Source organism: Priestia sp. RMT2NF4 (assembly GCF_047872835.1).
Classification (GTDB): domain Bacteria; phylum Bacillota; class Bacilli; order Bacillales; family Bacillaceae_H; genus Priestia; species Priestia zanthoxyli.
This window is the reverse complement of record NZ_JBLQZO010000005.1, coordinates 230,687-344,554: the sequence shown is the minus strand read 5'-3', so window position 1 is coordinate 344,554 and position 113,868 is coordinate 230,687. Positions and strand designations below refer to the sequence as shown.

The window sequence follows — 113,868 nt, the reverse complement described above, 5'->3', positions numbered from 1 at the left end:
AGTTTGTTGCTTTCCCGTACGTATATCCAACCAACGCAGATTGTAAAACGTCTTTATAACAAGAAAACAGTTCAATTTTCTCAAGCTGCTTGTCAGGCTCATTTGATTTCTTTTTGTAGCTTTCAAACTCATACATAGCAAGCTGTTGAGCTTCTCCTAGTAAAGCTGCAGTTTCTTGCTCTGACCACTCTCCTGTATCAAATGTAGGAAGGACGACCGATGCGTTTGAAATTTTTGCTTCTTTTAACTTTTTAAATAAAAGGCCAAAGCTTTCTTTGAGCCCATTTTTAGTTAACGCTTGCTTTCGTCCGAGCCCTACAAAATAAAGACGTTTTGCTCCTAATTTTCCTAGTGTATGAATCGTTGATATACGCTTTTCCTGTACGCGAATATCTCCTTCCTTAATCAAATGAATGAGCTGTCCACCTAAAGCATCATCAATTTCTTTTAGAAAGCCTTCAAACTGTTGGTTTTGATTAAATAACCCGATTACGAGCGCTTCTGTTTGATGATCAACACCATATGTTTCTACGTGCGAAAACATAAAATTCCTCCCTTTTACGTATAGATATTTTATTTTTATTTATCATCTGCTTTGTTTAATCTATTCAGCAAGTGGAATATATATCATATTCACCACTGTTTTCATCTATATACATATGATAGCAGAAATACAATTTTTAATCACAGTTCAAAAATCTTAGTTTCACACATATACTTTCATCTACCACTGTTTTCATCATACGGATTTATCTTTTTAGACATTTTAAGTTGAGGGAGGACATCTCAATGGAGTTATTCTCAAATTTTCCACTTTGGAGTTCATTAATCGCTATTTTCTTTGCTCAATTTATTAAGATTCCCCTTTCTTTTGTAGCTACTAAAAAAATAGACGGCAGCTTATTTTTTAGTACGGGGGGCATGCCAAGCTCTCACTCCGCAGCCGTAACTTCCTTAGCAACTGCCATTGGGCTAGCAGAAGGTCTTAAATCCCCTATTTTTGCTCTATCCGCTATTTTTGCCATCATTGTCATGTTTGATGCTAAAGGAGTAAGAAGACACGCAGGAGAGCAAGCAACAGTTTTAAATCGTTTGGTTGAAGACTTTCAGCGCGCAGTAAAAGAGGCAAAGCTGTGGACGACCAATGAAGAGGACGAAAAACAAGTGAAGCTAAAAGAACTGCTTGGGCATAAGCCTATTGAAGTTTTCTTTGGAGCCTTAACAGGAATAGCAGTTGCTTTTGTAACGTATTATGTATGGCCATAAAACATAAGAAAACACATGAAGAATGCTTCATGTGTTTCTCGTTTATTTCACCTGCTGACGAAAAACTTGCATCGATTTCTTTTCATTCAGCATTGTTAACTCTTCTTCAGTTAAACGGCCGTCTCCTGATTTGACTACATAGACGTTTAATTCTTTCTTACCCCATATGTTATACACATCAGAAACAGTTTCAAAGTATAAATCAAGATGATTGCCTTTAATAGCCCCACCTTTATCTGCTACCACTCCGTACCCATAGCCCGGAATGAACAAGATCGTGCCGATTGGAAATATGGTTAAATCAGCAGCGATGGTTGAATACAAGTCACGTTTTACTTTAACGCCCGAATATGTAATACCATACCCTGGATGATTGGGATTTTTCCCAGTTGATTCGTAACCAGCTGTGTAACCCGTAGCCAATACATTCTTAGTTGGATAACGCGACCAATCAAATGCTTCTTCAATTGTCAGACGCTCTCTGTCATTGCTAGCTGCTTCAGCTCTTAGTGGTTTTAGAAATGATGGTAAGAGCCTTTCATTCATTAGAGGATGCCCTGTACTGTTTATAAAAGGCATATATTTGATGACCGTGTTTATTGGGACGCCAGTAATTGCTTCATATGTTGTAAACAGCGCTCCGACCAGTAGTAGGCACATAATGAATCGCTTTGCTATTTTTCCAATCATTGTGATTTCCACAACTCCTCTCACGAATCTATTTGTTTCCAACATAAAAACAAATTATTCGTTCGCGAGAAGAATTTACATTCAAAACATTTGGTACCCTCTTGTTCGTAAAGATTTAATGGTAATACCTGAAGCTAGTGCACCTATAAAACCAGCCATTAAAATCGCAATGTCAGCTGTGGCTAAAGATAGCACTTTTGTACCTAGCTGCTGAAAGGAGTGAGCGGGATGCTGAATGTAATCAACCGCTCTTACATCATCAATAATAAGAATAAAAATTACGGGATAAATAATGGCCATAATCCAAGACATGCGAAGCAGCATATTCAACAAGAAACCGATTCCAAAAAACAACACAAAAAACAACAAGATGGAGATAATTAGGACAGGCACACTCATTTCCATTGCTTTTCGCCTCCGTTACTCTTTATACTTTCAGTTTACTTAAGAGTAATCAAGGCGTCAATCACAGAAAAGTAAGTTAATACCAAAAAAAGCAAAAGGTTTGAAGACCTTTTGCTTTTTGTTTTAAAAGAAATTAAATTTTCCCTTTTTCAATACAAGACCTGCTCCGCCTTGAAGGAAAAGCGAGCGATTATCAACAACTTTTTTCATAAAAGATGCGCTTGAACCAAATAGTTTTCGACCGTATACAACGCCAATTGCGTCATCATGCCCTAACGAACATACCGTTCCTTTAATATCTGGTTTGAACTCGCTTAATTCTTTTTGCCCTTTCATCAAACGGCTAATATTTTCAGCGCAGGTACCGCCTTGTTGCATAGCGATTTGAGCTGTTGGCGGATAAGGACGTTCTGTTTCTGGGTTAATCATTAGTGAACAATCTCCAATAACAAACACATCTTCATACCCTGGTGCCAGCAAGCTATTGCTTACTTTTACACGTCCGCGCATGTTCTCAAATCCAGCTTTTTCAATTAAATGACTGCCTCGAACACCTGCAGCCCATACAACTGTTGCTGATTTGATTTCTTCCACTTGGTCATCTTTTGATACAATAATTCCTTCTTCTGTACACTCTTTAATCGCTGTTCCGATCTTGAACTCGATTCCTTTTCGTTCTAGCTGTGTTACCGCATATTCTACAAGTTCCGGATCAAAACCTGGCAAGGCCGTAGGCGCTGCTTCTACACAAATAACGCGTACTTTTTCACGCGGGATATCAAACTCTTTGCAAAGCTGAGGGACTCGATTTGCTAATTCTCCCACAAATTCAATGCCGGTAAAGCCAGCACCTCCGACAATGATTGTCAGAAGTTCGTCTCTTTTTTCCACTTCATTGTTGTACGTCGCAAACACATAATCAATATGCTCACGAATTTGACGTGCTGCATTAATGCTCGTAATGGTAAATGCATGTTCTTTTAAACCTTTAATTCCGAAAGTTTCTGCTTCATACCCTAAAGCAACAACTAAATAATCGTACGTTAGCTCACTGTTTTCAAGAAGAACACGCTTTTCATCTAACTTAATATCTACGACCGTGTCTTTAATAAATGTAACCTTATTCGTGTTAATTAAATTTTTAACAGGAACACGAGAGCGATCTTGATGAATTGTACCTGCCGATACTTCATGAAGCCATGTCGTTTCGTAATGGTAATCGTTTTTATTTACCAAAACAATTTCCGCATCACTAGCACCCAGTTTCTTTTGTAAATTAACAATTGTCATAATGCCGCCATACCCGGCACCCAAAATGACGATTTTAGGCTTTTTCATAGGAATGTCATCCACCTTTTTTAGTTATAGTCACAAGTATGTCTTACAAATATAATGATAAGAGCAATTTTATTTGGTTTGCTTTTTTATGTTAGTTTGAGCAAGAACGATCATCGCTATCCATTTATTATTCATATACGAAAAGTAATGTGAATCACTTCACGTTCTTTTTTAAAAAAATACATTTTTTCTTTTTCAAAAAAATGTAAGCATAAGTCCTAGCTTGATTTACACAAACATCTTATGCTTTTTTCATCGGTTTTTCAACCCTTCACTTTGTATTTACAAGCTTTTAAATTTTCAATTACTTTCCTGTATACCCAGTTTTATATTTGACCAAAACGTGTGGTTATGTTAATGATTGCAAATACTGATCTTTAAGTTGAGAAAGTTTCTCAAACATTCCAGCGTGTTTTAATGATATTTTATAATTTACTATGCTATCATAAAGTAGAATATGCATTGGCACAGAACAATCTAGAGGTGATTATAAATGAAAGAAGATAAACAAGTATACGATATTACCATCATCGGAGGCGGCCCTACAGGCTTATTTACAGCATTTTATGGCGGTATGCGTCAGGCGAGCGTAAAAATTATTGAAAGCTTACCACAGCTCGGTGGACAGCTTTCTGCTTTATATCCTGAAAAATATATTTATGACGTAGCTGGGTTTCCAAAAGTACGTGCTCAAGAATTAGTCAATAACCTAAAAGAGCAAATGGATCAATTTAAACCTGCAGTTGCACTAGAGCAAGCAGTAGAAAAGGTAGAAAAACAAGCGGACGGTGTATTCCGATTAACTACTAATTCTGAAGTCCACTATTCAAAAACAATTATTATTACGGCTGGAAACGGTGCATTTAAGCCCCGTAAAATTGAGCTAGAAAACGCAGAACAGTTCGAGCAAACGAACCTTCATTATTTTGTGGATGATATGAATAAATTCAAAGGCCGCAAAGTATTAGTATGCGGGGGTGGGGATTCTGCTGTAGACTGGTCTCTTATGTTAGAGCCGATCGCAGAAAAAGTAACGTTAACGCATCGTCGAGACAAGTTCCGCGCTCATGAACATAGCGTAGAAAACTTGCATAATTCATCAGTTGATATTAAAACACCATATGTACCGGTTGAATTTATTGGAGATGACCGTATTACACAAGTTGTGTTAGAAAATACAAAAGGTGAAGAAAAGACAGTAGTAGACGTAGATGATGTTATTGTAAACTTTGGATTTGTTTCTTCTCTAGGTCCAATTAAAGAATGGGACTTAGATTTAGAGAAAAATGCAATTGTTGTTAATTCAAAGCAAGAAACAAATATTCCTGGCATCTATGCAGCAGGTGATGTCTGCACATATGATGGAAAAGTAAAACTCATCGTGGCAGGATTTGGCGAAGGTCCGACTGCCGTTAATAACGCTAAAGCATACATTGACCCAAAGGCTCGCTTACAGCCTATGCACAGTACGTCAATGTTCTCATAAAAAAAGCAGGCTCTCGCCTGCTTTTTTTCATTGCTGGATTGGTGTAACCATTCGATGAATGATTTCACTCATCATTTCTGCATCACTGCTTATTAAACAGATTTCATAAAAGGAATGGTTTCCTTCTTGACTAGTTACGCTCATTCTGTAGGCCTTCAAGCCTTCGAGCTTGCTTAAATATTTTACTACCTCTGATTGACCGACAATACGTTCAATCAGCAGAATATGCTCTCCTTCCACTGCTCCATAGCTTTCGGCCAGAGATGCATTAGCATTTTCATAATAGCGAATGTAAGGTTCAGAATGGTTAAGAGGCGCAGAGGACGAGTTTTGATGACAGACTTCACCTGAGGAAAAAGGCAAATGTTGAACAAATAAATGCGATTCACTGAAGTGAATACTTTTTGCATCCTTAGACTCCATTTTCCTATTTTCAAGTTTTAACCAGTTTATAAACCCCTTCCATAGAATAGGCAGGGTATTTTTTTTACGAAAACTTCCATAACCTCCTACTTGTTCCGCGTCGTAACGAGTCGCATCTATCAAATCCGTTCATCTCCTCTTTTTTATTGAGTATAAAAAAGACTGATTATTCGGTCAATAAGTTTGGTAGATGATGTAACATACAAAAATTTCTCACTAAAAAAGCTTTCTTCACCAGATGAGGTGAAGAAAGCTTTTTTATAAAAATATACTTAGCACTCTTCAGGAGCACCTGCGTTGCTTGCTGTACGGAAAGAAGAGCCGCAGCCGCATGCTGCAATGGCGTTCGGGTTATCAATTGTAAACCCTCCGCCTAGCATAGATTGCTTGTAATCAATTTTTACATCTTTTAAAATTGGAGCACTTTCGCTATCTACAAGAATCTTAATGCCATGTTGTTCAAACAGCGTATCGTTTTCATTTACTTCGTGTGCAAAACCCATGCCGTAAGAAAGACCTGAGCAGCCTCCTCCATTTACAGTAACACGTAAATAAGCATTTTCTTCTTCATGTTCTTTCATCATATCTTTTATTTGAAAGCTTGCAGCTTCTGTAATTGTTAGGATATCTTGACTCATTTTTAAACAGACCTCCTTTTTTGTTTAGTATACGACGAAATGTCTGTGACGACAAATCGTCTGCTTCTTCATTTTTAATAATAATACGTGCCGTCGCAAATCACATTGGCTGGACCTGTCATTAACACATTGCCTTTATTTTGCCAAACAATCGTTAAATCTCCTCCAGCGAGGTGTACAACAGTAGGCACATCTTTTTTCGTCTTCTCATTTAACACAGAAGAAACAACGGCAGCGCATGCTCCTGTCCCGCATGCTTGAGTGATACCCGAACCTCTTTCCCATACGCGAAAGTTCAGCTCTCTTTCGTTCACTACCTCGACAAATTCAACGTTCACTCCTTCTGGAAAACGCGCATCTTTTTCAACTACCGGACCTAGTGTAGTAAGAGGCGCTTGTTCAATATCATTTACATAAAAGACGACGTGAGGATTTCCCATTGATACAGCCGTCCCTTTTAACCGTTCTTTTCCAAATTCCATCTCTTCATCAACAACTTGGTATTGGCTTGCTCCCGTCATTGGAATTTGTTCTCTAGCTAAAATAGGCTCTCCCATATCAATTGTTACTTCTGGAACTTCATTTCCCTGCGGATGCACCGTTGCTTCTACAACTCCAGAAAGCGTTTCGATAAAAAATCTTTCGCCTGTTACTAAATTATGTTCGTATGCATATTTAGCTACACATCTTAAACCGTTTCCGCAGTTTTTTGCTTCCGAGCCGTCATTATTAAATACGCGCATTTTCACATCTGCGCGTTCAGATGGACAAATAAGAATCATTCCATCCGATCCGATTCCCGTATAAACATTTGAGACTTTTACAGCAAGCGGTGCTAACTCTTGCTCTTCTATATGTTCTTCAAACATATTTACGTAGATATAGTTGTTGCCAAGTGCATGCATTTTTGTAAACTGAAATTTTTTCATATTATCACCCATTATTTTTTTATGTAGCTCTAGTATAAAGTGATTCTCTTTTGTACACAATAATATCATCCCCCGTTTTTTTAGCTCCTTAATCATAAAGATTAAGGGGTTTTTTATTTTGTCCTCCTTTAGAGTATTAAAAAACAAAAGAAGCTTTATGATTACAAAGAGGATGGTTAAAGCGCATATATTTGCGCAAAAACGCATAAAAAAGCACGGCAAGACTAGCCGTGCTTACATCATCTATTCTATTAGCCTCATGTCCCTCTCCTGCTAAAAAGAGATACGACAGCGGGGGTAGTTTAAAACATTGGGTTTTCTTCTAAATGAATGTAGATATTATCTACTAACTGTTCAGGTGTTTCCGCCGTAACAATCTCTCCATTTACCAAGGCAAATAAAGATTGTGAACATTTCCCGCAATAACCTAAACATCCGTATTCAATAATATCTAGATTTGGATCTTTTTCAAGCTTTTCTAAAGCTGCTTGAGAACCGCTGGCTAAATTGCTAACGCAAAATTCAATAATTGGCTGTATCACGTTTTTTCACCTCTCTACTATTAGTTTATCCTATCTCCTTTCATTTTCAACGTCAACTTTAGAAATTCACGTTCATTTCGCGCGCGCTTTTTAGCTTTATAGACTTTTTTCAAAAACGCATAAATAAGCTTTATTACGTGGATAGCTTGAAATTATGTTGAAACATATTGTGGTTTTTTATTAATTTAGTTATACTTTTATGTATAGAAAACCAAACGAGGTTATATTAAATTATTATTTAAGTAAAATATGTTATCTTATATAGCCTTTCATATCTTTTTGGCAACCATCCTTATTAACGGTAATTTGCACCCTCCTATTCTTAAAAGCAAGAATAATAGAGAGAAAACAAAAATGCATGAAGCTAAAGGGGAAATTCACATGAAGAACCTTGTCATACTGGGCGGCGGATACGGTGGTATGCGCATTTTGCAGCGCCTTTTTCCGAATCAATTGCCTAACGATGTAGAAGTAACGCTTATTGACAAAGCACCTTATCACTCACTAAAAACTGAATTCTATGCACTTGCAGCTGGAACAATCTCTGATCAACATGTCCGTGTTGCTTTTCCTGAACACCCTCGCTTAAAAATCCGCTACGGCTGTGTAAAACGAATAGACCTGAAAGAGAAATGCGTCTATGTGGATGATCAAATGATCGCTTACGATGACCTGATTGTAGGACTCGGATGCGAAGATAAATATCATGGAGTTCCCGGAGCTCTTGAGCATACATACAGCATTCAATCCATTGATGCTTCACGAGCAACTTATCAGACATTAAACAACTTACCGGCCCACGCTACTGTTTCAATTGTCGGAGCTGGATTAAGCGGAGTAGAACTGGCAAGTGAGCTAAGAGAAAGCCGCCCGGATTTAAAAATCATCTTATTTGACCGCGGTAAATTAATTTTATCTGCTTTCCCAGAACGTTTAAGCAATTACGTTCAAACTTGGTTTACTTCAAACGGTGTCGAAATTGTAAATAGTGCTAATATTACAAAAGTAGAACCGAACATTCTTTATAATCATGATGAGCCCGTTCAAAGCGATGCAATCGTGTGGACAGCAGGCATTCAGCCAAATAAAGTGGTACGCGATTTAGACGTGGAAAAAGATCCTCAAGGACGCGTCGTATTGACAAAATACCATAACTTGCCTGACGATGAAAATGTCTACATTTTGGGTGACTGTGCAAGCCTACCGCACGCCCCAAGTGCTCAGCTTGCAGAAGGTCAGGCTGAACAAATTGTGCAAGTGCTTCTTCACCGTTGGAAAGGAGAAGCGCTTCCTGATGAATTGCCAACTATTAAATTAAAAGGCATACTTGGTTCATTAGGCAAAAAGCATGGGTTTGGCTTAGTTGCCGAACGTCCGATTACAGGACGCGTAGCTCGATTATTGAAATCAGGTATTCTTTGGATGTATAAACACCACAGTGGATAAAACAAAAGCCGTTAGATGACTGACAATCTAACGGCTTTTTTCGTTATGATGCGCGGAAACCATACTTCTCCATTTCCTCAAATACGCGCTTTAATTTCGGATTGCCTTCCCCAACAATCTCTCCATTAATGACCACTACAGGATAGAATAAATCTTCTTCAATCACACGCTTGGCAAAAGCTGCTTTTTCCGGATCCGTATGCGGCTCGTTTATATCTACATACGTGATAGCAAACGGTTGGTTCGGATATTTACGAGAAATAGCTGCCTCTAGCCAATCATAGGTGTCTTTTGAAGACGGCAGGTTAACACAGCTTGCACAAACAATTTCAGCTCCATAAATACACACTTCTACCTCAGTTGACTGCATAGCACATCCCCCTTGAATCTTTACATATAAACTGTACGATTATTCACACTTTTACTTCATTATGAATACTATTTTACACAAAACTGATTCATTGCACATCTTTTTCTTTTAAGGTAACATTACGATGTATACTCCAATAGATTTTTCATGAAAGACCGTTTATAATAAGAGTAGAAGAAAGGAGTCGATAGTTATGTCAGAAATGCACGAGCAAGTTCAAGAAGTATTAGAAAAACTTCGTCCGTTTTTACTTCGCGACGGTGGAGACTGTGAGCTAGTAGACGTAGAGGATGGTATTGTAAAATTACGTCTTTTAGGCGCTTGCGGAAGCTGCCCAAGTTCAACAATTACGCTAAAAGCTGGTATCGAACGTGCCCTTTTAGAAGAAGTACCTGGTGTAGTTGAAGTAGAACAAGTATTCTAATCTCTTTGATTTTATTATAAAAGCAACCTCCCATTTTATTGGGGCTTGCAAATGAAAAATCCTCATTCAAATGAATGAGGATTTTTTTATTAGCTCGTTGTGACTTCAGCTTCTACAAATACACCTTTGCGGTCAATTTGTAAAACATCTATTTCACAGTTCGGCAGTAAAGCATACATATGTTCAGCAATCGCTTTTCCTTTTCCTTTTGGTGCTAAACATAATACACTCGGACCGGCTCCGCTTAGTGACACACCGTATGCGCCGAGAGCTTTTGCTTCTTTTCGCACAAGAGAAAGTTCTGGCACGAGTCTCATGCGATATGGTTCGTGATATAAATCTTTCTCCATAAATTCGCCTACCAGAGGCAAATCTTTATTTAACAAGGCTGCTACTAGCATATTGCCTATTGCTCCAGCTTCTACTGCATGGCGATAATTAATATCGGAAGGCAGCACATCACGGGCATCCGTTGTTTTTAATTCATATTCTGGAATAGCCATCACAATATCGACATCAAATTCAGGTATTTGAGCAATATATGTTTCCTTTTCATGATGGTAACCAACAACGATGCCGCCGTAAATAGACGGGCTGACGTTATCGGGATGTCCTTCCATTAAGCTGCTGATGCGAAGCTTTTCTCTTTTTGATAAACGCAAGTCACACAGTACATTGGCCAGCTCGATTCCAGCTACGATAGCCGATGCACTGCTTCCAAGTCCCCTTGCTAATGGAATGTTGCTCCAAACATTGACCTTCGCACTTGGAAGATCAATGTTAAATTGACGAGCCACGTCTTGTGCCACTTCATACATTAAGTTATCTGTACCTGTAGGAATACTTTGCACTTCTTTCGTTTCAGGGATAAAAACCCATTCGTCATGACGCTCTACTGTTAATCTTAAGTAGCGGGATAAAGCCACTCCAATGGAATCAAATCCTGGCCCTAAATTAGCAGAGCTAGCTGGGACCGTAATGACAAAACGCTCATTTTCTAGCATGAAGCAACGACACCTTGGATATACTCAAATACCTTTTCTTCATCATTTGGTAAAACCACTGGCTTTACGTTATGAGCATCGATTGCTACATTTGGATCTTTTAATCCATTACCTGTTAGTACAGCTACAACCGTTGAACCTTTTGCAATTTTACCAGAAGCTACATCTTTAAACACACCAGCAATTGAAGCGCAAGAACCTGGCTCTGCAAATACGCCTTCTTTGCGTGCAATTGTACGATATGCTTCTAAGATTTGTTCATCTGTCACTTCATCAATTTTTCCGTTTGATTCTTTTGCTGCGTTTACAGCATAATCCCAGCTTGCTGGATTTCCGATTCGAATAGCCGTTGCAATTGTTTCTGGATTTTCGATAACTTGATTACGCACGATCGCCGCTGCACCCTCTGCTTCAAAACCATGCATGTGAGGAAGAGACGTTTGGTGACGCTCACTGTATTCTTTGAATCCTTTCCAGTAAGCTGTAATATTCCCTGCATTCCCCACTGGGATAGCTAAAACGTCCGGCGCTTTTCCAAGCTGTTCACAAATCTCGAAAGAAGCTGTTTTTTGCCCTTCAATACGGTATGGGTTCACAGAGTTTACAAGTGCAACCGGTGATGTTTCACTTAGCTTACGAACCATAGAAAGCGCTTGGTCAAAGTTTCCTTCAATTGCTACAATTTCTGCACCATACATAACAGCTTGAGCTAATTTCCCCATCGCAATTTTCCCATTTGGAATAACAACGATACAGCGCATGCCAGCGCGTGATGCATAAGCTGCGGCAGCTGCGGATGTGTTACCTGTAGATGCACAAATAACCGTATTGCTTCCTTCTTCTTTTGCTTTTGCTACAGCCATTACCATTCCGCGGTCTTTAAATGACCCCGTTGGATTTAACCCTTCTACTTTCACATGTAAATCAATGCCTAGCTCTTTTGATAAATGAGCAAGATGAATTAAAGGCGTATTTCCTTCATGTAGCGTAAGCATAGGTGTTTTCTCTGTTACAGGTAAAAATTCTTTATATTCAGCTAATAGACCTTTCCACATCATACTGTGCCAACTCCCTCTACGCGGTAACTGCTTTTTACATTTTCTACAATTGGTAAATCCCGAAGCTGCTGAAGGATTTCCTCATAATCTTTTTGAGACGTTTTGTGTGTAACAACAACAATCTCAGCTAATTCGCTTCCTTTCACAGGAAGTTGGATAATTTTTTCGAAGCTCACGCCACGCTCTGAAAACAGTGTTGTTAATTTTGCAAATGCGCCAACTTGATCTTTAACGTGAATACGTAAGAAATGTTTTGAAAACATTTCATCTTCTGCTTTTAACTGTTTTGGATACTGAGGTGTTACCGCACTTTTACCATTTACACCTAAACGCATGTTTTTCATAACGCCTACTAAATCGGATACGACAGCAGTGGCAGTTGGCAGGCTTCCTGCCCCCGGTCCATAAAACATCGTCTCTCCGACAGCTTCTCCGTATACATACACAGCATTGTACTCATCGCTTACTGAAGCAAGAGGATGTGTATCAGCTAAAAGAGTTGGCTGAACACTCACTTCTACATTGTCACCGTCACGATGTGCATATCCAATCAGTTTCATCGTATAACCTAGTTGTTTACTATATTGCAAGTCTTCTTCCGTTACTTCTGTAATACCTTGAACACGAACATCGTCCAAATCAATTTTCATTGAAAACCCTAGTGTAGCCAAGATTGCCATTTTACGAGCAGCATCTAAACCACCTACGTCAGAAGTTGGATCCGCTTCAGCATATCCTAAATCCTGCGCTTCTTTTAACACTTCATCATAGGCGCTTCCTTCTTTTGTCATTTTCGTTAAAATGAAGTTTGTTGTTCCATTGACAATTCCCATCATCTTCGTAATACGATCAGATGCTAATCCATCTGCTAATCCGCGAAGGATTGGAATACCGCCAGCTACACTTGCTTCATAAAATAAATCACAATTATTTTCAGAAGCTACTGTTAACAATTCTGAGCCGTAAACCGCCATTAAATCTTTGTTTGCCGTTACCACATGCTTTTTATTACGAAGGGCTGTTAAGATATAGTCTCTTGTTTCTTCAACGCCACCCATTACTTCAATGACAACGTCAATCTCCGCGTTATGTAAAACGTCTTCAACATTCGTTGTTAATTTATCTTCACTGATCTCCACGTCACGTTTCTTATCAATATCTTTAACTACTACTTTTTTAACTTCTACAGGACATCCGACTTGATGACTTAATTTATCCTGATGATTTTCAATAATTTTGACTACTCCGCTTCCTACCGTTCCTAACCCTAATAATCCTACTGAAATACTTTTTGTCATATTCCTCACCTCTGTGTTCTTTCTACGTATACATTTGTTCTCTTATAGAGGACATTATAGACCTTATTTTTCTTTTTTACAAGGTTTACTGGCCATCTTTTCTCGTAAACTTGTTAAAAAAATTGGTATATAAAGATAAATGTAAATTTTTAAAATATTTCATTTTATTATCATAACATGGCTACCACTGTTTTTTAATAAAAAAAAGACAATTTCACTGAAATGAAATTGCCTTTTTCCATTATGATTTTTTCGCAAACGCTTCTTTATTTACAATTGTAATAGGAGACTCGTTTGTGAGCACTGCTTTAATGTTTTTTACGCATAAAGAAATCATTTCCGTGCGCGTTTCGATACTCGCACTGCCGATGTGAGGAAGCGCTACAACATTAGGCAATTGAAGAAGAGGGTGAGAAGCAGAAATAGGCTCTTGATCGAATACATCCAAGCCAGCTCCGGCAATTTCACCTGATTGAATTGCATGTAACAGTGCTTGCTCATCAACCACTGCTCCTCTTGAAGCATTAATAAAAATCGCTGTTGTTTTCATCTGTTTAAATGCTTCAGCATTAAATAAATGTTTGGTTTCGTCCGTTAACGGTGTCAAACAAACAATAAAATCAGATCGCTCAAGCAGCTCATTTAACTCACAGTAAACTGCATCGAGCTTTTGTTCTGCTTGGAGGTTGCGGCTCCGATTGTGATACAAGATTTCCATATCAAAACCTGTAGCACGTTTCGCAAGCGTCTCTCCAATTTTCCCCATTCCAACAATACCTAATGTTTTATGATGAACATCTCTACCCGCTAACAAAAATGGGCTCCAGCTTTTCCACTGATTTTCTTTCACGTATTCAGCAGCTTCTACTAAACGTCTAGCTACACTCATTAACAAACCAAACGTTAAATCCGCTGTTGTATCAGATAAAACATCGGGTGTATTAGAAACGATAACTCCGCGTTCAGTTGCCGCTTCTATGTCAATATTATCGAATCCGACCGCTAAGTTAGCTACAAGCTTTAAATGAGGAGCTTGCGTAAGCAATTCACTGTCAATACGGTCTGAAAGCATTGTTAATAGAGCATGTGCGTGCTTAGCTTTTTCACAAAGCAGCTCATGAGGAACTGCCTCATCTTCTTTATCCCACATTTCCACATTCGCTACTGCCTTTAAAGGTTCAATTAATTCATTCGGTATTTTTCTCGTAATAAATACAAACGGCTTGTCCATATGTACGCCACCTCTTTATCCTTTTTAAACTGCATGCACAAAAACAAAATAGAAAAACGGGTTTGGATTATCCAACACCTATTTTTCTATTTTATCATATTCTATAGTAATCGCTTTTTAATGAATCCATGTTAATTCAGGAATGTGATAACGAGACGTTGAAATGCCTACCGACTGGTAAAAGCGCTTCAGAAAAGCTTCGTAGTGAGAAGAATGAGCTAATACTCCTTCAAGCTTCTCATAATACTTTTGTTTTTCCCGCTCATCTTGTACACTGTAGTATCCTTCAATGACCTCAAAATAATGAACGGGAAAAAGAAGTCTAGCATATAACAGTCTCCATGAAAAAGAAGAAAGTGGATTTACCTTTTCGTATTCACTTAAAAACTGATGCATGTGCCTTTCATCGACAGCGTATGTTAATAAATATTGTTCCCTTATATATTCAGCTATATCTCTGCTAGGGTGATCGAAAACCCAGTCTGCCGGGAGCTTGTAAACGTGGTCTTCCCCCCATGTTTTTTGGCCGAACCGATGATGACAAATCGTCGCAGCGTCAACTGACCGGGGCAAATCGTCAATTTCCGTGTCTACTAGGTATTGAATAGCATTTTCCGTTAATCCTAGGTAATAAGGAAAAGTTTCTAAAAAACGTTTTTCCATCTCTTGATTAGGTAAAGCACGTAATCTTCCATACCAAAATTGCTCCATCTGGTCGAGACGCTTCTCCCACATGGACTTCCATTGCCCTAGCCGGTTTGCTTTTTCCACTTCATAAGGAAACAGCCTCCCTTTTTGATGAAAAACAGCTAGCTCGTGCCCAGGTGAAAAATTGGGGTTTTTCTCTTCCGCAAGACATCGGCAAATGATAAATTTTTCAGTTTCAGTTTCTGTAATCATTTCTCCATTTAAATTAGGCATAAATGTTGCCACATGGCGATCACCTTGGCCCATCAGAAATTGACTCATTTGATATAGTTCATTTAACTCGTCTTGTTCCATTTGCTTTACATTAATGATTGTATATAAAATATCTCGATACTGAAAACCTTCAAATTTACCAACGGGCATAAATTCATTTGGACGTAATCCGTAATGCTCATAAATGGTTTGTATCATTTTAATCCCTCTCTTCATTCATTCAAGAAATTATATGATGGAAAACAACATTACTTGTCATAATATTTACGGAGGAATGAATAGATTAGAAATACACCATTTATAGTTATTTACTCCGGGTTAGTAGTATGAAACAACTTTAGACTTAAAAATATATAGAAAACAGGTGATGATACTTGGAGAAAAAACATACACAAAGTGAATTAGAAAAAAAAGCAAGAGAATGGTTAATAGAACGCGGCGTGGCTCTTACAGACATTGCTGAACTGGTCTATTACTTGCAAAAAAAGTATCACCCAAACTTAACAATCGAAGACTGTTTATATAACGTTGAGCGCGTCATCTCTAAACGAGAAGTTCAAAATGCTATTTTAACGGGTATTCAACTAGATGTCCTCACAGAAAAAAAAGTGATTGAGCCGCCTCTGTTGGATATTCTTGAGAAAGATGAAGGTTTATACGGTATCGACGAAATTTTAGCATTATCGATTGTAAATGTGTACGGATCAATCGGCTTTACCAATTACGGGTATATTGATAAACAAAAGCCGGGTATTTTAGAAAGATTAAACGATAAATCTACTGGAGAGTGCCACACTTTCTTAGATGATTTAGTAGGCGCAATTGCTGCCGCTGCTTCTAGCCGGTTAGCGCATCGGGCTGCCAGTCAAGAATAGGTTTTAAAAACAAAAAAAGCTGTCAATTGACAGCTTTTTAAATTCGCTCCATCCACTCTTTTAGTGAATCTACCGTGTAAGTTGGCTTTTTCTCATACCCTTCTAGTAACTCTCTTGTTGTTACCCCTGTATGGACTAATAATGTATCTAAGCCTGCATTCATCCCTGCTAAAATATCTGTATCATAGTAATCACCAATCATGATTGTTTCTTCTTTTGGCGTACCGATGACTTCAAGGGCTTGCTCCATAATAATACTTTCTGGTTTACCAATAAATACTGGATTTGTTTGAGTAGAAACCGTAATAACGGACGTGATAGATCCATTACCAGGCAGTAAGCCTCTTTCAGTAGGAATCGCAATATCTCCGTTCGTCGAAACAAAAAAGGCGCCGTTTCGAACGTTTAAACATGCTTTTGCTAATTTTTCATATGTAATTTCCTGATCCAAACCAACAACTACGAAATCCGTATCTTCCTCTTCAATGGTAAATCCTTTTTCAAGCAACGCATGTCGGATTCCTTCTCCACCAATTACATAAGCTGAAGCGTTTGCTTTGCGTTCATGCAAATAATTAGCTGTTGCCTGGCTCGTTGTAAAAACTTGCTCTTCTGTTGCAGGAATGCCAAATGCCTCTAGCTTTTCAGCTACTTTATCGGGCGTTTTTGTTGAGTTGTTTGTTACAAATAAATAAGGAATTCCTTTTTCCTTTAATTTAATAACAAAATCACGCGCCTCGGCAATTAGCTCTGTTCCTTTGTACATGGTTCCATCTAAATCAATCAAATATCCTTTATATTCCTTCATGTTGTGTGATCTCCTTTCAAGTCTCATACTTGAAATCATAGCTTATTTTTTATACAACTACAAATTGCTTGCCTTTAGTTACGAAAAGCAGACACAGGTCCTAACTCTGTCTCTAGATATGTCCTTACGCGCTCTGAAAATGCTGCCAGTACGTCTTTATGCTGCATCACTTTTTGATAAATATCCTGATGATTAACATCCACATATTCTTGAACAAGGCTTTTACGCAATTGAACAATCTCTTTTAATGGTGTTTCTTCCTCTTTTTTAACCACTTTCTCATCAACTAAAATGTCAATGATATCATCGTAACTGCCTGGGTCTCTCATAATAAAACCATCAATCATTGCATTTCCTACATCTAAAACGTTTTCAATTAAAAGATGTACAATTCTCTCTAATGCCTTTTTCTCTATTTCTGTGTTCCAGCTCGAATGCTCCGCAAACAAACGAACGTGTTCATCAAAAAAAACAAGCGTGGCTTCTATTTTTTCACGATCTACAAAGTACATATTATTTCCTCCCTAGTTGTCAGCTCTGTATAAATCTTCTTTCATAAACAAACGGGGTTCCTGTTCTATTTTATCATGACCCATTATCCATTTGATAAATTCATTTTTGTTTTTGACCTTATTTGATATGATACAAATACAACCTATGAAAGGAGTATACCTATGAGCGAACGCTTTTATCTATATGACGATGTCGTCTCTACAAAGACCCGGTTTGTCAGCTTTATGGGCGAAAATCAACGATTTGATTTAGCTATTATCCAAACCGACCGTTATTATGGCAAACAAGTTGTTCTTGATATTCAAGGAGGACGCTTTGCCATTATTGGACAAGATGACCTTGAAGAACCCCACTATCTTGAAGAAGTATTTAAACTAAACAGCGAAGATGGTCAGGAACTTCGCGAATTTTTATATGAAATCATCTAAAAAAAAAGGCAGCGTGAAGGACAATTAGTGTCTTCGGCTTGCCTTTTTTTACTTATGGACTTTTTTTAAGACAAAATACGCACAGCCAAAATTACAATATTCATGTAAATAATCTTGAAGCGTACTAATCTTCGTATCATACGTTGCCTTCTGGTTACGATCATCAAAAAAGCCTCGCAGTCGAAGCTGATTGTATCCCCAATCTCCCACAATATAGTCATAGCGGCTCAGCACGTCGATAAAGCGACCTCTAAACGCCTCTTCATTAAATGCCTCGCGCTCATCTTTTAATACTTCATAACAAATATTATTGATACAGACCATTGCTCACACCTCTTCTCTTAAAATTTACCATACCATAATTATGATGATGAAACCATCAATTAACATGAAATTTTTCACGTATAAGCAGCACTCTAATCCTGTAGGAGTTTTATCGGTATACCTACTGATCTTTTATGCTCCACATTAAGGTTCGCCGGTTTACCTGGCGTACGATATTTAACTACAGGAGGTGGAAATGGTGAAGAAATCTATTCTTGGAATCGCTTTAATAACAAGTATTTTAACCATTGGCTGTCAAAATAAAAACACAGCTGAAAATGAAAATTTATCACCAAACAACCCAGATGCCATTAATGTAAACGAGCCTAATCATTATTATAATCCAAATAATAATAGCGGCACAAATTATGGATATGTCCGATACACTAAAAACACAAATGAACAAAGTTCCAATATGAACCAAGTAGGAACATTTAACCGAGAGGAAGCAGCCGACAATATTAGTAAACTGAGCACCGCTATCCCAAATATTAAACAAGCCGCTACGCTAGTAACGGATAAAGATGTGCTTGTTGCTTATAAAACAGATGCTAAAAACAGGAATAACGCAGCCGATCAGGTAAAACGTACAGCTATGTCTGTAGTCCCTCGTTATTATCATGTATACGTCTCAGATAATCCGAAACAGATGGACCAAATCGAAAATATCAGTGAAATGAATACACAAACAAATGATGCTAGAAAACGAATCGATGCTGTTATTCAACAAATGCTAAAATCTCCCCAAGGGCGTAAAATGAACGGCGGAGAAGATGCAAATGGAAGAGAGAAAAACGAATTGAATGAACCGATGACTGACAAAGATATGGTGGAATAAACAACACAGATAAATTTTACGTTAACCGTAACAAAAAAAACGAACCACTAATCAAACAATTTGATTAATGGTTCGTTTTTTACTTCGGCTAAACTACTTTCGTCCCAGCCTCTTTTTACCTTATTTGCTTTCTTGTGCTTTATTTTTGGCAGCAGCGTTAACTTGCTCATCTGCATGGTAAGAAGAACGTACAAGAGGACCTGCTTCGACATGGCTGAATCCTTTTGATAATGCAATTTCTTTTAGCTCTTCAAACTCATTTGGATGGTAATATTTCTGAACTTTTATGTGCTTTTTAGTTGGCTGTAGATATTGGCCTAGCGTCATAATATCTACATTGTTCGCACGCAAATCATCCATCGTTTCAATAATTTCTTCTTTTGTTTCTCCTAGACCAAGCATGATACTTGATTTTGTAGGGATATCCGGCTGCATTTCTTTTGCACGGCGAAGGAACTCAAGAGAACGCTCATATTTAGCACGAGCACGAACACGAGGCGTAAGGCTGCGTACTGTTTCAATATTATGGTTTAAAATATCAGGACGTGCGTCCATTACAATACGTAAGTTCTCTTCCACACCGCCCATATCAGAAGGCAATACTTCAATTGTTGTGAATGGATTTTTACGACGAATCGCACGAATTGTTTCAGCTAATACGCTTGCTCCTCCGTCTTTTAAATCATCGCGAGCTACTACTGTGATAACCGCATGTTTTAAGTTCATTAGCTGAACAGAATCTGCTACGCGTTCTGGCTCTTCTAAATCTAATTCTGTTGGTAAACCTGTCTTAACCGCGCAAAAACGACAGGCACGTGTACATACTTCTCCTAAAATCATAAAAGTTGCCGTACGACGAACAGCCCAACACTCATGAATATTCGGACATCTTGCTTCTTCACAAACTGTATGAAGGTTTTTCTCACGCATCATTTTCTTTAAGCCTGTGTAATTTTCGTTTGTGTTTAGCTTAATCTTCAGCCACTCGGGTTTGCGGACATGCTCTTCTTTTGTTGCCATATTATCAACTCCACCAATCTAGAAAATGTCTATAACCTATATGCTTAATTTTAACTACATATTAAAAACATAACTATATGTCACTTTATCATAAAAAAGTGAGATTCGACAAGTTGTCTGCTCTTTATTTTCCTCAGTTTTCTTCTATTTTCCATCCAAATGTGTGCGTTTTCATCCTCCGTATAATTTCCATTTATCTTCTGAATAAAATTCTTTTAAAAAGTTTTGAAGTGATTTCCATTAATTAATATTTATGAAATCTTTTTTCTCGCTGCAAACTAGTGTTACACACTATTTTTAGAAAGGGGGAAACACGATGCGCAAAACGATTATCTTACTTTTTATGTTCATGTCTATATTCACAGGATGGCACCACGTAACAGCTGAATCTTCAGCAGATCAAGAAAAAATGCTTATTCAAAAGAGATTAGAGCTGTATAACCAAATGGAAGCCGCTACTACAATTCCTTGGTATTACTTTGCTGGGATTGACCAGTATGAACGAAATATTCGACGCTCTCATAAAGATATTCCAAGAGAAAAAGGTGCGATCGCCATTTATTATCCTCCAGAAAAATGGTCAGGTTCTTTAAATCCAAATTTGGAAGATACAAACCCACTTACTATTTCTCTTCTCGGGGGAATGGGTAAAGATGGGAACGGAGACAAAAAAGCAGACCAATTTAATGATGAAGATATGCTTTTTACCATGGCAGATTATATTCGGACGTTCGGGGTGTCCGAAGACTATATTAAAATTGCGCTTTGGAACTATTATCACCGGGCTAAAGCGGTTGATATTATTTTAGGGAATGCTAAAATTTTTCGCCATTACGGTCGCATTGATTTAAAAGGTTCTTCATTTCCTGTCCCTCTCCGTGCGAACTACAGTTATCGCAGTACATGGGGAGATGCGCGCGGCTGGGGTGGAAAACGAATCCATGAAGGAACAGACATTTTTGCAGATTATGGAGTTCCAGTAAAATCCCCTTGCTATGGCATTATTGAGCTTAAAGGATGGAATAAATATGGAGGCTGGCGAATCGGTATTCGTGACCTTCATAATAACTATCACTATTTAGCTCATTTAAGCGGATTTGCAAAAAATTTAAAAGTAGGACAAATTGTAGAACCAGGAACACTTATTGGCGGAGTAGGAAGTTCAGGTTATGGACCTCCTGGAACTTCTGGGAAATTCCCTCCTCACTTGCATTACGGAATGTATAAAGATAACGGCAAAAATGAGTGGTCGTTTGACCCATATCCTCAGTTAAGAACGTGGGAAAGAAATGATCGTTTAGAACTAAAGAAAAAATAAAAAAACAGGAAGCTAATGCTTCCTGTTTTTTTATCCTGATGGTTTACTTTCTTTTGCTTTTTTCACAGCATGAGCAATACTCGCGGCCAAGCCGCCCCATATGATGACCATCCCTACAACCATCATTGTAATTGAACTTCCATCCATTATTTAGAAACCCCCTTCTCTTTAACTGACAAACGAGTCGCCCCATCTTTCCATCGTGCAAAAGAAAAAGCAATTCCTAAAATAACAGCCAGAGCTGCCACGCCCCAACCAAAAGGACCTACAAAAGTCGTTGCATACTGCTCGTAATTTTCCGAAATATTTTTTCGGAAGTTATCAAACATCATATACCCAAGTACAAGCGGTGTAACTACTCCTAAACATATCTTCCACCATGAACCGATTCGAATATCAGAAACTTCGTTTGCATGCTGCTGAAGGCTGCTCAGCTTTTTAAATACCCAAGCAACTAATACAACTTCTACTAAGCCTGCTAAAGCAACTCCGAAGTTATTAATGAAATAATCGACCACATCTAAGAAATAAAGTCCGCCCTGTGTTGCAAATAATAGGGAGCAAATTGAAGCGATTCCTCCGCCTATTAATACGGATTTTGTACGTGAGATAGTAAATTTATCTTGAATGCCTGCTACAAAGGTTTCAATAATTGAAATAAGCGACGTTAACCCTGCTAATGTTAAGGAAGCAAAGAATAACATGCCAAACAGCTGTTTAAAGGCTGGAAATTCATTAATAATTTGCGGGAAAACAACAAAGGCTAGTCCTACGCCTCCCTGAACCACCTTATCGATTGGGATACCTTGCTGAGTAGCCATAAAACCAAGTGCGCTAAACACACCGATTCCTGCTAGTAATTCAAAAGCGGAATTACCGAATCCAGTAATAAACGCATTATTAGTTAAATCAGATTTTTTTGGAAGGTAACTGGAATAAGTGATCATAATAGCAAAACCAACAGATAAACTAAAGAAAATTTGACCATATGCTGCAATCCAAACCTTTCCATCTCCAATTGCGCTCCAGTTTGGTTTAAAAAAAGCGTGCAGACCTTCCATCGCTCCGTCCAATGTTACTGCTCGAATGACAATGATTAAAAATAGAACAATTAGTGTTGGTAAAAAGATTTTATTTGCCGCTTCAATTCCTTTTTTGATTCCTTTTAATAACACACCTAACGTCACAATCCATACAAGTACAAGCGGAATTAAAACATGTAATACGATGCTTCCTGTTTGTCCTGGTGCTTCGGCTAACTTTAAGTAATCTCCATATAAAAACGCTTCCGTATCCTTTCCCCAGCTTAACTTAAATGAAAAGATAAAATACGACATCGCCCATGCGATAATAACGGAATAGTAAACTGAAATAAAAAAGGAAATAGCTACTTGCCACCAGCCTAGCCACTCAGCCTTTGGACTTAGTCTCGCTAATGATAAAGGAGAAGAACCTTTATATTTATGACCTATAGCAAACTCCATGATTAAAATAGGAATCCCTGCTGTCAACAAAGCAAATAAATAGGGAAGAAAAAATGCTCCTCCTCCGTTTTCATATGCAGTAGCTGGAAACCTCCATATATTCCCTAGTCCAATTGCTGAACCTGCTGCTGCTAAAATAAACCCTGCTCTTGATCCCCACTGCGGCCTATTTTCCACCGTAATTCCCCCTCTTGTTCTCTCCCTACTCTCTTTTTATCGCAGATCAACGAGAATTTTTATAATTTTTAGATTATTCTTTCTATAACTTCCTATCTCAAATTATAGAAGGGAGAAGATAGTATGTCAAAATATTTTTTATAGAAAATTCAGACAAATTAACCAATGAATAAAAGCAGGTATGAAAGTCTTTTTGAACTTCCGCACCTGCTTTTTCAATAATACTTTATCACGTTAATATAATATTGTTAATTTTTCTTCGGAAGTTCAATCGCCGGAGAAGAAGAGTTTCCACCGTTAAAATAGTCAGGAACATTTCCAGGAATAACGGTGCCTCCGACTGGGATTGTAGCCGTAACGGTTGTTTTTTTAGTTGCAAATGGGATAATGATTTGCATGTTTACTTTCACTTTGATAGATACTTCAAGAAACGCATTATTTATTCCATACTCCTCGATTTTTCGCACTACGTCTGTTTGAACGTCACCAATAGCATGAAATTTAACCGGAATCAGCGGACCCAGATTTCCAAGCAGCGCATTATTAGTCGCTTGCCCAAGCGGAACTTGGTAGACAATTCCTTGATTCCGCAACTTTTCATTTTTTTCAATACGAATATCTGTTGGAAGTTCAAGTGCATCTAAATTCCCTTTCTCTGCTTCTTTTAAGTTAGCCTGGACAAATGACGTAGTTTGAGCTCTAACTCGGTTCACAAGCGCTGTGTCAATTTTGGCTACTTGACCGTTAGGTGTAGATTCCACTTTAATGACATCTACGTCGAGCTGATCGAGTACCTGTTTATTCACCGCTTTATTAATAACTAAAGTTGCAATCTCTTTTGTTTGTGCTTCAGCATATTTCATCAACGTTGGTTCAATCCCTCTATTAATTAGCCATAATCCTACCCCTGTGGAAAGCATAAAAAAAAGAAAGGTGAGCAACAGAACGTAACGAAAAGGAAGCGGGCCTTTTCTTGTTAATTTCCGACGAAGTTTAACCAAAAAAAATCCCTCCTTACAAGCTATATGTATGCATGTATAAGGAGGTTCACGCTTCTTTTAAAAAGTTTTATCTTAAATTCTCGACTATATTAAAGCATTTTCAATAAAGCATCTTTGCCAATTGTGCCTTTAAAAATCCCTCTTTTTTCAGCTTCAAGCGTTACAGATTCAAGCGGCGCTTCAAGAAGCTGCTCAATTGTACGTACACCTACAGCTCTTCCAGCTATTATTTGACGATCAGCTAATTTATCATTTAATAGACCTACATCTAGTGCTCCGCACATAATGTAGCCTTTATCTGATGAAATGGTTAACAAAGTTGTTTTTGGCAGCAATACGGTAACTGCATTAAACGTATGACCTTCAATTACGATAGGCGCTAAGGTAATCATAGTAGCTCACTCCTTTCTTAATCAATTTATGATTTTGAAAGAAAAAAGTGAGGTTTTACATATACTTTTCTACCTATTTAACGTTTAGAGTAATCCTTATACATTTTATAGACCTCGGTGCTAAAATTCGTTAAAAAAATCTAGTTGCTTAGGAGCTAAATTCTCATATTCAATATTTAATAAGCTCATGAGCTGTTTGGCATTATGTACAGCATCTCCGCCGGAGTTATTATTAAATAACAAGTAAATGTCCTTCGTTTGTTTTTGCAGCTTTTCAAGACGTTCTTTCCACTCTAGGAGCTCTTTTTCATTGTAACGATACAAGAACCTTACCGCTCGCCAATTGCCTTCTGCGGGCTTATTCCAACCGTGTACGTTTCGTCCATGAAAACGTATAAGTGTTTTCTGTTTATCTGTAGCATGAATCACAATGGGAATAGATCCTTCTCCTGCCTGCGGTTCATCACAAATACCATGAATCCACTTCTCTTGTTCCATAAACGTTAACGTTTTATCATAGAAAAACGGTTTAAACCAAGATTGATTTCGAAACTCCAGCGCTACTGGCAAATCTCCAAACTTCTCACGGCTATACCTCAAATAGGCTACGTTTTCTTTTGTACAGTCAAACCAAGGCGGCATTTGAAATAAAATCATACCAAGCTTATTTGAACTTACGTACGGCTTCACTGATTCTAAAAATGCATGAAACATTTCTTCTTTGCTATCAAACGGATTTCCTTCTCTCATATGCCCCGTCATGCCTTGATAGGCTTTTACCACAAAACGAAAAGATTCCGGCGTATCATTCACCCACTTTTCTACATTTGACTTAGGTTGAATGGCGTAAAAAGATGAATCGACTTCAACAATTGGAAAATGGCCTGCGTATACGGCAAGCTTGTCTCTTGATGAAACACCCGCTTCATATAATGAATCATGATCTCCCCAGCCTGTAACTCCAATATAAATCATGCCATTCCTCCTCTATTTTCTTAGATTGCTTTTCTTTATTTTAATACAAACGATACAAAAAAACTCGTTTGCTTAAACAGCAAACGAGTTTTTATCTATTATTAACCGATTGAACCTTCCATTTCAAATTTGATTAGACGGTTCATCTCTACTGCATATTCCATTGGAAGCTCTTTTGTAAATGGTTCAATAAAGCCCATTACAATCATTTCTGTCGCTTCTTCTTCAGAAATACCGCGGCTCATTAGATAGAATAATTGTTCTTCAGATACTTTTGATACTTTCGCTTCGTGTTCAAGTGAGATGTTGTCATTTAAAATCTCATTGTACGGAATTGTATCAGAAGTTGATTGGTTATCCATAATTAGCGTATCACACTCAATGTTCGCACGTGCACCTTCTGCTTTACGGCCGAAGTGTACGATACCGCGGTATGTTACTTTACCGCCTTGTTTTGAAATTGATTTTGATACGATCGTTGAAGATGTGTTTGGTGCTAAGTGAATCATTTTTGCACCAGCATCTTGGTGCTGTCCTTTACCAGCAAGGGCAATAGATAATGTCATACCGCGTGCGCCTTCGCCTTTTAAGATAACAGCTGGATATTTCATTGTTAACTTAGAACCGATGTTTCCATCAATCCATTCCATTGTTGCGTTTGCTTCACAAACTGCACGTTTTGTTACAAGGTTGTATACGTTGTTCGCCCAGTTTTGAATTGTTGTATAGCGGCAATACGCGTCTTTTTTGATGATGATTTCTACAACGGCACTGTGAAGAGAGTTTGTTGTATAAACAGGTGCTGTACAGCCCTCTACATAGTGGACGTGTGAGCCTTCATCAGCAATAATTAACGTACGCTCAAACTGTCCCATATTTTCAGAGTTAATACGGAAATAAGCTTGTAATGGTGTATCTACTTTTACGCCTTTTGGTACGTAAATGAATGATCCACCAGACCAAACCGCTGAGTTAAGAGCAGAGAATTTGTTATCCGTTGGCGGGATAACTTTTCCAAAATGCTCGCGGAAAATATCTTCGTTTTCTTTTAGCGCCGTATCTGTATCTTTAAATACGATACCTTGCGCTTCAAGATCTTCTTTCATATTGTGATAAACAACTTCAGATTCGTACTGAGCTGATACACCCGCAAGATATTTTTGCTCTGCTTCAGGAATACCAAGTTTATCAAACGTTTGTTTAATTTCTTCAGGAACTTCATCCCAAGAGCGTTCAGACTTCTCAGATGGTTTTACGTAGTACGTAATTTCATCAAAGTCTAAGCTTGCCATGTCTCCGCCCCACTGTGGCATTGGCATGTTGTAGAAGTGCTCTAGAGATTTCAAACGGAAGTCAAGCATCCATTGTGGTTCCTCTTTCATACGAGAAATTTCTTCTACGATTTCTTTTGTTAAACCGCGTTTAGAGCGGAAAATTGATACGTCTTTATCGGAAAATCCATATTTATAATCGCCGATTTCTGGCATTTTTTTAGCCATCTTTTATTACCCCCTACTTGATAGGATTGGGAATGAATGAAGGTCTTATTTTTGTTCGTTAAGACCTTTTTCCATCGCTTTCCACGCTAGTGTTGCACATTTAATACGCGCAGGAAATTTTGCTACACCTTGAAGTGCTTCAATATCTCCTAAATCTATACTATCATCATACTCTTTACCTTGCATCATGTCAGAGAAGATATGGGCCATTTTAAACGCTTTGTCTACTTCTTGACCTTTAATTGCTTGTGTCATCATTGAAGCTGATGACATTGAAATTGAACATCCTTCACCTTCGAACTTTGCATCCACCACTTTGCCGTCCTCTACTTTTAAAGAAAGTTCAATGCGGTCTCCGCACGTCGGGTTATTCATATGAATGTTCACAGTATCTTCATTCAATGTTCCACGATTACGCGGGTTTTTATAATGGTCCATAATTACTTGACGATAGAGAGTATCTAAATTATTAAAAGCCATTTGTAAAATACTCCTTCGTTTTTATTAATGATGACACCAATTTATCTACTTCTTCTTCCGTGTTATACAGATAGAAGCTTGCACGTGCAGTAGACGATACGTTTAAATATTTCATCAGCGGCTGCGCACAGTGATGACCTGCACGAATCGCAATTCCATCAGCGTCTACTACTGTTGCAACGTCGTGCGGATGCACATCTTCAATATTAAACGTCACAACACCCGCTCGCTCTTTCGGTCCGTAAATCGTAATTCCATCTACTTGCGATAAGCGATCCAGTGCATATTGCGCTAGCTTGTGCTCATGTGCTTGAATGTTATCTAAACCAACTTCTTCTAAGAAATCAATCGCTGCACCTAAACCAATTGCACCTGCAATGATTGGCGTACCTCCTTCAAATTTCCAAGGAAGCTCTTTCCACGTTGATTCGTATAAGTTTACGAAGTCAATCATTTCGCCGCCAAACTCGATTGGTTCCATTTTTTCAAGAAGCTCTTTCTTTCCATAAAGAGCGCCGATTCCAGTCGGTCCGCCCATTTTATGTCCAGAGAAAGCAAAGAAATCACAGTCTAAATCTTGTACATCCACCTTCATGTGAGGCGTACTTTGCGCACCATCCACAACCATTACTGCACCGTTAGCGTGTGCAATTTCTGCAATTTCTTTTACTGGGTTAATTGTACCCAATACGTTAGATACTTGCATAATCGATACAATTTTTGTGTTAGATGTAATCGTGCTTTTCACCTCTTCTAGTGAAAGTGCATGATCTTCTGTTAATGAAATATATTTTAACGTTGCACCTGTTTCCTTGGCAACTTGCTGCCAAGGAATGATGTTACTGTGATGTTCCATATAAGTAATCACAATTTCATCACCAGGTTTAAGATTCGCACGGCCATAGCTTGCAGCTACTGTATTAAGAGCTGTCGTTGTACCGCGCGTAAAGATAATCTCTTCCGTTGATTTTGCATTAATAAACTTACGAACCTTTTCACGAGCGCCTTCGTATCCGTCTGTTGCTCTTGTACCAAGCGTGTGAACACCTCGGTGTACGTTTGAGTTATATTCTTTGTAATACTTCTCAATTGCTTCAATTACAGCAAGCGGCTTTTGTGAAGTTGCTGCACTGTCTAAATAAACGAGTGGGCTGCCATTTACCTCTTGGTCTAAAATAGGAAATTGTTTACGAATATCAGAGATATTCATTATCGAACTTTCCTTTCAATTAAATCCGTTAATTGTTTTTTAACCGTTTCGATTGGCAACTCGTTTACCACTGGTGCTAAGAACCCGTGAATAACTAGACGTTCTGCTTCTGTTTGCGGAATACCACGGCTCATTAAGTAGTAAAGCTGAATTGGATCTACGCGTCCAACAGATGCAGCGTGTCCTGCTGTTACATCATCTTCATCAATTAGAAGAATTGGGTTTGCGTCTCCACGTGCTTTTTCACTTAACATTAACACACGGGATTCTTGCTCAGCGTTTGATTTAGATGCACCGTGTTCAATTTTACCGATACCGTTAAAGATTGAAGACGCGCTTTCTTTCATAACGCCGTGTTTTAAAATGTAGCCTTCAGAATGTTTTCCGAAGTGTACGATACTTGTTGTTAAGTTTTGAGACTGCTCTCCACGTCCAACTGTTACCGTTTTTGTATCTCCATATGAACCGTCGCCCATTAGATACGTTGTATTTTCTGAAACTGTATTTCCTTCACTCATTAAGCCTAAAGCCCACTCAATGCGACCATCTTTGCCCGCTACGCCGCGGCGGTTCACATAAGTAGTTGTACCTTTAGCTAAGTAGTCAACAGCTCCAAACGTTACTTTTGCATTGCTGTTAGCGAATACTTCCGTCACGATATTGACAACACCGTGTGACTCTTCAGCAGTAGCAATGTAGTTTTCTACATATGTTACTGAGCTGTTGTCTTCAGCTACAACAATAACATGGTTGAATAAAGCTGCTTCTTCATCTTCACGGACAAATACAGCTTGAAGAGGCTCTTGTACTTCTACATTTTTAGGAACGTATACAAATACCCCCCCGTTTAATAACGCTGCGTTTAATGCAGTTAAACGGTGCTCATCTACTTTAACTCCGTCTTTCATGAAGTACTTCTCAACAAGGTCGCTATGCTCTTTAGCAGCTGTTTGGATATCTGTGAAGATAACGCCTTGAGATTTTAGCTCTTCTGTTAACGTTGAGTATGCAGCTGTTTGGTCACGCTGAACATATAGATTCTTAACCGCTTCTGTATCAATCAGTGCTTTAACCACTTCTGGAAGCTCGTCTACAGATGAGATTGTGCTTCCCTGTGAAGTGTGCTTGTCAAAAGCAGTAAAGTTCCATTTCGAAATGTTTGTTTTATCTGGCTTTGGAAGTGCAAGATCTTCTGCTTTCGCAAGAGCTTGTAAGCGAAGATCTAGCAGCCAACTTGGTTCATTAGCTTCTTTTGAAAAGCTGCTGATGTACTCTTGATCAAATGGTAATTTCGTATCAATAGTCATAGAGATCCTCCTAACTCTTAAGCTTCTTGCTCTACAGTTTCGTCTTCAATACCTAATTCTTGTTTGATCCAGTCATAACCTTCTGCTTCTAGACGCTGCGCTAATTCTGGTCCGCCTGATTTTACAACACGACCTTGCATCATAACGTGAACTTTATCTGGTGTAATGTAGTTTAATAAACGTTGGTAGTGAGTGATCATTAAGCAACCAAACTCGCTGCCGCGCAGTTCATTAATACCTTTTGATACAACTTTTAACGCATCGATATCTAAACCAGAGTCGATTTCATCTAAAATTGCAATTCCTGGTTGAAGCATCATTAATTGAAGAATTTCGTTACGCTTCTTCTCACCGCCAGAGAAACCTTCGTTTAGGTAACGCTGAGCCATGTCTTGATCCATTTCTAAGAAATCCATGTTTTTGTCTAATTGACGGATGAATTTCATTAGTGAAATTTCTTCGCCTTCTTCACGACGAGCATTAATTGCTGAACGTAGGAAGTCTGCGTTTGTTACCCCGCTGATTTCACTTGGATATTGCATCGCTAGGAATAGACCTGCACGAGCGCGCTCATCTACTTCCATCTCAAGTACATCTTCGCCGTCTAGCGTGATGCTTCCTTGTGTAACCTCGTATTTAGGATGTCCCATGATTGCTGAAGATAATGTTGATTTACCAGTACCGTTTGGTCCCATGATTGCATGGATTTCGCCGCCCTTAACTTCTAAATTAACACCTTTTAAAATTTCTTTACCTTCAATTGCAACATGAAGATCTTTAATTGTTAAAGTTGACCCTGCCATATTAAAACCTCCAGTTATAGACGTATATAGTAAAAAACGATATACCTATATCTTTTTAATTATTCTCATTTTATTCTCATTACAATCTTATAACAAATGAAAACTTATAGCAACCTTTTGACCCAAAAGGTTTTAAACCATTATGTACGTTTTTTAAGACTAAATCCACTCATAAAAAAGTTGCCTTAAAAGACTCGATAGAGCCTTCTAAGACAAGCTTTTTACCCGCTTTATTTACTTAGTGCGTGTGGCTAGTCAGTTCTGAAACACACTCTTGGACAAGCGTAACGGACTGACTCATCGCTGCGCCTCCGCCAAATGCCGCTGATACTCCGCATGCTTCTAAAATTTCTTGCTCAGTTGCACCTTGATCAATGCAGCCTTTTGTATGATAAATCATACAGTACTCGTCTTGAGCTACTACGCTGATTCCTAGCGCGATTAACTGCTTTTCTTTTTTAGAAAGAGAACCTTCTCCAAAACATGCTTCAGTAAACGCATTAAACGTTTTTGTTACTTCCGGCAATTTTTCGCTAAATTTCCCAACACCCATTTTATAATCATGAAGTGCTTGCTCAGTTGAATGACGTGCTTCTTGCTGCATAACGTCAGCTCCCATCATCAGTAAAGTTTTCACGGTTAGTATGCGTGAGAAAAATAAGAGTTATTCGTTTTGATGCATACAAAAAAGCACTTGCCCAGAGTGGGCAAGCGCTTTTCTTCTATTATTTATTTACCGGCAATACTCCGCCTTTGTATTTTTCTTTAATGTAGTCTTGAATTTCTTTAGAGTGAAGAACTTTTACTAAAGCTTTCACTGTATCTTTATTTTCGTCACCTTTGTGAACCGTAATGATGTTTGCATATGGGTTGTTTTCTTTGCTTTCCACTGCGATTGGATCTTTTACTGGATCTAAACCAGCATCGATAGCATAGTTAGCATTGATAACAACAGCGTCACCTTCATTGTTTTTGTACATTTGAGGTAACAATCCGCCTTCAACATCGGCTTTAAATTTTAAATTCTTAGGGTTTTCTACAATATCTTTAATTTGTGCGTCTGTTTTCTTTACGCCTGGTTTTAATTTGATCACGCCAGCTTTTTCAAAAATCGATAAAATACGTCCTTGCTCTGCTACTGCATCACGCATAATAACTGTGCCGTTTTTCGGAAGATCTTTTAAGCTTTTGTATTTTTTAGAGTAGATACCAATTGGTTCAATGTGAATGGCACCGGCACTTACGAAATCATACCCTTTTTCACCTTTATGATCTTTTAGCACTGAATTCATATAAGGAACGTGCTGGAAGTAGTTTGCATCAATTTCATTGTTTGCAAGAGCTGTGTTCGGTAAGATGTAATCTTGGAATTTTTTAATCTCTAAATCAATTCCTTGTTTTTCCAAAATAGGTTTTGCTTGTTCTAAAATTTCAGCATGAGGCGTATTAGATGCACCCACGACAATTTTCTTTTCATCTTTTGATCCATTGTTAGATCCACACGCCGCTAATCCTACTACTAGCGCAGATGTTAATGCTAAAGCTGAAAGCCATTTTTTCATAATAAATAATCCTCCCTTTATCTTTTATCAATTTTTGCAGTAATCGCATCTCCAATAAGTTGGATAATAAATACAATAATCAAAATTAAGATCGTAGCGGCTAGCGTTACGTCATTATGACTGCGCTGGAATCCTTCTAAATATGCAAGGTTTCCAAGACCTCCAGCTCCAATCACACCCGCCATTGCCGTATAGCCGACTAACGCAATGGTTGTTACTGTCAAACCGGAAATCAAAGCTGGCAGCGATTCAGGTAACAGCACTTTAAAGATAATAGTGCTTGTTGTGGCTCCCATTGATTTAGCAGCTTCAATAACACCTTTATCAATTTCACGCAGACCAATTTCTACAAGACGCGCATAAAATGGTGCTGCTCCAACAATTAAAGCCGGTAACGCTGCATTAGCGCCTAAAATACTTCCTACCAATGCTTTGGTAAATGGAATCAGTAAAACAATTAAAATAATGAATGGAATGGAACGAAAGATATTTACAACCGCCGACACAATGGCATATAAAGGTTTGTTTTGCCAAAGCTGTCCTTTGGACGTTAAAAATAAAAGCAAGCCCAATAAAATACCTAGAACAAATGTGGCTACAACTGAAATAGCCGTCATATATAGTGTTTCATTTGTCGCTTGAATAAAATCATCTAAAATAACGTTTGGAAATAGTTTCTCAAGCATTTGTCATTACCTCCACTTCTACCTGCTGCTCATGAATGTATGCAATGACTTTTTCAACTTCTGTTAATTCTCCGTCTAAATGAACGAACAACGTCCCGTATGAACCTGTTTGTGTATGAGAAATCTTTCCTTGCAAAATATTAATCGTTACATCAAACTGTTTTAAAATCGTTGTAATGAGCGGTTGCTCTGCTTTTCCGCCAACAAACGTCAGCTGAATAATTTGCCCGCTTGGATACAGCTCTTTTACTTGTTCAATCGTTTCAAACGTTTCCTCTGGTTCAGAAATCTGTTGAACGAATCGTTTTGTAATCGGCTGCTTAGGTTTTCTGAATACTTCTAGCACTTGTCCTTCTTCTACTACTGCCCCATTTTCCATAACGGCTACTCGATGACAAATTTTACGAATGACGTGCATTTCATGAGTAATCAATACAATGGTTAACCCTAGCTTCTCATTAATATCTACTAACAGATCTAAAATAGAATCTGTCGTTTGAGGATCAAGCGCTGATGTTGCTTCATCACAAAGCAATACTTTTGGATTGTTCGCTAGCGCTCGAGCAATCCCAACACGCTGCTTTTGTCCGCCGCTAAGCTGTGATGGATAAGCATCTTCACGCCCTTCAAGCCCGACTAGCTTAATAAGTTCGTCTACTCGTTTCATTCTTTTTTCTTTTGAAATCCCTGCTATTTCTAACGGAAAGGCAATATTTTCTCGTACCGTACGCGACCACAAGATATTAAAGTGCTGAAATACCATACTAATTTCTTGTCTAGCTTTTCTGAGTTTTCCGCCTTTAATTTTTCCAATATCATTACCTGCTACTTCGACCGTTCCTGTCGTTGGTGTTTCTAATCCGTTTAGCAAGCGAATCAAAGAACTTTTCCCCGCTCCGCTATAACCAATAATTCCGTAAATTTCACCTTGGTTAACGGTTAGATTCACATTATCAACAGCTGTTACTTGACCGCTTTTGGCCTGATAAATTTTTGTAACGTCTGTTAATGTAATCATATTTCTTCACCTTCTTTAATAAAAACTTAATTATGTTAGGTTGCCCTATAGGATGAAAAAGCCGTAAAACAATTTTCCCCATTAAAAAAGCCTCTCTGCGCATGACAGAAAGGCTCGATATTTAATCCTTTCTCTCATCTTTCAAAGCGCATAGCTTTGCAGGAATTGGCACCATTTCAGTTAGTCTGACGGTTGCCGGGTTTCACAGGGCTCAGTCCCTCCACCTCTCTTGATAAGAGTTCGCAACAATTATTTTGTTTTTGGGAAATATTCATTCATTTATGAACATTCATGAGTGTGATTTTAGCATGTGTCAGATAGGCTGTCAACAGATTTTGTTCTTGGGATAATATCCCAAGATTTCAACAGCCCCAACGGTTCGCTCTCTTTCCACTTCTTCATTTTAAACAAACGTTTGATTATCGAAGCTCCTCGAGTACGTGCTCGATGGAATGAAACGCGTAGAGTTTTTTTACCATTTCACCATTTTCCACTTCAATCAAACAAGGTACGCTTTCAATAGAAAATAATTCTGCTTTTGAAGGCATATAATTTAAATTGCTCATTCCGATGGTTACATCCGGCAGCATCGCTTCTGCCACGGTTAACATTTTTTTTGCCAGCTGACATGTCCCGCAAAAAGGCGTATGGAAAAAGATAAAGGCTCTTTCTCCTTCTTTTAACTGATCATCCAGCTGTTTTTCGCTCCATTCTTGCATGTTGCTCATTCCTTTTATGTTAAAAATTCTGCATTAACATCGATATTGGCACTCAGCAATACTGTTGCTATGTGATGTCTAGGGGCGGCAGCAACTTCTCGGTACATTTTATCAATATATAGATGCTCTGCTTCCGGAAGCTCTCGTTTAAATTGTTTTCTCAGCTTATTCCCTGAATCATCAGAGTCAACGAGTATGTATACCTCTTTGTTAAACGTACAGTCAATAATTTCATCCAGCTTTGATAAACTAATCGTACCGTTTGTACAAATAATTTCAATTGGTTCTCGAATGATATCTTGAATACGCTTTTTATCTGACTTTCCTTCGACAATAATTACTTTTTCAATTTCAATTAGCCCCATTTTCATCACCCATAATCGTCAGTTGTATAGTAACATCATTTCTTTATGCTATACAATATTCGTTAATGTATCACAGTTCACCTGTTTTTTAAAAGAAATTTGCAAGAAAGAACTCTTTTAAAAGGCAGTTTAGGCCATATTATCTCTATAAAACAAGAAAAACAGCGGCAGTTGCCACTGTTTAGCACCATCCTGCTTCTTCATCGCAGTCTGTATATTTTTGCGTTTCACCTTGTTTTTGTACGTCCGCGTATTGATAGAACTTATTATTTTCTTGCGAATATCCTTCTTCAAAGCGGTATTCATTGCCGCTTGTTCCGTAGCTAACTTCACCAATTGGCTGCTTATCAACGTATAATTTCATACCGCCGTCATGAAATTTAGCTGTAACGCGATCTGTAACGTCCATTTTTTGTTTTTCAAACATAAAAAGACACTCCTTTAGCTTGTTTACTAATAGAGTGTCCAGTCAAAAACTTTTCATAAAGACAATTTATGGAGGAATATTATCCTTCGTTTGTCATTTCTTCGTATTGCTCTGCTGTCATCAGCTTGTCTACTTGAGAAGCATCAGATGGTTTGATTGTAATCATCCATGCTTCTTCGTATGGAGATTCATTAACAAGTTCAGGACTATCGCCTAAGTTGTCGTTTACTGCTACAACTTCACCGCTAATTGGTGCGTAAAGCTCAGAAACTGTTTTTACTGATTCAACGCTACCAAACGGCTCGTCAGCTTCTACTGTTGCTCCTACTTCTGGCAGTTCAACGAATACGATGTCTCCAAGCTCAGCTTGAGCGAAATGTGTAATACCTACGCGGACAACGTCTCCTTCTGTTTTTACCCATTCATGCTCTTCAGAATAACGCAAATCTTTTGGTGTACTCATCTTAATCCCTCCAAAATATGTATCGTAATTTGTTTATATAAAAAGCGCCTTCAACGTGGAGAACACTTTCTACAACCTAAAATAACTTCCTATTAACAGTGTAACGTAAAAGGTAAAAATTTTCTATTTGAAAACTTACTTCCACACGTCCTCAAACTGCTCTTCTTTGAAACCAAGCGTTACTTTTTGTCCATCTGTTAGCAGCGGACGCTTAATTAACATGCCATCTGACGCAAGAATAGACAGAAGTTCGTCTTCACTCGCACTGCTTACTTTATCTTTAAGACCTAACTCGCGATATTTTTTACCGCTTGTATTAAAGAATTTTTTTAATTCTAGGCCGCTGTTCTGATAGTAAGCTTGCAGCTGCTCTTTTGTTGGCGGATTTTCTACAATATGAATTTCTTCATATGCTACTCCGTTATCATCGAGCCACTTCTTTGCTTTTCGGCACGTACCGCACTTTGGATATGAATAAAAAAATAATGACATTTCGTCAACCACCCTTTATTTTAAGCTTTTTTCGTATTTTAACACATCCTTTATCATTTACCTAGATAGAGGCTTCTTAAACAAAAAGGAGCTCGCAAAACGAGCTCCTTTTTCCTTAAACTGTGAACTTCTCTACTTCTAGAAGCGTTTTTGCAACCTCGCGCTTTACGCTAATTACATTGATTGGTGTATAGCGAGTTAATTTGCGAAGAGACGAAAGCATGACTCTAAGCGTATCACCTTGTTCAACGCCAATTAACGTTTCTTTTGCATCTGCTTCGATTCGATTAAATGCTTCTTGGCAGAATACTTGCGTGTATTTTAATTTTAAGCTGTTTTGATCTACTCCTGTTTTGGAAATGGCTTTTTCAGTACGTAAAACAGTAGATTCCATTGCATATACGTTACTAATCATATCAGAAATATTAACGAGAATTTCTTGTTCTTTTTCTAATTCTTTGCCATACTTTTGTGCAGCTAATCCCAAAAGCAAGAGCGCAATTTTCTTCCCGTTTTGCACAAGCATTTTTTCTTGATCTAACGGCTCATTTCCTACTTCCTGCGGCATAAGCATCATCAATTCTTCTTGAAGCGTTTGTGCTTTTTGAAGCAGTGGAAGCTCTCCTTTTAACGCTTTGCGTAAATATGTGCCTGGTACTAAAAGACGGTTAATCTCATTTGTTCCCTCAAAAATACGATTAATGCGAGAATCGCGATACAGACGCTCAATTTCATACTCGCTCATAAAACCGTAGCCTCCATGAAGCTGCACGCCTTCATCTACAATGTAGTCAAGAGCTTCCGTGGCAAACACTTTATTTAATGAACATTCGATAGCATATTCAGCAATAGAAGCAGCAATTTGTTTTCCGTCTTTTTGCTGTTCTTCTGAAAGCTGGCCCATATGGTCTTCAAAAAGTCCTACCGTACGATATACGGAGCTTTCAGTTGCATACAATTTAGAAGCCATTGTGGCTAACTTTTCTTGTGTTAATGAGAATTTAGCAATTGGCGTTTTAAACTGCTGACGCTGGTTAACGTATTGAGACGTAATTTCTAACGCACGTTTCCCTGCTCCAACTGCTCCAACTCCAAGCTTATAGCGCCCAATATTTAAAATGTTAAAGGCAATCACATGGCCTTTTCCAATTTCACCTAGCACGTTTTCTTTTGGAACAAGCGCATCTTCAAGAATCAACGTTCTGGTTGATGAGCTTTTGATTCCCATTTTCTTCTCTTCCGGGCCAACCGAAACGCCTGGAAATTCGCGCTCAACGATAAAAGCAGAAAATTTATCGCCGTCAATTTTTGCGTACACCACGAATACATCAGCAAATCCAGCATTCGTAATCCACTGCTTTTCTCCATTTAACACATAGTGTGTACCTTCTGCGTTAAGGCGAGCTGTTGTTCGAGCACCGAGAGCATCCGAACCAGAACCCGGTTCAGTCAGCGCATAAGCCGCTATTTTTTCCCCTACCGCTAAAGCAGGTAAATATGCTTGTTTTTGCTCTTCTGTTCCAAATAAGACGATTGGCAATGACCCAATTCCTACATGAGCACCATGAGTGATGGAAAATCCGCCTGCTCGAGACATTTTTTCAGCAATTAAAGCCGAGGTAATCTTATCTAAACCAAGCCCACCGTATTCTTCCGGTACATCTGCACCAAGCAAGCCTAATTCACCAGCTTGTTTTAATAGCTTTACAGAACGGTCAAATTCATGCTTTTCTAAATATTCCACTTGCGGAAGGACTTCGTTTTCTACAAATTCATCTGTCGTCTTGGCAATCATCTTTTGTTCAGATGTATAATCCTCCGGCGTGTAGACGCGGCTTGCATCGCCTTCTTCAATTAAAAAACTTCCACCTTTAATCATTTGTTTTGTTTTATTTGACATGTTCATATCCCCCTTTGAAATGATTATGCTAACAATTCAAATACACCAGCAGCTCCCATTCCTCCACCAATACACATGGTGACAATTCCAAACTGCTCATTTCGACGCTGCATTTCGTGCATTAAGCTAAGAGTCAGCTTAGCTCCAGTACAGCCTAATGGATGACCTAAGGCAATAGCGCCTCCGTTTACATTTACTTTATCTTCATTAATATTTAATTCACGAATAACGCCAAGTGCTTGAGAAGCAAATGCTTCATTTAATTCAAACAATCCGATATCAGAAAGCTCCAGCCCTGCTAGTTTAAGAGCTTTAGGGATGGCAGCTACCGGGCCAATCCCCATTACTTCAGGCGGAACTCCTCCAACTGCAAATGAGCGAAACTTAAGCAAAGGCTTTAAGCCTTCTGCTTCAGCTTGTTCTTTATCCATTAGAAAAACGGATGCAGCTCCGTCACTTGTCTGCGAAGAGTTTCCAGCTGTGACGGATCCTTTAATCGAAAAGGCTGGACGAAGTTTCCCTAATACGTCCGCAGTTGTGCCAGGACGAACTCCTTCATCTTGAGAGAACATCAGCTTTTGTTCACGTAGCTTATTGTTTTCATCGATTTTCCGAAGCGTCACTTCCACGGGAACAATTTCGTCGTTAAACTTCCCTTCTTGAAGTGCTTTTGCTGCTTTTTGATGGCTGCGTACGGCAAATGCATCCTGGTCTTCACGTGAAATGCCGTATTTCATCGCCACTTGTTCTGCTGTATGTCCCATGCCCATATAATACTCCGGCGCATTTTCAACCAGCTGAACATTCGGACGCGCTACGTTTCCAAACATCGGAACAAAACTCATTGATTCTGCTCCTCCAGCTAACACTGCTTTGGCTTGCCCTAGCATAATTCGTTCTGCACCGTAGGCAATACTTTGCAAACCTGATGAACAATAACGATTAATCGTTATTGCTGGCACCGTATAAGGCAAACCTGCAAGAGCGCCAATATTTCGAGCCATATTCAAACCTTGTTCTGCCTCAGGCATCGCACAACCAATAATTAAATCATCAATCGGTCCTTCGTATCCGCCTGCTCGGCGAAGAGTTTCTTTAACCGCAATAGCTCCCAAATCATCAGGTCTAACACTTGCCAATGAACCTTTTTTTGCTTTTCCGACCGGTGTCCTAGCACCTGCTACAATAACTGCTTCTCTCATTTTTTCTCCCCCTTAATTGCGCAGTGGCTTTCCTTTAACTAACATGTGCTGCATACGTTCTTGAGACTTCGCTTCTCCAACAAGGCTTAAAAATGCTTCTCTCTCTAAATCAAGCAAATACTCTTCATCCACTTTGGAACCAAACGCTACGCGTCCTCCAGCTAATACAAATGCTAACTTACTAGCAATTTTGTAATCATGTTCTGATATATATCCTGAATATTTCATGGATTGAGCTCCTAGCAGCAACGTTGCATATCCTGTTTCTCCAACGACAGGAACTTTAGTTTTTACAGGCGGTTTATAGCCCGTGTCGTGTAAAGCAAGGACTGAGTTCTTTGCATCATTCAGCAAGTGATCTCCGTTTACACTGATAGCATCATGGCGGTTTAAAAAGTTTAGCTGCCTAGCTTCTGCAGCAGAAGTAGATACTTTTGCAGTAGCAATTGTTTCAAATGTTTTATTGGCAATTTGCTGAAGATCGAGCGTTACACCGTTCGGTAAACCATTTAGCTGTTTGATATAAAGCTCCTTGTTACCTCCTCCGCCAGGAATTAACCCGACTCCTACTTCTACAAGGCCCATGTAAGTTTCAGCAGAAGCTTGGATTTTAGCTGACGGTAAGCAAATTTCTGCTCCGCCTCCAAGAGTCATCGCAAATGGAGCTGCAACAACCGGCTTTTCGTTATATTTCACCTTCATCATTGCCTGTTGAAATTGTTTAATGACAAGCTCAACTTCAAAATAATTGTCATCTTGTGCTTCCATCAAAATCATAGCTAAGTTAGCGCCAACGCAGAAATTTTTTCCTTGGTTTCCTATGACCAGCCCCTTATAATTCTTGTTCACTTCTTCAAGAGACTGATTCAATAAGCTGATAATATCTAGCCCAATCGCATTGTTAGGAGAAGTAAACTGCAGGCATGCCACATCATCTCCTAAATCAATTAAGCTCGCTCCGCTGTTTTCTAAAATGACATTATTTTGAGAGCGTAAAGATGACAGGTGGATCACCTTTTTATTTTCTTTTACTGCTTTATACTCATCCTCTTCGTAGTAAAGCGTTTGACCTTCCATTTCTTTATAAAAGCTTGTAAATCCATTTTCCTGCATTTGTTTTACCCACTGCGGGATGGCTAAGCCAGACTGCTCCATCTTCTCAATTGATTTTTCTAAACCAATTGCATCCCACGTCTCAAAAGGACCCATTTTCCAGCCAAATCCCCACTTCATAGCTTGATCAATGGCGACGATATCGTCGGCGATTTCATTTTTCAACTGTGCTGCATACACAAGAACGGGGCTGATAATGTTCCAAAGAAGCTGTCCAGCACGATCATCAGAATATATAAGCGCTTTCATTTTGTTTTGCAGCCCTTTTGCCTGCTTACTTAATTCGGTAGAAGCTGTTTTTAACTTCTTTCTTTCGACGTATTGAAGTGTATTAGGATCAAGTTCTAAAATTTCCTTGCCTTTCTTTAAAAAGAAGCCTTGCCCCGACTTGCTTCCCAGCCAGCCATTTCCCTGCATTTGTTTCATAAATAAAGGCACGTCGAATACCTCTTTTTCTTTGCCTTCCACTTTGTCAAACACATTGTTGGCCACATGAATAAATGTGTCTAGTCCCACTACGTCTAACGTTCGAAACGTTGCGCTTTTTGGTCTTCCAATTAAGGGACCCGTCACAGAGTCAACTTCTCCCACGCTGTAATTACCTTTTAACATTTCTTGAACGGTCACAAGTAAACCGTACGTACCGATACGGTTGGCGATAAAGTTAGGCGTATCTTTTGCAATAACTACTCCTTTACCCAATACATCTTCACCAAACGTTTTCATATATTCAACAATTTCTGATTTTGTGTCATGAGTTGGAATAATTTCTAATAACTTTAAATAACGAGGTGGATTAAAAAAGTGCGTTCCTAAGAAATGCGCTTTAAAATCTTCTGAGCGTCCTTTAGCCATTTCGTGGATCGATATTCCTGAAGTATTTGAACTTACAATACTTCCTTTTTTTCGTACGCCGTCAATTTTTTCAAACAACTGCTGTTTAATATCAAGGCGTTCCACTACTACTTCAATGATCCAATCGCAGTCGCTTAACTGCTGTAAATGATCTTCAAGGTTTCCCGGCGTAATTAACGATAGTGACGACTTCGACGTTAAAGGTGCCGGTTTTTGCTTAGTTAATTTAGCTAAAGCAGTTGTGCTCAACCGATTTCTGACTTGCCTATCTTCAAGCGTTAGCTGTTTTTTTTCCTCGTCTGGTGTTAATGAAGCTGGAACCACATCTAGCAAAAGCGTTGGAATTCCTACATTCGCTAAATGAGCTGCAATTCCAGAGCCCATAACTCCTGAACCTAAAACGGCGGCTTTTTTTATGTTCATAATTATCCCCACATCCCCTTTGATATATTGAATGAATGGTCATTCATTTTATGTGTAAAAAAAGAGAGTCACTGTTAATCTCTGTTTTTACTATAAAGCATTTTTTAAATTTTCGCAATATATTCACAATATTATCTCTAACTATTTTTAATGTGTTTGGTTATCTTAATACACAGGAGGTGATTTTGTGAGTAAATTAAAGAAAGATCCATCTTCAGCAGGCGTAAGCGCAGCAAGCGTTAAAGGAAATGCTGGACCGGTTAATGAACCGCACGGACGCGGCAAAAAGACATCTCAAAACCAGCAGTACACAAAGCATAATACACAAGGACATTAACCTCAAAATCGAACATGAGTAATCGAATCATGTTCGATTTTTGACTATTTCTTATTCTGTCATCACGACCATTTCATGGTTATTTTTTTACGATTCCTTTTAAGACAAATGCGACATTTGCAGGTCTTTCTGCAAGGCGCCTCATAAAGTACCCATACCAGTCCGTTCCATAAGGAACGTACACTCTCATTTGATATTGTTCTGCTACGAGCTGAACCTGCCTTTCTGGTCGAATACCGTATAGCATCTGGAATTCAAACTGATTCATTGAAATTCCATGCTTTTTAACAAACTCTTTTGTATACTGAATGATTCGTTCATCATGAGTAGCAACTGCTGTGTAGTGACCGTTTAATAAATGAAGTCCAATTATGTTTTTGAAGTTTTCGTCTACGTCTTCTTTATCAGGAAAAGCCACGTCTGCCGCTTCTTTGTACGCTCCTTTTACTAACCTTAATTTAGGAGCATAAGCATCTAATTCGCGAACGTCACTTTCTGTTCGATATAAGTATGCCTGAAGTACCGTCCCTACGTGGTCATACTCACTTTTTAATTGTTTAAACAGCTTAATCGTCTTGCTGCATCGCTTATAATCTTCCATATCAATCGTCACGAACACACTATATTTTTCCGCTTCATTTAGAATATGACGCATATGCTGAAGCGCCAGATCTTCAGAAATATCAAGTCCCATAGACGTTAATTTCAAAGAAATTTCTGAATCTAACCTTTCTTTGTGTATAAGATGGATGGCCTTTATGCATTGAGCCACAGCATTATTGACTTCAGCTTCACTTTCCACAAACTCTCCGAGATAATCAATCGTTACTTTTAATCCCTGTTCATTTAGCTTTTTTATCACACTAACAGCTTCATCGATGGTTTCCCCTGCAACAAACCTTGCTGCCCCAAAACGTAAACCATAGCGCTTAGCCAGCTTTGTTAACTTTTTGCTTTTTGATAACAATAAAAAAAAGTTTCTTATCGTTTGTTCCAAAGCAACCCCCCGCCTTCACTTGTCATACACCTCACAAATTTTATCTAATTATCATTAATTTTACCATTTTATCAACCAGATAGATAGGCACCCTTCATTAACATATGCACACTAGATCAAAAAGCTACCTGGAGCTTTTTTGATAAAAAAACATTCATCAGCTTCGTGATGAATGTTTTTATTCTGGTTTTCGCTGTGACGCTCGATGCGCTTCATTCAGCTCTTTTATTTCCTTCACAATTTCAATCATTTCCGCTTTTGCGTCTGGATATAATTGATTCCAATGCTTTGTTAAAGGCGGCATAGATTTTGAGATATGGTTGTAAAGTGCCCACATTTTCACTTTTTCCTGCAGCTGTTCATCACTTTCTCCAACCATTAGTTCCGTATACTTTTCAATCAAACCGTCGAATTGCTCTTGAAAGGTTTTACTCATGCGCAGTCACTCCTTTCTTTGGTTTACAAATAACCGGACACGTTCGACAATAAGTCTCTTTGGCTCCTGTTTGGTAGGACAAACAGCACGTTTTTCGTACTCTTATCTCCTGCTTTTGTTTCTCTATATATTGAGGAGGTGAACTGTACCGAGCAAGCGGATTGTTATGATATGAACCAAAGTGACGTCCCTCAGCTTCTTCTAACACGTATCGTAAATTCTTTTGCACTTTCACATTGTCTATTTCTTCGTTTGCTAAAAGCAAATCATAAAGCCAGTGAATATAAACAGCTACGTTTTCCCACAGCGTCAGCTTTGAGATTTTTGTCACTTTACGCAGTACTGACCACATCGGCTCAATTTGATGAGCAAACAATTCATCAAGAAGTTCATCAAGAAGAATTTCGCGATTATCCTCTGTTACTTCTGTCGTCTCAATTTCTGAGATAAACACTTTTGGAAGCCACATCGTTTCAACTTGTTCGGTATGCAAAGATACATTTTTAGTCGATACATTTATCTTTTTTTGAAACACAATAAATGAATACAAAGCCGCAACCACAACAAAACTATACCGCTTTGCTAACATTGAAGCAGCTGCTCTCAAACTAGCGGCCTCCATCGTCTCTTGAATCCATAATAGCTGCACCTTCACCTTACTTTCATCCATGCAGCTGGCAGGAGAAAACCTGTACAGCGAGTTATCTTTAAACGTACAGCGGAATTTTTCTGCTAACTCGCTTTGCTCATTCCTACTGAGCATGCTGCGTTTCAACTCGCAGCTTATTCACAATACATCGTCCGCGCCCATGAGGAATACAAAGAGGCGTTCCAAATAACGGATCAACCGTCACTTCACAGTTCATATTAAAGACTCGCTGTACTAAATCGCAGTTAATGACTTCTTCTGGTCTTCCCTGTGCATAGATTTTTTTGTCTTGAAGCGCCACAATATGATGAGCATAGCGGCAAGCTAAGTTTAAATCATGCAGCACCATTACGATGGTACGATTTTCTTTTTCATTCAGTTCAAACAACAAGTCCAAGATCTCAATTTGATGCGTCATATCTAAATATGTTGTCGGTTCATCAAGTAAAATAATATCTGTATCTTGCGCTAGTGTCATGGCAATCCATGCGCGCTGACGCTGTCCCCCAGAAAGCGAATCAACTTGACGATCTGCCAAGTCTGCTAAGCCTGTTGCTTCCAGTGCATTTTGCACTTTTTCTTCATCCTCTTGAGACCACTGGCGGAACCAATTTTGATACGGATAGCGCCCTTGTTTAACAAGCTGCAGCACAGTCAGACCTTCAGGTGCAACAGGACCTTGAGGAAGGATTGCTAGCTGCTTTGCAATTTCCTTGGTAGGAAGAGAAGAAATTTTAGAACCTTCTAGTAAAATAGAGCCTGCATGTGGCTTCAATAACCTTGCCAGTGAACGCAGCAGCGTAGATTTTCCGCATCCATTACTGCCGATAAAAACCGTAATCTCACCCTTTGGGATGGTAACGTCAAGCTCATCTATAATCATCGCTTCTCCATATGATAATGTTAGCGACTTTGTTTCTAACGAATGCATGCGAATCGCTCCTTCTACAAAGAATGCTATACGTTTCTTTGTTTGTATAGTAAATAAATGAAGTATGGTGCGCCAATTGCAGCTGTAAATACACCTGCTGGCACTTCGATTGGCAAGAAGAATGTTCGGCCAATTAAATCTGCTGCTGTGATTAAAATCGCTCCGATTAGTGCCGATAGCGGTATTAAAGCGCCGAATGACGAACCTACAAGCTTTCGGGCAATATGTGGAGCAAGTAACCCTACAAAGCTAATTCCACCGGCAAATGCAACGGCGCTCCCGGTTAAAGCTGTGCTCATCAGCAATAGTGCCAATCGATTTTTTTGAACGCGACTTCCAACGTTAGTCGCAATTTCTTCACCTAATTCTTGAACATTTAAATTTCGAATCATTAAAATCGTAATTATAACCAGCCCTGCAGTAACTGGAACTAGTACGGAAACACTGGCCCAATTTGAACCATACACCGTTCCGGTAATCCAAATATTTGCCTGGCTAGCGCGGTAGATAGGACCCATAATCATAAACAGCGTGGTCATAGCTTTCGTTAACGCTGTTAATCCAATTCCTATTAATACTAGTGTAATAGGAGAGACACCATTTTTCCAGGCAAACACATAAAGTAAAAGCGCCACTGCCACGGCACCTAAAAATGCGCTAACAGGCATCCAATTAATACTTACGGTTAACGAGTTGCTTTTATCACTAAATAGTGTCAAAAATAACACTACACCAACTGACGCTCCTCCTGTTAATCCAATTAAGTCTGGTGAAGCAAGCGGATTTCTCACAAGCCCCTGCAAGATAGCGCCCGCAATAGCTAGACAAATACCAGCACAAATGGCAACAATAATACGCGGCAGTCTAAAAGATGTAACAACTAATCGTTCAAACTCCAACCCATGACCCGCTAAAATTTTAATTACACGAAATGGATTAATAAATAAGTCACCCGTACCTGCACTTAACAAAAAGAGTGCAACAAGGACAGCTGAAAATCCGGTAATGATTAGAGCAGCTTTTATATTAACTAAAAATGAAATTCTCTTTAAGCGAAGAGATAAGTATGTTTTCATGACGTCTTCGCCCCTTTCCTTGCCATATAGATAAAGAAAGGTGTACCAATAACAGCAGTCATGACTCCAACAGGGATTTCTTGAGGCATAATGACGTACCTTGCGCCAACATCAGCTAATAAAATTAAAATCCCGCCGACAACCGCACTATAAGGAAATACCCAGCGATAATCTTGTCCTACGATTGCTCTTACAACGTGAGGAACAATGATTCCTACAAAGCTAATGGGACCGGCTACTGCAACGGCTCCCCCCGCTAAAATCGCAATAATGATGCCGCTTATAATTTTGACAAGAGCTGTTCTTTGACCTAATCCTTTGGCTACGTCTTCACCAATCGTTAAAATATTAATTTTTGAAGCGATAAAAAAAGTAACAATAATTGCTGGCACTACATAAGGCAGTATGCCATACAACATTTCAACCTTGCGTCCTTGCACAGACCCTGCCAGCCAAAAGAGGACTTGATCAAGCGAAGATTCATCCACAGCTAACAGTCCTTGTGTTAAAGAAGAGAAAAAGGCTGCAATAGCCGCTCCTGCGAGCGTCAGTTTGATAGGCGTTAGCCCTTCTTTTCCAATGGACCCAAGAAAATAGACAACCACTACGGTTAGTGCCGCTCCTACAAATGCAATCCATGTAAAAGCTTGAAGTGAATTGACCGAAAAAATCATCACTGCAACAACAATAAAAAAGCTGGCCCCAGCGTTCACACCGATAATATCCGGTGAAGCAAGTGGGTTTTTCGTTAACGCCTGCATCATTGCTCCTGCAATTCCTAGACAAATACCTACCACAGCACCGATTATAGCGCGCGGCAATCGAATATTTTGAATAACTATGTGCTCATTCGAACCGTTAAACGCTTGAAAAGCTTCAAATGCTGTTTTGATACTTGTATCTGTGTATCCGAGTACGATACTTAATCCAATACAGATTAAAAGCAGCATGATTCCAATGATGAGCCCCATTACTTTCATTTGAACACTGCGTAGCATCATTTTCATTGCTCTCCTCTAAGATGATTCCTATATATATCTAACCTTTAGTTTAGGAAACATTGAAAAAAGTGTCAATGATTTTGAGAATCATTTTCAATTTTTAATTGACACCGCTTAAAAGTTAGAATATTATCTTAATTGTTAATGAAAATCATTATCACTTACGAGGGGGAAAAGATGTGAATACATATTCTAAAGGCAAGTTGTCATATTTGTTGTCCATTCTTACCATTATGACACTGCTTGTGCTGGCAGCCTGCGGTAATTCAAACGGCGCTGACAGCGATAAAAAAGAAAAAACTGAGGGTTCTGGCGAAACTTACACAGTAAAACACGCAATGGATAAAACCGATATTAAAGGAACGCCTAAACGAGTGGTTGTTTTAACAAACGAAGGTACTGAAGCTCTTCTTGCAATGGGTGTAAAGCCTGTGGGCGCTGTTCAATCATGGTTAGGAAATCCGTGGTATGACCATATTAAAGGTCAGATGAAAGGCGTTAAAAGTGTGGGTACAGAAAGCGAGCCAAGCTTAGAAGAAATCGCTGCTTTAAAGCCTGACTTGATTATCGGAAATAAAATGCGACAAGAAAAAGTATACGATCAGCTTAGTCAAATTGCTCCGACTGTATTCTCTGAGGAGCTGCGCGGAGATTGGAAATCAAACTTTAAGCTATATGCAAAAGCTGTAAACAAAGAAGAAAAAGGTAAAGAAGTATTAGCTGACTATGACAATCGCGTAGCAGATTTAAAGAAACGCCTTGGAGATCAGTTAAAACAAAAAATCTCAGTTGTACGCTTTACAGCTGGAGACGTTCGTATCTATCATAAAGATTCATTCTCAGGTGTTATTTTAGATCAGCTTGGATTTGCTCGCCCTGAGTCTCAAGACAAGGATGATTTTGCTGAAATGAATGCAACAAAAGAACGCATTCCGGCAATGGACGGCGATCAGCTATTTTACTTCTCTTATGAAACGGGAGACGGTGAAGCAACAAAGCTTGAAAAAGAATGGATAAACGATCCTCTCTTTAAAAAGCTAAAAGTGGCTCAAGAAAATCATGTTCATAAAGTAGATGATGCTACTTGGAATACAGCAGGCGGTGTGTTAGCAGCTAATATCGTCCTTGATGATATTGAAAAAATCTTCTTAGATCAAAAACAATAATAATATGAAAGAAAGAGCTTCGACGAATCGAAGCTCTTTCTTTCATGTATAATGTATTTCCTTTCATCGCACACTAACCGTGGTCTCACTTTATTAAATAGGAGTGGTGAAAATGAATTCAAAAAAACAGCCTAAAAAGCAGCCAGATACAAATGAAATGGCTGACCGCCAGTTCGAAACAGAAGATTATAACCGACAAGATGCACTCTCACAAGGTCTAGCAGAAACACATGAGCAAGTAAGCGACGCCTATCAAGAAGGATCATTTGAAGATACAGATCGTTAATAAAAAAGAGCTGACTCTAAGTCAGCTCTTTTTTATTTTGAATGCTGCCATGCCGTTTTAGGCAATGACATGGACATCCACTGCTGGCGCTTTGATTTATCAATCGTCACTTTCTTTGCTTTAATTCCTTGTTGAATCAGCTGTTTCATTAGTTTATCAATTGACTTCATCGCTATTCACCTCAAAAGCGGAAATTTGTCTTGCTTCTACTCTTTTACTTTTTTGCGCTTAAACTTCATAAAAAACTCATAGACAATTGGAACGATAATGAGCGTAAGCAGCGTAGAACTTGTTAGTCCTCCAATCACGGTAACCCCTAGCCCTTTTGAAATAAGGCCTCCACCTTCAAATCCAAAAGCTAATGGAAGCAGTGCACCAATCGTTGCAATAGCTGTCATTAAGATCGGGCGAAGACGTGTCATTCCAGCTTCTAGTAAAGCTTCACGCGTTGAAAGACCCTCTTGCTCTTTATGAATCACGCGGTCAATCAGAACAATCGCATTGGTTACCACAATTCCAATCAACATAAGAGCTCCAATCATCGAAGAAATACTAATCGTTTCCCCAGAGATTAAAAGTGCCACTAGCGCACCAATGAGTGTAAATGGAAGTGAGAATAAGATAGCAAATGGCGCTAAACCTCCACCAAATGTCAGTACAAGTACGAAGTACACGATACCAATGGCTGCGAGCATGGCAATTCCTAATTGACTAAATGAGTCATTAATTTGCTCTGATGCTCCGCCAAAGTTAATGTCCATATCACTTGGCAGATCAATTTTCTTCACTTCTTTTTGGACGTTAGAAGAAACGCCGCCTACATCGTCACTCTTAATATCGGCACTTACCTCTGCATAAATTTTATTATCACGGCGCGTTACCGTATTCGACGTTTTACCTTTTTTAATATCGACAACTTCATTTAATGTAACTTCCTGTCCAGTTTGAGAGGTCACTTTTGTGCTTGAAAGTTCGGCAAAAGTAGAGAAATCCTCTTTTTCTTTTGGAAGGTATACGTTAATTTCGCTTCCGTCTTTTTGGATAGTTGTTAATACTTCACGCTGTCCAAGGTTGGAAATTTGCATTCCGATTTGACTAGCAGACAAGCCGAGTTCAGCGGCTTTCTTTTGGTTCGGTACTAGCGTATATTCATCAAACGTATCTGAAAGCGTAGAATCGACATTTTTCAGTTCTTTATGCTTTTCTAAAACGCGCTGAACTTTGTCAGCATAAGGTTTGATTTCGTCTAAGCTATCTCCGTAAATAAGAACGTTTAATGAATTATTGCTGCCGCTAGACGCCGTATTCATGGAGCCCCATTCACCTTGATTCGCTTGTTTATTCAGAGCTTTTAATACTTTATCCTGCTCTTTATCAAAGTTTTGTGTATCCTCGTCATATTGCACAAATGTTAAAACGTTATTTTTGCTTCCCGGATTAAAAGAGTTACCTTCACCGAACGAATACTGAACCGTTTTGACACCATCTCGCTTCATCAAGTACGCTTCTGCGCGATTCGCTGCTTTTTCCACGTCGCTTTGAGACTGTCCGGCTTTCGGTGTATACGTAAGCGTCAGCGTTTTTTCTTGATCGGATGATAGAAAGCTAACCCCAATAGAAGGAACTAAAAATAAACTTCCTACTAACAGTAGTACGGCTAACCCAAAGGAAATAAGCTTATGGTTTAGCGTCCAGTTCAAAATTCGCTTATATCCGTGCGCTAGTTTGCTTGGCTTTTCTTCTTTGACTTTTACATTTGTTTTAAATAACGAATGAGCAAGCATTGGCACGAGTGTTACCGCTACTAGCAGTGATGCTAACAGTGCAAAAACAACCGTTAACGCAAACGGTAAGAATAGCTCTCCTACCGGTCCTTCTACGAGACCTAACGGTAAGAATACGGCCACGGTTACGACTGTAGAAGAAAAAATCGGAACAAACATTTCTTTCGTCGCCGCGACAATTAAATCTTTTCCTGTAAGCTTTTCTTCCTGATAAGCCATGCGGCGGTAAATATTTTCAATAACGACAATGGAATCATCTACAACCCTTCCGATGGCTACAGTCATCGCTCCAAGCGTCATAATATTTAAAGAGATATCCATTGATTTGAGCGCCAAAATGGCGATTAATAGCGAAAGCGGAATTGAAATAACGGCAATAATCGTTGAACGAATATCACGTAAAAATAAAAGAATAATAATAACCGCAAAGACCGCACCGATAATAGCTTTATTTAGCATCGTATGAACAGAATCTTCAATCGGTTTACCTTGATCAAAAATATTGTCAACGTGAAGGTCTTTATTTTTCTTTTCTAGGCTATTCATTTTTTCTTTAATATCATTTACAACATTTACTGTGTTCGCATCCTTCGCTTTGACAACTTGTACAGCAATTGAAGGTTTTCCGTTCGTGCGAGAAATGGATTCTGCTTTCCCCGTCACTTTAACATCCGCAATTTCTTTTAATTTCACAGTTGGAATCGAAGCTGCGGACGGCGCCTGCTGCACGGCTCCTTGTGTTTGCTGCTGGCTCATTCCTTGTTGCTGACCTTGAGCAGCTCCTTGACTAGGCACAGCTGGAATCTCTAAGTTTTCCAAATCTTTTTCTGTTGTCATCTTTCCGTCTACCACAACAGATTTTTGAGATCCATCCATCGTATACGTACCAGCCGGCACTTTTGCATCGGATGCTTGGATCAGCTTTTTCACCGTATCTTCATCGAGTCCCAGCTGCTTGAGCTTGTCTTGTTTGAATACAAGTTCTGCTTCTTCAACTTGTTCTCCTGACACGCTGACCGAAGAAATGCCTTGCACTTTTTCAACTTGTGGAACAACGGTATTTTTTACATACTTCGTTAAGTCTTCTAATGATTTTTTATCATCTGAAACACTTAATGAAATAATCGGAAAATCACTGATGCTTTGTCTTGAAACATTTGGTTCCTCTACATCATCTGGCAGATCCACGTTTGAAAGAGCTCGTCTGACTTCGTCTTCTGCCTTCTCCATATTTTTACTAAAGCCATATTCAACTTGAATGGTAGCCATATTTTCATAAGAAGACGAGCTAACTGTGTCAACGCCGCTCAGTCCCTGAAGCTTTTGTTCAATTGGCTTACTCACCTTGTCTGCCACTTGTTCCGGAGTGGCGCCCGGATAAGTTGCACTGACTGTTACAACAGGCGTTGATATATCAGGAATAGTCTCTAGCTTCATATTAAATCCTGAATACAGCCCTGCAATAATGACAAAGAGTGTTAACAGCCATACTGCAAATTTATTTTTCAATGAAAATTTAATAAACTTCCCCAATGCATATCCTCCTTCAAATATATGTATACTAATAAAATTGACTGATTGGTCACAACAACTTAAAATATAAATGACTAACTGGTCAGTGTCAACCCTAAGCAGTCTCTCTCCTAATATGTTCATAATAAAGACATATTTACGATAAATCTTTTTTAGAGGAACTGACTCCCGTTCTTAACTTTGATATATACCTTTATCTTTTTTAGTGTATGATACTATTAACTAACGAAATGAATGGTCAAATTGTTCAATAAAGGAGGTAGAATACTTGAAAGAAAAAGAAAAAAGAATAATTGAAGCTTCGATTAAGCTTTTTGCAAAAAAAGGATTTAATGCTACCTCTGTGCAAGAAATTGTAGATGAATGCAACATTTCAAAAGGTGCATTTTACCTGCACTTCAAATCTAAGGATGCACTTTTATTATCAATTCTAAACTTTTACTATGAAAAGCTCTTTAGCTCTGTTTATGCTCTCGACGAGGAAGTAAACGATGCCCGCAGCCGCTATATGAATCAGCTCATCTATTTCTATGAATTTATTACAGAGCACAGAGATTTTATTATCATGCAAATTCGTGAAAAATCGATTCCATTTAACAAAGAAGTGGAGACCTTTGTTCATAAAATGCAGCGAGAAACGTTTTACTTTCATCGCAAAAGCCTCGTTAGCGTATACGGAGAAGACGTAACTCCTTATATCTCCGATTTAACGAAAATGATTGAAGGTATTCATCATTCCTTTTTAGAAATTATTATCTTCAATCAATACGAGCTTACCTTTAAAGAAGTCGCGCAGTACATAATGGAACGAGTTGATGTATTAGTAGAAGATTTATTAGCTAGAAAACCTCGTCCCCTTATTCCCGCTTCTTTTGGTGAAGATATATACGGAAAGGAACGAACGACTTTTCTAAGTAAAAATGAGCAGGTAAAACAAGCTCTTGAGGAAATTAAACATCTGCTAGACACCAGCGATCATATTTCTGATGAACACGCAGACAGCTTTCACATTTTACAAACGGAGCTAAAAAAAGATAAGCCTACCGCTGCTATTGTAAAAGGCATGGTTGGAAATTTAACGGAACTTAAACCGTTGGAAGAACCGCTTAATCTTTTAACAGCTTTACTCCAACAAAAATAACAGAAGGCTTCAAGCCTTCTGTTATTTTTCTGCTTTTGAACTAGATACTCCCCCAGATAACACGAACTTCATTGCTTCTTCCGGCTTAATATCTAACCATTCAATTTCTTCTTTTGGAATCAAAAAAGTAAAACCGGCTACTTGAAAAGTTTGTGGAACATAGACAGCGACATGGTCTTTTAACGAGTGAATAACCTCTTCTACTTCTTCAGAGGTCACAAACCCTATGACTTTCATTGACGTGCCGGGCATTGGCACTAAAGCTACTTTTGAAAAAGACTTTTTCTCTCCAAGAAAAGATTGAAATGTATCTTTAATGACACTATATAGCGTTTTAACAAGCGGTATTTTTTCTAACAATCGATCAATTAAGTTAATAATTTTCCCAGCGAAAAAACGGGTAGATAACCACCCTAAGAACGTAATTAAGACAAGCGTTGCTAAGATTCCAATACCAGGTATATAATCCTGCTTCATATAGGGCTTCAATACGTTCCCTAAAATGCTGTCTAAAAAATTAAATACTCTTACCAAAATATAAATAACAAGGATAATAGGGACAATCGTTAAGAGTCCATTAATAAAACTTTTTATGATTGCTTTCATGCAAACACCTCATTTTTCCTGACATACTGCTGTTCATTATACAATGGATTTGTTTTGCTGCGTCTCTTTATTTCTATTCACATACGTATAAACTAGCGACGTTTTATCAAAATAATAGATGGGTACATGAACATACATACTTATATATTTATTTTTTCGGAGGGATACAATTGGGACGTTTAGAATCAAAAATTGCTGTTATTACAGGGTCAAGCTCTGGTATAGGAAAAGCAACTGCTGAGCGCTTTGCGAAAGAAGGAGCGGTTGTTATTTGTGCCGATATTAATTTGGACGGGGTAAAAAAAGTAGCAAAAGAAATTAAAGACGCTGGCGGTGAAGCATACGCCTACTATATCGATGTAGCTGAAGAAGAAAAAGTAAAAGAGTTCACAGCGGAAATTGAAAAGAAATTTGGAAAAGTGGATATTCTTTTTAATAATGCGGGGACAGACACAGAAGGCGGCAAGCTTCACGAATACCCTGTAGAACTTTGGGATCGCTTAATGTCGGTAGATTTACGTGGAACATTTCTTGTAAGCAAATACGTTATTCCGCTTATGTTAGAAAATGGCGGGTCGATTATTAATAATTCATCCGTATCCGGACTGGCAGCAGACTTAGACCGTTCTGGCTATAACGCGGCGAAAGGTGCTATTACCAACTTAACAAGAACCATGGCAATTGACTACGCTCGTGAAGGTATTCGCGTTAACTCAATTGCTCCTGGAACAATTGAAACGCCTCTTCTTGATGATTTATCAGGCGCTGAAGAAGGAAAAAAATTCAGAAAAGCATATGAATGGGTCGATCCCATGGGCCGTTTAGGCAAACCAGAAGAAGTAGCCGGTGCCGTATTATTTTTAGCATCCGATGACAGCTCATATGTAACGGGTGACTGCATTACGGTAGATGGCGGTCATATGGCGTATACATGGCCTGGAAAAATGCTTTACGATAAAATGTGAGAATACAATTAGCTCTATACCTTAAGGTATAGAGCTTTTCCGTTTGCATTTTTTCTTTAAAATAGACGTGACATTATGTCAAGACAGGTGTAAACTTAAAGCAAAATTCTTTGCTTCTAGGAGGAAGACATGAAAACAAAACAATTATCAGAACGTCAGCTTCTTGGCATCGCAGGGCTAGGATGGCTCTTCGATGCAATGGATGTTGGCATTTTGTCTTTTATCATTGCAGCTCTTCACGCTGAATGGGGACTTTCCCCTACTGAAATGAGTTGGATAGGCAGCGTTAACTCGATCGGGATGGCCGTTGGAGCTCTCGTGTTCGGGCTGCTGGCTGATCGAATTGGGCGAAAAACCGTTTTTATTGTGACTCTTGTTCTTTTTTCAGTGGCAAGCGGACTTTCGGCTCTTACTACTACCCTTGCTGCTTTTTTAGTATTTCGATTTTTAATTGGAATGGGTTTAGGAGGAGAGCTGCCTGTTGCTTCTACCCTTGTGTCTGAGACCGTGGCGCCGGAAAAACGCGGTAAAGTGGTCGTCTTGTTAGAAAGTTTTTGGGCGTTCGGCTGGCTACTGGCAGCGCTTATTTCTTACTTTGTAATCCCAGCTTACGGGTGGCAACTAGCTCTTATCCTAACGGCTATACCAGCATTTTATGCCATTTATTTGCGCATCAAACTGCCAGATTCTCCTCAATTTTTAGAGGCGACAAAGGAAAAGAAACCGTCTATTGCGGACAATGTAAGAAGCGTGTGGTCTAAGCCTTATCGTCAATCTACCGTTATGCTGTGGGTTCTGTGGTTTTGCGTTGTATTTTCATATTACGGCATGTTTTTATGGCTACCTAGCGTCATGGTCATTAAAGGATTTAGCTTAATCAAAAGCTTTGAATATGTATTGATTATGACATTAGCTCAACTGCCTGGCTATTATACGGCTGCTTGGTTTATTGAACGCATGGGCCGAAAATTCGTATTGGTCACATATCTGTTAGGTACGGCTGCCAGCGCATATATCTTCGGAAATGCAGAGTCACTTTGGCTGCTGCTAACAGCAGGTATGCTGTTGTCTTTCTTCAACTTAGGCGCTTGGGGAGCTTTATACGCGTATACACCTGAGCAATATCCGACATCTATTCGAGGCACAGGGGCTGGAATGGCAGCTTCTTTTGGACGAATTGGAGGAATTTTAGGACCGCTGTTAGTTGGGTATATGTCAACCCAAGGTGCGTCTTTAACGATTACGTTCTCCATCTTTTGTGCAGCTATTTTAATCGGTGTTGGTTCGGTTGTTTTTCTAGGAAAAGAAACCAAACAAAAGCAGCTCGCATAAAAAAAAGACGCTCTTTTAGAGCGTCTTTTTTTTGCTTATTATTTATTTTCTACTAGCTCTTTTTCGCCTGTCTCTACTTCCACGTCACGCTGAGCGAATACTTTCTTGGCTACGCTTAAAGCATTTAACACGCGAGGGAAACCCGTATATGGAATTAATTGAATGATGCTCTCCACAATTTCATTCGGCTCTAGTCCAGCTGTTAAACCTGTGTTTAAATGCAGCTCAAGCTGAGGCTCTGTACCCTGAGTAACCAATGACGAAATGGTTACTAATGCTCGCTGCTTATTCGTTAAACCTGGTCGTGAATAAATGTCTCCATAGGCAAATTCAATAATATATTTCCCAACGTCAGGAGCTAGGTCTTTTAAGTCTTCCGTAATTTTTAAATGAGTCGAAATATCATCGTTACTCGTTAACGTATATTCCATTAATTTATCTAAACCTTTTTGATAACTATTTTGTGCCATGTAAAATCAGCCTCCGTATTTTTTACTGACACCGCGCGGAATCAATGTTTGTTTTCGTGTATGTTTTCTACACTATCTACTTTAGCGCACATTCTTTCTTTCGTAAAATACATATATTCAATACAACATATGCATTTTATCTATATAAAACAGAATGCTGTTCATTCATATAGTGGAGGAATTGTTTAGAGGCATATGAAATATATTTATCTTTTTTTAAAATCAATCCTAAATCCCATGAAATTGAAGGATTAGTAATAGGAACTGCTTTTACAACAGCAGAATCCACTTTTGCTGCAATGGATTGTGGAAAGATAGATACACCTAAGTTTTCCGCGATCATTTCACCGATAAAATCCCATTGAGAGCTCTCGTAAGCTACATTAGGTTCAAATCCTGCTTGTTGACACGCCTGAATAAGCCGGTCGTGAAGCGTAAAATCTTCATTAAACAAAATAAATTTCTCTTGGGCTAGTTCATTAATTTCCACATGAGTTTTAGAGGCTAAAGGGTGAGAGTGGTGAACATATAAAAGCATTTTTTCTGAGATAAAAGGATTAATGTCAAAAAGATGTTCATTTACTGGAAGCACCGCTACACCTAGGTCTAACTCTCCTTTTTCTACTGCTTTTTGAACACGATTGGCTCCGTATTCAATAAGTTTAATTGTGATATCTGGATAGAGCTGCTGAAACCCTTTAATAATCTTTGGAAAGAACAGCACTCCAATCAATGGAGGAATTCCAATTTTAATCATTCCTTTTTTCAGATTCATCACATCATATAAATAAGTCGATAGCTCATCAATGGATGCCATAACTTTTTGTCCTTGCGCATACACAACTTCCCCGGCATCCGTTAAATCAATCTGTCTTGCGGACCGATCAATTAATTCTACTTCCAATTCTTCTTCTAAGTTTTTCACCATTTTGCTCAAGGTCGGCTGTGAAATATGAAGACTTTGAGATGCTTTAGTAAAGCTCCTTAATTTAGCGACTTCTAAAAAATAATTAAGCTGACGAATATCCATCTCTGCTCCTCCTATAGATAAAGCGAATATATTTTATCTTATTTATTCATTTTACCTATTATTTTTTAAGATATACAGATAAAAAATATAAAGAAAAGATGGACACATAATAAATCAATTTACTCTAAATAAGGACAAATGGGATAAAGGCGCTAGTATGGACCGCTTGTGACACGGCTGTTGATTTCCGTGCAAGGCTTCGCTTTCCGCGGGCGGGCGCTGAGCCTCCTCGTCACTTGCGCTCCTGCGGGGTCTCACCTGTTCCGCTTTTCCCGCAGGAGTCTTCGCCTTGCCCTCCAATCAACACCTAAAAGCTACTACATGCACGAAACCTACGCTTACCATAACATCAAAAAATCCGAACGATTTATCGTTCGGATATACCTTCACCTAAAATACTTTTGTCCTGTCCTTTTTTACTACGGTTATTTAAAATATTTTGGCTGCTTGTGCTGCTTGTTCTAAGCCACTTTCAATAATTTCTTGAGCACGATCCGGAAACTGATTATGTCCTTCAATAATAACAGAGTTCACATCCGTAACTCCAAAAAATTGAAGTACGCTGCTGACATATTTAACGGCCATTTCGACCTCAGCTGATGGACCTTCTGAATATACTCCGCCTCGCGCGTTTAATAACATCACTTTTTTATCGCCCAGTAATCCCACAGGACCTTCTGGCGTATACTTAAACGTTTTGCCTGCTTGATTTAAATAATCAAAGTACGTATGAAGCACGGCCGGCACAGTAAAATTCCAAAGAGGAAAGGCAATGACAATTTTATCAGCTTTCACAAATTGTTCTAGGTAACGATTAGCAATTTCTGCTGCTTTGTTTTCCGCTGCCGTCACTTCTAGCCCTCTTGCTAATTTAAACTGACCGTTTATCATGTCAGCACCTAAATAAGGAAGTTCTTCTTTGAACAAATTCAGCTCCATTATTTCTTCACCTTGGTGCGATTGTTGATAGCTTTCTAAAAACGCATCATATAATTTTACGCTGACCGCTTCACTTGCCGATCTGTCATTTGCTTTTATAAAAAGAGTATAACTCATACTAAAACCTCCACTGATTGTTGATACTCTTATTTTATTCGCTTTGTCCTTGCGTTTCGCACGACTTTATAATGAAATACTTTCATACTTTAGTCTGAAAAATCCTATATAAGAATTTATTAAAGAGCCAAAAATCACATTGACAACGATAATCATTATCATTAAAATTAGAGAGAAATTATTATTTATCATTTAACGTAAGGGGAGCTTTTTATGTGGTCAAGTTTGGCTTTGTCGCTTCGTGAAGGTTTAGAAGCATCACTTATCATTGGAATTATTTTAGCTCATGTTACAAAAATCGGCCGAAAAGACTTAAAATATTCTGTCTTTATTGGCGCTGCTGCTGGCCTTATTTTCAGCTTAGTATTTGGCTTTATTGGTTTTAATGAGGCGAAAGAGTTAGAAGAAGAGTCAGAAGAAATTTTTGAAGGAGTCATGATGCTTTTAGCTGCTGGCCTTATTGCTTATTTTATTCTGTGGTTGCACCGAAGCAAAGAAGTGACATCTTCAGTTACATCAAAAATTTCCAAAAGCTCTTCCAAGTGGGGATTAATCGTTTTAGCCTTTTTATCTGTCTTTCGTGAAGGAACAGAACTAATCATTTTTAATCTGACACAAGTGAATCAACACGCCTCTTCTATTGTATCCGGCAGTATAAGTGGCATTTTGCTGGCCGTCGTTATTACATACATTTTGTTCAAAACAGCTATTAAGCTGAACCTTTGGATTATTTTTAAAGCGCTTGGTATTTTCCTTATTTTTATTGGGGGAGAGTTATGCGGTGAAGGTTTGGTTAAGCTATTTGAAGCTGGTGGAGAACCCCTTGAGATAATTGGATTTAGTGTATTTACAGTTGCATCACTGTATCTATTCTTCCAAACGGAGTTAAAAAAATTAAGAGTAAGAAAACAAAAATCAGCATCATAATCATAAAAAAGCCCCCTAATGGCGGCTTTTTTAGTTTATAGATGAAACGGGAAGATGAATCACAACTTCCGTTCCTTGTTCTTCTTCACTTTTAATAAAAATCTCGCCTTTATGCTGACGGACAATAGTTTGTGCAATCGATAGTCCAAGCCCCGTTCCTCCCGTAGCTCTGCTTCTAGCTTTATCCACTCGGTAGAAACGTTCAAAAATATGTGCAAGATCTTCTTTTGGAATACCAATTCCATAGTCTTTCACTTTGATAATGACATCTTCCTGCTTTTTTTCCACGGTCACTTCAATTTTATTCGTACTGTATTTAATTGCATTATCAAGCAAAATAATCAGCACTTGCTTCATTTTCAGTTCATCCACTTGAATCATAATGGGCGTTTGATCATAATGAAGAACTAATTCTCTTTTGTATACCTGCTGCAGCTGCTTAACGATTTGTTCAAAAATAAGAACAAGATCTGTTTGCTTCATATCAAGCGTTTGTTCTTTTTCCACACTTGCCAGATCAAGCAGCGTTTCAATCATTTTTTGCATTTTGGTTGCTTCCGCATAGATGGTGTCGATCGCATCCAGCGTAATTTCTTCATTTTTAATCCCTCTTCTTCTTAATAAATTAGAATAACTGCGAATAACGGTTAGAGGGGTTTTTAATTCGTGAGAAGCATCAGAAACAAACTGATTTTGCTTTTCAATATTTTCTCGCAAGCGGTCAATCATATGATTAAACGTAACGGTCATACCCTGCAGTTCATCTCTCGTCTCCGTTTGAATGAGAACTTTTTTAGGAACACCGCTCTCTTCAATCTCTTTCATCGTTGTGACCATATTTTTAATAGGATGCATAATGACGCGTGATAACCATCTTCCTCCTAAAAGCGACAGTAAAATGGACACAAGCGAACAAAAAATCAAAATTGATAGCAAAATATCTTTGCGGGTTTCAAAACCAGTCAGGAGCTCACCAATCTCAAGCGTTTCAACGACTTGATTATTGACTTTGACAGGCATGCGAATAACCAATACTTGTTTTTCTCTAATTTTACGAAGCTTCACCTTTTTTTTCTTTGAAAATTCGGGCTTAATTTTCACCAGATGAGGATCATTTGATACTTGATTAATGACCGTAGAATTTTCTGAGACTGTTCGGATAAATGAATGGTTGGTCAAATAAAATTTTAGTAACTCTGGCGAAAGCTCCACGGAATGATCTTGCTGACCTTTTTGAATAATCTCGCGTGCTTTTTCGAATAAAATGTCCTGTTCCATATTCACCGTAGATTTAGTGAAGGAGAAAAAAACAACGATGTTCATGATTAATAAAATAACCACTAGCCATGCTGTTGTCAGCAAATTAATCTTCGTCGTGATCTTCATGTTTCTCCTCTTTCATCATATATCCTACGCCCCGCACCGTATGAATGAGAGAAGTAGAAAAACCTTCATCTACTTTTTTTCTTAAGTGGCGAATATACACATCAATTACGTTTGTTTCTCCTTCATATTCATAGCCCCAAACGTTTGTGAGAATCCCTTCTCTCGTGACAATTTTATTTTTATTCGTAAGCAAATACACGACTAAATCATACTCTTTCGGTGTCAACGTAATGGATTCATTGTTTCTTAGGACTTCCCTTGTTTCAAGATTAATGGTCAAATCACTGATCGTTAAGAGCTCTGCTTCAGCTTCTTTCGTTCCTGATGCTTCTACGAGCGAACGATAGCGAATACAAGAGCGAACTCGTGCTAACAGCTCTTCAATTTCAAACGGTTTTGTAACATAATCATTAGCCCCTTGGTCTAACCCCATTACCTTATCTAACGTCGTATTTCGGGCAGTTAATAAAATAACTGGCGTAAACACTTCCGCTTTCCGAAGTCTTCTTAACACCTCAATACCGCTCAGACTTGGAAGCATCACGTCGAGCAAAATGAGGTCATATTGAGCGGATATTGCCGTCTCTAAACCCGCTTTCCCGTCGTACTCAACATCTACTTCATAATCTTCAAATTCCAATTCAATCTTTAGCACTTTCGCAATTTGCGCTTCATCTTCCACAATTAAAATTTTCTCTTTCATATTATGCACCTCTCACCACATGTCTTAAGTGAAAGAATAGCTTCTTTAGATAAAAAAACAACACCTTTTTCAAAAGATGTTTGTTTTTTTATCTAAACCCTACTTTTTCAACATACTTGTTCTTTAGCTTATCCTTATTGTTTGTAAACATGAATGTTTTACGCATGAAGACCAATCGTTTGCTTTTCACCTAGAATCCAATTGACTACTGCTAAAAGTTCTTCAGGCGTTTGTGCTTCAATTTCTTTATGGTAAGCAGCAATCGCGTTATACAATGTGCTCATTTTATCAGCATCCTGCAGCACTGTCTGCAGCTGACTTTCTAACGATTGATCCGCCTTTAGTTCTTGAACTAAGTTTCGCTCTGTTAAATAGCGTAAATTCACCTCTTCTTGACCCGGTAAAGCAGAATGAACAAAAATCGGTAAATTTTTGCGAAGAGCTTCACTGACCGTGATACCACCTGGTTTTGTTACAATAGCATCCACTCGCTCATACAGTTCATTCATTTCTGTGCGTGATGAAATGTACGGAATTGGTGTAACGTGTTGTAGTTCCCACCCTTTGATTTCTTCATATAACTTTTGATTTTTGCCGCATAAGACAAAGTAATGAAAATGGCGCGCGTCTTTTAAATCATTGTAAAAATCCATAATATTGCCTAGACCGCTGCTGCCTCCGGCAATTAAAATATTTCGGTTACCATGATGCTTAACAGTTCTTGTTTTTGTTATTTCTTCATGTACCGGTATCCCTGTGACCATCATATTTTGAAGTGGAATTTCACTTTGAGCACGAAGCCCTCTTTTTACTTCTTCACTAGGAAGAAAGTGAAAGTCAATCTCTTCTTTTCCCCATAAATTATTAATAAAGAAATCCGTGTAGACATTTATAATAGGAACATTGCACTTGCCTTTTGCTTTTAATTGGCTGAGCAAATAAGAAGGAAATCCATGTGTGCATATAATTAAATCCGGATTTTCTTCTTTAACTAAGTGCTCCATTTTTTTTGCAAATACGTGATGATACCATTTGAATGAATGAACAGGCGGTTCATAAAAGAGATGTTTGTATGCCATATTGTATGTTTCTGGAGCATAACGAATCCATTTCAAATATGTGCCTGTAACCACTTTTTCTAATAGTTCGTTTGTATAACTTAATAAATCTATTTTTTTATAACAAATATTTGTTGTTCTTCTTTCCAATATATCCATTAACGCCTCTGCCACTTGATGATGGCCAGAAGGCATTTTTAGAAGAGGTAAAAATAAAACCTTTTTCAACTGTTTCATCTCCTATTCTAAAAGCAGTTTCTTCCTCTCCTTTTTATATCATTAAATGCCCTTGAATTTCGGATTTTAATTGATTTTTAATGTGAAATTCATCGTTTTTTTAGAGTGTCAATCTAAACTAAGAGTGAAAAGTACTGCATAAGGAGAAAACAAATGAACCTCAATTACGAAGTATTTCAATGGATTAACTCGTTTGCTGGTAAATCCAGCGCAATGGATTCTGTCATGGTTATCATTACGAATAGCGTTCCTTATTTTATAATGGCTTGTTTGCTTTTGCTTTGGTTTAGCGGAAAAACAGAAAGAACAATTTATCACCGTTATACGGCTTTATACATGTTGTTTACAATTGTCCTTTCTCTTTGTATCAATGAAGTCATTCACCTGGTGTATTACCACCCGCGTCCGTTTGTGACTCATCATGTTCATAAGCTGATTCCGCACCCGGCTAATTCATCTTTTGTCAGTGATCATTCGATTTTAGTCTTTTCTGCTGCTTGGATCATGTGGTTACGAAAAAACAAATGGAGAAGCGTCATTTTTATATGGGCTGCCATCTCGGGCCTTTCACGCATTTACGTAGGTGTCCACTATCCAGCAGATGTACTTGGAGGCATGGTAATTGCGGGAGCTATCAGCTGCTTTGTTATCTATCTTTCAGATAAAACAGCTCCTCTTATCCAGCGATTATTCTGGATTCACGATGTGATTATCAAGCGTATTCCGTTTCTGTCTCCTTACACGCATGAACAAATTAGTAAAAAAAATCATTCAGCTTAAAGACGCTAAGACAAAAATAGTATAGTTGAAGTGAAAAACGAACCACTAATCAAACCGTTTGATCAGTGGTTCGTTTTTTTTGGTTACAATGAACGTAGATTTTATCTGTTTCGTTCCTTCTGGCAGTTGATTGGAGGACAAAGCGAAGTCTTGCACGAAAATCAACTACCGTGTCACAAGCGGTCCATACGAGCTCATTTATCCGATTTGTTCGTCTTTAGATTGCATTGATTTCGTTATATCTCAATCTCTTTTTATTATTTATAAAAAAAGATTGTTCACTTTCTTGACTTTCACTTTTATTTATTTTATATTAGTTGATGTATCAAACATTGATGTATCAAATATTAATCCATCAATAAATATCATAGAAAAAAGGGAGCGACTTTCTTGTCACATTCATGTTCTGAAAAAGCAAATGTTCTGTATGCTCTGCAAGAAGTTAATAAACAAATTAATCAAAAGTTTGAGCATTGTACCGGTGTTAGCCAATCACGTCTTGATATTTTACATCAGCTTTATGAAACAGGTGAAATGAGTCAAAAGGCGCTTCAACAGCAAGTAAACATTGATAATGCTGCAATTACAAGGCATTTAAAGCAGCTAGAAGAAAGAGATGTTGTATCACGCCGTAAAAATCCTGATGACAACCGCGTAACATTTGTAAAGCTTACGAAAAGCGGACATGAAAAAATCGGTGCATTTCGAAACGAAAAAGCTCGCTTTATTGATGAAGCATTTAAAGATTTCAGCGAAGAAGAACAGCTGCTGCTTTCCAAGATGCTTGAGCGTTTAAAAGTAAACATTTCGGCCATTGAACGGTCATAACATTTTTAACATAAAGGAGAGTTCATCATGACACAAACAAAAACACTAAACAATGATTTCCAAGATATTATTACAGGGCGCAGATCTATTCGTTATTACGATCCATCTGTCAAAATCAGCCGTGAAGAAATGAAAGAAATTTTAACAGAAGCGACGCTAGCTCCATCTTCTGTTAATGCACAGCCTTGGCGCTTTCTAGTAATTGATAGCCCTGAAGGAAAAGCAACACTAGCTCCGCTTGCTAAATTTAATCAATCACAAGTAGAAACATCGGCAGCTGTTATTGCGATATTCGGCGATTTAAAAAGCGAAGAAAATTTAGATGAAATTTACGATAAAGCTGTTGAACTAGGCTATATGCCACAAGAAATTAGAGATATGCAAATTCCAAAAATCAAAGCGCACTACGCAGCTGCTTCTGAAGAATTAAATAAAGAAACGGTATTAATTGACGGCGGTTTAGTATCTATGCAGTTAATGCTTGCTGCACGTGCTCACGGTTATGATACGAATGCTATTGGCGGTTATGAAAAAGATCAAATTGCCGAAGCATTCGGTTTAGACAAAGAACGCTATGCACCGGTTATGTTACTTTCAATCGGCAAAGCAGCAAATAGCGGTTACCCTTCTGTACGTTTACCAATTGAAAAAGTAGCTCAATTTAGATAATAAAAAAGGTGCTGTGTATTCAGCACCTTTTTTTATCCTCCACTAACGGGTGGAATAAATGCAACGGTATCTCCCGTTCCAATGATTTCTTCATCTGTTACAAACTCTTCGTTGACTGCCGTCATCGTTTGATTCAGAGAGGACAGCTTATATGTTTTTTGTACATATTCCTTTAATTCCTTCACTGTTATATCTTGCTTATCAACTGTTACTTGTTCCACTCCAGCCTCTTCACGTATAGCAGCGAAAAATAAGACGTTAATCATTTTTACATCTCCTTCAATGGCTTTCCTTCAGGATATTCTTTTGTTTCTAACTGATCGCCAATCCATTTTGTTCCATCTTCCCAAAATTCCTTTTTCCAAATTGGCACAATTTGCTTAATACGTTCAATAGCATACTCATTTGCTTCATAAGCTGTTTTGCGATGCGGAGAAGAAACCGCAATAACTACTGCGACTTCTGTTATATCAAGCTTTCCGATTCGATGAGTAATAGCTGTCAAAGCATCCGGCCACTTTTCCTGAATTTCGTCACCAATTTGGCTGAGCATTTTCACTGCCATTGGCACATAGGCTTGATATTCAAGAGAGAGCGTCTTTTTGCCTTTTGTAAATTCTCTTACCGTTCCAATAAATGTCGTAATAGCTCCCGCGTCTCTTCTAGAAACTTTTTTAATTATTTCATCTACCGCAATTGGCTGATTTACTACTTCAAATAAGTGCTGGTTCATCTTCTTTCCCCCACTTCTTTCAATAAAAAATTAAGATAAAGCTCGTCTTCTTGTAAGTGAAACATTGGATATGCTCGCTGCACTTCGTTTTTAAGCGGAATGTGACTAATCACGCATATGATATTGGTTAGAGAGGAAAGCAGAACAAGATCTTCTTCACTTCGAATCAAGACTGCTTTTGGATAGGATTCTTTTTTATATCCTTCAACAAAAATGACATCTGGCGAGAAAAATTGATAAAAATCAATCAGCTTTTTTAGGCTCCAGTCTTTACTGTTTGCCGTAAGCTGAAGGATCCCACCTCCTTCTACACCTGCCACATCGGCACCTGCTTGCTGGTGGCGATGACTGTCTTTTAGCTCACTGCTGCTATCTGGAGGTCCGCCGTGTCCATGGTGCTTAATAGAACCTACATGTAGATCGAATTGTTTCGCTTTTTTAATTAGCTTTTCCACTAAAGTCGTTTTTCCGCTGTTTTGAAATCCAACTACTTGTAAAACGGTGCAACTTGCTACCAAGGCCATTCACTTCCCTGCACGTCATCTAGCAATAAGACGTCAACCAGCATTCCTTCTTTGTACCCTCTCGTCCCTCCGGGAAATATAATTAACGTATCCGCATGAGCTAAAGAAGAAACAGCACTAGATTTTGTAAAGCTTAATGGAGAAGCAATCAGCTGTCCTTCCCTGTATGAAAGCCTGCCAGATACAAATCGCATAAAAGGATTTGGCTTTAAGAAGTCTTTTCCTAACAAAGCTTTTTCTTTCCGGAGGTGAGGGGTTCTTTTCCCCGCATATGTACTGATGACCGGACGAGCTAGCAGTTCAAAACCAACGTAGCAGGCCGTAGGGTTTCCCGATAGACCAAATAAAAGCTTGTCTTCCATACGTGCAACTGTTGTGACACTGCCTGGTCTCATCGCTATTTTATTAAAAAGAACTTCGGCCTGTAATTGCTTATACACCTCTGGTAGATAATCATAATCTCCTACTGAAACGCCCCCCGTTGTAATCAGCATGTCCACTTCTGATAGCGCAGATTTTACCGCGCTGTAGCACTGACTTAAATCATCGGGCATAATACCAAAATAGTTTACTTCTCCTCCAGCTTTTTCAATTTGGGCACGAAGCATATGAGCATTGCTATTACGAATTTTCCCTCGCTGAACAGGATCACGTACTTCCACTAGTTCACTTCCCGTTGCAAGTAATCCAACTACAGGTTTTTTGAAGACAGCTACGTTACTATAACCAAATGTGGCTAGAAGAGCAGCTACTCCCGGAGTGATATACGTTCCTTTTGAAACTAACATAGTGCCTTTTTTTGTTTCTTCTCCTTGAAACGAAATGTTATCTCCGCTGTTAAACGACCGCTTGATTTGAACGACGGGCTGGTTGTCTTTTGTATATTCTTTTGTTACTTCAAGCATTGCCACCGCATCGCAGCCTTTTGGAATAGGAGCTCCTGTCATAATACGCACAGCCTGCATCGCGTTGACTGTATGTTCAAAAACAGAACCCGCTCCTATCTCTCCTCGAACATCCAGTTCTACTGGATGAAGTGATGATGCTTTTTTCGTATCTTGTGACCGAATAGCAAAACCATCATATGGAGAACGATTAAAAGCAGGAACATCATGATCTGCCATTAAATCTTCTGCTAAAAATCTGCCGTGAGCTTCTTCAAGCGCAATGATTTCTTGCTTTCCGCTTTTGACATACTGCATCACTCGCCCAACGCATTCTCCGACAGGGATAGGAGTTCGCTTTTCTCTCATTTTTTCACTCCTTTACTCATCCTAATAAACGATAATATAAACTTCTCGCAAATTGAATATCATTCGTTCCATGAATAAATACACGGCCATCTTGAAAAATAACAAAGCGCTGCTCTGGAAGCTGACATGACAGAAGATATGGGTTGCGGTCTACTTTCCCTTGGTTTTTTAAACGCTTTTCCAATTCATCAAAGTTGTGTAAATGCTGCTGCGAGGGTCTGATCTGAACCGTCTCTCTGCCGCAAAGAACTTCTGTTTTAAGCTGATTTTCATACGCTAAGTACGGATATGTGCGTGCCGATCCGCAAGAAGAACATTCATAACTTTTCATTTTACCCGTCTTAAATTCAGCGTGCTGATTATTCCAGACGTCAAAAGTTAGAAATGTGTGTCGCAAAGCTTCAACGTCTCCCACTAAAATTTTTAATGCTTCGGTTATTTGATAGGCTGCCACAATTTGAACGGCTGGACTGATAATTCCTGCTGTCTCACACGTCACTCCTCCCACAGGCACTTTTTTCAATATGCAGTGCAGACAAGGGGTTACGTTTGGGATAACGGTATAAGTGGTGCCATAACTCCCTACACATGAGCCGTAGATCCAAGGAACTTCATACTTATGTGACAAATCATTTAAAATAAAGCGAATGTCGAAATTGTCTGTCGCATCGATAATCAAATCAGCTGTTTGGACGATACTTTCTAAATTAGCAGGCTGAGCATCCATCACCAGCGCTTCGATTTTCACTTCTGTGTTTATTTGACGCAAACGATTTTTGGCTGCTACAGCTTTAGGCAGTTTGTTTTGCGCATCTTGTTCTGTATAAAGCTGCTGACGCTGCAGATTACTCCATTCTACATAATCACGATCTACAAGAGTCAATTTTCCAATTCCAGCACGCACGAGAGCTTCTGCACTAGCGCTGCCTAGAGCCCCTGCGCCTACAACTAAAACATGCTTACTTCTAATTTGCTGCTGCCCTTTGTTTCCAATGGGCTGGAAAAGCTGCTGACGTGAATAACGTTCTGTCACTCTTTTCTCTCCCTTTCTCGTTCAATCTATGACTTCACTATCTATTCCTTCGTCAAAGATATTTCTTTAAAAACATGCTATTATACACATAAAGCTAAGCTGCTTTACGGACGCTTATGTGCATAAATATACAAATATATTTTGATGGAGGTATTTAATAAATGTCCATTGCCGGCATTGTATTAGCAGGAGGAAAATCTTCTCGCTACGGTCAACCAAAAATGTTTGAAACCTATAACAAGAAATCATTTTACGAATATAGTATAGATGCATTAAAAGAAAATCACGTCACACCTATACTTGTGTCTACCAACCAAGATTTACTTCCTTATTTTCAAAGAAAAGATGTTTCATTTGCAGTTGAAAAATGCCCGTATCAAGGACCTTTGTATGCAATTCATCATGCTTTAACTGCAATTGATTGCCGTGCTGAATGGTTCTTTATTCTTTCGTGTGACATTCCTTTTGTTAATGCTGAGTTTGTTCATAATATGATTACCCTAACTCAGGCGAACTCAGCTGATATTGTTCTTCCTGTTCAGCCAAATCACATGCACCCGCTTCTAGCCCTCTATCACCGTAGAACGCTTCCTCTTATTGACCAACTCGTTACACAAGGTGAAAGAAGGCTTACAGGATTGTTGAATCAGGCAAACGTCCTTCGCGTGCCTTTTTCAGCAGAAGATCCTACTTTTATAAATGTGAATCATCGCAGTGATTGGCATTTATAAGGCTTTTTTTGAATTATCCACCAATATGAGACATTTCCACTTTCTCAGCGCCTTGGACCTGTCTTCCGTTAGCCCGCTCATCTGAGTAACGATCTTTCCGATGATTCCAGATATCAGAAATGGTGTCACAAACAGTATGATCAGATGCTTGTGATCGTATCAGTTTCCGGAGGTCGTACCCTTTTGACGCAAACAAGCAGGTATAGAGCTTTCCTTCAGCCGATACTCTTGCGCGTGAACAAGTCGAACAGAATGAATCTGTCACGGATGAAATGATACCAATTTCCTCTTCTGTCCCAACATACCGATACCTGGTAGCTACTTCTCCCGTGTAATGAGGCGGAATTTCTTCAAGAGGCATTTCTTGTCCAACTATATCAAGAATTTGTTTCTTTGTTATAACCTCATCCATTTTCCATCCGTTTGAATTTCCAACATCCATGTATTCAATAAAGCGCAGCGTATGTTTTTTGCCTTTAAAATATTGGGCCATCGGAAGGATATCCTGCTCGTTCTTGCCTTTTTGGACAACCATGTTTATTTTGACTGAAATCCCCGCAAGAGCTGCTGCCTCTATTCCTTCTAACACTCGTTTGACGCTTCCTCGATTTCCGTTCAGCTCTTGAAATCTCACTTCATCAAGCGAGTCTAAGCTGACGGTTACTCTTGATAATCCCGCTTTTGATAAGGCTTCTGCATGCTTCTTTAACAGTGAGCCGTTTGTTGTTATGGCAATATCATCTATACCCTCAATTTGCTTCAGACGATTGATTAGATCTGGCAAGCCTTTTCTTAGCAGTGGCTCTCCTCCCGTTATACGCACTTTTTTTACTCCTAGCGATGCGAATAATCTCGTGAGTCTCTCTAATTCATCAAACGAAAGAATATTTTCGGCAGGTAAAAATGGATAGTCTGCCCCAAAAATTTCTTCAGGCATACAATATCGACAGCGAAAGTTACAGCGATCTGTTACGGACAAACGCAAGTCTCGTAAAGGGCGCTTTAACGTATCAACTATAGTGTATGACATCTGCCTCATCTCTCCTCTCTAGCTGTCAGCTTCTCCACAGCAGATTAACTTTCTCTTAAAATCCTTTCCGGGCATGTATAAATATTCAACGAATCACTTCGGATAAACCCTACCGTTGTAATTCTCAATTCTTCTGCTAGATTTAAAGCAAGTTCAGTCGGAGCGGATTTTGAAAGAACCACTTCACACCCGATCTTCGCTACTTTCAACAAAATTTCTGAAGAAATACGGCCGCTGAAAACGACTACTTTATCCCTAATTGAAATATGGTGTTTTAAGCAATACCCATATAGTTTATCTAGAGCATTATGCCTGCCAATGTCCATTCTGCTAAGCATGAAACCATTTTTATCACAAATGGCAGCGTTATGAACGCCACCCGTTTCTTGAAACGTAGCAGCAGATTGCTGCAGCTTATTCATGAGTTGAAAACAATCCTTAATTGAAAGTTCTACCGATATATCATTCATTTTTTTAGCAGTCAGCGCATCATTTATAAAGACAAACCCTTGTCTGCTCGCCCCGCAGCAAGACGTGATATATCGTTTATTTTGAAGGTTTTGAAAATACGGGTTTAATTTATCTATTGTAACATGAACATACCCTTCTTTTTCTTGAACCCATATGTTTTTAATGTCTTTGTATTCTCGAATAACCCCTTCAGATGCTAAATAGCCAATTACCATATCTTCAATGTATTGAGGGCTACATACCATCGTGACAAACTCTTCTTCATTAATTTTCACAGTCACAGGAAACTCCGTTACAATTTTATCTTCCACGCTTTCCATTTCACCATTTTTAAATCTAAGAACTGTACGCTTCTTAACGGTCGAATTCATGTGATGTCTCCTTTTTTAAATAATGTTTTTATCAAAAACAAATACGGAAACCGCTATATTTTCTTTTATTTTCATATCTGAAAATAAATTAACCAGCTTTGCTCCTACCAATTCTTCTAGCCCTTCCGGCGGATTCGATGCATATACATCTTGAATCATTTTTGTTCGAGCTAAATGAACCATGTCACACCCTTCAGAAGTGCTTGCAATAAATGTTTCTGTCGGAGTTAAATTTCCATACAGTGTTGAGACAGCCATATTTTCAACAAAAACCGTATGTATTCTTTCCGGTCCTTTTCCAAATAAATCTTTTCGAAGCTTCCGAATAATATCATTAAATTCATGAATTGTTTTTGACATAATCAACGCTCTCCCACCGATTAAAATTAAATTGTGCATTTTATTCCTACAGTTTTTTTATCATAAATCAACACTTCAAAAAATAAAAGCCTAAAATCTTTGCAGCAAAACTTTTGAAGAGAGTTGGGTATTTAAAAAAGTTGTGCATTTAAAAACGTAGCGATATAATTATAAATAACCGAGATGGAATAATAATAATAATGAATTGTTATTACTCTATCACTTTTTCTTAACGATATAAATGGGCCGGATTGGCATATTAGTAAGACCTGCTAGTAAACTATTCCACCATGATTGCACTTCCCTTATTTAATTAGGCATGTGTATTCATGGTGGTTTTTTGTTTTATATAAAGGAGGAAAACAAATGAGTCGTGAAATCATCACTGTTCATATAAATGGCAACGAATACAAGGCAGCTTCAGGTTCTACCATACTCGAAATTATTAACCAGCAAAACATCGAGCATCCTCAGATTTGTTATGTGCCTGAAGTAGACCCTATTCAAACTTGTGACACATGTATTGTTGAAATGAATGGCGAGTTAGTTCGTTCTTGTTCTACAAAAGCTGAAAACGGCATGAAGATTGAATTACAATCAGCACCCGCAAAAGCGGCACAGACGGAAGCAATGGATCGCTTATTAGAAAATCATTTGCTATACTGCACCGTTTGCGATAATAACAACGGAAACTGTAAATTACATAATACAGCCGAAATGATGGAGATTGAACATCAAAAATACCCCTATACGCCAAAGGCCTCAGAGGATGAAGTCGATATGTCTCATCCATTTTACCGTTATGACCCTAATCAATGCATTGCTTGTGGACAATGTGTAGAGGTTTGTCAAAATCTTCAAGTTAATGAAACGCTCTCTATCGACTGGGAAGCGAAACGTCCCCGCGTTCTCTGGGATGATGGTGTAGCAATCAATGAATCTTCTTGTGTGAGCTGCGGTCAATGTGTAACAGTATGCCCTTGTAATGCCTTAATGGAAAAATCTATGCTCGGAGAAGCTGGATTCATGACCGGACTTCCAAAAAGCGTTTTGAATCCAATGATTGATTTAGTTAAAGAAGTGGAACCAGGGTACAGCGGAATTTTTGCTGTTTCAGAGGTGGAAGCAGCTATGCGTGAAACTCGGACGAAAAAAACAAAAACCGTCTGTACATTTTGCGGAGTTGGATGTTCATTTGAAGTGTGGACAAAAGGCCGCGAAATCCTTAAAGTTCAACCTAGCTCAGATGCTCCCGCAAACGCTATTTCAACCTGTGTGAAAGGAAAATTCGGCTGGGATTTTGTAAACTCTGAAAAACGTATTACTAAGCCTTTAATCCGAAAAAATGGCGCATTTGTAGAGTCGTCATGGGAAGAAGCGCTCGATTTAGTAGCAAGCAGGTTAAACTCCATCAATCAGCAGTACGGACATGGATCCGTTGGTTTTATCTCTTCTTCTAAGATTACAAACGAAGAAAACTATGTTATTCAAAAGCTGGCTCGCCAAATGTTTGAAACAAATGACGTAGACAACTGTTCTCGCTACTGTCAGTCTCCTGCAACCGATGGATTATTTCGAACAGTCGGAATGGGAGGCGATGCCGGCACGATAAAAGACATTGCAAAAGCTGGACTGGTTATCATCGTTGGAGCTAACCCTGCCGAAGGTCACCCTGTATTAGCAACTCGTATCAAACGCGCGCATAAGCTTCATGACCAAAAACTAATCGTCGCAGATTTGCGCAAAAACGAAATGGCTGAACGCTCTGACATTTTTATCAGTCCAAAACAAGGTACGGACCAAGTATGGCTAATGGCTGTAACAAAATACATGATTGATCAAGGATGGCACAACGAAAAATTTATCCAAGAAAACGTCAACTATTTTGAAGACTTTAACTCTTCACTTGAAAAGTACACGCTTGAATATGCTGAACAAATTACGGGTATTTCAGCAGCAACACTCATTCAAATAGCTGAAATGATTCGAGACGCCGATGGAACCTGTGTGCTGTGGGGTATGGGCGTGACGCAAAATACAGGAGGCTCTGATACATCAGCGGCTATCTCAAACCTGTTGCTTGCTACTGGAAACTATCGACGCCCTGGTGCAGGCGCTTATCCACTCCGAGGCCACAATAACGTGCAAGGCGCATGCGATATGGGAACTCTTCCCGCTTGGCTTCCAGGTTATCAGCACGTCACGGACTCAGTCGCTCGAGAAAAATTTGAAAAAGCATACGGCGTGAAAATTAAAGACAAGCCGGGTCTTGATAATATCCAAATGCTTCATTCAATTGATGAAGGAAAAATGAAAGCTATGTACCTTGTAGGAGAAGATATGGCTCTTGTCGATTCGAACGCTAATCACGTACACGAAATATTATCAAATCTAGATTTTTTTGTTGTCCAAGACATTTTCCTTTCAAGAACGGCTCAATATGCTGATGTTGTACTCCCTGCTGTTCCTTCTCTTGAAAAAGACGGAACGTTTACTAATACGGAGCGACGCGTACAAAGATTGTATCAAGCATTGCCAACGCTTGGTGATTCGAAGCCGGATTGGTGGATTGTTCAAGAGATTGCAAACCGCTTAGGTGCAAATTGGACGTATACACACCCTGGTGACATCTTTTCAGAAATGGCTAGTCTATCACCTCTGTTCAGCCAAGCCAGCTACGAAAACCTTGAAGGCTGGGATAGCTTCTTATGGGGGAGCTTAGAGGGAAAAAGCACGCCTTTACTTTACGTCGATGGGTTTAATTTCCCAGATAAAAAAGCGCGCTTTGCTTTATCAGATTGGGTTCTTCCTGCTGAATTTCCAGAGGAATATGATTTGCACATTAATAACGGACGAATGTTAGAACATTTTCATGAAGGGAATATGACCAATAAATCGAGCGGTATTCAATCAAAGGTACCGGAAGTATTTGTAGAAATTTCACCTCAGCTTGCCAAGGAGCGTGAAATTGAAGACGGTTCGCTTGTCAGATTAATCTCACCGTTTGGAGCAGTAAAAGTACAGGCATTAATTACAGAGCGAGTAAAAGCAAATGAGCTGTATCTTCCGATGCACTCCGTTCATAAAGATTCGGCTATTAACTTCTTGACGGGACCTGCAGTCGACCAACGAACAAATACGCCGGCTTACAAACAAACAAAAGTACGGATGGAAGTATTAAGCAAAGGTGGAAAAACGCCTTTACCGTCTACAAATCCGCGTAACAAAAAACGTCATCCTCAAAATGGGGTCGAGGTTCAGCGTAAATGGAATCGTCCTGGCTACGTCCATTTAACAAGTAAATAGGAGGAGAAAAGATGGCACAACCTATTACAGAAATTAAAAAGCCTCTTCTAAGCGAGGAAGAAAAAAAACAGCAAAAATTAGAAGACTTGACTTCTCTGCTGGCAGATAATGAAGAAGCGCTGAATCGTATTCTCGGTATTGTCGGAGAACTTAACGACATGGGTGTTCTTGAAGCTGCTGATTCAATGATTCAAGCAAAAGAAAAAATCTCAAAAATTGCGCTTCATCAAATTTCTAGAGAACCCGTAACCAATTTAATTAATACCCTTATGGGTGCAAGCAGCGGTTTGATGAAGGCAGACCCAGAGGTAACTGCTAAACTTGTTAACAGTGCAACAGCTGGTATGAACGAAGCAAATGAATATGTAAAAACAGGAAAAAAAGTAAGTGCGTTAGCTCTTATAAAAGCGCTAAATGATCCAGATGTTAATCGTGCAATTGGATTTGGACTTCACTTTTTAAAAGGAATGGGCAAAGCGTTGGAAGAGTAAATAAGGCAGCGACTTGAAAGTTTTTCCCTTTCAAGTCGCTGTTTTCTTTTTAGGAAGTCCTTTTCTAAGTGAACGTGATATAGTTATACTAAATTGCTCTACTAAAACTAATTGAGGTGACACGATGCAACAATACTTTAAACCCTTATTCGCACTATTATTTTTAATTATGTTTACTGCTGCTTGTTCGAACGGAACAAATACGAGTCAATCAGCGGCTCAGCACCAAAACGTCAGCTTAACGATATCCGCTGCAGCCAGCTTAAAAGATGCGCTTACCGATATTCAAAAGCAATATGAAACAAAGCATCCGAATGTCGACTTAAAATTTAATTTTGGGGCTTCAGGCTCGCTGCAACAGCAAATCGAAAACGGCGCACCGGCTAATTTGTTTTTTTCAGCAGCGGAAGATAAGTTTGATGCACTGGTAAAGTCAGGAGTTATTTCTAAAGAAAATGGAACTGACTTGGTTGGCAACGATCTTGTGCTTATCGTCCCAAAGAATAATTCGGCTGCCATCAAAAATTTTGAAGATCTATCAAAGCCTGCTGTTCAAAAAATTTCACTTGGCATACCGGAATCCGTTCCTGCCGGACAGTATGCAAAAGAGACTTTTGAACACATGAATCTGTGGACAAACATTGAGCCTAAAACCGTCTATGCAAAAGACGTACGTCAGGTGCTTTCCTATGTGGAGACAGGAAACGTTGAAGCTGGAGTTGTTTATAAAACCGATGCGTTGATTTCAAAAAAAGTGAAGATTGTCGCCACTGCAGATCATAGCACTCACAAACCAATTGTATATCCTGTAGGCGTTATTAAGGATTCGAAACATCCACAAGAAGCAAAGGATTTTTATCAATTTTTACAAAGTAAGACGGCTCTTAACACGTTTAAAAAATACGGTTTCACTGCGAATTGAGATTGCTATGATTCAAGAGTTTTTATCTCCTCTTCAGCTATCGCTTAAAATTGCATTAGTAGCGGGATTTGTCGTGATTATTCTAGGCACTGTTATAGGAAAACTGTTATCAAGGAAACACTTTAAGGGAAAAGTGATGGTTGAAACGGTGTTGATGCTACCATTGGTCCTGCCTCCGTCCGTTGTTGGATTTTTATTGATTGTCATATTCGGAAAACACAGCCTACTCGGCCGAGCAATTGAATGGGTCTTTCAACAACCCGTTATTTTCACGTGGTGGGCAGCTGTTATTGCATCCGTTGTCGTTGCGTTTCCCCTTATGTATCAATCTGCCAAAACGGGCTTCCAAGGCGTTGATCATGAAATTGAAGACGCAGCTCGAGTAGATGGTGCAAGCGAATGGAAAGTCTTTTTCTTTATTTCCATTCCTTTAGCTTCTAAAGCTATCGTAACAGGAGGTGTGTTAAGTCTGGCAAGAGCACTCGGAGAATTTGGAGCCACTTTGATGTTTGCTGGCAATATTCCAGGTGAAACTCAAACTGTTCCTACCGCTATCTACGTCGCGATTGACTCTGGAAACATGAATCTCGCTTGGCTATGGGTTATCTCGATCGTCTTTCTTTCCTTTCTTATGCTGCTTTTTGTTCAGCTTAAACAAAAGTAAAAGGATGCCTCTTACACAAAGAGGCATCCTTTTATTTTTGTACCGCTTTTTCAATTTTACATACATCATAAATTAAAAAGGAGCTAATCAAATGTAGATCATACATTTGATTAGCTCCTGTTATAAGTAAGGTAAGCCACCAAAAATATGTATTTGGTGGAGACGGTGGGAGTCGAACCCACGTCCAGAAATATCGCCACTTAAGCGTCTACGAGTGTAGTTGGCATATTGATCATTCGCGAGCTGTTCTGCCTACCAACAGGCGTCCCAGTCGCTAGTCTGATTATTCTCTTCCTTCGTCCTCAGACGGCGAACTCCGGCGTAGCCCACTTAAAGTGAGTCCCTTACCCTACCACATGGGCGATGGAGGGAGGAACCGCTAAGCTACTATTATGCAGCTAAAGCGAAGTTATTGTTAGATTTGCCAGTTATTATTGGCGTTGATGTTTTAACGAGGCCATCTCCTCGACTCGCAACCTAAGCTCGAACTATCCCTGTCGAATCCGTAACGTCCCCATATAAAAGGGAGTCGGAATGTGTAAGAAAAATTCTTACATCAGATAGCGACTTCAGTGTGCAAAATGAAATCTAACTGATAACAATATTTATTATATCACAAAATGAGCATTTTGCAATTGTAAGATTTTGTAATTTTACATCTTTTGACTATCACGAAATGCTCGTTCGATATCACGCTTGGCTTCTTTACGCTTTAAGTCTTCACGCTTATCATATTTCTTTTTACCCTTACCAAGCCCTAGTAAAACCTTTGCGTATCCATTTTTCAAATACACTTTTAACGGAACTAGTGAATAACCTGTTTCTTTTGAATAGCCAATTAGCTTGCTGATTTCGCGTTTATGCAGCAATAGCTTTCGTGTACGAAGTGGCTCATGATTGTATCGATTTCCTTGTTCGTAAGGACTAACGTGCATATTGTGTAAAAATACTTCTCCGTTTTGCACACGAGCAAAAGAGTCCTTTAAATTCACACGACCATTACGAATTGATTTAATTTCCGTTCCTTGTAGAACAATACCCGTCTCATATGTTTCTTCAATAAAAAAGTCGTGGCGGGCTTTTTTGTTTTGTGCAATTAATTTCCCTTCACCTTTTGGCATAAAACGTTCCTTCCCTTCAGCCGTACTTACGTATATGTATGATATTATGTATCATTTTACTGTATGGAAATCTAAACAACAACTAAAACGTTTAATAGAGCTGTTTTGAAGCAGAAGGTCTATCCTTCTGCTTCACTGCTGTCGATTATTTGCGCTTTTTCTTTTTGCGCTTAACGTTTGGAGCGCCTTCGAAGAATCTTTTTTTCTTTTTCTTCTTTGGTTTTTGAGTAGACCACTCTTCATTTTTGCTTCGGCTGCCCTCTCGACCTTTTCCTTTATCATCTTTGCGTGACTTTTGTTTTGCCTTAATCACTTTAGGACGATCTTTAGATAAGCGTTTGCGGCCTTCTTTCATTCCCACAATAACAAAGTCCACTGAACGCTCGTCTTTATTCACATCGGCAACTTTCACTTCAATTTCGTCTCCAATTCGGAAGACGTTGCCCGTTCTTTCTCCAATCATCGCATAATGACGTTCGTCGTAACGATAATAGTCATCCGTTAAGTCACTAACATGAACTAACCCTTCAATCGTATTTTCCAGCTCCACGAACATCCCAAAGTTTGTAACAGAGCTAATAATACCATTGAATACTTCCCCAATTTTATCAGCCATAAACTCAGCTTTTTTCATATCGTCCGTTTCTCGCTCAGCGTCAACTGAACGACGTTCCATATTAGAAGAATGCTCAGCAACATCAGGCAGAAGCTCGCGCCATTTTTCTTGCGTTTGCTGATCTGTTTTTCCTTCAATTAAATACGTACGAATGAGACGATGAACGATTAAATCCGGATAACGACGGATTGGAGACGTAAAATGCGTATAGAATTCAGCTGATAAACCAAAGTGGCCTAAACTTTCTGCTTCATATTTCGCTTGTTTCATCGAACGAAGCATAACAGTTGAAATAACCATCTCTTCAGGCGTACCCTTTACTTCTTCTAAAATATCTTGCAGCGCACGCGGATGAATATCGTTGCCTGTCCCTTTCACTGTATAACCAAAGTTTGTAATAAACTCTAAGAAACGAGTAAGCTTCTCTGCATCTGGATCTTCATGAATACGATAAATAAACGGTACGTTCATCCAGTGAAAATGTTCTGCTACTGTTTCATTCGCCGCCAGCATAAATTCTTCGATTAGCTTTTCAGCAACTGAACGTTCACGCAAAATAACATCGTGAGGATGTCCATCATCATCTACCAATACTTTTGCTTCTTTGAAATCAAAATCAATGGCACCGCGATCCATTCTCTTTTTACGAAGAATAGCTGCCAGCTTTTCCATACGCTCAAACATCGGAACGATTGGCTCGTAGCGTTCTAACACTTCTTCATCTTTATCCACTAAGATTTTGTTCACATCTGAATACGTCATTCGTTCTGTCGTTTTGATGACACTTTCAAAAATCTCATGTTTTACTACTTCACCTTGTGGATTAATTTCCATCTCACAAGAAAGTGTAAAACGGTTAACTTTTGGATTTAATGAGCAGATTCCGTTAGATAAACGGTGAGGAATCATCGGAATAACTCGGTCTACTAAATAGACGCTTGTTCCGCGCTCTGCTGCTTCTACATCAATCGGAGAACCTTCTTTAACGTAGTGACTTACATCTGCAATATGAACACCTAATTTGTAGTTTCCGTTTTCAAGCTCTGTAACCGTTACAGCGTCATCCAAATCTTTTGCATCTGCTCCGTCAATGGTTACAATAACTTGATCCCGAAGATCGCGACGGTTACCGATATCTTTTTCATCAATCGTCTCAGGTGTATCAATTGCTTGCGTTAAAGCGTCAGCAGGAAATTCTTGAGGAAGACCGTGCTTATGGATGACAGAAATGATATCGATCCCCGGATCGTTTTTATGTCCAAGAATTTGAACAACTTTTCCTTCTGCATTCATGCGGCCTTCCGGATAGGTTGTGAGCTCTACTACTACTTTATGGCCTTCAACTGCACCGTTTCTTGCTGCTTTGGGAATAAAGATATCACCTGCAATTTTTTTGTCATCCGCAATCACAAAGCCGAAATTCTTGCTTTGCGTATACGTACCTACAATTTGCTGGGTACCTCGTTCTAAGATTTTTACAATGGTTCCTTCACGACGAGCACCTGATGATTCTGATAACACTCTTGCAAGCACAATATCTCCGTGCATAGCATTGTTTGTTTCAGTAGGGGGAATAAATACATCACCCGCATCTTTTTCTTCAGGAACTACGAACGCAAACCCTTTTGCATGTCCGCTTACTTTCCCTTTGACAAAATTCATTTGTTCCGGCAGCCCGTAGCGGTCATTTCTTGCTCGGATAATTAAACCCTTCTCTTCCATAATAACAAGTGCCTTAACAAACTCTTTGAATGACTCTGCATCCTCCGTATTAAATTCTTTTGCAAGCTCTTGGACAGTCAAAGGTTTGTAATTATCCCTTTTCATAAAATCCAATATTTCATTCATATAGGGCTGATTTTCTTCTTTCACATCATGTCCCTCCTTTTTCCTTATTCGTATTATCTCTATTACCAATCAAGTGATTCCAAAAATGCATATACATCCTCGTGAAGCTGATCTCGCTCTTTATCAAAGGTAATGGTATGACCAGATTCTTCGTACCACTTTATATCTTTTGTAGGAGACTCGACGCTATTATAAATAATATTGGCGCTGTCTGTATTAATCATATGATCATGACGACCTTGTACAACAAATGTCGGTGCATAAATCATATCAACTGAATTTCGCACTTCAGCGATTAATTCCTGTAAAGACTTTAACGTGTTCATTGGTGTTTGTTTGAACTCTTCCATTTCTTGTTCAATCTGTTCAGACGATTTACCTTCACGCTTTTTATATTCGCGTGCATACGCTAAAACACCTTCATACATGACTTCTTCACTCTTTATATACATAGGCGCGCACATAGGCACAATACCCTTTATAGGTACAGTGTAACCTAATTTCAGTGAAAATACGCCACCTAGTGAAAGACCTACAGCGGCAATACTTTCATGGCCTTTACTTTTTAAAAACTCATAGCCTTCCATGACATCTTTCCACCAATCTTTTGGACCAGTATGAACAAGCTCTTCAGGCGCTACACCGTGTCCTTTATAGTGAGGTGCGTGGCATGTGTATCCTTTTTTCTCTAAAAAACGACCTAACATACGAACATCAGCAGAATTTCCGGTAAAACCGTGAAGTAATAAAACAGCCTTTTCGCCGCCTTCAAATGTAAATGGCTTTGGTTGTGCAATTTTCATATATCATTTAACTCCTTTTAGTTATAATATCTGCAGTCATAATAGAAAAAAACATGTATTTATGTGACGGTCATCACATAACAAGAGATGTGTCCGTCAACTTTTACGCTTTTATACTATATTTAGTACTTTTTTCTAAAGCTATATTATATCATTACTTAAAAATGAAATTAAAGTATTCAACACGCCCATTAAAAAAGCCACCTAATACATAAGTTGGTATACACCAAGTACGTATGCATTAGGTGGCAGTCTATCCAGTAACATATTAAAGTTTGAAATAAGATACAGCAAGTGTTAACGCAAAGAATAAGATAGATAACACTACTGTCAAACGGTGTAAAACTAAGTCAATTCCACGTGCTTTTTGTTTTCCAAATAACGTTTCAGCTCCACCGGAAATAGCTCCAGATAATCCAGTAGTTTTGCTTGATTGTAAAACGACCACAACAATCAATGCAATTGAAACAATCACTAGCAAAGTAATCAGCAATGTATGCACTAAGACACACCTCCTACACCAAGTAATAGTCAATCAGCGGGGTTTCTTCATCCCTTCTGATTGGCATTACCGGGGATAAAGTACGCGCACTACGCTAAGGTTAATTTATCATAAAAAACCCTCTCATACAAGTAATGACAGCGAAATACACCGGATTTTAACATAAAAAAACGGATGACAATCGTCATCCGTTTTTTATGATTTCAACTTATTTTTTTAAGTTGTAGAAAGATTTAGCGCCATCGTATACAGCTAGAACACCTAGCTCGTCTTCGATGCGTAGTAATTGGTTGTATTTCGCAATACGGTCTGTACGGCTCATAGAACCAGTTTTGATTTGACCAGCATTTGTTGCAACAGCGATATCAGCGATTGTTGCATCTTCAGTTTCACCAGAACGGTGAGAAACTACTGCTGTGTAACCAGCACGTTTAGCCATTTCAATAGCTTCGAACGTTTCAGTTAATGTACCAATTTGGTTAACTTTGATAAGGATAGAGTTACCTACGCCTTGTTCGATACCTTGAGAAAGTTTTTTCGTGTTTGTTACGAATAAATCGTCACCAACAAGCTGTACTTTGCCGCCAATGCGCTCAGTTAATAGCTTGTGACCATCCCAGTCATTTTCGTCTAAACCGTCTTCGATTGAAACGATTGGGAATTCGTTAACTAACTGCTCGTAGAAATCTACCATTTCAGCAGAAGTTACGCCTGTACGACCTTCGCCTGCTAAGTCATATTTACCAGTTTCTTTGTTGAAGAATTCAGAAGAAGCAACGTCCATACCTAATTGGATGTCTTGACCAGCTTTGTAGCCAGCTTTTTCGATTGCTTCAACAATTACTTCTAATGCTTCACGGTTAGAACCAAGGTTTGGAGCGAATCCACCTTCGTCACCTACAGCTGTGTTTAAGCCTTTTGCAGATAAAACAGATTTTAACGCGTGGAATACTTCAGCACCCATACGGATTGCTTCTTTGAATGTAGGAGCTCCTACAGGTAAAATCATGAACTCTTGGAAGTCAACGTTGTTATCAGCATGAGAACCACCGTTGATGATGTTCATCATTGGAGTTGGTAATTGCTTCGCGTTGAATCCACCAAGGTAACGATATAATGGAAGACCTACGAAATCAGCTGCTGCGTGAGCTACTGCCATAGATACACCAAGGATAGCGTTAGCACCTAATTTACCTTTGTTTTCCGTACCATCTAGCTCAATCATAAGGCGGTCGATACCGATTTGATCAGTTGCGTCCATACCTACTAATTCAGGAGCGATAATTTCGTTTACGTTTTCTACTGCTTTTAATACACCTTTACCTAGGTAGCGAGATTTGTCACCATCGCGTAATTCTACTGCTTCGTGTTCACCAGTAGAAGCACCACTTGGTACGATTGCGCGTCCGAAAGCGCCTGATTCAGTATATACTTCTACTTCAACTGTTGGGTTACCGCGAGAATCTAATACTTCGCGTGCATAAATGTCAAGAATTGTTGGCATTTTAAAACTCTCCTTTATAATTAATTATTTAATTAATGTTTTACCTGTCATTTCTTTTGGCTGTGCTACATCTAGAAGAGTAAGCATTGTAGGAGCTAGATCCCCTAGAATACCGTCTTCACGAAGCTCTAAGCCTTGTTTTGTTACAATTACCGGAACAGGATTCGTTGTATGAGCCGTCATTGGATTACCTTCAAGTGTAATCACTTCATCAGCATTACCATGGTCTGCTGTGATAATTGCTGTACCGCCTTTAGCTAAAATTGCATCTACAATTTTGCCTAAGCACTCATCTACTGTTTCAATCGCTTTTACCGTTGGTTCTAACATACCTGAATGACCTACCATATCAGGGTTTGCAAAGTTTAATAAAATAGCGTCCTGCTTGTCGCCCTCGATTTCTGCAAGCAACGCGTCCGTCACTTCATAAGCACTCATCTCAGGTTTCAAGTCATATGTTGCTACTTTTGGTGAATCGATTAAGATACGTGTTTCACCAGGAAACTCTGCTTCACGTCCACCGCTCATAAAGAACGTTACGTGAGGATATTTTTCCGTTTCAGCAATACGAAGCTGCTTTAAGTTATTTTGAGATAATACTTCACCAAGCGTATTATCTAAGTTAATTGGCTTAAAGGCTACATATCCGTCAACTGTTTCGCTGAAGTGAGTTAGACATACAAAATGTAAGTTTTTCGGATGTTTCTCACCGCGATCAAATGAGCGGAAATCTTCGTTTGCGAACGTATTTGAAATTTGAATTGCGCGATCGGGACGGAAGTTGTAGAAAATGACTGCATCTTCGTCTTGAATTGTCGCAACTGGCGATCCGTCTTCCTTTGTAATAACAGAAGGTAAAACGAATTCGTCATAGATTCCATTTTCATATGAATCTTTTACGCACTCTTCAGCGCTTGTATATGATGGACCTTCACCGTACACCATTGCGCGGTATGATTTCTCTACGCGCTCCCAGCGTTTGTCGCGGTCCATTGAGTAGTAACGTCCTGAAAGTGTTGCAATTTCACCAACGCCGTACTCTTCAATTTTTTCATTAAGTTCTTTTAAATACGTTTCAGCAGATTGAGGTGCTACGTCACGACCATCTAAGAAGCCATGAATGTAGACTTTTTCTAAGCCTTCACTCTTAGCTAGACGCAATAATGCATAAAGATGTTCGATATGACTGTGTACACCGCCATCAGATAAAAGTCCGAAAAGATGAAGGTTTGTACCCTTTTCTTTTGCGTGCTTTACAGCTGCTACAAGCGTTTCGTTTTGTTCAAACTCGCCTTCACGAATTGCTACGTTTACACGAGTTAAGCTTTGGTACACAATTCGGCCTGCACCGATGTTTAAGTGACCTACTTCAGAGTTACCCATTTGGCCTTCCGGTAAGCCTACAGCTTCTCCAGACGCCTGAAGTGTAGCATGAGGATACTCGTTCCAGAAACGGTCGAAGTTTGGTTTTTTTGCATGTGTTACCGCATTACCTTTATCTTCATCGCGTAATGCAAAACCATCTAAGATGATTAATGCTACTGGCTTTTTACTCATTACTTACCAGCCTCCAAAAGCTGTAAGAAAGAATCTGCTTCTAAGCTTGCTCCACCTACTAAAGCTCCGTCAATGTCTGATTGAGACATATATTCTTTAATATTAGCAGGTTTTACGCTACCGCCGTATTGAATACGTACAGCATCTGCAACATCTTGAGAGAATTGTTCTGCAACAACGCTACGGATGTATGCACAAACTTCGTTTGCACCTTCAGCAGTTGAAGATTTACCTGTACCGATTGCCCAGATTGGCTCATATGCGATAACCGTTTGTTTTACTTGCTCATCAGTTAGACCAGCTAATGCTTTTTGTACTTGATTAGCTACAACTGTTTTTGTTTGGTCTTGTTCATACTCTTCGTTTGTTTCACCGCAGCAAACGATTGGTGTTAAACCGTGTTTGAATGCAGCAATTGTTTTTTGGTTTACTGTTTCGTCCGTTTCAGCAAACATTTCACGACGTTCAGAGTGTCCTAAAATTACGTAGTTCACACCTAGGTCTGCTAATGCAACAGGGCTCACTTCTCCAGTGAACGCACCGTTTTCTTCGAAGTGCATGTTTTGTGCACCAATTTTTAAGTCTGTGCCTTTAGTCGCTTCTACTAAACGATCTAAAAATAGTGCAGGTGCACATACTACTGAATCTACGCTTTCAGGAGATGGTACTGCTCCTTTTACTTCTTCAACAAAGCTAGTTGCTTCAGAAAGTACTTTGTTCATTTTCCAGTTTCCTGCAATAATTGGTTTACGCATGTGTAACACCGTCCTTTGTTTATTGTGGGTTTTCACTTCACGCGTTAGATGTCCAAGAGGGTGCTGTTAAAAGTGATTCGGTCCCTTTTATCTCTTGGTCATCCTTCTTCGCTGCTTGATAATTATTTATATTATCAGTCGTCAGGTCGGTCCTCCGTCTTACTGAAACATAAACTTACTTATCGTTTAGTGCAACTACGCCTGGAAGTTCTTTACCTTCCATAAACTCTAGTGACGCACCGCCACCTGTAGAAATATGGCTCATTTTATCAGCTAGGTTGAATTTTTCAACAGCTGCTGCAGAGTCTCCTCCGCCGATTACTGAATATGTGTCAGTTGCTTCTGCTAAAGCTTCAGCTACTGCTTTTGTTCCATTAGCAAATGCGTCTAATTCAAATACACCCATTGGTCCATTCCAAATAACTAACTTAGAGTTTTTGATTACGTCAGCATAGATTTCACGCGTTTTCGGTCCTGCGTCTAAGCCTTCCCAATCGCTTGGAATGTTTTCAATTGATACAACTTGAATATTAGCATCATTTGAGAAGTCATCTGCTACTACCACGTCCACTGGCATGTAGAAGTTTACTCCGTTTTTCTTAGCTTTTTCCATGAAAGATTTTGCAAGTTCAATCTTGTCTTCTTCAAGAAGTGATTTACCTACTTCATGGCCTAGTGCCTTAATAAATGTGTAAGAAAGTCCTCCACCGATGATTAAGTTATCTACTTTATCAAGTAAGTGGTCAATTACACCGATTTTGTCTTTAACTTTTGCTCCACCAACGATTGCAGTAAATGGACGTTCTGGGTTCGATAATGCTTTTGAAAGCACATCAAGCTCTTTTTCCATTAAGAAACCTGCTACTGCTGGAATGTGTTGAGCAATTCCTTCTGTTGAAGCATGCGCACGGTGAGCTGCACCGAATGCATCGTTTACGTATACATCTGCTAATTCAGCAAACGCTTTTGCTAATTCAGGATCGTTTTTCTCTTCGCCTGGGTAAAAACGTACGTTTTCAAGTACTAAAACATCGCCTTCGCTCATGCCGTCGATTGTTTTCTTTACTTCTTCACCAAAAGCTTCGTCAGCTTTTGCAACGTCTTTACCAAGAAGAGCTTGTAAACGTTCTGCAACAGCATTTAGACGTAATTCTTCAACAACTTCGCCTTTTGGACGTCCAAGATGGCTAGCTAAAATTACTTTTGCACCTTGTTCTACTAAATATTGAATAGTAGGAACAGCTGCACGAATACGAGTTTCGTCTGTTACTTTTCCGTCTTTCATTGGTACGTTAAAGTCTACGCGACAAAATACTCGCTTTCCTTTTACATCGATGTCTTTCAACGTTTTTTTGTTCATCGTTAAAAGGCCTCCTTAAGTATTTATGGTACTAAGCAAGTAGGCTTCTATGTAATCATCAATCCACAAACCAACGTACATTTCATTTTATATATTGGCGCCTTTCTATATAAAGTGAAACTCGAGTTAGCTGTTTATGACGCTTTTTCATGTAGAAGCCAATACATAAATCAAGGAAGAGGGGGTATGCCCCTCTCTTCCTTAGCAAGTCTTATTATAGTCGTTCTATTTTCAGATATCCAATAAAAAAGGAAAGTCTAGTCGATTTCTGTCTTATTGAATCAAATAGAAGCGAATTTTAAGTTATTCTTATAGTCCTTTAGCAGCGATGTATTGAGCAAGGTCTACTACACGGTTAGAATATCCGCTCTCGTTATCGTACCAAGAGATAACTTTAACCATGTTACCTTCCATTACCATTGTAGATAATGCATCGATTGTAGAAGAGTTGATGTTACCATTGTAGTCACCAGATACTAGTGGCTCTTCGCTGTAACCAAGGATGCCTTTAAGATCACCTTCAGCAGCTTCTTTAAGAGCGTTGTTTACATCTTCAACAGTTACTTCTTTATCAAGTTCAGCAACTAAGTCTACTAAAGAAACGTTTGGAGTTGGAACACGCATAGCTCCACCGTTTAATTTACCTTTTAATTCAGGTAATACTAGAGATACAGCTTTAGCAGCACCAGTTGAAGTTGGGATGATGTTTTCAGCAGCTGCACGAGCACGACGGTAATCTTTGTGTGGTAAGTCTAAGATTTGTTGGTCGTTTGTGTAAGAGTGAACTGTTGTCATCATTCCGCGTTTAAGACCGAACTTGTCGTTTAACACTTTAGCAAATGGCGCTAAGCAGTTAGTTGTACAAGAAGCATTTGAAATTACGTTGTGGTTAGCTGCATCGTATTTGTCTTCGTTAACACCCATTACGATTGTGATGTCTTCATCAGATGCTGGAGCAGAGATAATTACTTTTTTAGCTCCTGCTTCTAAGTGTTTTGCAGCGTCAGCGCGTTTTGTGAAGAATCCAGTAGATTCAACAACGATTTCTACGCCTTGTTTGCCCCAAGATAATTGAGCTGGGTCGCGTTCAGCAGAGATTTCGATTGTTTTACCGTTTACTACTAAGTTGCTACCATCTACTACTACTTCTGCATCTAATTTTCCGTGTACAGAATCATATTTTAAAAGGTGAGCAAGCATGTTAGCATCTGTTAAGTCGTTGATTGCTACTACTTCAACGTTATCATTTTTTAAAGCTGCGCGGAATACATTACGGCCGATACGACCAAATCCGTTAATACCAATTTTTACTGCCATGGGTATTTCCTCCTTGAATGTAAAAAGTATTTTTTTATATGAGGGATTAATTAAAATCCCTTACTAACTCTTTTGCGGCGCCTTCATCTGTAATGAGAATCGAATCATGCGCTTGTTGCATAAACGCTTTAATTGCCTTTGCTTTTGATGAACCTCCTGCAACAGCAATAACACATTTATTGTTCTTTAAATCATCGAGTTGTATGCCAACTGTTTTAACTTTATGAACAACTTCGCCTTGATGATTAAAATAGTATCCAAATGCCTCACCTACAGCATGTCCATTTTTCACTTTTTCTAAGTCAGCTTGTGGTGTTTTACGGCGTTCTGCCATTGTCATAGCGTCTCCTATTCCGTGAACAACCATACCAGCGGACTTGATTAAATGAAGCATGTCTTTAATAGATGGCTCACCGATAATGGATCGGTATGCTTCATCACTAAGCTGATCTGGAACATGAAGCAAGCGATAGTGACTCATGGACTTTTCAGCCATCTTAGCACAAATCGTGTTTGCTTGGTTTTGTACATTTTCACCTAGCCCTCCGCGAGCAGGTACAAAAAGTACATCAGGGTGTTTTGAATCAGGTGTCATCATTTCGGCAACGGCGGCAAGCGTTGTACCACCTGTAACAGCAACGGTATTTTTTTCACCAACAAGGCGCTCCTTGATACACGAAACAGATGCTCGACCCATTTCATTTTTGACCCAAGGAGACTGATCACTATCTCCAGATACAACAACAACTTCTGATAAAGAAAACGCCTCTTTTAATGTTGTTTCCAATAATCGAAGTCCTGAAACTTCCTTCATTACTTCTTCTAACTCAGCTAGAAGTAGTTCTCCCTCGTTTGTAAGCGTCATCCCACTAGGGTAAATGTCAATCAAATCTTGTTCTTTTAAGAATGTTACTTCGCTTCGTAACACACGCTCTGTTAGCCCAAGGCTTACAGCTAAGTTTCTGCGGCCAATCGGCTGCATTAAACGTATGTATTGCAAGATTTGATAGCGCTTTTGCATAACTGAGAGAAGTTCAGGTAATAATTTTCGTTGTACTTCTATTAAAGAACGCATGTTAAAATCCCCTTAAGGCATAAACTTGCTGGACATATTTTGTCCCATATAGACATATTATGTCCCACCTTGCGCAAAAAAAATTCACCCTGCTACAAAATCTATTCTAACAGGAGTGAATCCTTTATTCAACTCATGTGTTGCCTATTTTTAAAAGTAAGCGTTTTCTTAATGGAATACCTGTTATTTTTCCATATTCCACTTCTTCTCCATCCATTTCTACTACAGGAATCGCAAGGTGATACTTTTCCAGCCACTCATCGTTCTTGTAAATATCTCGTTCCATAAGCTGAAAGGGAAACTCAGACTGCATCTCTGCAAGCAGCTTCTTTGCATCATCGCATAAATGACAGCCATTTTTGGTATATAGTACGACTTCCACATTCCCACTCCTTTACTGCGTGACAAAAAGTTTTCGTTGACTGGATGGTAGAACGTTTAATTGGTCTCGATATTTGGCCACCGTTCTTCTTGAAATAGTAACGTTATAATTGCTTTGCAAGACGTTAGCCAACTGCTGATCTGAAAGCGGACGCTGTTTGTTTTCTTCTGATACTAGCTTTTTAAGCAGTTCTTTTACGTGAGTTGTAGAAGTCGCTTCGTTGTTGCCCAGTTGAATACTAGTTGAGAAAAAAGATTTCATTGAAAAGGTGCCAAAAGGCGTTTGAATATATTTGTGCCGAGTAGCACGGCTAATCGTTGATTCATGCACAGAGGTTTGTTCCGCTACTTCCTTCATCGTTAACGGCTTCAAATACGAAGGGCCCTTTTTAAAAAATGCTTCTTGTTCAACGAGTAAAGTATTCATTAATGCGTTTAATGTGTCTTTGCGTGTGTGTAAACTTTTCATAATCCATTGAAATTCACGATATTTCTCTTGCAAATAAGAAAACATTTCTTGGTTCTGCTTATTTTTCAGCTGAAGTTTGTATTGTTCGTTCACTGAAAGACGAGGTTCCAAATCCTCATTTGCATAAGCAACGACATTTCCATCTTCAATTTTCACAATAAAATCCGGTACAATGAATCGTTCATTGGACTTCATATAAAATGATCCAGGACGAGGATTTAATTTCTTAATCTGTTCATGTAATTGTTGAAGAGCTTCAAGTGAGATTTGACATAACTTTGAGATTTTCATCCATTTTTTATAAGCAAATTCCTCAAAGTGATGTGTCAAAATTTGCTCTATTTTTTCTGTCCATTGATTACTTCTTTTTAATTGGAGCATTAAGCACTCCTGTAAACTTCTCGCCCCTACTCCTGCCGGGTCCATCTGCTGCACAAGTTGAAGAGCCTTTTCAACCTGCTCTTGATCTTGGCCAAGCTGGTTAGCAAGTATGATTAACTCATCGTGCAAATAGCCAGCATCATCCAGACTATGAATAACAAACTCAACGGCTGCCTGCTCACATTCATCTAATTTTAATAATGCGGATTGATTCATTAAATGTTCGTACAGCGTTTCTTTAGGAGCTGGTATACTGCTCATATAATCTGTTGAATCAGAAGTTGCATGATTTTTTTGATTGTGAGATGTATTGACGGGCAGCTCTGAAAAATCTATAAGCGGATTTTGAAGCGCCTGCTCATGTAAAAACGCTACAATATCCATCGATGAATATTGTAAAAGAGAAATAGCTTGTGATAATTCTTTTGACATCGTCAGTTTTAACGACTGCTGCTGAAATAATCCAATCTCCATTATTTCTCCCCTCCCCTTCATCTATTTTACTATAAAAACGCTTTCAAAGAGCATGTAACTATTTTTTATATGTAATTTTTTCATCAAAAAATCTCCGTCAACCTTTGTTAACGAAGCATTTCATCCTATTTTTAGTTACTAACCATCAAAAAAGTAATAGAGCTATACACCTTTATAACTTTTCATTATAATTCGCGCCTACTACATGATCCGAGTACTAATTCGACATGACGTTTTCTTCGTCATGTCGAATTTTCTGCATTTGTATAATATATAGAAGAATTGCTTATTGAATAGTTTGTGCCATTTGCATAAACTTGTCTAAGTTTTCTGCGTCATTTTTCGTAAAAATGGTTAGCTTCATTGGTTTCTTTCCTTTAACCAACACGGCGTTTACCGTATGATCGCCAGATGTGGCTTCATACCAAACAGAATCTTTGAAGATTCCATTCTCTTCAAGATTCTTTTTCTCTGCTGCATTTTTATTAACTGCTGTTGCCGTTTGTTTAACAGATTGAGCAGCGTCATCCAGCGATGCTTCTGATGAAAGCATTTCAATACGCATAAATTGAGAATCATCTGAAGTTAACACTAACGCATCTTTTCCAGGTTCTTCACCCGTTAGTTTATAGCCGTCCATTACTTGAATAGAATAATCTTGTTCTGGGCTTTTTGTTAGTTTTGTTTCTGAAGAAGACCTTGACTGTCCACCTTCCGCCGTTTCGCTAGTCGATGATTGACTTCCTGAAGGTTCGGCTGAGACCTCAGCAGAATCCGCATCTTTTTTCGACTCTTCTTTTGCAGCGCCTGATGTTTGATCAGATTTAGAAGCTGTATCCTGCTGAACATTTTCTGCTTGATCATTAGACTTCGGCTGAGCAGAATCTTCGTTCGTCCCGCATGCAGATAGTAATAGGGCTACCGATGCACTGACAATGAAAAGTTTGTTCATGTATTTCATATTTATTCCTCCTCCGTGTTTCTTTTCCTTATATACTGTTTTATAGTATTCTGACAAATTCCGCAACCGGTACAATGGAATTAATTTCTTGCTTCCTTACGCGTATAAAGGGTTATAGAAGGAAAATAAATATTATTTTTTGAGAAGATGAGCCTTTTTACTCAAAATAAAAAACGTTGCGTAATCCGCAACGTTTTAAGACGCCCTCGACAGGATTCGAACCCACCCTAAGAGAACCGGAATCTCTTGTGCTATCCACTACACTACGAGGGCATATTTGTCACAACTTCCATTATAGGAGAGAAAACTTCTCTTTTCAATAGAATACTACGTTTATTTTTTTTAGAAGGGGGAAAAATTTTAATAATGTCAAAGAGGAATACATAGTCTTTTAAGCGAATATGTGTAGTAGAGGTTCTTTTGTTTGACCTTTATTGACCATACGTGTATTATAGGTACATAACAAATTATTCTTGTTAAGGAGGAATTTAATATGAACTTAATTCCTACAGTTATTGAACAAACAAACCGTGGTGAACGTGCTTATGACATTTATTCACGTTTATTAAAAGACCGCATTATTATTTTAGGTAGTGCTATTGATGATAATGTAGCTAACTCGATCGTTTCTCAGCTTCTATTCTTAGCTGCTGAAGACCCAGAAAAAGATATCTCACTTTATATCAACAGCCCAGGTGGCTCTATTACAGCTGGAATGGCTATCTATGATACGATGCAATTCATTAAGCCAAAAGTTTCTACAATTTGTATCGGTATGGCTGCATCAATGGGTGCTTTCTTACTGGCTGCTGGTGAAAAGGGCAAACGTTTTGCTCTTCCAAACAGCGAAGTAATGATTCATCAACCTCTTGGTGGTGCTCAAGGACAAGCTACTGAAATCGAAATTGCGGCAAAACGTATTCTATTCTTACGTGAAAAACTAAATTCAATTTTAGCTGAGCGTACAGGTCAACCGTTAGAAGTGCTACAACGTGATACAGATCGTGATAATTTCATGACTGCTGAACGCGCTTTAGAATACGGTCTAATTGACAAAGTATTAGAAAACGACCCTAAATAAGAAAAAAGCCTTTCCCACTTTGGGAAAGGCTTTTTTATGCATCGTTCTCTACGTAAGCGACTAACGCATCCATTGCTTCTTTTTCATCTACCCCTTCAACAATGAGCGTAATAAGAGAACCGTTATTAATCGCTAAGCTCATTAACCCCATGATACTTTTAGCGTTGACTACTTTCTCATCTTTCTTCAAGTACACATCAGATGTAAAACGAGTTGCTTCTTGCACGAATAGTGCCGCAACACGAGCTTGTAATCCCGTTTTTAATTTTACTTCTACTTGTTTTTCCATGATAAAATCCTCCCCCTTGCAATTCCCCTTATGTGACTGGCTGACCGGCGCGAAGCTTGTCTGCTATTTGGTCAATTTTACGCAATCGATGGTTAATGCCTGATTTGCTAATTTGACCTCCAGATACCATCTCACCAAGCTCCTTTAACGTAACGTCTTGATATTCCACACGCAAACGAGCAATTTCTCTCAGCTTTTCTGGTAAGATATCTAATCCAGCTGTTTCATCAATATAACGAATGTTTTCCACTTGACGAATGGCCGCTCCGATTGTTTTGTTTAAGTTAGCTGTTTCACAATTAACTAAGCGATTAACGGAATTTCGCATATCTCGGACAATTCTTACATCCTCAAACCGTAAAAGAGCGTTATGGGCTCCAATGATATTTAGAAACTCCGTAATTTTTTCAGCTTCTTTCAAATAGTTAATATAGCCTTTTTTTCGTTCTAATGTTTTACTATTCAATTGAAATTCGTTCATTAAATTGCATAAAGCTTCGTTGTGCTCTTCATACAATGAAAAGATTTCAAGATGGTACGATGATGTCTCCGGGTTATTAATAGAGCCGCCGGCTAAAAATGCGCCTCTTAAGTAGGATCGCTTACAGCATTTCTTTTGTACTAGCTCTGGTGAAATACGATGTGTAAACGTGAATCCTTCTTCTACAATTTTTAAGTCTTCCAAAAGCATTCTTGTTTTCTCTACTAATCGAACAATATACACATTGTTTTTCTTCAGCCGCATTTTCTTACGTACAAGCAGTTCTACTGACACATCATAATTTTTCTTAAGCAGGACATAAATGCGTCGAGCAATCGCTGCATTTTCAGTTTGGACATCAACTGTGAATTTTTTATTCGAAAAAGAAAGTGAACCATTCATTCGAATTAATGCAGAGAGCTCTGCTTTTGCACAGCAATCCTTGACTTCTAAATTCGTTAACTCTTTTTTTGTTTCTGATGCAAATGACATAACTTCACCTCCAATCTACATACGGAAATAGTGTTAAACACCAGTATTCGCTTTACCTTGCAGCGATGTCAGCATAGAATACACAAGCTTTGCTACTTTTTTTGTATCATGCCTAATTACGCTGCCGTCATACTGAATAATTTGATCTTCAATCACTTCTAACCCTAATTTTAGCAATACTTCACGGTCATATTCTACAGGCTGAGCCTGCTCTACTTGATATTTCTTTTTTAAAGGTGCCGGAATAGGTGCATTATTGACAATAATCGCATCTAAAAACGCACACGGCATATGGTTGTAAAGCGCTTTAATATGATCACTTGCCTTAAAACCCAATGTCTCACCCGGCTGCGTCATCACGTTGCACACGTACACTTTCTTTGCTTTTGTCGAACAAAGCTCATTACAAATATCTTGCACCAGTAAATTCGGCAAAATACTTGTATAAAGACTTCCCGGCCCCAATACAATTAAATCGGCGCGTCGAATAGCTTTTATTGTCTCGACAAGCGGTTTCACATCGGCAGGCGATAAAAACACTTTATTAATTTTTTTATTAACTTCTGGAATTTTAGATTCACCTGTTACGATGGATCCATCTTGCATCTCCGCATGCAGCACAACACTTTGATTAGCTGCCGGAAGCACTTTCCCTCTGACGTTTAGTACTTTGCTCATTTCTCGTATAGCATGCACAAAATCGCCAGTAATAGACGTCATAGCTGCAAGCAACAAATTGCCAAGAGAATGGCCTGTAAGCTCATTTCCTGTATCAAATCGATGTTGAAAAAGCTCTTCAACTAGTGGCTCTACATCAGATAAAGCAGCTAGCACATTTCGAATATCACCAGGAGCAGGGATTTCAAGTTCATCGCGCAATCGGCCAGAACTTCCCCCGTCGTCTGCTACGGTTACGATGGCTGTAAGATCAAGAGGGTATTCCTTCAACCCTCTTAACAGCACTGGTAAACCCGTTCCTCCCCCAATGACGACAACTTTTGGAAGCTGTTCACTGCTCATCTATGATTTTCCTTTCTCCTCTCAATGTCACGATGAGAAATATGAGTTTTGTATTCATTCTGGAAATGGTGACCTAAATATTCAGCTAATGTGACGGAGCGATGCTGTCCCCCTGTACACCCTATAGCGATGACCAGCTGGCTTTTACCTTCTCGCTTGTACTGCGGAAGCATAAACGAAAGTAGGTCTACTACTTTTTCAATGAACTTTTGAGTTTCCGTCCATTTTAATACGTAAGAAGAAACCTCTTCTTCAAGCCCTGTTTTAGGACGCATATGGTCAATATAGTGAGGGTTTGGCAAAAAGCGCACATCAAAGACTAAATCAGCGTCAATAGGCACCCCGTATTTAAAACCAAATGACATCACATTAACAGTAAAAACTTGTGAAGCGTGCGAAGAAAACTGAGTTAAAATCTTTTCTCTAAGCTCTCTTGGCTTTAACTCTGATGTCTCATAAATAAGCTGAGCTCTTCCTTTTAACTCCTCAAGCAGCTCCCGTTCCATACCAATTCCTTCTAACGGTAAACCCGAAGGAGCTAGCGGATGTGAACGTCTCGTTTCTTTGTAGCGCGTCACCAGTACAGAATCTTTTGCATCTAAAAATAAAATTTGTGGCGTGACCCACGTTGTTTCACTCATGTTATCTAATGCTTCAAATAGGCTTTCAAAAAACTCTCTGCCTCGCAAATCCATAACAAGAGCAACTTTATTCATTTTATTCCCTGACTCTTTCATGAGTTCCAAAAATTTCGGTAGCAATGTAGGGGGTAAATTATCTACACAAAAGAACCCTAAATCTTCAAAACTCTGAATTGCTACTGTTTTTCCTGCACCTGACATTCCAGTAATAATCACTAATTGAATATCGCTTACAGACCCAGTACTCATTTTTCATCCCCCTCAATCTATGCATACATGTCTATTTATCATTAACAAGGATCAATTCGATAAGATAATAACTCGAAATCCGTTGTATACGTAAAGTTGCCATAAATAACACCCGACCCTTTTGCTACATAATCGATAATGTGATGATCTCCCGGGGCCATCGGCAATTCACTTACTTCACTCAAATTATGCCAACCGAGTTTGCCTTCTTCTGATTCTAGCACATTTGTCCCATCAAAATCTGTAGCAAAAAAAGTAAACATCATCCACTCAGATGAAATTTGATCGTTTTCTTTCATCGTAAATGTAAAAATACCTTTTACAGTGGGATTTTTCAAATAAATTCCTGTTTCTTCACGAAATTCTCTTACAACAGAGTCTTTTACAGATTCTCCTTGCTCCATTTTCCCACCCGGGGCCACCCACCAGTTTCTTCGTGGCTTTTGAAGCAACAATACTTTATCGTCTTTCATTAATACACAATTTGTGACCCTTTGCATGTTTTCCACCTCATCATATGTATACTGACATTTTCTTTTATTATACTACGAAACAAACTTCTCTCACAACGGAGATGAACTAACTATTACTAAATTTTCTGAAAATAAACGCTTGCTGTTATATACGTAAATTCAATCTGTTATAGTCAAAAAAAAGAGGCATAGGAACACGTCCTATGCCCGACATACATATATTTTATAAAAGGGGGTCAATTACTATCTATATAGTACCCCATCAATGTTTCACAGGTGTTACAGAACAGTTAAAACCGAATTACGTTTTGTAAACGATTGATTTCAGCCTTATTGCTGAATAGCTTTTAACTTTTCTTTTAACTCTTCTACATAGTGCTGAGCCGCTTGAGCAGCAATGCTGCCATCACCTGTAGCTGTTACAATTTGACGAAGAGCCTTTTCACGAACGTCTCCAGCTGCGAACACACCTGGTACTTTTGTTTCCATTTGCTCGTTCGTTTCAATATATCCTTCTTTATTCGTGATGTTTAGGCTTTCGAATGGTTTTGTTAGTGGAACCATTCCAACATAAATGAATACGCCGTCCGCACCAAACTCGCGCTCTTCACCTGTTTTTGTGTCTACTAACGTTACGCTGCCTACTTTACCGTCTTTTTCATTTACTTCTTTGACTGTTGTATTCCAAATAAAATCAACTTTTTCGTTGTCAAATGCACGCTGCTGTAGGATTTTCTGCGCGCGAAGCTCATCGCGTCGGTGAATAATTGTTACTTTTGTTGCGAAGCGTGTTAAATATACGCCTTCCTCAACCGCAGAGTCTCCACCGCCTACAACGACTAGCTCTTTACCTTTAAAGAATGCACCGTCACATACAGCACAATAAGATACGCCGCGGCCGCCTAGTTCTTTTTCTCCTGGCGCACCTAATTTTTTATATTCAGCACCAGTAGCAACGATTACTGAACGTGTTTTATATTCTTTGCTGCCTGCACGAACTGTCTTGTATTCTTCTCCGTCGATGATTTCTTTAATATCACCGTACGCATATTCCGCACCGAATTTTTTTGCATGCTCAAACATTTTGTTAGAAAGGTCAGGACCAAGGATATGATCATAACCTGGATAGTTTTCTACATCTTCCGTATTAGCCATTTGACCGCCTGGAATTCCGCGTTCAATCATTAGTGTTGATAAATCTGCACGAGATGTATATACAGCAGCAGTCATACCTGCTGGACCTGCCCCAATAATAATGACATCATAAATTTTTTCTTCTGTCATTTCTTTACACTCCTTTTAGGAAATTCCTTCGTAGTTGATTCCAAATTTATGGATAATTATTTCGTTACCACTATCCTAATATGTTCTTCCTATTATCGTCTATTTTTTTGCTCAATTTAATAACGTATTCACAATTTTACTGTACTTTCTAACTGTTGCAGCCGAAATGGAATATTGTTTTGCCGCATCGGCTTGAGTAGTAGACTGGTTTTGTTCTTTCGCCCATATATATGTGACGGCTGCAGCCCATGCATTTACGTTCACATGCTGAAAATCATAGGATTGTTTATATACCTGTACATATACATAAAACCAAAAGCTTAAAAGATCCTGGGTATCACTTTCAGTCTGCGATTCCATCTCCAGTTCAATAACATCTGCCACCTCAAAAATCACATGTTGTTTATCCTGCCATACATACGTATATACTTCATCCAAAAGTGTACTCATATGTATGGACGATTTGATTTCTTCTAAAAGAAGCAGACGCTGCTGTTCAGGAAGCTTTTTTGCCATATACAAGCTGTAAAGCTGATCGTGAACATTGTTTGTTGCACACTTCTTTTTCGCTGTAACATCCACTTTCGATTGAAAAACCTTCGCAGCTTTTTGACTGATGCGCCAAGGCTCCTCTCCTTCTTTATCAGGAACGTCTTCCAATGCCAGCTTCCACATTTCTTTAGCGAAGGCTTCATGTCCAGTATAGTAAGAGGCGTATGAAAGCCAATAATGAAATGAGTTGTCTCCTTGAAAACCTTGTGTATAAAGCTTTTTTAACCATCTGTATGATAGTTTGTATTGACCAATCAACGCAAATGTTGCTCCAAGCTTATAGCGGTGTTCAAATGACATCGGATAAACGCGGCTAAGCCCGTCTGTAAGCTCCTCAACTTCTTTATGCTTATGGCAATAATAATAGAAAATCAGCTGATTGCATAACGCATGAAGATTTCCAGGGTTTTTCTCCAATACTTCATTCAGCAAATCCATTGCCTCATCAATTTTATTTAAATAAAAATAAGCTAACGCTAAATTATTATATGCAGACCAGAATTCTGGATACTCATCAATTATTTCAGTTAACAAATCCACTGCTTCTTCAAAATTCGTTGCTTCAAGCAGTCGTTTTGCTTGTTCTTGTTTTATAATCAGCATGTCGCCTAGCTGATTTTTAGGCTCTTCATCTTCTTCATCCACATCAATTGATAGTAAATCTAACAGATCTGTAGCCGATCGAAAGAGGTCACCATTTGGAAAATGCTCAATGTAATACATCGCGTATTTTTTTGATTCTTCAAACAGTCCAAGATGCGCATAGCTGTTGGCTATATAGTAGTAACAGCTTCCTAATGTATCGTCCATATGATGAATCACATGGAGAAAAAGCTCGTTGGCATCTTGATAATCTCCCTGCTCCGTTAAAGCTACTCCAACGTTTGTAAGAAGCTGTGGATTACGGGCATTTTCTTTGTTTGCACGCGTTAAATACTTGAGCGCTTTATCTGACTCCTCTTCTTCAAACGCCTGCAGCGCTTTTTCGAAATAGAAGTCACCCGTTTGCGAAAATGGAATTACTTGTGCCATTTTTTGAATTACTTTTGAGTGTTTTTCCATTAAGCCCTCCAAATAAGTTGATAATTTCGACGTTCGTAGTATATCACATTTGCCAAGAAGTTTAATACCTCTATTCAAAAAAGGAGCCTGCAAGCAGTCGTTTCTTGACGCAAATAAGAGAAGGTTTTGCCTCTTTTATCTAAAATGAGACAACTCCTTCTCTCCTTTCACTATGTAGCTATTAGCTAGAGTGACGTTCCTTTAATACTGATAGGACATCGTCCAAAGGCAGCTTTTGCTCACGAAGTAAAACAAGTACGTGGTACAGTAAATCCGCAACTTCCCACTTCAGCTCATCATGGTCACGATTTTTTGCTGCAATAATCACTTCACCTGCTTCTTCTCCTACTTTTTTGAGGATTTTATCTACGCCTTTATCGAATAAGTACGTCGTATAAGCTCCTTCTGGCATTTCAGCTTCACGCTTAGCAATCACTTCTTCTAGCTCATTAATAATAGCAAACCGATTATCATTTTGTTTATTTTCGCCAAGAATTGTTTCATTAAAACAGCTGTAAGCCCCCGTATGACAAGCAGGACCTTGAGGCTCCACTTTTACAACAAGAGAATCAGCATCACAGTCATATGCCATGCTCACAATTTTTTGTGTGTTCCCAGAGGTTGCGCCCTTGTGCCATAACTCTTGTCGAGAACGGCTGTAAAACCATGTTTCACATGTATCAATTGATTTTTGAAGTGATTCTTCGTTCATATAAGCCAATGTTAAAACTTCTTTGCTCACAGCATCTTGTACAATAGCTGGCACAAGTCCATCACTGTTGAATTTAATGTTTTCAATCGTCATCGAATGCTCACTCCTTGTTGTTTTGCATAGCTTTTAATTTCTTTTACAGATGTTTCTTTATAGTGAAAGATCGAAGCCGCCAAAGCCGCGTCAGCTTCTCCTTTTTCAAACGCATCGACAAAATCTTGACCATTTCCTGCGCCGCCAGAAGCAATAACAGGAACGCTCACCGCTTGGCTGACTGCTTTGGTTAACGCTAAATCAAACCCTGACTTTTCGCCGTCTTTATCCATGCTCGTTAACAAGATCTCACCCGCACCGCGCTTCACTGCTTCTCTTGCCCAGTCGATTACTTCCCAGTCCGTTGCATTGCGGCCTCCGTGTGTATAGACTCGCCATGATTGTAAGCTTTCATCGTACTTAGCATCGATTGCTACCACAATACACTGAGCTCCAAAAAAGTCGGACCCTTCTGTAATCAGTGCTGGATTGAGTACGGCCGCTGTATTTAATGACACTTTGTCTGCACCAGCACGAAGCATTCTCTTCATATCTTCTAATGCATTAATTCCTCCGCCCACCGTAAAAGGAATCGCTAGCTGAGATGCTACTTCTTCTACAACATGTACCATTGTTTTGCGTCCTTCATGAGAAGCAGAAATATCTAAAAAGACTAATTCGTCTGCGCCTTCTTCATCATAAAATTTCGCCAACTCTACAGGATCTCCTGCATCTCGAAGTTCCACAAACTGAACTCCTTTTACCACACGGCCGTCCTTTACATCTAAACAAGGAATGATTCGTTTTGTAATCATTACGCTTTCACCTCTTGAAGTGCTTCAGCTACTGTAAACTTATTTGTATAAAGTGCTTTCCCTACAATCGCACCAATAACGCCGTCAGCTTCATATTTCTTTAGTGCATCTAGATCAGCAAGCTTACTAACTCCCCCTGATGCAATCACACCTTTTCCAGTAGCCTTAGCCATTTCAACAATTCCTTCCACATTAGGACCAGACAGCATACCATCTGTAGAAATATCCGTGAAAATAAATGTTTCCGCACCAGCATTAGCCAATTCTTTTCCTAGTTCTGTCGCTTTGATTGTAGATGTTTCCACCCAGCCTTCCGTCGCAACATAGCCATCACGTGCATCAATACCAATAGCAATACGCGCACCATATTCCTTCAACATTTTTTTTACAAATTCAGGATTTGAAATAGCTGCACTTCCTAAAATGACGCGGTCAATTCCGTTTTCTAAATAGTAAGCAACGTCAGCTTCTGAGCGAATGCCTCCTCCAATTTGCACACGTACATTTAATTTCTTTTTCACGCCTAGCACAAATTCATCATTCACGCGCTTAGCCGCTTTTGCGCCGTCTAAATCAACCATGTGAATCCACTGAGCGCCTTCACTTGCGAATTGTGTGGCCATATCTACCGGAGAGTCTCCGTACACCGTTTCTTTTGTGTAATCTCCTTGAAGCAAACGGACGCACTTCCCTCCGCGCATATCAATGGCTGGATATATTTCAAATTTGCTCATACGATGGGCTCCTTTTCTCTACGAAGTTTGCATAATTTTGAAGCATTTGCATTCCGATTGCACTGCTTTTTTCAGGGTGGAATTGAGTGCCAAATACGTGTTCTTTTCCAACAACTGCTGGAACTTCAACATCATAAGGACTTGTTGCTAAAAGCACGTCTTGGTCGTTTGTTTTTACGTAATAAGAGTGAACAAAGTACACGTGACCTGCACTGATTCCATCAAGCAGAGCGGACTGCTGATGAAAATCTAAAGAGTTCCAGCCCATATGCGGAACTTTATATGTCTGTCCTTCGGCAGTAATGCCGGGAATACGCTCGACTCTCCCTTTTAACAGTTCCAGCCCTTTTGTTACACCGTTCTCATCGCTTTCTTCAAATAAAAGCTGCATACCTAAACAAATTCCAAGCAAAGGCATTCCTTTTTCTACTTCTTCTTTAATAAAGTCCGTCAGCTTTGTTTGATTCAGCTGTTCCATCGCATCTTTGAATGCTCCAACTCCAGGAAGAATCAGCCCTTTTGCCTTTCTTAGTTCTGCAGGATCTGCGGAGATGATATAGTCATAGTTTAATCGTTCAAGAGCTTTACTTACGCTGTATAAGTTTCCCATCCCATAGTCAATAATGCCAATCATTTACAACATCCCTTTCGTCGAAGGCACACCTTTGACACGCGGATCAATCGTTGTCGCTTCGTCCAAAGCACGTGCTAATGCCTTAAATACCGCTTCAATAATGTGGTGCGTATTTTTACCGTAGTGTACGATTACATGTACATTCATGCGAGATTCTAATGCAAATTTCCATAAAAATTCATATACAAGCTCTGTATCAAATGTACCGACGCGCGAAGCGGGAATGTCACCTTTAAATTCAAAATGAGGACGATTGCTTAAATCTACTACGACTTGGGCTAACGCGTCATCCATTGGTACAAACGCATTTCCATAGCGTTTAATTCCTTTTTTATCACCGAGCGCTTCTTTGAACGTTTGACCAAGGCAAATACCGATATCTTCCGTTGTATGGTGATCATCAATCTCCGTGTCTCCATCTGCTTTTACATCAAGGTTAAACTGTCCGTGTTTTGTAAATAAATCGAGCATATGATTTAAAAAAGGAACGCCTGTATCAATGTTCGCTTTTCCTTCTCCATCGATTCCAATCGCTAATGCAATATCCGTTTCGTTTGTTGTACGTTTAATACTTGACTCTCTCATTGTGAAACTCCTTTCAACTGTGCATGTAATAAGTAAAGAAAAGAACATTTCTACTCTTTTTTTTAATCTCCGCCTTATTTTTTAAAGCGTTCTTCAACCGCCCTTGCATGAGCTTCTAGCCCTTCTAAACGAGCAAACGCTGCGATTTTTGAGACATTTTTCTGCAGGGCTTGTTGGCTGTATGAAATAATACTAGACTTCTTCACAAATGAATCAACTGATAAAGGACTTGAGAATTTTGCTGTCCCATTGGTTGGAAGAACATGGTTTGGTCCAGCGAAATAATCGCCAACAGGTTCTGAACTGTATCTTCCTAGAAAAATAGCACCGGCATGACGAATGGAACCTAAAAGTTCAAGCGGACTTTCAGTCATAATTTCTAAATGCTCAGGGGCTAATTGATTCACAGCTTCAACCGCTTCTTCTAATGACCCGGTCACATAAATAGCGCCATGGTTATCAATAGAAGGTTTGGCAATTTCTTTACGTGGTAAAGATTCTACTTGCCTTTCCACTTCTTCTTTAACAGCTTCGGCTAACTTCATAGAAGGCGTAACTAAAATACTTGAAGCTAATTTGTCATGTTCTGCTTGAGACAATAAATCAGCGGCCACTTCGTTCGGCTTAGCCGTATCGTCTGCTAGTACGACAATTTCACTAGGTCCAGCAATTGAGTCAATGTCTACTAAGCCATATACTTCTCTCTTCGCCAATGCAACAAAGATATTACCAGGCCCTACAATTTTATCGACGGGTTGAATTGTTTCTGTTCCATAGGCAAGTGCTCCTACTGCCTGAGCTCCCCCTACTTTATAAATCTCTTCGACCCCAAGCTCACTCGCTGCTACAACTACTCCAGCAGGAAGCGCGCCGTCTTTTCCTGGAGGTGAAACCATCACGATACGTTTTACACCTGCCACTTGAGCAGGAATGACATTCATTAAAACGGAAGAAGGATACGCTGCAAGACCTCCCGGTACATAAACACCTACTGCATCTAAAGGCGTTACTTTCTGCCCTAAAATGGTGCCGTCTTCTTTTGTTGTCATCCAAGACTGCTCGACCATTCTTTCGTGGTAATCACGAATGTTGTCAGCAGCTTCACGAATGATTGACAGCATATCTGCATCAACCAGCTCATAAGCACGCTTCTTTTCTTGTTCTGTCACAAGCAAAGAAGAAAGCTCAACGCCGTCAAATTGGGCTGTATATCTTTTTAAAGCTTCGTCTTTTTGCTCTTGCACTTGCTTTAAAATATTTACGACAATTTCTCTTTGGGCACTCGTCCCTTGATCAATCGTACGCTTTAAGCTCACTTGTTCTGTTACACGTGTAATTTTCAATGTATGTCACCTCTTTTATACAGGTTGAACCACTTGGGCTAAACGATTCACTAAATCATCAATTCGTTCGTCTTTTAAACGATAGCTTACAGGGTTCACAATCAAACGCGATGTAATATCTTCAATGTGCTCCAATTCAACAAGTCCGTTCTCTTTTAGTGTTTGTCCTGTTGATACAATATCAACAATCCGATCAGCAAGGCCGATTAAAGGCGCTAATTCAATCGAACCATTCAATTTAATAATCTCTACTTGCTCTCCTTGCTCCCTGAAATAAGTAGATGCTACATTTGGATATTTGGTTGCCACTTTTTGAGCAATTTCTGATTTTTTAGCATTAGGCAAGCCGGCAACGGCCAGATGACATTTACTAATATTTAAATCCAACAGCTCATAGACATCTCGTTCTTCTTCTAACATTACGTCTTTGCCTGCAATACCAAGATCCGCTACTCCGTATTCTACATAAGTAGTAACGTCCATTGGTTTCGCTAAAATAAAGCGCATGTTCTCTTCAGGAATGTCTACAATCAGCTTGCGCGAATCGTCAAATTCTGGCGGCAATTGAAAGTCTGCTTGACGCAAAAGTTCAGCTGCTTCTTCAAAAATACGTCCTTTTGGCATTGCAATTGTTAATAGTTCACTCATTATTGTCCCCCCTTGCCTCGTTTTCCAATTAGAAACGTGACTTCTTCAAACTGTGCAGTAAATACATCAACATCATCAACGCCCGCAATTTCCTGAGTCACTACCCGGTATCCTTGCTTGCGCTGTTCAGCAGCTAAAGCTAATGCCTCATCTAAACGCTCTTGACTATATAATATGCCGTATACTACTGAAGGCTCATATACTTCTTCGCCCAGCGCTTCAATTAAGCGGTCGAGCTGAATTCCAAATCCTGTAGCTGGTGTTTTAGACGCGAATTTTTCAAGAAGCTGGTCATAACGTCCTCCATTACCGATATGGAAACCAACGTTTTCAGCAAAAACTTCAAATAAAATACCTGTGTAATAGCTCATATGACTGACTAAGTTAAAATCAATTTTAATTTCATCCGTTACACCGTACGCATCAAGCATATTCCATAGCTTTTTCAAATCACCGGCTGCTTTTTGCCCAGCTTCGTTTTCAACGAGTTCAACCGCTTCTTCAATCTTCTTTTCATCTCCACGCAGGTTAAGCAGCTGAAGGAGACGCTGTTTATCGATAGAAGATAGATTCAAATCTTTTACATGATTACGATAACCCACGTAATTTTTCTCATATAAAAAGCGGCGAAGCACGTTAGCACGTTCTTCATTTCCGACAATCTCTAAAAAAAGCGAATTAACGAACCCGATGTGGCCAATTGCGACTTTAAATGATTTAAGTCCCGCTCTTTTTAATGCGCCGATCATGAGAGCAATGACTTCAGCATCGCTGCTCATCGTAGCGTCTCCAATTAGCTCAACGCCTATTTGTTCAAACTCCGCCGGGCGGCCACCCTCACGCTGCTGAGCTCGGAATACATTTGCTTCATAAGCTAAGCGCAAAGGAGAATTATTTAAAAGTTTTGAAGCGGCCACACGTGCAAATGGCGTTGTTACATCCGGTCGCAGCACAAGCGTATGCCCTTCTTTATCTAAAAGTTTAAACAATTGTTGATCTAAAATAGCTGATGCGCTTCCTACCGTCTCGTAGTATTCCACAGTAGGTGTTGCCATATATTGATAGCCCCAGCTGCTGATTTCATCTGCCAGCTGACTGCGAACTTGTTTTTTTCTTTCAAAAAGAGCTGGCAGGGTATCTCTCATTCCAAGGGGTTTTTCAAACATAAATAACTTTGACATTCTGACACGTCCTTTAAGCTTGATTTTATCTATTAAGGAACCATTGATAGGTTGATTTTACTTTATCGCGCTAATGTATTAGCGAAATAACAAATTAAAGTTATTGATAGTTTACACCCGATAAAGTCAGCCGTCAACCGCCAGCTGTTCAAATTTACAAAAAAAACCACAGCTTAGTTCTTGCTAAGTTGTGGCTTTAGGTTCTGCTTCCCTGCGCTTTTCCATTTCTTCTTTTGTATAGATGACACGCATAGGGTTACCTCCAACAAAGAAACCGGGTGCTACATCTTTATGAACCACCGTTCCAGCCGCTACAACCGCTTCGTTGCCGATTGTTACACCTGGAAGGATGGTGCTATTTGCTCCAATCATCACTTCATCCCCAATGATGACATCTCCAAGACGATATTCCGTTATCAGATATTCATGAGCGAGAATAGTGGTATTGTATCCAATGACCGTATTGCGTCCTACTTGTATTTTTTCAGGAAACATAATATCAAGCATCACCATAAGGGCAAAGGATGTTTGAGGTCCTACTTTCATCCCTAAGCACGCTTTATACAGCCAGTTTTTCATCGAAAGAAAAGGCGTATAACGAGCGCATTGAATGATGAGGAAGTTGCGCACTACTTTCCAAAAAGGCACGGTCTTATAGACATGCCAAAGGGAGTTAGCTCCTTTAACCGGATAGCGCGTTGTTTTTCTCACTGACGTTCTCCTTTTAATATATCAATTAAATCCGTCATATTTTCTAAAATAATATCAGGGTTATAAGAAGCGATATGATCTCTTCCTTTTGCACTCCAAGCAACTCCAGCTGTTTTCGTGTAAGCTCTTTGGCCGGAAACGATATCGTGATGGTTATCTCCTACCATCAGCGCTTCTTCAGGTTTAGCATCAAGCAGATTCAGCGCTTTTTCGACCGGCTCAGGATGCGGCTTTGCATTTGTTACGTCTTCAATTGCGACAATCGTATCAAAGAACTGATCTAACTTTGTTAACTTAAGCCCCATCATGACCGTATTTCTTTGCTTAGTTGTGACAATACCTAATTTATAATTCTGCTCGTGCAGCCATTTAACTGTTTCAAGTACGCCTTCAAATTCTTTCACAAGCAAATCATGATTGGCTAGATTATGCGTGCGATACATCTCAATCATTTCGTTTACTTTCGTTTTATCCATTTCTACAAACGTGTCGTATAAAGGCGGACCCATGAACTGTAAAATATCTTCACGAGTGTATTGTTCAGGATAATAGTGATTAAGCGTATGAGTAAACGAAGCAATAATTAATTCATTTGTATCAATTAACGTACCGTCTAAATCAAACAAAACCGTATTAATCGTCATTATTCATTTCCTTCCCTTGCGTCAAATCAAGTTTGTCTAAACCTTGTAGCTTTTCTTCATTTACGCCTTAGATTGTGCTTCTTCATTCTCTAAGTATTTCTGTTTACTCATTCCCGTCACGCGGCGGATAATAATTAAAATAATGGCTATGACAATCAGTGCAAGTGAAACAACTTGAGCGATTCTGAGTGTATGCGTCAGCATTAAACTATCCGTGCGAAGCCCTTCTACAAAGAAGCGTCCAACTGAGTACCAGATTAAATAAGATAAGAAAATTTCTCCTTTTCGCAGACTGGTGCGGCGAAGTACCATCAACAGGATAAATCCGGCAAAATCCCATAATGATTCGTATAAAAACGTAGGGTGATAATATGTACCATTAATATACATTTGGTTAATAATAAAATTTGGAAGGTGCAACCCTTCTAAAAAAGCACGGGTAACCGGCCCCCCATGTGCCTCTTGATTCATAAAGTTGCCCCAGCGCCCAATGGCTTGGCCAAGGATTAAACTAGGCGCAGCAATATCAGCCAACTTCCAAAATGAAATCTTTTTTACTTTCGAATACACAATGGCAGTTAATACGCCTCCGATTAAGCCACCATGAATGGCGATCCCGCCTTGCCAAATCTGAGGTATTTCGTTCAAATGCTTTGAATAGTATCCCCATTCAAAGGATACATAATAAATTCGTGCACAAATAATAGCTATTGGCACAGCAAATAGAATAAGATCAACAAATGTATCTTTTGATAAGCCTCTTCTTACGCTTTCTCTTGTCGCAATATAAAGACCCAACAGAACACCTGCACCGATAATGACACCATACCAGTAGACCGTTAGAGGGCCAATTTCAAGGAAAACGCGATCTAACGGCTGAATAGTTGCTTCCACAAGTTAACACCCTTTCTTATAAATCTTCACGGTCTCCTTCTTCAATTACATCTGTTAGACGTGCAGAAAATTGTTCTGCTGCGTTAATACCCATACGCTTTAAGCGGAAGTTCATTGCTGCCACTTCAATGATAACAGCTAAGTTTCGTCCCGGACGTACTGGCAATGTAATTTTTGTAACGTCTGTATCAATAATTTTCATTTTATCTTCTTCTAAACCAAGGCGATCATAATGTTTCTGCTGATCCCATGTCTCTAACTGAATAACAAGTGAAATTCGCTTATAGCTTCGTACAGCTCCTGCGCCGAATAGCGTCATCACATTGATGATCCCTAGTCCTCGAATTTCAAGCAAATGCTCGATTAAACCAGGCGCATTTCCTACAAGGGTGTCTTGATCTTCTTGACGGATTTCCACACAGTCATCGGCTACTAGACGATGCCCCCTCTTAACAAGCTCTAGAGCTGTTTCACTTTTACCAACGCCGCTTTTTCCCATGATTAATACACCAATTCCGTATATATCAACTAATACGCCGTGCAGGGCAGTCGTAGGTGCTAGCCTGCTTTCAAGAAAATTCGTTAAATGGCTGGAAAGTCGCGTTGTTTTAAAGCTTGAACGCAGCACGGGAACTGATTCACGCTCTGAAGCTTCGATAAGTTCTTTCGGTACATCCATTTCGCGGGAAACAATGATAGCCGGCGTGATATCTGTACACATTTTTTCCATTCGAACTTTTTTTTGTTCCTCATCTAACTGTTTAAAAAATGATAGTTCTGTTTTACCTAACAGCTGGATACGTTCTGCTGGGTAGTATGTAAAATAACCTGCCATTTCAATACCTGGACGTGAAATATCACTCGTTGAAATAGGGCGGTCGATTCCTTCTTCTCCGCTAATAAGCTCTAATTTAAATTTCTCAATGATGTCTTTTGTACGTACTTTAACCACCGTGCATCCTCCTTTTATAAACAGTCATATACCTGTTCATGTCTACAGTATATCCAACTCTCGCTTTTATGTCGCGTTTGGTTCTACTAGCCACTTTATTTTATCATTAATACAGAAAGAAAAGAAAAAAAAGATGGCATAGGCTGCATCACCTTACCATCTTTTTTAGAAAATTAAATATTGCAAGAAAGTTATCTTCTATTTTGAAGCGGTTCAACAATCACTCGTTGAATAAGCGCATTTAGAAGCGACATAATTACCGAGGCTAAAAGCGCTGTACCAAACCCGTCAATATTAAAAGAATCTCCCATAACACTTTGTGTAATCATCAGCGTAATGGCATTAATGACGAATAAGAATAGGCCAAGCGTAAGAAATGTCACCGGCAGGGTAAGTAAAATTAAAATCGGCTTAACAAACACATTCAAAATCGATAGAATTAAGCTCGCGATAATAGCTGCACTGACCGATTCCAAGTGAAAGGTGTCAATATAACCTGCGATTACGATTAATACGAGGGCATTGATTAAAATACTAATGATTCCACGCAATAACATTTTTAGAAATCTCCTTCTTCATTTGGAACTAAAAACACAAAAATCATATATAAAATGACCGGAGTACCTACTGTAAAAAATAAACTGATGATAAACAATACGCGGAGTAGTGAAGCATCTATTCCGATATACTGAGAAATACCGCCGATAACACCCGCAAGCTTGCGATTTGTTCGCGAACGATACAACTTTCGCACGTTAATCATCTCCTTTGTTTTTTTACTAAAACAAGCATTTTCTATTTTATAACAATTGAGCCCGTTTTGGATTCAGCTAACAATTTATAGCCTTTCGGCGAAGCGACATTTGCTTTGAAACGAAGTTGTTTCATCACCGTTTCTTTTTTCTCATCTACTATTTCCATCTCAGGAAGTGTACACGTAAAATTCCCAAAGTTAGATTTCAAATCTCCATCAACGGAGAGGTGGGACGGCGTATAGAGCGTAATGCTTCCTGTAGTCGTTTTGAAAAATGCTTTTTCAATGCGCTCTCCTTTTAAATACGTATCAATATCCCCGTTAAATGTCTGAACATCAATCTTTTTTGTATCTCCATCAAATTTAACCGTTCCATTGATTGTTTCAAGCTCACATTTCGAAGCGAGTATTCGAGAAAGTTCCATATGCCCGTTTGATGTCTCCATTTCAAGAGAATGGCTATTCACATCGTAAAAGCGGATGGTGCCATTAGCTGTTTTGGCTTTCAGGTCTCGTACGCTTAGTCTTTCCCCATCGATTGAACCATTAAACATACGGAGCTTGACGCGTTCATATTCCATTTCTGGAATATAAATAATTGCTTTCACCTTCATTTGCTTTTGCTGAATTGCAAAGCGCAGTTTGCCATTTTCGATGGAAAATGCGGTATGCTGCAAGAAAGTGCGGCGCGCTTCATCCGAATTCTCTACTTTGTAGATAGCAGCTTCACACTCTATTCGTACTTCTGTACTTCCCCAAGGTCGGAGTTGAACGCTTCCATTTGCTAAATCTACGTCAATCTCTTGAATATATGCTTCTGATTGCTGAAAGATGTGCTGAACGTCAATCGAAGGACCAAAGTTAAAATCTAAATCTCCTTCTTTTACTTTTTTTACCGTTTGATCTACAAATGTAAATAATTTTTCCTTTAAAGAGCTTTGAGATGACTTAGAAGCGTACGTTTTTTTCTGTTTTCCTCCTACATAAGGGGATAGCTCAGCTTTATCAGGCGTAGCATAGTAAGAGTCATTAGCTGAGTCTTTTTCCAGTGAATTCAGCAAGGTTAAAGCCTCATCTACGCTAAGTTTCCCTTCTTCTACCATCTGTAAAATTTGTTTGCGCTTTTCACTCATACCTTCCATCTCCTCTTTACGTTTTAGTCATTTAACTTTTATCTGCTTAATATTTGTATCCCTTTTACAATATTCCATACAAACACAACAACATTAACTAAAGAAACAACAACTAAAGCTACAATTAAAAGAATAAATACCGTTCCACTAGAGCCAGTAAGAGCAGGAAGCAAGAAAAATAAGAACAAGATCGCTGTAGCGATAGGTAATAAATGTGACAAAAATGCAGTTTTTGCATGTTTCTTTACTTCTATGTTATGAACAACAAAATAAATAATAATAGGTAATAAAAATGGTGCAAAGAAAACGCTAAAATAATTTAAGGAAGATAGTATGCGATTTCCTTCCATAATAATCAGCTCCTTATATCATGTACTACGTTTTAATGAGTTAAAAAGTTTCATTCTTTATAAAAAAGACACCAATGCTGGTGTCTTTTAACGAGTTAATGCCTCTGCTTTTTCAACTTTTTTCTCCATACGCTTACGGTCACGTTCTAAAATTGGCTTCAAATAATGGCCCGTATAGGATTCTTTTACTTTCGCCACTTCTTCTGGCGTACCCGTAGCCACAATTTGTCCGCCTTTATCTCCACCTTCAGGCCCTAAATCAAGTAGATAATCAGCTGCTTTGATCACGTCTAAATTATGTTCGATCACTAGAACTGTATCTCCATTTTCAACTAAACGCTGAAGCACTTTTAATAAACGTGCGATATCATCGACATGAAGACCGGTAGTCGGTTCGTCTAAAATGTACAGCGTTCTTCCTGTTGAGCGACGGTGAAGCTCTGAAGCTAACTTTACACGCTGGGCCTCTCCACCCGATAAAGTAGTGGCCGGCTGTCCAAGCGTGATATAGCCAAGTCCTACATCGTAAATGGTCTGCAGCTTCCGCTTAATCTTTGGAATGTTTTCAAAGAAGTGAAGCGCGTCTTCAACTGTCATATCCAACACATCTGAAATGTTTTGATCTTTGTATTTTACTTCTAAAGTTTCCCGGTTATATCGTTTGCCGTGGCAGACTTCGCAAGGAACGTATACATCTGGCAGGAAATGCATTTCGATTTTAATAATACCGTCTCCTCGACAAGCTTCACAGCGGCCGCCTTTCACGTTAAAGCTAAAGCGGCCTTTTTTATATCCGCGCACTTTTGCTTCGTTTGTTTGGGCAAATACATCTCGAATGTCATCAAATACACCTGTATAGGTTGCAGGGTTTGAACGAGGCGTACGGCCTATGGGAGACTGATCAATATCAATGACTTTATCTAAATGTTCAATGCCTTTGATTTCTTTATGTTCTCCTGCTTTGCTTTTTGCTTTATGCAGCTTTTGCGCCAATGATTTGTGAAGGATATCATTTACAAGCGTACTCTTACCTGATCCAGATACACCTGTAACAGCTGTGAATACACCTAACGGAAGCTTTGCTTTTACATTTTTTAAATTGTTTTCTTTTGCTCCTATAATTTCAATCATCCGATCTTTATCTATTGAACGTCTTTCGGCTGGAAGTGGAATAAACTTCTCTCCTGATAGATATTGACCCGTTAAGGAATTTTCATCATCCATCACTTCCTGAGGCGTGCCTTGAGAAACAACGGCACCCCCGTGTACGCCGGCTCCTGGTCCGATATCAATTAAATAATCAGCTGCCATCATCGTATCTTCATCATGCTCTACAACAATCAACGTATTTCCAATATCGCGCATGTCTTGCATTGTGCGAATTAAGCGATCGTTGTCACGTTGATGAAGACCGATAGAAGGTTCATCTAAAATATAAAGAACCCCCGTCAAACGAGAACCGATTTGAGTAGCCAAGCGAATGCGCTGCGCTTCCCCTCCTGAAAGAGTTCCAGCAGAGCGGTTCAATGTTAAGTAATCAAGTCCCACGTTAATGAGAAAGCTTAGACGCTCACGAAT

The 113,868-nt window shown here is 39.0% G+C and carries 124 protein-coding genes, 1 tRNA gene, 1 other RNA gene, 1 pseudogene and 1 riboswitch (2 of these 128 only partly in view); of the genes and pseudogenes, 24 read left to right on the top strand and 103 right to left on the bottom strand.

From position 1 onward, the window contains the following. Positions 1-544 carry the 5' end (the start) of a leucyl aminopeptidase gene (locus tag ACMX9J_RS21185; protein ID WP_416226145.1) on the bottom strand. The gene continues 950 nt to the left of window position 1, outside the view, so the window shows 544 of its 1,494 coding nt (coding positions 1-544); its start codon is at positions 542-544; its stop codon lies beyond the left edge, outside the window. Positions 545-789: 245 nt separating this feature from the next. Between ACMX9J_RS21185 and ACMX9J_RS21180 the strand changes: the two genes are divergently transcribed. After that, positions 790-1,266 carry a divergent PAP2 family protein gene (locus ACMX9J_RS21180; protein ID WP_013085319.1) on the top strand — a complete coding sequence of 159 codons (477 nt, stop codon included), beginning with the start codon at positions 790-792 and terminating at the stop codon, positions 1,264-1,266. 42 nt (positions 1,267-1,308) lie between these two features. Here ACMX9J_RS21180 and ACMX9J_RS21175 read toward each other — a convergent pair whose 3' ends face one another. The 3 genes from ACMX9J_RS21175 to ACMX9J_RS21165 form a co-directional block, all read right to left on the bottom strand. Then, on the bottom strand, positions 1,309-1,956 hold the full coding sequence (locus tag ACMX9J_RS21175; RefSeq protein ID WP_034264182.1) for a 3D domain-containing protein: 648 nt from the start codon (positions 1,954-1,956) through the stop codon (positions 1,309-1,311). Between the two features lie 81 nt (positions 1,957-2,037). Then, complete coding sequence (locus tag ACMX9J_RS21170) at positions 2,038-2,361, bottom strand: YuiB family protein (protein WP_033580457.1); 324 nt, start codon at positions 2,359-2,361, stop codon at positions 2,038-2,040. Between the two features lie 123 nt (positions 2,362-2,484). Further along, positions 2,485-3,699, bottom strand: coding sequence for an NAD(P)/FAD-dependent oxidoreductase (locus ACMX9J_RS21165; protein WP_416226144.1), 1,215 nt, complete (start codon positions 3,697-3,699; stop codon positions 2,485-2,487). A 493-nt stretch (positions 3,700-4,192) separates the two neighbouring features. Between ACMX9J_RS21165 and ACMX9J_RS21160 the strand changes: the two genes are divergently transcribed. After that, positions 4,193-5,185 carry an NAD(P)/FAD-dependent oxidoreductase gene (locus ACMX9J_RS21160; protein ID WP_013059618.1) on the top strand — a complete coding sequence of 331 codons (993 nt, stop codon included), beginning with the start codon at positions 4,193-4,195 and terminating at the stop codon, positions 5,183-5,185. 27 nt (positions 5,186-5,212) lie between these two features. Here the strand turns inward: ACMX9J_RS21160 and ACMX9J_RS21155 are convergent, their stop codons facing one another. The 4 genes from ACMX9J_RS21155 to ACMX9J_RS21140 all read right to left on the bottom strand — a co-directional run bounded on the left by ACMX9J_RS21155 (position 5,213) and on the right by ACMX9J_RS21140 (position 7,717). After that, a complete protein-coding gene (locus ACMX9J_RS21155; protein ID WP_033580455.1) occupies positions 5,213-5,731 on the bottom strand; it encodes a hypothetical protein in 519 nt (172 codons plus the stop codon). Between the two features lie 149 nt (positions 5,732-5,880). After that, positions 5,881-6,246 (bottom strand): HesB/IscA family protein, encoded by a 366-nt coding sequence (locus tag ACMX9J_RS21150; protein ID WP_025752687.1) that lies wholly within the window; start codon positions 6,244-6,246, stop codon positions 5,881-5,883. A 74-nt stretch (positions 6,247-6,320) separates the two neighbouring features. Beyond that, entirely contained in the window at positions 6,321-7,175 is an 855-nt protein-coding gene (gene dapF, locus ACMX9J_RS21145) for a diaminopimelate epimerase (protein ID WP_416226143.1), read from the bottom strand. Between the two features lie 302 nt (positions 7,176-7,477). Then, entirely contained in the window at positions 7,478-7,717 is a 240-nt protein-coding gene (locus ACMX9J_RS21140; RefSeq protein ID WP_033580454.1) for a YuzB family protein, read from the bottom strand. A 381-nt stretch (positions 7,718-8,098) separates the two neighbouring features. On the opposite strand from ACMX9J_RS21140, the gene ACMX9J_RS21135 reads away from it, so the two are divergent. Beyond that, positions 8,099-9,163 (top strand): NAD(P)/FAD-dependent oxidoreductase, encoded by a 1,065-nt coding sequence (locus ACMX9J_RS21135; RefSeq protein WP_028412619.1) that lies wholly within the window; start codon positions 8,099-8,101, stop codon positions 9,161-9,163. Between the two features lie 43 nt (positions 9,164-9,206). Here ACMX9J_RS21135 and ACMX9J_RS21130 read toward each other — a convergent pair whose 3' ends face one another. Further along, positions 9,207-9,533: a YuzD family protein gene (locus tag ACMX9J_RS21130; protein ID WP_028412620.1), complete on the bottom strand. Its 327-nt coding sequence runs from the start codon at positions 9,531-9,533 to the stop codon at positions 9,207-9,209. Between the two features lie 193 nt (positions 9,534-9,726). Here ACMX9J_RS21130 and ACMX9J_RS21125 point away from each other — a divergent pair, with 193 nt between their 5' ends. Then, complete coding sequence (locus tag ACMX9J_RS21125) at positions 9,727-9,957, top strand: NifU family protein (protein ID WP_013059625.1); 231 nt, start codon at positions 9,727-9,729, stop codon at positions 9,955-9,957. 89 nt (positions 9,958-10,046) lie between these two features. Here the strand turns inward: ACMX9J_RS21125 and thrB are convergent, their stop codons facing one another. From thrB to yutH, 5 genes are all read right to left on the bottom strand, one after another. Beyond that, positions 10,047-10,961, bottom strand: a complete 915-nt coding sequence (gene thrB / locus ACMX9J_RS21120) for a homoserine kinase (RefSeq protein WP_033580452.1) — start codon at positions 10,959-10,961, stop codon at positions 10,047-10,049. Further along, positions 10,955-12,016 (bottom strand): threonine synthase, encoded by a 1,062-nt coding sequence (gene thrC / locus ACMX9J_RS21115; RefSeq protein ID WP_025752680.1) that lies wholly within the window; start codon positions 12,014-12,016, stop codon positions 10,955-10,957. The genes thrB and thrC overlap by 7 nt, the downstream gene beginning before the upstream one ends. Next, positions 12,016-13,317, bottom strand: a complete 1,302-nt coding sequence (locus ACMX9J_RS21110; RefSeq protein WP_013059628.1) for a homoserine dehydrogenase — start codon at positions 13,315-13,317, stop codon at positions 12,016-12,018. The genes thrC and ACMX9J_RS21110 overlap by 1 nt, the downstream gene beginning before the upstream one ends. Before the next feature lie 241 nt (positions 13,318-13,558). Then, positions 13,559-14,548: a 2-hydroxyacid dehydrogenase gene (locus ACMX9J_RS21105; RefSeq protein WP_033580451.1), complete on the bottom strand. Its 990-nt coding sequence runs from the start codon at positions 14,546-14,548 to the stop codon at positions 13,559-13,561. A gap of 117 nt (positions 14,549-14,665) precedes the next feature. Then, positions 14,666-15,667: a spore coat putative kinase YutH gene (yutH, locus tag ACMX9J_RS21100; protein WP_028412623.1), complete on the bottom strand. Its 1,002-nt coding sequence runs from the start codon at positions 15,665-15,667 to the stop codon at positions 14,666-14,668. A gap of 176 nt (positions 15,668-15,843) precedes the next feature. Between yutH and ACMX9J_RS21095 the strand changes: the two genes are divergently transcribed. Beyond that, positions 15,844-16,344 carry a phosphatidylglycerophosphatase A gene (locus ACMX9J_RS21095; protein WP_013059631.1) on the top strand — a complete coding sequence of 167 codons (501 nt, stop codon included), beginning with the start codon at positions 15,844-15,846 and terminating at the stop codon, positions 16,342-16,344. Between the two features lie 37 nt (positions 16,345-16,381). On the opposite strand, the gene ACMX9J_RS21090 is transcribed toward ACMX9J_RS21095, so the two are convergent. Both ACMX9J_RS21090 and ACMX9J_RS21085 read right to left on the bottom strand, forming a co-directional pair. Then, on the bottom strand, positions 16,382-17,152 hold the full coding sequence (locus tag ACMX9J_RS21090; RefSeq protein WP_013059632.1) for a TIGR01457 family HAD-type hydrolase: 771 nt from the start codon (positions 17,150-17,152) through the stop codon (positions 16,382-16,384). Positions 17,153-17,226: 74 nt separating this feature from the next. Continuing rightward, the gene (locus ACMX9J_RS21085) at positions 17,227-17,664 is read right to left on the bottom strand and encodes a DUF86 domain-containing protein (protein WP_013085332.1); all 438 of its coding nucleotides are present in this window, start codon (positions 17,662-17,664) and stop codon (positions 17,227-17,229) included. 162 nt (positions 17,665-17,826) lie between these two features. Here ACMX9J_RS21085 and ACMX9J_RS21080 point away from each other — a divergent pair, with 162 nt between their 5' ends. Next, positions 17,827-18,093, top strand: a complete 267-nt coding sequence (locus ACMX9J_RS21080; RefSeq protein ID WP_033580450.1) for a DUF3055 domain-containing protein — start codon at positions 17,827-17,829, stop codon at positions 18,091-18,093. Positions 18,094-18,141: 48 nt separating this feature from the next. Here the strand turns inward: ACMX9J_RS21080 and ACMX9J_RS21075 are convergent, their stop codons facing one another. Next, entirely contained in the window at positions 18,142-18,417 is a 276-nt protein-coding gene (locus tag ACMX9J_RS21075; RefSeq protein WP_013059635.1) for a YutD family protein, read from the bottom strand. A 196-nt stretch (positions 18,418-18,613) separates the two neighbouring features. Here ACMX9J_RS21075 and ACMX9J_RS21070 point away from each other — a divergent pair, with 196 nt between their 5' ends. Further along, the gene (locus ACMX9J_RS21070; RefSeq protein ID WP_033580449.1) at positions 18,614-19,255 is read left to right on the top strand and encodes a YhcN/YlaJ family sporulation lipoprotein; all 642 of its coding nucleotides are present in this window, start codon (positions 18,614-18,616) and stop codon (positions 19,253-19,255) included. A 120-nt stretch (positions 19,256-19,375) separates the two neighbouring features. Here the strand turns inward: ACMX9J_RS21070 and lipA are convergent, their stop codons facing one another. Beyond that, positions 19,376-20,275, bottom strand: coding sequence for a lipoyl synthase (gene lipA, locus ACMX9J_RS21065; RefSeq protein ID WP_013059637.1), 900 nt, complete (start codon positions 20,273-20,275; stop codon positions 19,376-19,378). Between the two features lie 316 nt (positions 20,276-20,591). Here lipA and ACMX9J_RS21060 point away from each other — a divergent pair, with 316 nt between their 5' ends. Continuing rightward, positions 20,592-21,593, top strand: coding sequence for a M23 family metallopeptidase (locus ACMX9J_RS21060; protein ID WP_028412626.1), 1,002 nt, complete (start codon positions 20,592-20,594; stop codon positions 21,591-21,593). 30 nt (positions 21,594-21,623) lie between these two features. On the opposite strand, the gene ACMX9J_RS21055 is transcribed toward ACMX9J_RS21060, so the two are convergent. The 22 genes from ACMX9J_RS21055 to ACMX9J_RS20950 form a co-directional block, all read right to left on the bottom strand. Continuing rightward, the gene (locus tag ACMX9J_RS21055; protein ID WP_141483520.1) at positions 21,624-21,740 is read right to left on the bottom strand and encodes a methionine/alanine import family NSS transporter small subunit; all 117 of its coding nucleotides are present in this window, start codon (positions 21,738-21,740) and stop codon (positions 21,624-21,626) included. Then, positions 21,740-23,254 carry a sodium-dependent transporter gene (locus ACMX9J_RS21050; protein ID WP_028412627.1) on the bottom strand — a complete coding sequence of 505 codons (1,515 nt, stop codon included), beginning with the start codon at positions 23,252-23,254 and terminating at the stop codon, positions 21,740-21,742. Before ACMX9J_RS21050 ends, ACMX9J_RS21055 begins: the two co-directional genes overlap by 1 nt. Before the next feature lie 248 nt (positions 23,255-23,502). Beyond that, the gene (yunB, locus tag ACMX9J_RS21045; protein ID WP_034264201.1) at positions 23,503-24,255 is read right to left on the bottom strand and encodes a sporulation protein YunB; all 753 of its coding nucleotides are present in this window, start codon (positions 24,253-24,255) and stop codon (positions 23,503-23,505) included. 89 nt (positions 24,256-24,344) lie between these two features. Next, complete coding sequence (locus ACMX9J_RS21040; protein ID WP_013059641.1) at positions 24,345-24,647, bottom strand: YunC family protein; 303 nt, start codon at positions 24,645-24,647, stop codon at positions 24,345-24,347. 120 nt (positions 24,648-24,767) lie between these two features. Further along, complete coding sequence (locus ACMX9J_RS21035) at positions 24,768-25,622, bottom strand: DUF72 domain-containing protein (RefSeq protein WP_028412629.1); 855 nt, start codon at positions 25,620-25,622, stop codon at positions 24,768-24,770. Positions 25,623-25,723: 101 nt separating this feature from the next. Beyond that, entirely contained in the window at positions 25,724-27,121 is a 1,398-nt protein-coding gene (gene sufB / locus ACMX9J_RS21030; RefSeq protein WP_013059643.1) for a Fe-S cluster assembly protein SufB, read from the bottom strand. A gap of 45 nt (positions 27,122-27,166) precedes the next feature. Beyond that, complete coding sequence (sufU, locus tag ACMX9J_RS21025; RefSeq protein WP_013085338.1) at positions 27,167-27,601, bottom strand: Fe-S cluster assembly sulfur transfer protein SufU; 435 nt, start codon at positions 27,599-27,601, stop codon at positions 27,167-27,169. Beyond that, on the bottom strand, positions 27,591-28,811 hold the full coding sequence (locus ACMX9J_RS21020; protein WP_013059645.1) for a cysteine desulfurase: 1,221 nt from the start codon (positions 28,809-28,811) through the stop codon (positions 27,591-27,593). Before ACMX9J_RS21020 ends, sufU begins: the two co-directional genes overlap by 11 nt. After that, positions 28,811-30,118, bottom strand: coding sequence for a Fe-S cluster assembly protein SufD (gene sufD, locus ACMX9J_RS21015; RefSeq protein WP_416226142.1), 1,308 nt, complete (start codon positions 30,116-30,118; stop codon positions 28,811-28,813). The genes ACMX9J_RS21020 and sufD overlap by 1 nt, the downstream gene beginning before the upstream one ends. Before the next feature lie 17 nt (positions 30,119-30,135). Next, on the bottom strand, positions 30,136-30,921 hold the full coding sequence (sufC, locus tag ACMX9J_RS21010; protein ID WP_013059647.1) for a Fe-S cluster assembly ATPase SufC: 786 nt from the start codon (positions 30,919-30,921) through the stop codon (positions 30,136-30,138). Between the two features lie 238 nt (positions 30,922-31,159). Then, positions 31,160-31,525: a carboxymuconolactone decarboxylase family protein gene (locus ACMX9J_RS21005; RefSeq protein ID WP_016765828.1), complete on the bottom strand. Its 366-nt coding sequence runs from the start codon at positions 31,523-31,525 to the stop codon at positions 31,160-31,162. Between the two features lie 121 nt (positions 31,526-31,646). Then, positions 31,647-32,483 carry a MetQ/NlpA family ABC transporter substrate-binding protein gene (locus ACMX9J_RS21000; RefSeq protein WP_014457885.1) on the bottom strand — a complete coding sequence of 279 codons (837 nt, stop codon included), beginning with the start codon at positions 32,481-32,483 and terminating at the stop codon, positions 31,647-31,649. A gap of 17 nt (positions 32,484-32,500) precedes the next feature. Then, positions 32,501-33,169 (bottom strand): methionine ABC transporter permease, encoded by a 669-nt coding sequence (locus tag ACMX9J_RS20995; RefSeq protein ID WP_016765829.1) that lies wholly within the window; start codon positions 33,167-33,169, stop codon positions 32,501-32,503. Further along, positions 33,162-34,187, bottom strand: a complete 1,026-nt coding sequence (locus ACMX9J_RS20990) for a methionine ABC transporter ATP-binding protein (protein ID WP_034264210.1) — start codon at positions 34,185-34,187, stop codon at positions 33,162-33,164. Before ACMX9J_RS20990 ends, ACMX9J_RS20995 begins: the two co-directional genes overlap by 8 nt. A 131-nt stretch (positions 34,188-34,318) precedes the next feature. Next, positions 34,319-34,426, bottom strand: a riboswitch (SAM riboswitch). 180 nt (positions 34,427-34,606) lie between these two features. Further along, complete coding sequence (locus ACMX9J_RS20985; protein ID WP_033580445.1) at positions 34,607-34,906, bottom strand: thioredoxin family protein; 300 nt, start codon at positions 34,904-34,906, stop codon at positions 34,607-34,609. Between the two features lie 14 nt (positions 34,907-34,920). Continuing rightward, entirely contained in the window at positions 34,921-35,271 is a 351-nt protein-coding gene (locus tag ACMX9J_RS20980; RefSeq protein WP_025752660.1) for a toprim domain-containing protein, read from the bottom strand. A gap of 181 nt (positions 35,272-35,452) precedes the next feature. Then, positions 35,453-35,698: a YusG family protein gene (locus ACMX9J_RS20975; protein ID WP_014457881.1), complete on the bottom strand. Its 246-nt coding sequence runs from the start codon at positions 35,696-35,698 to the stop codon at positions 35,453-35,455. A gap of 79 nt (positions 35,699-35,777) precedes the next feature. Beyond that, the gene (gcvH, locus tag ACMX9J_RS20970) at positions 35,778-36,161 is read right to left on the bottom strand and encodes a glycine cleavage system protein GcvH (protein ID WP_014457880.1); all 384 of its coding nucleotides are present in this window, start codon (positions 36,159-36,161) and stop codon (positions 35,778-35,780) included. A 135-nt stretch (positions 36,162-36,296) separates the two neighbouring features. After that, a complete protein-coding gene (locus tag ACMX9J_RS20965; RefSeq protein WP_028412087.1) occupies positions 36,297-36,653 on the bottom strand; it encodes an arsenate reductase family protein in 357 nt (118 codons plus the stop codon). Between the two features lie 115 nt (positions 36,654-36,768). After that, on the bottom strand, positions 36,769-38,553 hold the full coding sequence (locus ACMX9J_RS20960; RefSeq protein WP_033580444.1) for an acyl-CoA dehydrogenase family protein: 1,785 nt from the start codon (positions 38,551-38,553) through the stop codon (positions 36,769-36,771). A gap of 23 nt (positions 38,554-38,576) precedes the next feature. Beyond that, on the bottom strand, positions 38,577-39,755 hold the full coding sequence (locus ACMX9J_RS20955) for an acetyl-CoA C-acetyltransferase (RefSeq protein ID WP_014457877.1): 1,179 nt from the start codon (positions 39,753-39,755) through the stop codon (positions 38,577-38,579). Positions 39,756-39,767: 12 nt separating this feature from the next. Then, entirely contained in the window at positions 39,768-42,149 is a 2,382-nt protein-coding gene (locus ACMX9J_RS20950) for a 3-hydroxyacyl-CoA dehydrogenase NAD-binding domain-containing protein (RefSeq protein ID WP_416226150.1), read from the bottom strand. Positions 42,150-42,333: 184 nt separating this feature from the next. On the opposite strand from ACMX9J_RS20950, the gene ACMX9J_RS20945 reads away from it, so the two are divergent. Continuing rightward, the gene (locus ACMX9J_RS20945; protein ID WP_013059660.1) at positions 42,334-42,483 is read left to right on the top strand and encodes a YuzL family protein; all 150 of its coding nucleotides are present in this window, start codon (positions 42,334-42,336) and stop codon (positions 42,481-42,483) included. 79 nt (positions 42,484-42,562) lie between these two features. Here the strand turns inward: ACMX9J_RS20945 and ACMX9J_RS20940 are convergent, their stop codons facing one another. From ACMX9J_RS20940 to ACMX9J_RS20915, 6 genes are all read right to left on the bottom strand, one after another. Then, on the bottom strand, positions 42,563-43,480 hold the full coding sequence (locus tag ACMX9J_RS20940) for a proline dehydrogenase family protein (RefSeq protein WP_033580442.1): 918 nt from the start codon (positions 43,478-43,480) through the stop codon (positions 42,563-42,565). Between the two features lie 178 nt (positions 43,481-43,658). Next, the gene (locus ACMX9J_RS20935; protein ID WP_028412083.1) at positions 43,659-43,916 is read right to left on the bottom strand and encodes a YusU family protein; all 258 of its coding nucleotides are present in this window, start codon (positions 43,914-43,916) and stop codon (positions 43,659-43,661) included. Further along, positions 43,909-44,679, bottom strand: coding sequence for an IucA/IucC family C-terminal-domain containing protein (locus ACMX9J_RS20930; RefSeq protein WP_047749606.1), 771 nt, complete (start codon positions 44,677-44,679; stop codon positions 43,909-43,911). Before ACMX9J_RS20930 ends, ACMX9J_RS20935 begins: the two co-directional genes overlap by 8 nt. Then, positions 44,669-45,496 carry an ABC transporter ATP-binding protein gene (locus ACMX9J_RS20925; protein ID WP_013059664.1) on the bottom strand — a complete coding sequence of 276 codons (828 nt, stop codon included), beginning with the start codon at positions 45,494-45,496 and terminating at the stop codon, positions 44,669-44,671. The genes ACMX9J_RS20930 and ACMX9J_RS20925 overlap by 11 nt, the downstream gene beginning before the upstream one ends. 26 nt (positions 45,497-45,522) lie before the next feature. Next, entirely contained in the window at positions 45,523-46,572 is a 1,050-nt protein-coding gene (locus tag ACMX9J_RS20920) for a FecCD family ABC transporter permease (RefSeq protein ID WP_028412081.1), read from the bottom strand. Beyond that, positions 46,569-47,573, bottom strand: a complete 1,005-nt coding sequence (locus ACMX9J_RS20915) for a FecCD family ABC transporter permease (RefSeq protein ID WP_028412080.1) — start codon at positions 47,571-47,573, stop codon at positions 46,569-46,571. Before ACMX9J_RS20915 ends, ACMX9J_RS20920 begins: the two co-directional genes overlap by 4 nt. Before the next feature lie 179 nt (positions 47,574-47,752). On the opposite strand from ACMX9J_RS20915, the gene ACMX9J_RS20910 reads away from it, so the two are divergent. Together ACMX9J_RS20910 and ACMX9J_RS20905 are read left to right on the top strand one after the other, a co-directional pair. Further along, entirely contained in the window at positions 47,753-48,739 is a 987-nt protein-coding gene (locus tag ACMX9J_RS20910; RefSeq protein WP_416226141.1) for an ABC transporter substrate-binding protein, read from the top strand. A 112-nt stretch (positions 48,740-48,851) separates the two neighbouring features. Next, positions 48,852-49,025, top strand: a complete 174-nt coding sequence (locus tag ACMX9J_RS20905) for a YozQ family protein (protein ID WP_013085357.1) — start codon at positions 48,852-48,854, stop codon at positions 49,023-49,025. 32 nt (positions 49,026-49,057) lie between these two features. Here the strand turns inward: ACMX9J_RS20905 and ACMX9J_RS20900 are convergent, their stop codons facing one another. Both ACMX9J_RS20900 and ACMX9J_RS20895 read right to left on the bottom strand, forming a co-directional pair. Next, positions 49,058-49,195 carry a hypothetical protein gene (locus ACMX9J_RS20900; protein ID WP_014457868.1) on the bottom strand — a complete coding sequence of 46 codons (138 nt, stop codon included), beginning with the start codon at positions 49,193-49,195 and terminating at the stop codon, positions 49,058-49,060. Positions 49,196-49,231: 36 nt separating this feature from the next. Continuing rightward, entirely contained in the window at positions 49,232-52,342 is a 3,111-nt protein-coding gene (locus tag ACMX9J_RS20895; protein ID WP_416226140.1) for an efflux RND transporter permease subunit, read from the bottom strand. A gap of 268 nt (positions 52,343-52,610) precedes the next feature. Here ACMX9J_RS20895 and ACMX9J_RS20890 point away from each other — a divergent pair, with 268 nt between their 5' ends. After that, positions 52,611-53,483 (top strand): TetR/AcrR family transcriptional regulator, encoded by an 873-nt coding sequence (locus ACMX9J_RS20890; RefSeq protein WP_028412077.1) that lies wholly within the window; start codon positions 52,611-52,613, stop codon positions 53,481-53,483. Positions 53,484-53,504: 21 nt separating this feature from the next. Here the strand turns inward: ACMX9J_RS20890 and ACMX9J_RS20885 are convergent, their stop codons facing one another. Beyond that, on the bottom strand, positions 53,505-54,089 hold the full coding sequence (locus ACMX9J_RS20885; protein WP_028412076.1) for a DUF502 domain-containing protein: 585 nt from the start codon (positions 54,087-54,089) through the stop codon (positions 53,505-53,507). A gap of 170 nt (positions 54,090-54,259) precedes the next feature. Here ACMX9J_RS20885 and ACMX9J_RS20880 point away from each other — a divergent pair, with 170 nt between their 5' ends. Both ACMX9J_RS20880 and ACMX9J_RS20875 read left to right on the top strand, forming a co-directional pair. Further along, a complete protein-coding gene (locus ACMX9J_RS20880; RefSeq protein ID WP_028412075.1) occupies positions 54,260-55,054 on the top strand; it encodes an SDR family oxidoreductase in 795 nt (264 codons plus the stop codon). A 129-nt stretch (positions 55,055-55,183) separates the two neighbouring features. Further along, positions 55,184-56,386, top strand: coding sequence for an MFS transporter (locus ACMX9J_RS20875; RefSeq protein WP_033580435.1), 1,203 nt, complete (start codon positions 55,184-55,186; stop codon positions 56,384-56,386). 38 nt (positions 56,387-56,424) lie between these two features. Here ACMX9J_RS20875 and ACMX9J_RS20870 read toward each other — a convergent pair whose 3' ends face one another. From ACMX9J_RS20870 to ACMX9J_RS20855, 4 genes and pseudogenes are all read right to left on the bottom strand, one after another. Next, positions 56,425-56,856: a carboxymuconolactone decarboxylase family protein gene (locus tag ACMX9J_RS20870; RefSeq protein ID WP_014457862.1), complete on the bottom strand. Its 432-nt coding sequence runs from the start codon at positions 56,854-56,856 to the stop codon at positions 56,425-56,427. Positions 56,857-56,992: 136 nt separating this feature from the next. After that, on the bottom strand, positions 56,993-57,886 hold the full coding sequence (locus ACMX9J_RS20865) for a LysR family transcriptional regulator (protein WP_251440670.1): 894 nt from the start codon (positions 57,884-57,886) through the stop codon (positions 56,993-56,995). 124 nt (positions 57,887-58,010) lie between these two features. After that, positions 58,011-58,190: pseudogene (locus tag ACMX9J_RS20860) on the bottom strand (hypothetical protein). A 125-nt stretch (positions 58,191-58,315) separates the two neighbouring features. Next, positions 58,316-58,942 (bottom strand): FMN-dependent NADH-azoreductase, encoded by a 627-nt coding sequence (locus ACMX9J_RS20855; protein ID WP_416226139.1) that lies wholly within the window; start codon positions 58,940-58,942, stop codon positions 58,316-58,318. 213 nt (positions 58,943-59,155) lie between these two features. On the opposite strand from ACMX9J_RS20855, the gene ACMX9J_RS20850 reads away from it, so the two are divergent. Beyond that, on the top strand, positions 59,156-59,869 hold the full coding sequence (locus ACMX9J_RS20850) for an FTR1 family protein (RefSeq protein WP_416226138.1): 714 nt from the start codon (positions 59,156-59,158) through the stop codon (positions 59,867-59,869). Between the two features lie 30 nt (positions 59,870-59,899). Here ACMX9J_RS20850 and ACMX9J_RS20845 read toward each other — a convergent pair whose 3' ends face one another. The 3 genes from ACMX9J_RS20845 to ACMX9J_RS20835 all read right to left on the bottom strand — a co-directional run bounded on the left by ACMX9J_RS20845 (position 59,900) and on the right by ACMX9J_RS20835 (position 63,253). Beyond that, entirely contained in the window at positions 59,900-61,255 is a 1,356-nt protein-coding gene (locus ACMX9J_RS20845; RefSeq protein ID WP_033580431.1) for an ATP-binding protein, read from the bottom strand. Continuing rightward, on the bottom strand, positions 61,233-61,958 hold the full coding sequence (locus tag ACMX9J_RS20840; RefSeq protein ID WP_025752630.1) for a response regulator transcription factor: 726 nt from the start codon (positions 61,956-61,958) through the stop codon (positions 61,233-61,235). The genes ACMX9J_RS20845 and ACMX9J_RS20840 overlap by 23 nt, the downstream gene beginning before the upstream one ends. Before the next feature lie 158 nt (positions 61,959-62,116). Further along, positions 62,117-63,253 (bottom strand): MGDG synthase family glycosyltransferase, encoded by a 1,137-nt coding sequence (locus ACMX9J_RS20835; protein WP_230624697.1) that lies wholly within the window; start codon positions 63,251-63,253, stop codon positions 62,117-62,119. A 153-nt stretch (positions 63,254-63,406) separates the two neighbouring features. Here ACMX9J_RS20835 and ACMX9J_RS20830 point away from each other — a divergent pair, with 153 nt between their 5' ends. From ACMX9J_RS20830 to ACMX9J_RS20820, 3 genes are all read left to right on the top strand, one after another. Beyond that, positions 63,407-64,033: an undecaprenyl-diphosphatase gene (locus ACMX9J_RS20830; RefSeq protein ID WP_028412069.1), complete on the top strand. Its 627-nt coding sequence runs from the start codon at positions 63,407-63,409 to the stop codon at positions 64,031-64,033. A 390-nt stretch (positions 64,034-64,423) separates the two neighbouring features. Further along, positions 64,424-64,861 (top strand): MarR family winged helix-turn-helix transcriptional regulator, encoded by a 438-nt coding sequence (locus ACMX9J_RS20825; RefSeq protein ID WP_013085370.1) that lies wholly within the window; start codon positions 64,424-64,426, stop codon positions 64,859-64,861. Positions 64,862-64,888: 27 nt separating this feature from the next. Beyond that, entirely contained in the window at positions 64,889-65,530 is a 642-nt protein-coding gene (locus ACMX9J_RS20820) for a nitroreductase family protein (RefSeq protein ID WP_013059680.1), read from the top strand. A 32-nt stretch (positions 65,531-65,562) separates the two neighbouring features. Here ACMX9J_RS20820 and moaD read toward each other — a convergent pair whose 3' ends face one another. From moaD to ACMX9J_RS20795, 5 genes are read right to left on the bottom strand one after another with little or no spacing between them, the layout of a single operon-like run. Beyond that, positions 65,563-65,796 carry a molybdopterin converting factor subunit 1 gene (gene moaD / locus ACMX9J_RS20815; RefSeq protein WP_028412068.1) on the bottom strand — a complete coding sequence of 78 codons (234 nt, stop codon included), beginning with the start codon at positions 65,794-65,796 and terminating at the stop codon, positions 65,563-65,565. A 2-nt stretch (positions 65,797-65,798) separates the two neighbouring features. Further along, a complete protein-coding gene (locus tag ACMX9J_RS20810; protein ID WP_025752620.1) occupies positions 65,799-66,263 on the bottom strand; it encodes a molybdenum cofactor biosynthesis protein MoaE in 465 nt (154 codons plus the stop codon). Beyond that, complete coding sequence (mobB, locus tag ACMX9J_RS20805; protein WP_367077585.1) at positions 66,260-66,787, bottom strand: molybdopterin-guanine dinucleotide biosynthesis protein B; 528 nt, start codon at positions 66,785-66,787, stop codon at positions 66,260-66,262. The genes ACMX9J_RS20810 and mobB overlap by 4 nt, the downstream gene beginning before the upstream one ends. After that, a complete protein-coding gene (gene glp / locus ACMX9J_RS20800) occupies positions 66,775-68,040 on the bottom strand; it encodes a gephyrin-like molybdotransferase Glp (protein ID WP_028412066.1) in 1,266 nt (421 codons plus the stop codon). Before glp ends, mobB begins: the two co-directional genes overlap by 13 nt. A 16-nt stretch (positions 68,041-68,056) precedes the next feature. Next, a complete protein-coding gene (locus tag ACMX9J_RS20795) occupies positions 68,057-69,073 on the bottom strand; it encodes a molybdopterin-synthase adenylyltransferase MoeB (protein ID WP_034264243.1) in 1,017 nt (338 codons plus the stop codon). Positions 69,074-69,234: 161 nt separating this feature from the next. Here ACMX9J_RS20795 and mobA point away from each other — a divergent pair, with 161 nt between their 5' ends. Next, the gene (gene mobA, locus ACMX9J_RS20790) at positions 69,235-69,804 is read left to right on the top strand and encodes a molybdenum cofactor guanylyltransferase (RefSeq protein WP_028412064.1); all 570 of its coding nucleotides are present in this window, start codon (positions 69,235-69,237) and stop codon (positions 69,802-69,804) included. A gap of 13 nt (positions 69,805-69,817) precedes the next feature. On the opposite strand, the gene moaA is transcribed toward mobA, so the two are convergent. Genes moaA through ACMX9J_RS20775 form a run of 3 tightly spaced genes read right to left on the bottom strand, consistent with a single transcriptional unit; the run spans position 69,818 to position 72,036 of the window. Next, the gene (gene moaA, locus ACMX9J_RS20785) at positions 69,818-70,834 is read right to left on the bottom strand and encodes a GTP 3',8-cyclase MoaA (protein WP_028412063.1); all 1,017 of its coding nucleotides are present in this window, start codon (positions 70,832-70,834) and stop codon (positions 69,818-69,820) included. A gap of 44 nt (positions 70,835-70,878) precedes the next feature. Beyond that, positions 70,879-71,676 (bottom strand): formate dehydrogenase accessory sulfurtransferase FdhD, encoded by a 798-nt coding sequence (fdhD, locus tag ACMX9J_RS20780; RefSeq protein ID WP_033580428.1) that lies wholly within the window; start codon positions 71,674-71,676, stop codon positions 70,879-70,881. Between the two features lie 15 nt (positions 71,677-71,691). Beyond that, a complete protein-coding gene (locus ACMX9J_RS20775; protein ID WP_013059689.1) occupies positions 71,692-72,036 on the bottom strand; it encodes a DUF2294 domain-containing protein in 345 nt (114 codons plus the stop codon). Positions 72,037-72,402: 366 nt separating this feature from the next. On the opposite strand from ACMX9J_RS20775, the gene fdhF reads away from it, so the two are divergent. From fdhF to modB, 4 genes are all read left to right on the top strand, one after another. Continuing rightward, positions 72,403-75,342 (top strand): formate dehydrogenase subunit alpha, encoded by a 2,940-nt coding sequence (gene fdhF, locus ACMX9J_RS20770; RefSeq protein WP_154974032.1) that lies wholly within the window; start codon positions 72,403-72,405, stop codon positions 75,340-75,342. Between the two features lie 11 nt (positions 75,343-75,353). Next, positions 75,354-75,833 (top strand): DUF1641 domain-containing protein, encoded by a 480-nt coding sequence (locus ACMX9J_RS20765; protein ID WP_033580426.1) that lies wholly within the window; start codon positions 75,354-75,356, stop codon positions 75,831-75,833. Positions 75,834-75,957: 124 nt separating this feature from the next. Next, a complete protein-coding gene (gene modA / locus ACMX9J_RS20760) occupies positions 75,958-76,755 on the top strand; it encodes a molybdate ABC transporter substrate-binding protein (protein ID WP_416226137.1) in 798 nt (265 codons plus the stop codon). Between the two features lie 7 nt (positions 76,756-76,762). After that, the gene (gene modB / locus ACMX9J_RS20755) at positions 76,763-77,419 is read left to right on the top strand and encodes a molybdate ABC transporter permease subunit (RefSeq protein WP_034264255.1); all 657 of its coding nucleotides are present in this window, start codon (positions 76,763-76,765) and stop codon (positions 77,417-77,419) included. Positions 77,420-77,573: 154 nt separating this feature from the next. Here modB and ssrA read toward each other — a convergent pair. The 15 genes from ssrA to ACMX9J_RS20680 form a co-directional block, all read right to left on the bottom strand. Continuing rightward, positions 77,574-77,935, bottom strand: a transfer-messenger RNA (tmRNA) gene (gene ssrA, locus ACMX9J_RS20750). A gap of 137 nt (positions 77,936-78,072) precedes the next feature. Next, entirely contained in the window at positions 78,073-78,540 is a 468-nt protein-coding gene (gene smpB, locus ACMX9J_RS20745; protein ID WP_416226136.1) for an SsrA-binding protein SmpB, read from the bottom strand. A gap of 145 nt (positions 78,541-78,685) precedes the next feature. Next, a complete protein-coding gene (rnr, locus tag ACMX9J_RS20740) occupies positions 78,686-81,028 on the bottom strand; it encodes a ribonuclease R (protein WP_416226135.1) in 2,343 nt (780 codons plus the stop codon). Between the two features lie 38 nt (positions 81,029-81,066). Then, positions 81,067-81,807: an alpha/beta hydrolase gene (locus ACMX9J_RS20735; RefSeq protein ID WP_028412056.1), complete on the bottom strand. Its 741-nt coding sequence runs from the start codon at positions 81,805-81,807 to the stop codon at positions 81,067-81,069. Between the two features lie 268 nt (positions 81,808-82,075). Further along, complete coding sequence (gene secG / locus ACMX9J_RS20730; protein ID WP_014457843.1) at positions 82,076-82,309, bottom strand: preprotein translocase subunit SecG; 234 nt, start codon at positions 82,307-82,309, stop codon at positions 82,076-82,078. A 208-nt stretch (positions 82,310-82,517) separates the two neighbouring features. Further along, entirely contained in the window at positions 82,518-83,813 is a 1,296-nt protein-coding gene (gene eno / locus ACMX9J_RS20725; RefSeq protein ID WP_028412055.1) for a phosphopyruvate hydratase, read from the bottom strand. A gap of 24 nt (positions 83,814-83,837) precedes the next feature. Beyond that, positions 83,838-85,370: a 2,3-bisphosphoglycerate-independent phosphoglycerate mutase gene (gene gpmI / locus ACMX9J_RS20720; protein ID WP_028412054.1), complete on the bottom strand. Its 1,533-nt coding sequence runs from the start codon at positions 85,368-85,370 to the stop codon at positions 83,838-83,840. After that, entirely contained in the window at positions 85,370-86,125 is a 756-nt protein-coding gene (gene tpiA, locus ACMX9J_RS20715; RefSeq protein ID WP_013085385.1) for a triose-phosphate isomerase, read from the bottom strand. The genes gpmI and tpiA overlap by 1 nt, the downstream gene beginning before the upstream one ends. A 175-nt stretch (positions 86,126-86,300) precedes the next feature. Then, positions 86,301-87,485, bottom strand: a complete 1,185-nt coding sequence (locus tag ACMX9J_RS20710; protein WP_028412053.1) for a phosphoglycerate kinase — start codon at positions 87,483-87,485, stop codon at positions 86,301-86,303. A gap of 309 nt (positions 87,486-87,794) precedes the next feature. Further along, positions 87,795-88,802, bottom strand: a complete 1,008-nt coding sequence (gap, locus tag ACMX9J_RS20705; protein WP_013059702.1) for a type I glyceraldehyde-3-phosphate dehydrogenase — start codon at positions 88,800-88,802, stop codon at positions 87,795-87,797. A 46-nt stretch (positions 88,803-88,848) separates the two neighbouring features. Continuing rightward, positions 88,849-89,877: a sugar-binding transcriptional regulator gene (locus ACMX9J_RS20700; protein ID WP_014457838.1), complete on the bottom strand. Its 1,029-nt coding sequence runs from the start codon at positions 89,875-89,877 to the stop codon at positions 88,849-88,851. Positions 89,878-90,010: 133 nt separating this feature from the next. Beyond that, complete coding sequence (locus tag ACMX9J_RS20695; protein WP_033580423.1) at positions 90,011-90,259, bottom strand: glutaredoxin family protein; 249 nt, start codon at positions 90,257-90,259, stop codon at positions 90,011-90,013. 12 nt (positions 90,260-90,271) lie between these two features. Beyond that, a complete protein-coding gene (rpoN, locus tag ACMX9J_RS20690) occupies positions 90,272-91,582 on the bottom strand; it encodes an RNA polymerase factor sigma-54 (protein ID WP_028412050.1) in 1,311 nt (436 codons plus the stop codon). A gap of 286 nt (positions 91,583-91,868) precedes the next feature. Beyond that, positions 91,869-92,543, bottom strand: a complete 675-nt coding sequence (locus tag ACMX9J_RS20685; protein WP_028412049.1) for a hypothetical protein — start codon at positions 92,541-92,543, stop codon at positions 91,869-91,871. A gap of 201 nt (positions 92,544-92,744) precedes the next feature. Continuing rightward, positions 92,745-92,816: transfer RNA gene (locus ACMX9J_RS20680), tRNA-Arg, on the bottom strand. A 220-nt stretch (positions 92,817-93,036) separates the two neighbouring features. On the opposite strand from ACMX9J_RS20680, the gene clpP reads away from it, so the two are divergent. Next, positions 93,037-93,624 (top strand): ATP-dependent Clp endopeptidase proteolytic subunit ClpP, encoded by a 588-nt coding sequence (gene clpP / locus ACMX9J_RS20675; protein WP_013059707.1) that lies wholly within the window; start codon positions 93,037-93,039, stop codon positions 93,622-93,624. Positions 93,625-93,658: 34 nt separating this feature from the next. On the opposite strand, the gene ACMX9J_RS20670 is transcribed toward clpP, so the two are convergent. The 24 genes from ACMX9J_RS20670 to uvrA all read right to left on the bottom strand — a co-directional run. After that, positions 93,659-93,913 (bottom strand): HPr family phosphocarrier protein, encoded by a 255-nt coding sequence (locus ACMX9J_RS20670; RefSeq protein WP_013059708.1) that lies wholly within the window; start codon positions 93,911-93,913, stop codon positions 93,659-93,661. Between the two features lie 28 nt (positions 93,914-93,941). Then, positions 93,942-94,886 carry a DNA-binding protein WhiA gene (gene whiA / locus ACMX9J_RS20665; RefSeq protein WP_013085390.1) on the bottom strand — a complete coding sequence of 315 codons (945 nt, stop codon included), beginning with the start codon at positions 94,884-94,886 and terminating at the stop codon, positions 93,942-93,944. Between the two features lie 33 nt (positions 94,887-94,919). Next, a complete protein-coding gene (locus tag ACMX9J_RS20660) occupies positions 94,920-95,906 on the bottom strand; it encodes a gluconeogenesis factor YvcK family protein (protein ID WP_028412048.1) in 987 nt (328 codons plus the stop codon). After that, positions 95,903-96,796 carry an RNase adapter RapZ gene (gene rapZ / locus ACMX9J_RS20655; protein WP_013059711.1) on the bottom strand — a complete coding sequence of 298 codons (894 nt, stop codon included), beginning with the start codon at positions 96,794-96,796 and terminating at the stop codon, positions 95,903-95,905. Before rapZ ends, ACMX9J_RS20660 begins: the two co-directional genes overlap by 4 nt. A gap of 41 nt (positions 96,797-96,837) precedes the next feature. Beyond that, positions 96,838-97,296, bottom strand: a complete 459-nt coding sequence (locus ACMX9J_RS20650) for an 8-oxo-dGTP diphosphatase (RefSeq protein ID WP_013059712.1) — start codon at positions 97,294-97,296, stop codon at positions 96,838-96,840. 303 nt (positions 97,297-97,599) lie between these two features. Further along, complete coding sequence (gene trxB / locus ACMX9J_RS20645) at positions 97,600-98,553, bottom strand: thioredoxin-disulfide reductase (RefSeq protein ID WP_013059713.1); 954 nt, start codon at positions 98,551-98,553, stop codon at positions 97,600-97,602. Positions 98,554-98,664: 111 nt separating this feature from the next. After that, the gene (locus ACMX9J_RS20640) at positions 98,665-100,167 is read right to left on the bottom strand and encodes a tetratricopeptide repeat protein (RefSeq protein WP_176344883.1); all 1,503 of its coding nucleotides are present in this window, start codon (positions 100,165-100,167) and stop codon (positions 98,665-98,667) included. 181 nt (positions 100,168-100,348) lie between these two features. Then, positions 100,349-100,972 (bottom strand): bifunctional phosphoribosyl-AMP cyclohydrolase/phosphoribosyl-ATP diphosphatase HisIE, encoded by a 624-nt coding sequence (gene hisIE / locus ACMX9J_RS20635; RefSeq protein WP_033580421.1) that lies wholly within the window; start codon positions 100,970-100,972, stop codon positions 100,349-100,351. Continuing rightward, the gene (gene hisF, locus ACMX9J_RS20630; protein WP_025752585.1) at positions 100,969-101,727 is read right to left on the bottom strand and encodes an imidazole glycerol phosphate synthase subunit HisF; all 759 of its coding nucleotides are present in this window, start codon (positions 101,725-101,727) and stop codon (positions 100,969-100,971) included. The genes hisIE and hisF overlap by 4 nt, the downstream gene beginning before the upstream one ends. Beyond that, the gene (gene hisA, locus ACMX9J_RS20625; RefSeq protein ID WP_025752584.1) at positions 101,727-102,461 is read right to left on the bottom strand and encodes a 1-(5-phosphoribosyl)-5-[(5-phosphoribosylamino)methylideneamino]imidazole-4-carboxamide isomerase; all 735 of its coding nucleotides are present in this window, start codon (positions 102,459-102,461) and stop codon (positions 101,727-101,729) included. Before hisA ends, hisF begins: the two co-directional genes overlap by 1 nt. Then, positions 102,448-103,095 carry an imidazole glycerol phosphate synthase subunit HisH gene (gene hisH, locus ACMX9J_RS20620; RefSeq protein WP_034264272.1) on the bottom strand — a complete coding sequence of 216 codons (648 nt, stop codon included), beginning with the start codon at positions 103,093-103,095 and terminating at the stop codon, positions 102,448-102,450. Before hisH ends, hisA begins: the two co-directional genes overlap by 14 nt. Then, complete coding sequence (gene hisB, locus ACMX9J_RS20615; RefSeq protein ID WP_013059719.1) at positions 103,096-103,680, bottom strand: imidazoleglycerol-phosphate dehydratase HisB; 585 nt, start codon at positions 103,678-103,680, stop codon at positions 103,096-103,098. Positions 103,681-103,754: 74 nt separating this feature from the next. Beyond that, complete coding sequence (gene hisD, locus ACMX9J_RS20610) at positions 103,755-105,023, bottom strand: histidinol dehydrogenase (RefSeq protein WP_028412044.1); 1,269 nt, start codon at positions 105,021-105,023, stop codon at positions 103,755-103,757. Positions 105,024-105,038: 15 nt separating this feature from the next. Next, positions 105,039-105,671, bottom strand: coding sequence for an ATP phosphoribosyltransferase (hisG, locus tag ACMX9J_RS20605; RefSeq protein WP_013059721.1), 633 nt, complete (start codon positions 105,669-105,671; stop codon positions 105,039-105,041). Further along, the gene (locus tag ACMX9J_RS20600) at positions 105,671-106,852 is read right to left on the bottom strand and encodes an ATP phosphoribosyltransferase regulatory subunit (RefSeq protein WP_028412043.1); all 1,182 of its coding nucleotides are present in this window, start codon (positions 106,850-106,852) and stop codon (positions 105,671-105,673) included. Before ACMX9J_RS20600 ends, hisG begins: the two co-directional genes overlap by 1 nt. Before the next feature lie 183 nt (positions 106,853-107,035). Next, positions 107,036-107,563 (bottom strand): acyltransferase, encoded by a 528-nt coding sequence (locus tag ACMX9J_RS20595; RefSeq protein WP_013059723.1) that lies wholly within the window; start codon positions 107,561-107,563, stop codon positions 107,036-107,038. Then, positions 107,560-108,207 carry a pyrophosphatase PpaX gene (gene ppaX / locus ACMX9J_RS20590; RefSeq protein ID WP_033580418.1) on the bottom strand — a complete coding sequence of 216 codons (648 nt, stop codon included), beginning with the start codon at positions 108,205-108,207 and terminating at the stop codon, positions 107,560-107,562. The genes ACMX9J_RS20595 and ppaX overlap by 4 nt, the downstream gene beginning before the upstream one ends. A gap of 60 nt (positions 108,208-108,267) precedes the next feature. Further along, positions 108,268-109,101: a prolipoprotein diacylglyceryl transferase gene (gene lgt / locus ACMX9J_RS20585; RefSeq protein ID WP_028412041.1), complete on the bottom strand. Its 834-nt coding sequence runs from the start codon at positions 109,099-109,101 to the stop codon at positions 108,268-108,270. A 16-nt stretch (positions 109,102-109,117) separates the two neighbouring features. Further along, on the bottom strand, positions 109,118-110,053 hold the full coding sequence (gene hprK / locus ACMX9J_RS20580) for an HPr(Ser) kinase/phosphatase (protein ID WP_028412040.1): 936 nt from the start codon (positions 110,051-110,053) through the stop codon (positions 109,118-109,120). Positions 110,054-110,244: 191 nt separating this feature from the next. Continuing rightward, on the bottom strand, positions 110,245-110,610 hold the full coding sequence (locus ACMX9J_RS20575) for a phage holin family protein (RefSeq protein ID WP_013059727.1): 366 nt from the start codon (positions 110,608-110,610) through the stop codon (positions 110,245-110,247). A gap of 2 nt (positions 110,611-110,612) precedes the next feature. Next, on the bottom strand, positions 110,613-110,807 hold the full coding sequence (locus ACMX9J_RS20570; protein WP_013059728.1) for a PspC domain-containing protein: 195 nt from the start codon (positions 110,805-110,807) through the stop codon (positions 110,613-110,615). Between the two features lie 41 nt (positions 110,808-110,848). After that, positions 110,849-111,940, bottom strand: coding sequence for a DUF4097 family beta strand repeat-containing protein (locus ACMX9J_RS20565; protein WP_028412039.1), 1,092 nt, complete (start codon positions 111,938-111,940; stop codon positions 110,849-110,851). A gap of 38 nt (positions 111,941-111,978) precedes the next feature. Then, positions 111,979-112,290: a hypothetical protein gene (locus ACMX9J_RS20560; RefSeq protein ID WP_013059730.1), complete on the bottom strand. Its 312-nt coding sequence runs from the start codon at positions 112,288-112,290 to the stop codon at positions 111,979-111,981. 87 nt (positions 112,291-112,377) lie between these two features. Continuing rightward, positions 112,378-113,868 carry the 3' portion of an excinuclease ABC subunit UvrA gene (gene uvrA / locus ACMX9J_RS20555; RefSeq protein ID WP_028412038.1) on the bottom strand. Its footprint extends 1,386 nt past the window's final position, so 1,491 of the gene's 2,877 nt are visible here — the last part of the coding sequence; its start codon lies beyond the right edge, outside the window; its stop codon occupies positions 112,378-112,380.

What these genes read in the sequence shown, in the direction of transcription:
- ACMX9J_RS21070 (WP_033580449.1), top strand. Translation starts at nt 18,614, where the DNA reads ATGGTGAAGAAATCTATTCTTGGAATCGCTTTAATAACAAGTATTTTA.
- ACMX9J_RS20840 (WP_025752630.1), bottom strand. Translation starts at nt 61,958, where the DNA reads ATGAAAGAGAAAATTTTAATTGTGGAAGATGAAGCGCAAATTGCGAAA.
- sufD (WP_416226142.1), bottom strand. Translation starts at nt 30,118, where the DNA reads ATGACTATTGATACGAAATTACCATTTGATCAAGAGTACATCAGCAGC.
- hisB (WP_013059719.1), bottom strand. Translation starts at nt 103,680, where the DNA reads ATGAGAGAGTCAAGTATTAAACGTACAACAAACGAAACGGATATTGCA.
- ACMX9J_RS20700 (WP_014457838.1), bottom strand. Translation starts at nt 89,877, where the DNA reads ATGCGTTCTTTAATAGAAGTACAACGAAAATTATTACCTGAACTTCTC.
- ACMX9J_RS20990 (WP_034264210.1), bottom strand. Translation starts at nt 34,187, where the DNA reads ATGATTACATTAACAGACGTTACAAAAATTTATCAGGCCAAAAGCGGT.
- ACMX9J_RS20710 (WP_028412053.1), bottom strand. Translation starts at nt 87,485, where the DNA reads ATGAACAAAAAAACGTTGAAAGACATCGATGTAAAAGGAAAGCGAGTA.
- tpiA (WP_013085385.1), bottom strand. Translation starts at nt 86,125, where the DNA reads ATGCGTAAACCAATTATTGCAGGAAACTGGAAAATGAACAAAGTACTT.
- mobB (WP_367077585.1), bottom strand. Translation starts at nt 66,787, where the DNA reads ATGGCCTTGGTAGCAAGTTGCACCGTTTTACAAGTAGTTGGATTTCAA.
- sufB (WP_013059643.1), bottom strand. Translation starts at nt 27,121, where the DNA reads ATGGCTAAAAAAATGCCAGAAATCGGCGATTATAAATATGGATTTTCC.
- ACMX9J_RS21020 (WP_013059645.1), bottom strand. Translation starts at nt 28,811, where the DNA reads ATGAATATCTCTGATATTCGTAAACAATTTCCTATTTTAGACCAAGAG.
- ACMX9J_RS20820 (WP_013059680.1), top strand. Translation starts at nt 64,889, where the DNA reads ATGACACAAACAAAAACACTAAACAATGATTTCCAAGATATTATTACA.
- ACMX9J_RS21035 (WP_028412629.1), bottom strand. Translation starts at nt 25,622, where the DNA reads ATGATTTATATTGGAGTTACAGGCTGGGGAGATCATGATTCATTATAT.
- ACMX9J_RS20775 (WP_013059689.1), bottom strand. Translation starts at nt 72,036, where the DNA reads ATGTCAAAAACAATTCATGAATTTAATGATATTATTCGGAAGCTTCGA.
- fdhF (WP_154974032.1), top strand. Translation starts at nt 72,403, where the DNA reads ATGAGTCGTGAAATCATCACTGTTCATATAAATGGCAACGAATACAAG.
- thrB (WP_033580452.1), bottom strand. Translation starts at nt 10,961, where the DNA reads ATGCTAGAAAATGAGCGTTTTGTCATTACGGTCCCAGCTAGCTCTGCT.
- ACMX9J_RS20980 (WP_025752660.1), bottom strand. Translation starts at nt 35,271, where the DNA reads ATGGGGCTAATTGAAATTGAAAAAGTAATTATTGTCGAAGGAAAGTCA.
- ACMX9J_RS20735 (WP_028412056.1), bottom strand. Translation starts at nt 81,807, where the DNA reads ATGAAAATTGCACAACCAAAGCCATTTACATTTGAAGGCGGCGAAAAG.
- mobA (WP_028412064.1), top strand. Translation starts at nt 69,235, where the DNA reads ATGTCCATTGCCGGCATTGTATTAGCAGGAGGAAAATCTTCTCGCTAC.
- glp (WP_028412066.1), bottom strand. Translation starts at nt 68,040, where the DNA reads ATGAGAGAAAAGCGAACTCCTATCCCTGTCGGAGAATGCGTTGGGCGA.
- ACMX9J_RS20670 (WP_013059708.1), bottom strand. Translation starts at nt 93,913, where the DNA reads ATGGAAAAACAAGTAGAAGTAAAATTAAAAACGGGATTACAAGCTCGT.
- ACMX9J_RS20765 (WP_033580426.1), top strand. Translation starts at nt 75,354, where the DNA reads ATGGCACAACCTATTACAGAAATTAAAAAGCCTCTTCTAAGCGAGGAA.
- ACMX9J_RS21005 (WP_016765828.1), bottom strand. Translation starts at nt 31,525, where the DNA reads ATGCAGCAAGAAGCACGTCATTCAACTGAGCAAGCACTTCATGATTAT.
- ACMX9J_RS20995 (WP_016765829.1), bottom strand. Translation starts at nt 33,169, where the DNA reads ATGCTTGAGAAACTATTTCCAAACGTTATTTTAGATGATTTTATTCAA.
- ACMX9J_RS20810 (WP_025752620.1), bottom strand. Translation starts at nt 66,263, where the DNA reads ATGAACCAGCACTTATTTGAAGTAGTAAATCAGCCAATTGCGGTAGAT.
- eno (WP_028412055.1), bottom strand. Translation starts at nt 83,813, where the DNA reads ATGCCAACAATTCTTGACATTTATGCACGCGAAGTATTAGATTCTCGC.
- ACMX9J_RS20660 (WP_028412048.1), bottom strand. Translation starts at nt 95,906, where the DNA reads ATGAGCAGTGAACAGCTTCCAAAAGTTGTCGTCATTGGGGGAGGAACG.
- ACMX9J_RS21150 (WP_025752687.1), bottom strand. Translation starts at nt 6,246, where the DNA reads ATGAGTCAAGATATCCTAACAATTACAGAAGCTGCAAGCTTTCAAATA.
- rapZ (WP_013059711.1), bottom strand. Translation starts at nt 96,796, where the DNA reads ATGAGTACTGGGTCTGTAAGCGATATTCAATTAGTGATTATTACTGGA.
- ACMX9J_RS21085 (WP_013085332.1), bottom strand. Translation starts at nt 17,664, where the DNA reads ATGTACTTTGTAGATCGTGAAAAAATAGAAGCCACGCTTGTTTTTTTT.
- modB (WP_034264255.1), top strand. Translation starts at nt 76,763, where the DNA reads ATGATTCAAGAGTTTTTATCTCCTCTTCAGCTATCGCTTAAAATTGCA.
- fdhD (WP_033580428.1), bottom strand. Translation starts at nt 71,676, where the DNA reads ATGAATTCGACCGTTAAGAAGCGTACAGTTCTTAGATTTAAAAATGGT.
- ACMX9J_RS20835 (WP_230624697.1), bottom strand. Translation starts at nt 63,253, where the DNA reads ATGAAACAGTTGAAAAAGGTTTTATTTTTACCTCTTCTAAAAATGCCT.
- ACMX9J_RS20965 (WP_028412087.1), bottom strand. Translation starts at nt 36,653, where the DNA reads ATGTCATTATTTTTTTATTCATATCCAAAGTGCGGTACGTGCCGAAAA.
- ACMX9J_RS21130 (WP_028412620.1), bottom strand. Translation starts at nt 9,533, where the DNA reads ATGCAGTCAACTGAGGTAGAAGTGTGTATTTATGGAGCTGAAATTGTT.
- ACMX9J_RS20560 (WP_013059730.1), bottom strand. Translation starts at nt 112,290, where the DNA reads ATGGAAGGAAATCGCATACTATCTTCCTTAAATTATTTTAGCGTTTTC.
- smpB (WP_416226136.1), bottom strand. Translation starts at nt 78,540, where the DNA reads ATGCCAAAAGGTGAAGGGAAATTAATTGCACAAAACAAAAAAGCCCGC.
- hisA (WP_025752584.1), bottom strand. Translation starts at nt 102,461, where the DNA reads ATGAGCAAATTTGAAATATATCCAGCCATTGATATGCGCGGAGGGAAG.
- ACMX9J_RS21075 (WP_013059635.1), bottom strand. Translation starts at nt 18,417, where the DNA reads ATGGTCTGTATCAATAATATTTGTTATGAAGTATTAAAAGATGAGCGC.
- yutH (WP_028412623.1), bottom strand. Translation starts at nt 15,667, where the DNA reads ATGATACAAACCATTTATGAGCATTACGGATTACGTCCAAATGAATTT.
- ACMX9J_RS20885 (WP_028412076.1), bottom strand. Translation starts at nt 54,089, where the DNA reads ATGAAAGCAATCATAAAAAGTTTTATTAATGGACTCTTAACGATTGTC.
- ACMX9J_RS20850 (WP_416226138.1), top strand. Translation starts at nt 59,156, where the DNA reads ATGTGGTCAAGTTTGGCTTTGTCGCTTCGTGAAGGTTTAGAAGCATCA.
- ACMX9J_RS21180 (WP_013085319.1), top strand. Translation starts at nt 790, where the DNA reads ATGGAGTTATTCTCAAATTTTCCACTTTGGAGTTCATTAATCGCTATT.
- ACMX9J_RS20920 (WP_028412081.1), bottom strand. Translation starts at nt 46,572, where the DNA reads ATGAAAACATACTTATCTCTTCGCTTAAAGAGAATTTCATTTTTAGTT.
- hisF (WP_025752585.1), bottom strand. Translation starts at nt 101,727, where the DNA reads ATGATTACAAAACGAATCATTCCTTGTTTAGATGTAAAGGACGGCCGT.
- whiA (WP_013085390.1), bottom strand. Translation starts at nt 94,886, where the DNA reads ATGTCATTTGCATCAGAAACAAAAAAAGAGTTAACGAATTTAGAAGTC.
- ACMX9J_RS21055 (WP_141483520.1), bottom strand. Translation starts at nt 21,740, where the DNA reads ATGGATGGAAGTTCAATTACAATGATGGTTGTAGGGATGGTCATCATA.
- clpP (WP_013059707.1), top strand. Translation starts at nt 93,037, where the DNA reads ATGAACTTAATTCCTACAGTTATTGAACAAACAAACCGTGGTGAACGT.
- ACMX9J_RS21125 (WP_013059625.1), top strand. Translation starts at nt 9,727, where the DNA reads ATGTCAGAAATGCACGAGCAAGTTCAAGAAGTATTAGAAAAACTTCGT.
- modA (WP_416226137.1), top strand. Translation starts at nt 75,958, where the DNA reads ATGCAACAATACTTTAAACCCTTATTCGCACTATTATTTTTAATTATG.
- ACMX9J_RS20600 (WP_028412043.1), bottom strand. Translation starts at nt 106,852, where the DNA reads ATGTCAAAGTTATTTATGTTTGAAAAACCCCTTGGAATGAGAGATACC.
- ACMX9J_RS21080 (WP_033580450.1), top strand. Translation starts at nt 17,827, where the DNA reads ATGAGCGAACGCTTTTATCTATATGACGATGTCGTCTCTACAAAGACC.
- ACMX9J_RS21090 (WP_013059632.1), bottom strand. Translation starts at nt 17,152, where the DNA reads ATGAAGGAATATAAAGGATATTTGATTGATTTAGATGGAACCATGTAC.
- ACMX9J_RS20955 (WP_014457877.1), bottom strand. Translation starts at nt 39,755, where the DNA reads ATGAGAGAAGCAGTTATTGTAGCAGGTGCTAGGACACCGGTCGGAAAA.
- ACMX9J_RS20575 (WP_013059727.1), bottom strand. Translation starts at nt 110,610, where the DNA reads ATGTTATTGCGTGGAATCATTAGTATTTTAATCAATGCCCTCGTATTA.
- sufC (WP_013059647.1), bottom strand. Translation starts at nt 30,921, where the DNA reads ATGGCAGGGTCAACTTTAACAATTAAAGATCTTCATGTTGCAATTGAA.
- ACMX9J_RS20875 (WP_033580435.1), top strand. Translation starts at nt 55,184, where the DNA reads ATGAAAACAAAACAATTATCAGAACGTCAGCTTCTTGGCATCGCAGGG.
- lipA (WP_013059637.1), bottom strand. Translation starts at nt 20,275, where the DNA reads ATGGCAACAAAAGAAGAGCATGTCCGCAAACCCGAGTGGCTGAAGATT.
- ACMX9J_RS20855 (WP_416226139.1), bottom strand. Translation starts at nt 58,942, where the DNA reads ATGAGTTATACTCTTTTTATAAAAGCAAATGACAGATCGGCAAGTGAA.
- ACMX9J_RS20870 (WP_014457862.1), bottom strand. Translation starts at nt 56,856, where the DNA reads ATGGCACAAAATAGTTATCAAAAAGGTTTAGATAAATTAATGGAATAT.
- hisG (WP_013059721.1), bottom strand. Translation starts at nt 105,671, where the DNA reads ATGAGTGAACTATTAACAATTGCAATGCCAAAAGGACGTATTTTTGAA.
- rpoN (WP_028412050.1), bottom strand. Translation starts at nt 91,582, where the DNA reads ATGGAGATTGGATTATTTCAGCAGCAGTCGTTAAAACTGACGATGTCA.
- sufU (WP_013085338.1), bottom strand. Translation starts at nt 27,601, where the DNA reads ATGGCTTTTAATAATTTAGATACTCTCTATCGTCAAGTAATTATGGAC.
- moaA (WP_028412063.1), bottom strand. Translation starts at nt 70,834, where the DNA reads ATGTCATACACTATAGTTGATACGTTAAAGCGCCCTTTACGAGACTTG.
- moaD (WP_028412068.1), bottom strand. Translation starts at nt 65,796, where the DNA reads ATGATTAACGTCTTATTTTTCGCTGCTATACGTGAAGAGGCTGGAGTG.
- ACMX9J_RS20985 (WP_033580445.1), bottom strand. Translation starts at nt 34,906, where the DNA reads ATGCAAGAATGGAGCGAAAAACAGCTGGATGATCAGTTAAAAGAAGGA.
- ACMX9J_RS20650 (WP_013059712.1), bottom strand. Translation starts at nt 97,296, where the DNA reads ATGCAAAGGGTCACAAATTGTGTATTAATGAAAGACGATAAAGTATTG.
- gcvH (WP_014457880.1), bottom strand. Translation starts at nt 36,161, where the DNA reads ATGAGTACACCAAAAGATTTGCGTTATTCTGAAGAGCATGAATGGGTA.
- ACMX9J_RS20925 (WP_013059664.1), bottom strand. Translation starts at nt 45,496, where the DNA reads ATGCATTCGTTAGAAACAAAGTCGCTAACATTATCATATGGAGAAGCG.
- ACMX9J_RS20900 (WP_014457868.1), bottom strand. Translation starts at nt 49,195, where the DNA reads ATGAAGTCAATTGATAAACTAATGAAACAGCTGATTCAACAAGGAATT.
- hisH (WP_034264272.1), bottom strand. Translation starts at nt 103,095, where the DNA reads ATGATTGGCATTATTGACTATGGGATGGGAAACTTATACAGCGTAAGT.
- ACMX9J_RS21060 (WP_028412626.1), top strand. Translation starts at nt 20,592, where the DNA reads ATGCGCAAAACGATTATCTTACTTTTTATGTTCATGTCTATATTCACA.
- ACMX9J_RS20915 (WP_028412080.1), bottom strand. Translation starts at nt 47,573, where the DNA reads ATGATGCTACGCAGTGTTCAAATGAAAGTAATGGGGCTCATCATTGGA.
- hisIE (WP_033580421.1), bottom strand. Translation starts at nt 100,972, where the DNA reads ATGACGATTGAAAACATTAAATTCAACAGTGATGGACTTGTGCCAGCT.
- ACMX9J_RS20975 (WP_014457881.1), bottom strand. Translation starts at nt 35,698, where the DNA reads ATGTTTGAAAAACAAAAAATGGACGTTACAGATCGCGTTACAGCTAAA.
- ACMX9J_RS20845 (WP_033580431.1), bottom strand. Translation starts at nt 61,255, where the DNA reads ATGAAGATCACGACGAAGATTAATTTGCTGACAACAGCATGGCTAGTG.
- ACMX9J_RS20685 (WP_028412049.1), bottom strand. Translation starts at nt 92,543, where the DNA reads ATGAAATACATGAACAAACTTTTCATTGTCAGTGCATCGGTAGCCCTA.
- ACMX9J_RS20905 (WP_013085357.1), top strand. Translation starts at nt 48,852, where the DNA reads ATGAATTCAAAAAAACAGCCTAAAAAGCAGCCAGATACAAATGAAATG.
- ACMX9J_RS21170 (WP_033580457.1), bottom strand. Translation starts at nt 2,361, where the DNA reads ATGGAAATGAGTGTGCCTGTCCTAATTATCTCCATCTTGTTGTTTTTT.
- ACMX9J_RS21165 (WP_416226144.1), bottom strand. Translation starts at nt 3,699, where the DNA reads ATGAAAAAGCCTAAAATCGTCATTTTGGGTGCCGGGTATGGCGGCATT.
- gpmI (WP_028412054.1), bottom strand. Translation starts at nt 85,370, where the DNA reads ATGAGTAAAAAGCCAGTAGCATTAATCATCTTAGATGGTTTTGCATTA.
- gap (WP_013059702.1), bottom strand. Translation starts at nt 88,802, where the DNA reads ATGGCAGTAAAAATTGGTATTAACGGATTTGGTCGTATCGGCCGTAAT.
- thrC (WP_025752680.1), bottom strand. Translation starts at nt 12,016, where the DNA reads ATGTGGAAAGGTCTATTAGCTGAATATAAAGAATTTTTACCTGTAACA.
- ACMX9J_RS20935 (WP_028412083.1), bottom strand. Translation starts at nt 43,916, where the DNA reads ATGAGTAAAACCTTTCAAGAGCAATTCGACGGTTTGATTGAAAAGTAT.
- ACMX9J_RS21110 (WP_013059628.1), bottom strand. Translation starts at nt 13,317, where the DNA reads ATGACAAAAAGTATTTCAGTAGGATTATTAGGGTTAGGAACGGTAGGA.
- ACMX9J_RS20830 (WP_028412069.1), top strand. Translation starts at nt 63,407, where the DNA reads ATGAACCTCAATTACGAAGTATTTCAATGGATTAACTCGTTTGCTGGT.
- ACMX9J_RS21175 (WP_034264182.1), bottom strand. Translation starts at nt 1,956, where the DNA reads ATGATTGGAAAAATAGCAAAGCGATTCATTATGTGCCTACTACTGGTC.
- dapF (WP_416226143.1), bottom strand. Translation starts at nt 7,175, where the DNA reads ATGAAAAAATTTCAGTTTACAAAAATGCATGCACTTGGCAACAACTAT.
- ACMX9J_RS21040 (WP_013059641.1), bottom strand. Translation starts at nt 24,647, where the DNA reads ATGATTACCTTAGCGCCTATCGTAATTGAAGGTCATACGTTTAATGCA.
- ACMX9J_RS20930 (WP_047749606.1), bottom strand. Translation starts at nt 44,679, where the DNA reads ATGCTCAGTAGGAATGAGCAAAGCGAGTTAGCAGAAAAATTCCGCTGT.
- ACMX9J_RS21135 (WP_028412619.1), top strand. Translation starts at nt 8,099, where the DNA reads ATGAAGAACCTTGTCATACTGGGCGGCGGATACGGTGGTATGCGCATT.
- ACMX9J_RS20565 (WP_028412039.1), bottom strand. Translation starts at nt 111,940, where the DNA reads ATGAGTGAAAAGCGCAAACAAATTTTACAGATGGTAGAAGAAGGGAAA.
- ppaX (WP_033580418.1), bottom strand. Translation starts at nt 108,207, where the DNA reads ATGACGATTAATACGGTTTTGTTTGATTTAGACGGTACGTTAATTGAT.
- ACMX9J_RS20640 (WP_176344883.1), bottom strand. Translation starts at nt 100,167, where the DNA reads ATGGAAAAACACTCAAAAGTAATTCAAAAAATGGCACAAGTAATTCCA.
- ACMX9J_RS21000 (WP_014457885.1), bottom strand. Translation starts at nt 32,483, where the DNA reads ATGAAAAAATGGCTTTCAGCTTTAGCATTAACATCTGCGCTAGTAGTA.
- trxB (WP_013059713.1), bottom strand. Translation starts at nt 98,553, where the DNA reads ATGACAGAAGAAAAAATTTATGATGTCATTATTATTGGGGCAGGTCCA.
- ACMX9J_RS21105 (WP_033580451.1), bottom strand. Translation starts at nt 14,548, where the DNA reads ATGGACAAGCCGTTTGTATTTATTACGAGAAAAATACCGAATGAATTA.
- ACMX9J_RS20960 (WP_033580444.1), bottom strand. Translation starts at nt 38,553, where the DNA reads ATGTCAAATAAAACAAAACAAATGATTAAAGGTGGAAGTTTTTTAATT.
- ACMX9J_RS20865 (WP_251440670.1), bottom strand. Translation starts at nt 57,886, where the DNA reads ATGGATATTCGTCAGCTTAATTATTTTTTAGAAGTCGCTAAATTAAGG.
- ACMX9J_RS21160 (WP_013059618.1), top strand. Translation starts at nt 4,193, where the DNA reads ATGAAAGAAGATAAACAAGTATACGATATTACCATCATCGGAGGCGGC.